This is a genomic window from Streptomyces sp. NPDC036815, assembly GCF_055609205.1.
In genome coordinates this window covers 223,010-335,395 of sequence record NZ_JBVJPW010000005.1, presented here as the reverse complement: position 1 = coordinate 335,395, position 112,386 = coordinate 223,010, and the positions used below count along the sequence as shown (strand labels likewise).

The 112,386-nt window shown below is 71.9% G+C and carries 102 protein-coding genes and 1 riboswitch (2 of these 103 only partly in view); of the genes, 30 read left to right on the top strand and 72 right to left on the bottom strand.

The genetic code is table 11. From position 1 onward, the window contains the following. From ACZ69I_RS14635 to ACZ69I_RS14615, 5 genes are all read right to left on the bottom strand, one after another. Positions 1-1,281 carry the 5' portion of an aldehyde dehydrogenase family protein gene (locus ACZ69I_RS14635; protein ID WP_470832384.1) on the bottom strand. Its footprint begins 249 nt before the window's first position, so the window shows 1,281 of its 1,530 coding nt (coding positions 1-1,281); its start codon is at positions 1,279-1,281; its stop codon lies beyond the left edge, outside the window. A gap of 181 nt (positions 1,282-1,462) precedes the next feature. Continuing rightward, positions 1,463-1,996 carry a hypothetical protein gene (locus ACZ69I_RS14630; RefSeq protein ID WP_470832383.1) on the bottom strand — a complete coding sequence of 178 codons (534 nt, stop codon included), beginning with the start codon at positions 1,994-1,996 and terminating at the stop codon, positions 1,463-1,465. Beyond that, positions 1,996-2,241, bottom strand: coding sequence for a helix-turn-helix transcriptional regulator (locus ACZ69I_RS14625; RefSeq protein WP_467670280.1), 246 nt, complete (start codon positions 2,239-2,241; stop codon positions 1,996-1,998). The genes ACZ69I_RS14630 and ACZ69I_RS14625 overlap by 1 nt, the downstream gene beginning before the upstream one ends. 116 nt (positions 2,242-2,357) lie before the next feature. Continuing rightward, positions 2,358-3,347, bottom strand: a complete 990-nt coding sequence (locus ACZ69I_RS14620) for a malate dehydrogenase (protein ID WP_467670282.1) — start codon at positions 3,345-3,347, stop codon at positions 2,358-2,360. 415 nt (positions 3,348-3,762) lie between these two features. Continuing rightward, positions 3,763-5,007 carry an XRE family transcriptional regulator gene (locus ACZ69I_RS14615; protein WP_470832381.1) on the bottom strand — a complete coding sequence of 415 codons (1,245 nt, stop codon included), beginning with the start codon at positions 5,005-5,007 and terminating at the stop codon, positions 3,763-3,765. Between the two features lie 613 nt (positions 5,008-5,620). On the opposite strand from ACZ69I_RS14615, the gene ACZ69I_RS14610 reads away from it, so the two are divergent. Next, positions 5,621-5,947 (top strand): hypothetical protein, encoded by a 327-nt coding sequence (locus tag ACZ69I_RS14610; RefSeq protein ID WP_467670286.1) that lies wholly within the window; start codon positions 5,621-5,623, stop codon positions 5,945-5,947. Between the two features lie 54 nt (positions 5,948-6,001). Here the strand turns inward: ACZ69I_RS14610 and ACZ69I_RS14605 are convergent, their stop codons facing one another. The 4 genes from ACZ69I_RS14605 to ACZ69I_RS14590 form a co-directional block, all read right to left on the bottom strand. Continuing rightward, positions 6,002-6,706 (bottom strand): response regulator, encoded by a 705-nt coding sequence (locus ACZ69I_RS14605; RefSeq protein WP_467670288.1) that lies wholly within the window; start codon positions 6,704-6,706, stop codon positions 6,002-6,004. Positions 6,707-6,718: 12 nt separating this feature from the next. Then, a complete protein-coding gene (locus ACZ69I_RS14600) occupies positions 6,719-7,882 on the bottom strand; it encodes a sensor histidine kinase (RefSeq protein ID WP_470832378.1) in 1,164 nt (387 codons plus the stop codon). Between the two features lie 256 nt (positions 7,883-8,138). Next, positions 8,139-8,666: a DUF3017 domain-containing protein gene (locus ACZ69I_RS14595; RefSeq protein ID WP_470832377.1), complete on the bottom strand. Its 528-nt coding sequence runs from the start codon at positions 8,664-8,666 to the stop codon at positions 8,139-8,141. Between the two features lie 19 nt (positions 8,667-8,685). Continuing rightward, complete coding sequence (locus ACZ69I_RS14590; protein ID WP_389720179.1) at positions 8,686-9,540, bottom strand: bifunctional methylenetetrahydrofolate dehydrogenase/methenyltetrahydrofolate cyclohydrolase; 855 nt, start codon at positions 9,538-9,540, stop codon at positions 8,686-8,688. A gap of 255 nt (positions 9,541-9,795) precedes the next feature. On the opposite strand from ACZ69I_RS14590, the gene ACZ69I_RS14585 reads away from it, so the two are divergent. Further along, a complete protein-coding gene (locus ACZ69I_RS14585; RefSeq protein WP_467670295.1) occupies positions 9,796-10,422 on the top strand; it encodes a hypothetical protein in 627 nt (208 codons plus the stop codon). 106 nt (positions 10,423-10,528) lie between these two features. On the opposite strand, the gene purH is transcribed toward ACZ69I_RS14585, so the two are convergent. Further along, the gene (gene purH, locus ACZ69I_RS14580; RefSeq protein ID WP_470832375.1) at positions 10,529-12,106 is read right to left on the bottom strand and encodes a bifunctional phosphoribosylaminoimidazolecarboxamide formyltransferase/IMP cyclohydrolase; all 1,578 of its coding nucleotides are present in this window, start codon (positions 12,104-12,106) and stop codon (positions 10,529-10,531) included. Continuing rightward, the gene (gene purN, locus ACZ69I_RS14575) at positions 12,103-12,741 is read right to left on the bottom strand and encodes a phosphoribosylglycinamide formyltransferase (protein ID WP_467670299.1); all 639 of its coding nucleotides are present in this window, start codon (positions 12,739-12,741) and stop codon (positions 12,103-12,105) included. Before purN ends, purH begins: the two co-directional genes overlap by 4 nt. A 265-nt stretch (positions 12,742-13,006) precedes the next feature. Here purN and ACZ69I_RS14570 point away from each other — a divergent pair, with 265 nt between their 5' ends. Further along, entirely contained in the window at positions 13,007-13,828 is an 822-nt protein-coding gene (locus tag ACZ69I_RS14570) for a hypothetical protein (protein WP_467670301.1), read from the top strand. Between the two features lie 122 nt (positions 13,829-13,950). On the opposite strand, the gene ACZ69I_RS14565 is transcribed toward ACZ69I_RS14570, so the two are convergent. Then, positions 13,951-15,789 carry a cell division protein PerM gene (locus ACZ69I_RS14565; protein WP_470832454.1) on the bottom strand — a complete coding sequence of 613 codons (1,839 nt, stop codon included), beginning with the start codon at positions 15,787-15,789 and terminating at the stop codon, positions 13,951-13,953. Positions 15,790-15,944: 155 nt separating this feature from the next. On the opposite strand from ACZ69I_RS14565, the gene ACZ69I_RS14560 reads away from it, so the two are divergent. Further along, complete coding sequence (locus tag ACZ69I_RS14560; RefSeq protein WP_470832373.1) at positions 15,945-17,222, top strand: helix-turn-helix domain-containing protein; 1,278 nt, start codon at positions 15,945-15,947, stop codon at positions 17,220-17,222. Between the two features lie 177 nt (positions 17,223-17,399). On the opposite strand, the gene sucD is transcribed toward ACZ69I_RS14560, so the two are convergent. The 5 genes from sucD to ACZ69I_RS14535 all read right to left on the bottom strand — a co-directional run bounded on the left by sucD (position 17,400) and on the right by ACZ69I_RS14535 (position 24,700). Next, a complete protein-coding gene (gene sucD / locus ACZ69I_RS14555) occupies positions 17,400-18,284 on the bottom strand; it encodes a succinate--CoA ligase subunit alpha (protein ID WP_470832371.1) in 885 nt (294 codons plus the stop codon). A gap of 21 nt (positions 18,285-18,305) precedes the next feature. After that, positions 18,306-19,484, bottom strand: coding sequence for an ADP-forming succinate--CoA ligase subunit beta (gene sucC / locus ACZ69I_RS14550; RefSeq protein WP_467670305.1), 1,179 nt, complete (start codon positions 19,482-19,484; stop codon positions 18,306-18,308). A 361-nt stretch (positions 19,485-19,845) separates the two neighbouring features. Continuing rightward, the gene (locus ACZ69I_RS14545; protein WP_470832369.1) at positions 19,846-21,006 is read right to left on the bottom strand and encodes a VWA domain-containing protein; all 1,161 of its coding nucleotides are present in this window, start codon (positions 21,004-21,006) and stop codon (positions 19,846-19,848) included. Further along, positions 21,003-23,537 carry a DUF5682 family protein gene (locus tag ACZ69I_RS14540; RefSeq protein ID WP_470832367.1) on the bottom strand — a complete coding sequence of 845 codons (2,535 nt, stop codon included), beginning with the start codon at positions 23,535-23,537 and terminating at the stop codon, positions 21,003-21,005. Before ACZ69I_RS14540 ends, ACZ69I_RS14545 begins: the two co-directional genes overlap by 4 nt. Beyond that, on the bottom strand, positions 23,534-24,700 hold the full coding sequence (locus ACZ69I_RS14535; protein WP_467670311.1) for an ATP-binding protein: 1,167 nt from the start codon (positions 24,698-24,700) through the stop codon (positions 23,534-23,536). The genes ACZ69I_RS14540 and ACZ69I_RS14535 overlap by 4 nt, the downstream gene beginning before the upstream one ends. A gap of 153 nt (positions 24,701-24,853) precedes the next feature. Here ACZ69I_RS14535 and ACZ69I_RS14530 point away from each other — a divergent pair, with 153 nt between their 5' ends. Both ACZ69I_RS14530 and ACZ69I_RS14525 read left to right on the top strand, forming a co-directional pair. Then, the gene (locus tag ACZ69I_RS14530) at positions 24,854-26,206 is read left to right on the top strand and encodes an SWIM zinc finger family protein (protein ID WP_470832365.1); all 1,353 of its coding nucleotides are present in this window, start codon (positions 24,854-24,856) and stop codon (positions 26,204-26,206) included. A gap of 173 nt (positions 26,207-26,379) precedes the next feature. Continuing rightward, positions 26,380-28,011 carry a DUF5691 domain-containing protein gene (locus ACZ69I_RS14525; protein WP_470832363.1) on the top strand — a complete coding sequence of 544 codons (1,632 nt, stop codon included), beginning with the start codon at positions 26,380-26,382 and terminating at the stop codon, positions 28,009-28,011. A 78-nt stretch (positions 28,012-28,089) separates the two neighbouring features. Here the strand turns inward: ACZ69I_RS14525 and ACZ69I_RS14520 are convergent, their stop codons facing one another. Beyond that, positions 28,090-28,965, bottom strand: a complete 876-nt coding sequence (locus ACZ69I_RS14520; protein WP_470832361.1) for a helix-turn-helix transcriptional regulator — start codon at positions 28,963-28,965, stop codon at positions 28,090-28,092. Between the two features lie 137 nt (positions 28,966-29,102). Here ACZ69I_RS14520 and ACZ69I_RS14515 point away from each other — a divergent pair, with 137 nt between their 5' ends. Next, positions 29,103-30,167, top strand: coding sequence for an aldo/keto reductase (locus ACZ69I_RS14515; RefSeq protein ID WP_470832359.1), 1,065 nt, complete (start codon positions 29,103-29,105; stop codon positions 30,165-30,167). A 200-nt stretch (positions 30,168-30,367) separates the two neighbouring features. Here the strand turns inward: ACZ69I_RS14515 and ACZ69I_RS14510 are convergent, their stop codons facing one another. Further along, positions 30,368-30,793 carry a cobalamin B12-binding domain-containing protein gene (locus ACZ69I_RS14510; protein WP_389720155.1) on the bottom strand — a complete coding sequence of 142 codons (426 nt, stop codon included), beginning with the start codon at positions 30,791-30,793 and terminating at the stop codon, positions 30,368-30,370. Between the two features lie 430 nt (positions 30,794-31,223). Here ACZ69I_RS14510 and ACZ69I_RS14505 point away from each other — a divergent pair, with 430 nt between their 5' ends. After that, on the top strand, positions 31,224-32,114 hold the full coding sequence (locus ACZ69I_RS14505) for a lipase family alpha/beta hydrolase (protein WP_467670319.1): 891 nt from the start codon (positions 31,224-31,226) through the stop codon (positions 32,112-32,114). A 182-nt stretch (positions 32,115-32,296) separates the two neighbouring features. Next, positions 32,297-33,751, top strand: coding sequence for a M23 family metallopeptidase (locus tag ACZ69I_RS14500; protein WP_470832356.1), 1,455 nt, complete (start codon positions 32,297-32,299; stop codon positions 33,749-33,751). Between the two features lie 21 nt (positions 33,752-33,772). Here the strand turns inward: ACZ69I_RS14500 and pcrA are convergent, their stop codons facing one another. Next, the gene (gene pcrA, locus ACZ69I_RS14495) at positions 33,773-36,286 is read right to left on the bottom strand and encodes a DNA helicase PcrA (protein ID WP_470832354.1); all 2,514 of its coding nucleotides are present in this window, start codon (positions 36,284-36,286) and stop codon (positions 33,773-33,775) included. A 241-nt stretch (positions 36,287-36,527) separates the two neighbouring features. Further along, positions 36,528-36,683: riboswitch (cyclic di-AMP (ydaO/yuaA leader) on the top strand. 8 nt (positions 36,684-36,691) lie between these two features. Between pcrA and ACZ69I_RS14490 the strand changes: the two genes are divergently transcribed. After that, positions 36,692-37,906 carry a C40 family peptidase gene (locus ACZ69I_RS14490; protein ID WP_470832352.1) on the top strand — a complete coding sequence of 405 codons (1,215 nt, stop codon included), beginning with the start codon at positions 36,692-36,694 and terminating at the stop codon, positions 37,904-37,906. Positions 37,907-37,991: 85 nt separating this feature from the next. Here ACZ69I_RS14490 and ACZ69I_RS14485 read toward each other — a convergent pair whose 3' ends face one another. Next, on the bottom strand, positions 37,992-38,345 hold the full coding sequence (locus ACZ69I_RS14485; protein WP_467670327.1) for a hypothetical protein: 354 nt from the start codon (positions 38,343-38,345) through the stop codon (positions 37,992-37,994). A 344-nt stretch (positions 38,346-38,689) separates the two neighbouring features. Here ACZ69I_RS14485 and ACZ69I_RS14480 point away from each other — a divergent pair, with 344 nt between their 5' ends. Both ACZ69I_RS14480 and ACZ69I_RS14475 read left to right on the top strand, forming a co-directional pair. After that, positions 38,690-39,766 carry a C40 family peptidase gene (locus ACZ69I_RS14480; RefSeq protein WP_470832350.1) on the top strand — a complete coding sequence of 359 codons (1,077 nt, stop codon included), beginning with the start codon at positions 38,690-38,692 and terminating at the stop codon, positions 39,764-39,766. Positions 39,767-39,844: 78 nt separating this feature from the next. After that, a complete protein-coding gene (locus ACZ69I_RS14475) occupies positions 39,845-40,486 on the top strand; it encodes a hypothetical protein (protein WP_470832349.1) in 642 nt (213 codons plus the stop codon). A gap of 30 nt (positions 40,487-40,516) precedes the next feature. Here the strand turns inward: ACZ69I_RS14475 and ACZ69I_RS14470 are convergent, their stop codons facing one another. Beyond that, positions 40,517-41,248: a LuxR C-terminal-related transcriptional regulator gene (locus ACZ69I_RS14470; RefSeq protein ID WP_470832347.1), complete on the bottom strand. Its 732-nt coding sequence runs from the start codon at positions 41,246-41,248 to the stop codon at positions 40,517-40,519. Beyond that, entirely contained in the window at positions 41,245-42,534 is a 1,290-nt protein-coding gene (locus ACZ69I_RS14465; RefSeq protein ID WP_467670335.1) for an ATP-binding protein, read from the bottom strand. The genes ACZ69I_RS14470 and ACZ69I_RS14465 overlap by 4 nt, the downstream gene beginning before the upstream one ends. Positions 42,535-42,741: 207 nt before the next feature. Here ACZ69I_RS14465 and ACZ69I_RS14460 point away from each other — a divergent pair, with 207 nt between their 5' ends. Then, positions 42,742-44,148, top strand: coding sequence for a PspC domain-containing protein (locus ACZ69I_RS14460; RefSeq protein ID WP_470832344.1), 1,407 nt, complete (start codon positions 42,742-42,744; stop codon positions 44,146-44,148). Beyond that, positions 44,135-44,374, top strand: a complete 240-nt coding sequence (locus ACZ69I_RS14455; RefSeq protein ID WP_467670338.1) for a hypothetical protein — start codon at positions 44,135-44,137, stop codon at positions 44,372-44,374. The genes ACZ69I_RS14460 and ACZ69I_RS14455 overlap by 14 nt, the downstream gene beginning before the upstream one ends. Positions 44,375-44,414: 40 nt before the next feature. Here the strand turns inward: ACZ69I_RS14455 and ACZ69I_RS14450 are convergent, their stop codons facing one another. From ACZ69I_RS14450 to ACZ69I_RS14440, 3 genes are all read right to left on the bottom strand, one after another. Continuing rightward, positions 44,415-44,945 (bottom strand): DoxX family protein, encoded by a 531-nt coding sequence (locus ACZ69I_RS14450; RefSeq protein ID WP_470832343.1) that lies wholly within the window; start codon positions 44,943-44,945, stop codon positions 44,415-44,417. Positions 44,946-45,181: 236 nt separating this feature from the next. After that, positions 45,182-46,447 (bottom strand): hypothetical protein, encoded by a 1,266-nt coding sequence (locus tag ACZ69I_RS14445; protein ID WP_470832453.1) that lies wholly within the window; start codon positions 46,445-46,447, stop codon positions 45,182-45,184. A 151-nt stretch (positions 46,448-46,598) separates the two neighbouring features. After that, the gene (locus ACZ69I_RS14440) at positions 46,599-47,384 is read right to left on the bottom strand and encodes a class II aldolase/adducin family protein (protein WP_467670342.1); all 786 of its coding nucleotides are present in this window, start codon (positions 47,382-47,384) and stop codon (positions 46,599-46,601) included. 172 nt (positions 47,385-47,556) lie between these two features. On the opposite strand from ACZ69I_RS14440, the gene ACZ69I_RS14435 reads away from it, so the two are divergent. After that, complete coding sequence (locus ACZ69I_RS14435; protein WP_470832452.1) at positions 47,557-48,036, top strand: pyridoxamine 5'-phosphate oxidase family protein; 480 nt, start codon at positions 47,557-47,559, stop codon at positions 48,034-48,036. Between the two features lie 65 nt (positions 48,037-48,101). Here ACZ69I_RS14435 and guaA read toward each other — a convergent pair whose 3' ends face one another. Further along, positions 48,102-49,688, bottom strand: coding sequence for a glutamine-hydrolyzing GMP synthase (guaA, locus tag ACZ69I_RS14430; protein WP_467670344.1), 1,587 nt, complete (start codon positions 49,686-49,688; stop codon positions 48,102-48,104). Between the two features lie 425 nt (positions 49,689-50,113). Between guaA and ACZ69I_RS14425 the strand changes: the two genes are divergently transcribed. Then, positions 50,114-50,416, top strand: a complete 303-nt coding sequence (locus ACZ69I_RS14425; protein ID WP_470832341.1) for a chorismate mutase — start codon at positions 50,114-50,116, stop codon at positions 50,414-50,416. Positions 50,417-51,037: 621 nt separating this feature from the next. On the opposite strand, the gene ACZ69I_RS14420 is transcribed toward ACZ69I_RS14425, so the two are convergent. The 3 genes from ACZ69I_RS14420 to ACZ69I_RS14410 all read right to left on the bottom strand — a co-directional run bounded on the left by ACZ69I_RS14420 (position 51,038) and on the right by ACZ69I_RS14410 (position 53,243). Then, on the bottom strand, positions 51,038-51,808 hold the full coding sequence (locus ACZ69I_RS14420; protein ID WP_470832340.1) for a hypothetical protein: 771 nt from the start codon (positions 51,806-51,808) through the stop codon (positions 51,038-51,040). 161 nt (positions 51,809-51,969) lie between these two features. Next, positions 51,970-52,749, bottom strand: coding sequence for a hypothetical protein (locus tag ACZ69I_RS14415; protein ID WP_470832339.1), 780 nt, complete (start codon positions 52,747-52,749; stop codon positions 51,970-51,972). A 128-nt stretch (positions 52,750-52,877) separates the two neighbouring features. After that, on the bottom strand, positions 52,878-53,243 hold the full coding sequence (locus tag ACZ69I_RS14410; protein ID WP_467670352.1) for a hypothetical protein: 366 nt from the start codon (positions 53,241-53,243) through the stop codon (positions 52,878-52,880). Positions 53,244-53,493: 250 nt separating this feature from the next. Between ACZ69I_RS14410 and ACZ69I_RS14405 the strand changes: the two genes are divergently transcribed. Further along, complete coding sequence (locus ACZ69I_RS14405; RefSeq protein WP_470832338.1) at positions 53,494-54,540, top strand: LAETG motif-containing sortase-dependent surface protein; 1,047 nt, start codon at positions 53,494-53,496, stop codon at positions 54,538-54,540. A 105-nt stretch (positions 54,541-54,645) separates the two neighbouring features. Here the strand turns inward: ACZ69I_RS14405 and ACZ69I_RS14400 are convergent, their stop codons facing one another. The 8 genes from ACZ69I_RS14400 to ACZ69I_RS14365 form a co-directional block, all read right to left on the bottom strand. Then, the gene (locus tag ACZ69I_RS14400) at positions 54,646-56,469 is read right to left on the bottom strand and encodes a GMC oxidoreductase (protein WP_470832337.1); all 1,824 of its coding nucleotides are present in this window, start codon (positions 56,467-56,469) and stop codon (positions 54,646-54,648) included. Between the two features lie 89 nt (positions 56,470-56,558). After that, on the bottom strand, positions 56,559-58,175 hold the full coding sequence (locus tag ACZ69I_RS14395) for a succinic semialdehyde dehydrogenase (protein WP_470832336.1): 1,617 nt from the start codon (positions 58,173-58,175) through the stop codon (positions 56,559-56,561). 167 nt (positions 58,176-58,342) lie between these two features. Next, positions 58,343-60,076, bottom strand: a complete 1,734-nt coding sequence (locus ACZ69I_RS14390; RefSeq protein WP_470832335.1) for a serine/threonine-protein kinase — start codon at positions 60,074-60,076, stop codon at positions 58,343-58,345. Positions 60,077-60,201: 125 nt separating this feature from the next. Further along, positions 60,202-61,854, bottom strand: a complete 1,653-nt coding sequence (locus ACZ69I_RS14385) for a protein kinase domain-containing protein (RefSeq protein WP_470832333.1) — start codon at positions 61,852-61,854, stop codon at positions 60,202-60,204. Positions 61,855-61,968: 114 nt separating this feature from the next. Further along, positions 61,969-63,654 carry a serine/threonine-protein kinase gene (locus ACZ69I_RS14380; protein ID WP_470832332.1) on the bottom strand — a complete coding sequence of 562 codons (1,686 nt, stop codon included), beginning with the start codon at positions 63,652-63,654 and terminating at the stop codon, positions 61,969-61,971. 180 nt (positions 63,655-63,834) lie between these two features. Further along, the gene (locus ACZ69I_RS14375) at positions 63,835-66,444 is read right to left on the bottom strand and encodes a protein kinase (RefSeq protein ID WP_470832330.1); all 2,610 of its coding nucleotides are present in this window, start codon (positions 66,442-66,444) and stop codon (positions 63,835-63,837) included. Between the two features lie 194 nt (positions 66,445-66,638). Then, entirely contained in the window at positions 66,639-68,654 is a 2,016-nt protein-coding gene (locus ACZ69I_RS14370; protein ID WP_470832328.1) for a serine/threonine-protein kinase, read from the bottom strand. Between the two features lie 291 nt (positions 68,655-68,945). Further along, positions 68,946-70,655 (bottom strand): glycerol-3-phosphate dehydrogenase/oxidase, encoded by a 1,710-nt coding sequence (locus tag ACZ69I_RS14365; protein ID WP_470832326.1) that lies wholly within the window; start codon positions 70,653-70,655, stop codon positions 68,946-68,948. A gap of 227 nt (positions 70,656-70,882) precedes the next feature. On the opposite strand from ACZ69I_RS14365, the gene ACZ69I_RS14360 reads away from it, so the two are divergent. Further along, positions 70,883-72,136, top strand: coding sequence for a nucleotide sugar dehydrogenase (locus tag ACZ69I_RS14360; RefSeq protein ID WP_467670372.1), 1,254 nt, complete (start codon positions 70,883-70,885; stop codon positions 72,134-72,136). Positions 72,137-72,220: 84 nt separating this feature from the next. Here the strand turns inward: ACZ69I_RS14360 and ACZ69I_RS14355 are convergent, their stop codons facing one another. From ACZ69I_RS14355 to ACZ69I_RS14340, 4 genes are all read right to left on the bottom strand, one after another. Next, complete coding sequence (locus ACZ69I_RS14355) at positions 72,221-73,345, bottom strand: GuaB3 family IMP dehydrogenase-related protein (protein ID WP_355803766.1); 1,125 nt, start codon at positions 73,343-73,345, stop codon at positions 72,221-72,223. Positions 73,346-73,456: 111 nt separating this feature from the next. After that, the gene (gene guaB, locus ACZ69I_RS14350) at positions 73,457-74,962 is read right to left on the bottom strand and encodes an IMP dehydrogenase (RefSeq protein WP_467670374.1); all 1,506 of its coding nucleotides are present in this window, start codon (positions 74,960-74,962) and stop codon (positions 73,457-73,459) included. A gap of 151 nt (positions 74,963-75,113) precedes the next feature. Then, complete coding sequence (locus tag ACZ69I_RS14345; RefSeq protein WP_055563244.1) at positions 75,114-75,689, bottom strand: sigma-70 family RNA polymerase sigma factor; 576 nt, start codon at positions 75,687-75,689, stop codon at positions 75,114-75,116. Between the two features lie 245 nt (positions 75,690-75,934). Further along, the gene (locus ACZ69I_RS14340) at positions 75,935-76,546 is read right to left on the bottom strand and encodes a response regulator transcription factor (protein WP_003948568.1); all 612 of its coding nucleotides are present in this window, start codon (positions 76,544-76,546) and stop codon (positions 75,935-75,937) included. Between the two features lie 388 nt (positions 76,547-76,934). On the opposite strand from ACZ69I_RS14340, the gene ACZ69I_RS14335 reads away from it, so the two are divergent. Then, complete coding sequence (locus ACZ69I_RS14335) at positions 76,935-77,264, top strand: WhiB family transcriptional regulator (protein WP_467670376.1); 330 nt, start codon at positions 76,935-76,937, stop codon at positions 77,262-77,264. A gap of 70 nt (positions 77,265-77,334) precedes the next feature. Here ACZ69I_RS14335 and ACZ69I_RS14330 read toward each other — a convergent pair whose 3' ends face one another. Then, a complete protein-coding gene (locus ACZ69I_RS14330; RefSeq protein ID WP_467670378.1) occupies positions 77,335-78,231 on the bottom strand; it encodes a LysR family transcriptional regulator in 897 nt (298 codons plus the stop codon). 81 nt (positions 78,232-78,312) lie between these two features. Here ACZ69I_RS14330 and ACZ69I_RS14325 point away from each other — a divergent pair, with 81 nt between their 5' ends. After that, the gene (locus ACZ69I_RS14325) at positions 78,313-78,996 is read left to right on the top strand and encodes an MOSC domain-containing protein (RefSeq protein ID WP_467670380.1); all 684 of its coding nucleotides are present in this window, start codon (positions 78,313-78,315) and stop codon (positions 78,994-78,996) included. 53 nt (positions 78,997-79,049) lie between these two features. Beyond that, positions 79,050-79,823, top strand: a complete 774-nt coding sequence (locus ACZ69I_RS14320; RefSeq protein WP_467670382.1) for an SDR family NAD(P)-dependent oxidoreductase — start codon at positions 79,050-79,052, stop codon at positions 79,821-79,823. Positions 79,824-80,111: 288 nt separating this feature from the next. On the opposite strand, the gene groL is transcribed toward ACZ69I_RS14320, so the two are convergent. The 3 genes from groL to ACZ69I_RS14305 all read right to left on the bottom strand — a co-directional run bounded on the left by groL (position 80,112) and on the right by ACZ69I_RS14305 (position 83,704). Further along, positions 80,112-81,740 (bottom strand): chaperonin GroEL, encoded by a 1,629-nt coding sequence (groL, locus tag ACZ69I_RS14315; RefSeq protein WP_362363515.1) that lies wholly within the window; start codon positions 81,738-81,740, stop codon positions 80,112-80,114. Positions 81,741-81,867: 127 nt separating this feature from the next. After that, positions 81,868-82,176: a co-chaperone GroES gene (groES, locus tag ACZ69I_RS14310; RefSeq protein ID WP_006347174.1), complete on the bottom strand. Its 309-nt coding sequence runs from the start codon at positions 82,174-82,176 to the stop codon at positions 81,868-81,870. 604 nt (positions 82,177-82,780) lie between these two features. Next, positions 82,781-83,704, bottom strand: coding sequence for a polysaccharide deacetylase family protein (locus ACZ69I_RS14305; protein ID WP_467670386.1), 924 nt, complete (start codon positions 83,702-83,704; stop codon positions 82,781-82,783). Between the two features lie 82 nt (positions 83,705-83,786). Between ACZ69I_RS14305 and ACZ69I_RS14300 the strand changes: the two genes are divergently transcribed. Beyond that, positions 83,787-85,037 carry a class I SAM-dependent methyltransferase gene (locus tag ACZ69I_RS14300; protein WP_470832322.1) on the top strand — a complete coding sequence of 417 codons (1,251 nt, stop codon included), beginning with the start codon at positions 83,787-83,789 and terminating at the stop codon, positions 85,035-85,037. A gap of 15 nt (positions 85,038-85,052) precedes the next feature. Here the strand turns inward: ACZ69I_RS14300 and ACZ69I_RS14295 are convergent, their stop codons facing one another. The 3 genes from ACZ69I_RS14295 to ACZ69I_RS14285 all read right to left on the bottom strand — a co-directional run bounded on the left by ACZ69I_RS14295 (position 85,053) and on the right by ACZ69I_RS14285 (position 88,383). Next, entirely contained in the window at positions 85,053-86,357 is a 1,305-nt protein-coding gene (locus ACZ69I_RS14295; protein WP_470832321.1) for an RNA polymerase sigma factor, read from the bottom strand. 62 nt (positions 86,358-86,419) lie between these two features. Next, the gene (locus ACZ69I_RS14290) at positions 86,420-86,773 is read right to left on the bottom strand and encodes a YciI family protein (protein WP_470832319.1); all 354 of its coding nucleotides are present in this window, start codon (positions 86,771-86,773) and stop codon (positions 86,420-86,422) included. Positions 86,774-86,814: 41 nt separating this feature from the next. Beyond that, on the bottom strand, positions 86,815-88,383 hold the full coding sequence (locus ACZ69I_RS14285) for an MFS transporter (RefSeq protein ID WP_470832317.1): 1,569 nt from the start codon (positions 88,381-88,383) through the stop codon (positions 86,815-86,817). Between the two features lie 81 nt (positions 88,384-88,464). Between ACZ69I_RS14285 and ACZ69I_RS14280 the strand changes: the two genes are divergently transcribed. From ACZ69I_RS14280 to ACZ69I_RS14265, 4 genes are all read left to right on the top strand, one after another. Beyond that, on the top strand, positions 88,465-89,187 hold the full coding sequence (locus tag ACZ69I_RS14280) for a TetR/AcrR family transcriptional regulator (RefSeq protein ID WP_470832316.1): 723 nt from the start codon (positions 88,465-88,467) through the stop codon (positions 89,185-89,187). A gap of 101 nt (positions 89,188-89,288) precedes the next feature. Beyond that, positions 89,289-89,771: a hypothetical protein gene (locus ACZ69I_RS14275; protein WP_470832315.1), complete on the top strand. Its 483-nt coding sequence runs from the start codon at positions 89,289-89,291 to the stop codon at positions 89,769-89,771. A 110-nt stretch (positions 89,772-89,881) separates the two neighbouring features. Continuing rightward, entirely contained in the window at positions 89,882-90,223 is a 342-nt protein-coding gene (locus tag ACZ69I_RS14270; RefSeq protein WP_470832314.1) for a hypothetical protein, read from the top strand. A gap of 4 nt (positions 90,224-90,227) precedes the next feature. Next, complete coding sequence (locus tag ACZ69I_RS14265; protein WP_470832313.1) at positions 90,228-90,587, top strand: GntR family transcriptional regulator; 360 nt, start codon at positions 90,228-90,230, stop codon at positions 90,585-90,587. Positions 90,588-90,794: 207 nt separating this feature from the next. Here ACZ69I_RS14265 and ACZ69I_RS14260 read toward each other — a convergent pair whose 3' ends face one another. From ACZ69I_RS14260 to tsaB, 4 genes are read right to left on the bottom strand one after another with little or no spacing between them, the layout of a single operon-like run. Next, positions 90,795-91,055 carry a hypothetical protein gene (locus ACZ69I_RS14260; RefSeq protein ID WP_470832312.1) on the bottom strand — a complete coding sequence of 87 codons (261 nt, stop codon included), beginning with the start codon at positions 91,053-91,055 and terminating at the stop codon, positions 90,795-90,797. Then, positions 91,052-92,158: a tRNA (adenosine(37)-N6)-threonylcarbamoyltransferase complex transferase subunit TsaD gene (gene tsaD, locus ACZ69I_RS14255; RefSeq protein WP_470832310.1), complete on the bottom strand. Its 1,107-nt coding sequence runs from the start codon at positions 92,156-92,158 to the stop codon at positions 91,052-91,054. The genes ACZ69I_RS14260 and tsaD overlap by 4 nt, the downstream gene beginning before the upstream one ends. Next, on the bottom strand, positions 92,151-92,633 hold the full coding sequence (rimI, locus tag ACZ69I_RS14250) for a ribosomal protein S18-alanine N-acetyltransferase (protein WP_467670866.1): 483 nt from the start codon (positions 92,631-92,633) through the stop codon (positions 92,151-92,153). The genes tsaD and rimI overlap by 8 nt, the downstream gene beginning before the upstream one ends. Before the next feature lie 44 nt (positions 92,634-92,677). After that, a complete protein-coding gene (gene tsaB, locus ACZ69I_RS14245; protein ID WP_470832309.1) occupies positions 92,678-93,334 on the bottom strand; it encodes a tRNA (adenosine(37)-N6)-threonylcarbamoyltransferase complex dimerization subunit type 1 TsaB in 657 nt (218 codons plus the stop codon). Between the two features lie 200 nt (positions 93,335-93,534). Here tsaB and ACZ69I_RS14240 point away from each other — a divergent pair, with 200 nt between their 5' ends. Continuing rightward, on the top strand, positions 93,535-94,089 hold the full coding sequence (locus ACZ69I_RS14240; protein ID WP_470832308.1) for a hypothetical protein: 555 nt from the start codon (positions 93,535-93,537) through the stop codon (positions 94,087-94,089). Between the two features lie 15 nt (positions 94,090-94,104). On the opposite strand, the gene ACZ69I_RS14235 is transcribed toward ACZ69I_RS14240, so the two are convergent. The 6 genes from ACZ69I_RS14235 to ACZ69I_RS14210 form a co-directional block, all read right to left on the bottom strand. Further along, on the bottom strand, positions 94,105-94,287 hold the full coding sequence (locus tag ACZ69I_RS14235) for a hypothetical protein (RefSeq protein ID WP_467670410.1): 183 nt from the start codon (positions 94,285-94,287) through the stop codon (positions 94,105-94,107). A 197-nt stretch (positions 94,288-94,484) separates the two neighbouring features. After that, entirely contained in the window at positions 94,485-94,997 is a 513-nt protein-coding gene (tsaE, locus tag ACZ69I_RS14230) for a tRNA (adenosine(37)-N6)-threonylcarbamoyltransferase complex ATPase subunit type 1 TsaE (protein WP_470832307.1), read from the bottom strand. A gap of 84 nt (positions 94,998-95,081) precedes the next feature. Next, positions 95,082-96,290 carry an alpha/beta fold hydrolase gene (locus ACZ69I_RS14225; RefSeq protein WP_467670414.1) on the bottom strand — a complete coding sequence of 403 codons (1,209 nt, stop codon included), beginning with the start codon at positions 96,288-96,290 and terminating at the stop codon, positions 95,082-95,084. 24 nt (positions 96,291-96,314) lie between these two features. Further along, the gene (alr, locus tag ACZ69I_RS14220) at positions 96,315-97,466 is read right to left on the bottom strand and encodes an alanine racemase (RefSeq protein WP_470832305.1); all 1,152 of its coding nucleotides are present in this window, start codon (positions 97,464-97,466) and stop codon (positions 96,315-96,317) included. A gap of 71 nt (positions 97,467-97,537) precedes the next feature. Further along, positions 97,538-98,977: an NAD(P)H-hydrate dehydratase gene (locus tag ACZ69I_RS14215; protein WP_470832304.1), complete on the bottom strand. Its 1,440-nt coding sequence runs from the start codon at positions 98,975-98,977 to the stop codon at positions 97,538-97,540. 67 nt (positions 98,978-99,044) lie between these two features. Beyond that, positions 99,045-99,413 (bottom strand): holo-ACP synthase, encoded by a 369-nt coding sequence (locus ACZ69I_RS14210; RefSeq protein ID WP_470832303.1) that lies wholly within the window; start codon positions 99,411-99,413, stop codon positions 99,045-99,047. 88 nt (positions 99,414-99,501) lie between these two features. Between ACZ69I_RS14210 and coaA the strand changes: the two genes are divergently transcribed. Both coaA and ACZ69I_RS14200 read left to right on the top strand, forming a co-directional pair. Beyond that, positions 99,502-100,482, top strand: coding sequence for a type I pantothenate kinase (gene coaA / locus ACZ69I_RS14205; protein WP_467670868.1), 981 nt, complete (start codon positions 99,502-99,504; stop codon positions 100,480-100,482). A gap of 59 nt (positions 100,483-100,541) precedes the next feature. Beyond that, positions 100,542-101,492 carry a DUF389 domain-containing protein gene (locus ACZ69I_RS14200; RefSeq protein WP_470832301.1) on the top strand — a complete coding sequence of 317 codons (951 nt, stop codon included), beginning with the start codon at positions 100,542-100,544 and terminating at the stop codon, positions 101,490-101,492. 13 nt (positions 101,493-101,505) lie between these two features. Here the strand turns inward: ACZ69I_RS14200 and glmM are convergent, their stop codons facing one another. From glmM to ACZ69I_RS14180, 4 genes are all read right to left on the bottom strand, one after another. Further along, positions 101,506-102,864: a phosphoglucosamine mutase gene (gene glmM / locus ACZ69I_RS14195; protein WP_470832300.1), complete on the bottom strand. Its 1,359-nt coding sequence runs from the start codon at positions 102,862-102,864 to the stop codon at positions 101,506-101,508. A gap of 156 nt (positions 102,865-103,020) precedes the next feature. Continuing rightward, positions 103,021-103,542: a 30S ribosomal protein S9 gene (gene rpsI / locus ACZ69I_RS14190; RefSeq protein ID WP_361716623.1), complete on the bottom strand. Its 522-nt coding sequence runs from the start codon at positions 103,540-103,542 to the stop codon at positions 103,021-103,023. Positions 103,543-103,588: 46 nt separating this feature from the next. Then, entirely contained in the window at positions 103,589-104,032 is a 444-nt protein-coding gene (gene rplM / locus ACZ69I_RS14185; protein ID WP_467670427.1) for a 50S ribosomal protein L13, read from the bottom strand. A 211-nt stretch (positions 104,033-104,243) separates the two neighbouring features. After that, the gene (locus tag ACZ69I_RS14180; RefSeq protein ID WP_470832298.1) at positions 104,244-105,452 is read right to left on the bottom strand and encodes a glycosyltransferase family 87 protein; all 1,209 of its coding nucleotides are present in this window, start codon (positions 105,450-105,452) and stop codon (positions 104,244-104,246) included. A gap of 74 nt (positions 105,453-105,526) precedes the next feature. Here ACZ69I_RS14180 and ACZ69I_RS14175 point away from each other — a divergent pair, with 74 nt between their 5' ends. After that, positions 105,527-106,393, top strand: a complete 867-nt coding sequence (locus tag ACZ69I_RS14175; protein ID WP_470832297.1) for a hypothetical protein — start codon at positions 105,527-105,529, stop codon at positions 106,391-106,393. A gap of 28 nt (positions 106,394-106,421) precedes the next feature. Here the strand turns inward: ACZ69I_RS14175 and truA are convergent, their stop codons facing one another. The 9 genes from truA to ACZ69I_RS14130 all read right to left on the bottom strand — a co-directional run. After that, positions 106,422-107,276: a tRNA pseudouridine(38-40) synthase TruA gene (gene truA / locus ACZ69I_RS14170; RefSeq protein ID WP_467670434.1), complete on the bottom strand. Its 855-nt coding sequence runs from the start codon at positions 107,274-107,276 to the stop codon at positions 106,422-106,424. A gap of 140 nt (positions 107,277-107,416) precedes the next feature. Further along, on the bottom strand, positions 107,417-107,905 hold the full coding sequence (gene rplQ / locus ACZ69I_RS14165) for a 50S ribosomal protein L17 (protein ID WP_470832295.1): 489 nt from the start codon (positions 107,903-107,905) through the stop codon (positions 107,417-107,419). Between the two features lie 134 nt (positions 107,906-108,039). Further along, positions 108,040-109,062: a DNA-directed RNA polymerase subunit alpha gene (locus ACZ69I_RS14160; RefSeq protein WP_016645160.1), complete on the bottom strand. Its 1,023-nt coding sequence runs from the start codon at positions 109,060-109,062 to the stop codon at positions 108,040-108,042. A gap of 115 nt (positions 109,063-109,177) precedes the next feature. Beyond that, entirely contained in the window at positions 109,178-109,582 is a 405-nt protein-coding gene (gene rpsK, locus ACZ69I_RS14155) for a 30S ribosomal protein S11 (RefSeq protein WP_003948617.1), read from the bottom strand. A 65-nt stretch (positions 109,583-109,647) separates the two neighbouring features. Continuing rightward, entirely contained in the window at positions 109,648-110,028 is a 381-nt protein-coding gene (rpsM, locus tag ACZ69I_RS14150) for a 30S ribosomal protein S13 (protein ID WP_030782528.1), read from the bottom strand. A 206-nt stretch (positions 110,029-110,234) separates the two neighbouring features. After that, the gene (gene rpmJ, locus ACZ69I_RS14145; RefSeq protein ID WP_003948619.1) at positions 110,235-110,348 is read right to left on the bottom strand and encodes a 50S ribosomal protein L36; all 114 of its coding nucleotides are present in this window, start codon (positions 110,346-110,348) and stop codon (positions 110,235-110,237) included. A gap of 58 nt (positions 110,349-110,406) precedes the next feature. Further along, the gene (gene infA, locus ACZ69I_RS14140; protein ID WP_003948620.1) at positions 110,407-110,628 is read right to left on the bottom strand and encodes a translation initiation factor IF-1; all 222 of its coding nucleotides are present in this window, start codon (positions 110,626-110,628) and stop codon (positions 110,407-110,409) included. Positions 110,629-110,812: 184 nt separating this feature from the next. Beyond that, positions 110,813-111,649 (bottom strand): type I methionyl aminopeptidase, encoded by an 837-nt coding sequence (map, locus tag ACZ69I_RS14135; protein ID WP_467670438.1) that lies wholly within the window; start codon positions 111,647-111,649, stop codon positions 110,813-110,815. A 115-nt stretch (positions 111,650-111,764) separates the two neighbouring features. Next, on the bottom strand, positions 111,765-112,386 hold the 3' portion of the coding sequence (locus tag ACZ69I_RS14130) for an adenylate kinase (RefSeq protein WP_467670440.1). Its footprint extends 32 nt past the window's final position; only the last 622 of its 654 coding nucleotides appear in the window; its start codon lies beyond the right edge, outside the window; it ends in the stop codon at positions 111,765-111,767.

The following is a 112,386-nucleotide window of genomic DNA, read 5'->3' as shown; positions in this document are numbered from 1 at the left end:
GGTGTCGTTGGCGAGTGCGACGGCCTCGTCCTCGGTGCGGAAGGTCTCCACGGAGAGCACGGGACCGAAGACCTCCTCCCGTACGACCTTCATCCCGCGGTGGCACTGGTCGAGCACGGTCGGCTCGTAGAAGTAGCCCTCGGCGGGCCGCACGTCGCTCGGCTCGGGGCGCTTGCCTCCGGAGCGGAGCACCGCGCCCTCCTCCAGGGCGGAGGCCACGTACATCTCGGTCTTCTCGCGCTGCTGCTGCGAGACGAGGGGGCCGCACTCGACGCCGTCCTCGGTGCCGCGGCCGAGCTTGATCTGCTGGGCCCGGCGGGCGAGTTCGGCCACGAAGCGCTCGCGGACGGACTCCTCGATGATGAGCCGGCCACCGGCGGAGCAGACCTGCCCGCTGTGGATGAAGGCGGCGTTCAGCGCCTGGTCGACGGCGGTGTCGAAGCCCTCTTCCGTGGCGCACGCGTCGGCGAAGACCACGTTGGGGTTCTTGCCACCGAGCTCCAGGGCGACCTTCTTGACGCCGACGGCGGCGGCCTGGGCGACCTTGGTGCCGGAGACGAGGCCGCCGGTGAAGGAGACCAGGTCGACGTCGGGGTGGTCGGCGAGGCGGGCGCCGACGGTGTGGCCGGGGCCGGTCACGATGTTCGCGACACCGGCCGGGAGCCCCGCCTCGACGAGCAGCTCGACGAGCGCGACGGTCGTCAGCGGCGTGATCTCGCTGGGCTTGATGACGAAGGTGTTGCCCGCGGCGAGCGCGGGCGCGACCTTCCAGCTGGCCTGGAGCAGCGGGTAGTTCCAGGGCGTGATCATCGAGCAGACGCCGACGGGCTCGTGCACGACGACGCTGTGGATGTCCTCGGAGCCCGCGTCGACGACGCGGCCCGCGCCCTCCCCGATCACCAGGTCGGCGAAGTAACGGAAGGCGTCGGCGACGCAGTCCACGTCGACGCGGCCCTCTTCGAGGGTCTTGCCCGCGTCGCGGCTCTCCAGCAGACCGATCTCTTCGCGGTCGCGTACGAGGAGGTCGGCGACCCGGCGGAGCAGCGCGGCGCGCTCGGCGACGGGCGTGCTCGGCCAGGGGCCCTCGTCGAAGGCCTTGCGGGCGGCGGCGATGGCGGCGTCCGCATCGTCCGCTCCGCCCTCGGCGATCACGGCGAACGGCTTGGCATCCGCCGGGTCGAGGATCTCGCGGGTGGCGCCGGAGGTGGCGGCACGCCACTCTCCGCCCACATGGATGGTCTGTTGTGCGGACACGTCCCGTTTGCCTTCCGTTCCTGTCATATGCCCCGCCTGTCACTCGCGGTAGCCGGGTGCACCTGCCCTCCGGCGGAGAAAGCATGCGCAACCTATGGCCGAAAGTGCGCTGTGTCACTGCGCGTGGGGGCGCTCGGGGCAAACGTACGCTCGACACAGGGTTTGTCCCTGTAGGCGAGGTAAAGAACGGAATGTCGCAGGGGAGATGTCAGTCGTCGGCAGGGGTCCAGTCGTCGGCGGGCTCGTCGGCCACGGTCAGCCCCGCCGTCCACAGCGGCATCAGCCAGTGCACGACGAAGACGGCGAACAGGACGGGAAAGAGGAAGCCTTCGACGTCGAGGCCCTTCAGGGCGGCGGCGCCCGCCGCGACGGTGAGCGCGAGAAGCAGCCACAGCATCAGCCGCTGCGCCGTGGCCGCGACACGGCTCCGCTCCGCGCGCTGCCGCTCGTCCAGCGCGCGCACCCGCAGATCGAGGAGGCCCCGGGTCGAGCTGTTGATGACGCCGGTCACGAAGCACCACGGCAACAACAGGCCCAGCATGGTGAACGTCGCCCAGCGTTCGTCACCGACGACGGAGAGCAGCCAGACCGTGACGGCCGCCGCGGTCAGCGCGATGTGGACGGCGACCATGGCGCGCCTGCGGGCGGCGGTGGCGTGGAGGGGGGCGGCCTCCCGGCGGTTCATCAACGCGTACATACGCCGGTCGTAGCCGGTCATGGGGCGCTGCTCGTCGGTCCTCATCACTGATTCCTCCCGTAGACCTGATCCGTGAGCGGGCGAAACGGCTCGAGGGAGAACAGGGCCTCGACCGGCAGCTCGAAGAACTTCGCGATCTTCAGTGCGAGGTCGAGGCTCGGGTTGTACTGCCCCCGCTCGATGTAGCCGATGGTCTGGTAGTGGACGCCCACCGCCTCGGCCAGGCTCTGTCGCGACACCTTCCGCTCGGCGCGCACCATCGCCAATCTGTTGTGCACTTGCTCGCTCATGTATAAGAAGTACTACATCAGAGAGCGGTTGGACAACATCGGAAACGGCGACCGCCCCCGGCGGCCGCTGCGAGGAGCGGCCGCCGGGGGCGGTCGGCGAGGGGTACTGCTACGGCTCAGATGAGGCCGAGACCGCGGACGGCCTCGCGCTCCTCGGCGAGCTCCTGCACGGACGCGTCGATGCGCGTGCGCGAGAACTCGTTGATCTCCAGGCCCTGGACGATCTCGTACTTGCCGTCCTTGGTGGTGACGGGGAAGGAGGAGATGAGGCCCTCCGGAACGCCGTACGAACCGTCCGAGGGGATGCCCATGGAGGTCCAGTCGCCCGCGGCGGTGCCGTTGACCCAGGTGTGGACGTGGTCGATGGCGGCGTTGGCGGCGGAGGCGGCCGACGAGGCGCCACGGGCCTCGATGATCGCGGCACCGCGCTTGGCGACGGTCGGGATGAACTCGTCGGCGAGCCAGGACTGGTCGGCCACGACGTCCGCGGCGTTCTTGCCGGCGATCTCCGCGTGGAAGATGTCCGGGTACTGGGTGGCCGAGTGGTTGCCCCAGATGGTCAGACGCTTGATGTCGGAGACCGACGAACCCGTCTTCTTCGCCAGCTGCGACAGCGCGCGGTTGTGGTCCAGGCGCGTCATGGCGGTGAAGCGCTCGGCCGGTACGTCCGGGGCGGCGGCCTGCGCGATGAGCGCGTTGGTGTTGGCCGGGTTGCCCACGACGAGGACCTTGATGTCGTCCGCGGCGTTGTCGTTGATGGCCTTGCCCTGCGGCTTGAAGATGCCGCCGTTGGCCTCCAGGAGGTCGCCGCGCTCCATGCCCTTGGTGCGGGGGCGGGCGCCGACGAGGAGGGCGACGTTGGCGCCGTCGAAGGCGACGTTCGGGTCGTCGCTGATCTCGATCGAGTTCAGCAGCGGGAAGGCGCAGTCGTCGAGCTCCATGGCGGTGCCCTCGGCGGCCTTGAGGGCCGGCGTGATCTCAAGAAGGCGCAGGTTGACCGGCACGTCCGCGCCGAGCAGGTGGCCCGAGGCGATGCGGAAGAGCAGCGCGTAGCCGATCTGGCCGGCCGCGCCGGTGACGGTGACATTCACGGGAGTGCGGGTCATGGCGATCTCCGTAAGACAGCTGGCGGTGGGGTCCCTGGTCTCGTACGTGGATCCCCTTGTTCCTGGATCTCCGCCGACGCCTCGTCGAGTCCTCGATCGCCTCTCGATGATCGATCTCTTGGCATCAAGAGAGATCCGCCGTCAGGCTATCGCGCCCCGCCCACCCCTGGCCGCCGGGTCGGTGTGGCCCGGCCCACAGCTTTCGCGGCGCCCGAAAAAAAGGGGGGCGGCCGCCACGAGGGGGGGAGCGTGGCGGCCGCCGTGGGGGTGTGACCACTCCCGTGGGGGTACGGTCCGCCTGCCCTCGGTCGGCGAGGCCATGCACGCGTCTCCCGACTTTTTTGAACAACCACCAACAGCGCCCCCGACGAGGGCGGCTACGCCGTGCACTCCGGGCCGTGCCCCGCACCCCGAGCTACGCCGTGCACCCCGTCTGCCCGGACTTCAGCGTCGCGCAAGCCTTCGCCGCGGTACCCGAGTTGGCCGCCACCATCGGTGTGTACGCGTCGAAGTCCTCGTTCACCGTGCTGTTCTGCTCGGCCCCGGCACCGCCGCCCGACCCCGTGATCGTGAGCTCGTCCCCCGGCGTCGCCTGGGTGATCCGCGCCCACGCGGCCCCGCACGTCTTGCTGTACCGCACCTCGACCAGCGTCCTGCCTATCGTGGCCCGCGAGCTGGTCGTCGCCAACTCGCCGCCGCAGCCCATGTTCTCGGGGTCCTTGCCCGCGCAGTCCTTGCCGGTGCACTCGACTCCGGCGGGCAGCTTCGTGTCGCTCCTGCTCGGCTCCACGGACGGCTTCGCGTCGTCCTTGCCCTTGTCGTCGTCGCCGAAGCCGGTCAGGAAGACCGCGGCGGCGATGACGACGAGGGCGCCGACGACACCGGCGAGGAACATCGTCAGCTTCCTGCGGCGGCGCTGCCCGTCGGGCGAACTCCCCGGCGCGGGCGCACCCGGACCGCCCTCCCCGAAAGCGGGCGAGGAGACATCACCGGAGGCGCCTGCCGGTCCGTACGAGCCGTACGGGGCCTGCGGATGCTGCGACCCGGCCGGTCCATACGTCGTCCCGGCCGCCCCGTACACCCCACCCGGACCGGCGTCCTCGGCCCGCCGCGGCGGCACCGTGGGAGACACCCCGGCGGGCCCGGCCACGCCCATCGTCCCGGCGCTCAGTCCGGCGGCCCCTTCGGAGCCGTTGCGCGCGGCGCCGCCACCGCGGGCGGGCTCGGGCGCCTTGGCGGGACGGCCGGAGGGCGGGGCCGAAGAAGAGGAGGAAGGGGAGGAGGGGGGCGCGTTCGTGCCGGATGCCGGGCGGTCGGCCCCCAACTCCCCGAGCGCCGCCCGCGCCTGCGAGATCCGGATCGCCTGCATCGTCATGTCGTGCCGCATCTCGGAGCGGCTCCACGCGCGCTCCGCGAGCTCCCACATGGTGATGAGGTGGACGGGCGGCGTGCCCGTCACCTCGGCCAGCGCGACGATCGCACCCTTCGGCGCGAGGAGCCGCCCGTTCAGATAGCGCTCCCACGACGTCTTGCTGTAGCCGGTGCGGTCCGCTACCGCCGCGATGCTCAGCCCACTGCGGTCGACGAGCCTGCGCAGCTGGCCGGCGAACTCCCTGACCTGCGGGTCGAGCTCATCCGGTAGCGCCTTCCAACGAGGCATTACTCCCCCTGTTCCCCCCGTACGTGCCTGTTCTCGCCCCCGCGCCGCCCCGGCGCCACCCCGTTCTGGACTACCCAGGGGGATGCGCCGGGACAGGGTGTCAGTTCCCTGAACAGGGGCGCACGGGAGCATTCGGGCCACGGCGTGCACAGCCGCGCTCCCCACGGTCGTCGGCCCAGTGTCCCACCGCCGCCCCGCAGCGCCATGCGGAACCCCGAGTGCCGTCCCATTTGCGCGGCTGTCGACCTCTGGACCAGGCCCGTTGCACACCGCGCACACCGTTGCGGAATGGTCACCTCCGTGCCACAGGGACCGGGCATCCCTTGAACGTCGTTGGCGCGTCCATGACTCTGGATCACGAGCGGAACGCAGCGCTTATATCGGGAGATTCTCCGAGGAAGCGCCCGTTCCGAACGGCGGTGCCCGTCTTCTCACGGGGGTGAGGACGGGCACCGCCTTCTTTACAGAGCGCGGGACGTCCCCGAAAGGGCGACTTCGGCCATGTCTTGCGGCCCCGCGGCCGAGGCGCTCGGCAGAGTCGGTCCGGCAAGCAACGGTACGTATCCGGACAACGGCACGCACCACGCCCCACGCTCCCCCGAAGGGAACCGGCATGAAGTACGGCAAGCGTCTCGCCGGCGGCATCGTCGCCGCATCCGCCCTCCTCGGCACCGGCCTCGCGACCGCCCCCGCGGTCTCGGCGGCCCCGGCACCGGCGGCCTCCGCGGCGCAGGTCCGCGGCACGGCCCCCTCCTGCGTCAAGCGGGACGTCATCAAGCACAAGAAGTACGTGAAGGTGACCAACCGCTGCGGCCGGGCCATGCACCTGAAGGTCGTCATCGACTGGGGCAACGACTCGCCGTGCCTCACGTACCAGAACAACGAGCAGTGGGAGTGGAACTGGGGCCGCGGCTCCTACGGCAAGGTCGTCACCTGCTGAGCCACTCCTGACGCCCGGCCCGGCACCGGCCCGGCCCGCCCGGCCCCGGCGCCGTCAGCCCCGCGATCCCCCCGCCGCCCCCGGCGTGACGAGGCCCGTCTCGTACGCCACCACCACCGCCTGCGCCCTGCTGTCCAGGCCGAGTTTGCTCATCGTGCGGTTGAGGTGGGTCTTGACGGTGGCCTCGCTGATGTAGAGGCGTTCCGCGATGTCCGCGTTGGTCAGTCCACCCGCGATCAGCTTCAGGACCTCGACCTCGCGCACGGTCAACGCCCGCAGGTCGGCCGGGGGTTCGCACGCCTCGTCGGCGGGGGCCGCCGCGCCCTGCCGGGCGAACGCCTCGACGAGGCGCCGCGTCACACTGGGCGCGAAGAGCGCGTCACCGCTGCCGACCGCCGCCACCGCGGCGAGCAGCCGCTCGGGCCCGGAGTCCTTGAGCAGGAAGCCGGAGGCCCCCGCGCGCAGCGCCCCGTACACGTACTCGTCGAGATCGAACGTCGTCAGCACCAGGACGCGCGGCGCCGGTTCGGCGGCCTGGCGGAGGATCCGCGCGGTGGCGGTGATGCCGTTCGTGCCCGGCATCCGGATGTCCATCAGGACGACGTCGGGGCGGGTCCGCGCGGCGAGCTCCACGGCCTCGTCGCCGTCGCCCGCCTCGCCCACGACCTCGACGCCCGGCGCGGCGCGCAGCAGCCCCACCAACCCCGCCCGGATGAGGAACTGGTCGTCGACGACGAGCACTCTGATGCATGCGGTCATGCGGCTACCCGGTCATTCCGTCGCGTCGTCCCCCCGCGCAGCGGCCCGTGCCGAGGTCGGCAGGGTGAGACGCACGGCGAATCCCCCCTCGCTCAGCGGGCCGATGCTGATCGCCCCGCCGTAGAGCTTGGCCCGCTCCCGCATCCCAATCAAGCCGTGCCCGCTGCCCGTCCGCACTCTGTCCTGAATCACCCCCTCCCCGTCATTGATGACCGAGACCTCGATGTGCCGCCACCGGTAGGCGAGTTCGACGGTCGCCGCCGCGCCGCGGGCGTGCTTGAGCACGTTGGTCAGCGCCTCCTGCACCACGCGGTACGCGCAGAGTTCCACGCCGGGCGCCAGCGGGCGCGGCGTCCCCGTGACGCGCAGGTCGACGGGGACGCCCCCGCCGCGCACCCGCTCGACCATCTCGTCGAGGCGGGCGAGGCCCGGCATCGGCGCCGCCGGAGTGCCGTCGTCGTGCTCGGCGTCCTCGGCGCGCAGCACCCGCAGCATGCGCCGCAGCTCTTCGAGCGCCTCGCCGCTGGTCCCCGAGATGGTGCCGAGCGCCGCGCGGGCCGTCGCCGGGTCGGAGCCGAAGACGAACGTCGCGAGGCCCGCCTGCACGGAGATCACCGACATGTGGTGGGCGACCACGTCGTGGAGTTCGCGCGCGATCCGGCCGCGCTCCTCGGCGACCTCGCGCCGGGCCCGCTCGTCCTGCTCCCGCTTCAGCTCCCTGGCCAGCTCCGCCGAGCGGCGCGCGACGTACCCGAAGCGCCAGAGGACCAAGGAGAAGCCGACGGCCTGCCCGACGACGGACGGCATCGAGGAGCCCTCGGTGATCGCACCCGCGTAGATCCACAGGGCGGCCATCAGGGCGGTGCAGGCGAGCGAGGTGCGCGGGGGACGCAGGGCGGCGACCGTGTAGACGCAGAGCATCGGGCCGAAGGTGCCGACGACGGGCCAGTACCCGGCGGTGACGTACACGAACCACGCCAGATCGACGACGAGCAGCACGGCGAGCGGCGCCTTGCTCCGGGCCGCGACCGGGAGGCTGACCAGGGCCACCAACAGGTAGCCCACGGCGTCGAGTTCGATCCAGCCCTGCTTGACGGACTCCTGACCGAGCAGCACGGCCACCGTGGTCAGGACGCCCGCGATGGTCACATCCACGGCGAGGGGGCGGATCCGCATCGCCGCAGCGTAACCCCCACCTGGGCGGCGGTACGTCAACCAGCCGCAGTACAGCGGAAGTTGCAGGAACCGCCCGCGTACCGCGCGGGGAGCAGCCGGAGTTACACCCAGGGCGTGACGACGGGCCCGCCGCGGCGCCCGTACCTTCGGGTACCAGCACCACGGAACCGGCCGCATGGGGGGACGCCCGGTCCGCATGGCGGTGGCCCGTCCCCTCGGGGGAGGACGGGCCACCGTCGAGCTCGTGCCGCGTGCGTCAGATCGTGTAGTGCAGCGTGTCGTCCAGGAACGGGATCTCGAGGACCGGTTTGGGCTGCGCCATCAGCGCGAGGAGCACGATGGCGACGCCGAGCACGCCGTACGTGACCATGTCCGTGAAGCGCGAGCGGACCGCGAGCATGCCCACGTCGGGCAGCGCCCAGCGCAGCACCGCCCCGCCGATGAGCGCGACGCCGATCACGATCGTGCCGACCCGGAACACGTCGAACGCGGTGAGCAGCAGCCCGAGCCCGACCGTCGAGGTGACGCTCAGCAGCGGCCACTGCCGGGCCGGTGCGGGGGCGTCGCCGGCCGCGGCACGGCCGCCGCCCTCGGGCCGCGCGGTGTCCCGTGTGAACAGCGGGAAGCGGCGTGACACCTTCCGCGGCCGCCCGTCGGGGCCCGGCGCGCTGACCGCGCCCTTGGCCCGCGGGACGTCCTCGGCCGCGGGGGCGTCCCCGGCGCCGGTGGCGCCGTCGGCCCCGGGAGCGTCCTGGGTGCCGCCCGTGTCAGGTACTGCGCTCATGGCCTCGCCTCTTTCCCGTTCAGCGCGCGGCGCGTTCCGCGGCCTCGACGACGTTCACCAGGAGCTGGGCGCGGGTCATCGGGCCGACGCCGCCCGGGTTCGGGGAGATCCAGCCCGCGACCTCGGCGACGCCCGGGTGGACGTCTCCGACGATCTTGCCGTTCTCGTCGCGCGAGACGCCGACGTCCAGGACGGCGACGCCCGGCTTCACGTCCTCGGGCTTGATCAGGTGCGGCACGCCCGCCGCAGCGACGATGATGTCCGCCCGCTTGAGGTGGGCGGCGAGGTCACGGGTGCCGGTGTGGCACTGGGTGACCGTGGCGTTCTCGGACTTGCGGGTGAGGAGGAGCGGCATGGGCCGCCCGATGGTCACGCCGCGGCCGACGACGACGACCTCGGCGCCCTTGATCTCCACGTCGTGCTCGCGGAGCAGCCGGATGATGCCGTACGGGGTGCAGGGCAGCGGCGCGGGCTCGTTCAGGACGAGGCGGCCGAGGTTCATCGGGTGCAGTCCGTCGGCGTCCTTGTCCGGGTCCATGAGTTCCAGGACGCGGTTCTCGTCGATGCCCTTGGGGAGCGGGAGCTGGACGATGTAGCCGGTGCAGGCGGGGTCGTCGTTGAGCTCGCGGACGACTGCCTCGATCTCCTCCTGGGAGGCGGTGGCGGGCAGTTCGCGCTGGATGGAAGCAATCCCCACTTGCGCGCAGTCGCGGTGCTTCCCCGCGACGTACTTCTGGCTGCCCGGGTCGTCGCCGACCAGGACGGTACCGAGTCCGGGCGTGACGCCCTTCTCCTTCAGGGCCGCCACGCGGGCGGTCAGTTCGGACTTGATCGCGGCTGCGGTGGCCTTGCCATCGAGAATCTGGGCGGTCATGGCTCCATCTTCCCGGATGAGACCCGCCCGGTACCAATCAGGGCGCTCCCCCGCAGCAACTGCCGCCCCACTGCTGATCAGCGAGGTTGCACTTGCACAACGCATACGGAATGCGGCTGGACAAATAAGCCACGGCTAAAGAACGATGTGCGGCACAGTGCCGCGGGCAGTGTCGGGGGGACGGACCGCATCTGTAGATCATTCCTCCGTGATGTGCCGCGTCGTCCCCGCACCATCCGACGGAGGAAGACCGCCATGAGTTACGGCGACCCGAACAACCCATACGGGCAGCCGCCCCAGCAGCCCCCGGCCGCTCCCGGGTACGGCTATCCCCAGCAGGGCCCGCCCGGCATGCCGCCCCAGCAGCCCTACGGCTACCCGCAGCAGCCCGCGTATCCCGGGTACCCGGGCGGCAACATGATGCAGCAGTCGATGCCGGGTCTCCTGGTCACCGCGCGCGTCTTCCTGTTCCTCATATCCGCGGTGCAGATCCTCCTCGCGATCATCTACCTCTACGTGGCGGCCGTCGCCAACGACGTCTCCGACAGCGCCGACGACTTCGGCCTCGGCAGCGTGGGCGACGGCGGCGACGCCGTGGCCGGGATCGCCGTGATCGCCGCCCTGGTCGCGGCCGCGCTGGCGACGCTCTCCATCACGCTCGGGGTGAAGTTCGGACGCGGCGGGCAGGGCGTCCGGATCACCACCGTGGTCTACGGCGCGCTCGGCGGTGTCGTGGGCCTGATCGCCCTGTTCGTCGGCCTCGACTCCGGCCTCGCCACCGCGATCATCTTCCCGCTGATCTGGGTCGTCTTCGCCGTGATCATCACCGTGGCGCCCGTCGTCCCCAGCGGCACCGCCTGGTTCAACCGCCCCCGCTACTGAGCGGTTCGAGCCCGCGAAAAGGCCGGTGGCCGTGCTCCTCCCCGCGGGAGGGACACGGCCACCGGCCTTTTCGCACGTCGGCGGGTCCTCAGTGGAAGACCGGGACTCAGTGGAAGAAGTGCCGCGTCCCCGTGAAGTACATCGTCACGCCCGCCTTCTTCGCGGCCTCGACGACCAGCTCGTCACGGACCGAACCGCCCGGCTGCACCACGGCCTTGACGCCCGCGGCGGTCAGGATCTCCAGGCCGTCGGGGAACGGGAAGAACGCGTCGGAGGCGGCGTACGCACCGCGCGCCCGCTCCTCGCCCGCCCGCTCGACCGCGAGCTTCGCGGAGTCGACGCGGTTGACCTGGCCCATGCCGACGCCGACCGAGGCGCCGTCCTTGGCGAGCAGGATCGCGTTGGACTTGACCGCGCGCGACGCCTTCCAGGCGAAGGCGAGTTCGGCGAGCTCGCCGGCGTTCAGGGCGTCGCCCGTGGCGAGCGTCCAGTTGGCGGGGTCGTCGCCCTCGGCCTGCAGGCGGTCGGTGACCTGGAGCAGCGCGCCGCCGTCGATCTGCTTGACCTCGACCTTGCCGGCCGGGGCCTGGTGGGCGCGCAGCACGCGGATGTTCTTCTTCTTGGTGAGGACGTCGAGCGCGCCGTCCTCGTACTCCGGCGCGACGATGACCTCGGTGAAGATGTCGGCGACCTGCTCCGCCATCTCCTTGGAAACCGGGCGGTTCACCGCGATGACGCCGCCGAACGCGGAGAGCGGGTCGCAGGCGTGCGCCTTGCGGTGCGCCTCGGCGACGTTCGCGCCGATCGCGATGCCGCACGGGTTGGCGTGCTTGATGATCGCCACGCAGGGCTCGTCGTGGTCGTACGCGGCACGGCGCGCGGCGTCCGTGTCCGTGTAGTTGTTGTACGACATCTCCTTGCCGTGCAGCTGCTCGGCCTCGGCGAGGCCGCCCGTTCCGTCGACGTAGAGGGCCGCGCCCTGGTGGGGGTTCTCGCCGTAGCGGAGGACGTTCTTGCGCTCGTAGGTGGCGCCGAGGAAACCGGGGTGGCCGGAGTCGTCCGCGGCGGCGTAGTCACCAGCGAACCAGCTCGCCACCGCCACGTCGTACGCGGCGGTGTGCCGGAACGCTTCTGCCGCGAGCCGCTTGCGCGCGGTCAGGTCGAAGCCGCCCGCCTTGGCCGCCGCGAGCACGTCCGCGTACCGCTTCGGGTCGGTGACGACCGCGACCGAGGGGTGGTTCTTGGCGGCGGCGCGGACCATCGAGGGGCCGCCGATGTCGATCTGCTCGACGCACTCGTCGGGCGTGGCCCCCGAGGCGACGGTCTCCTTGAAGGGATACAGGTTCACGACGACGAGCTGGAAGGGCTCGACGCCCAGCTCGTCGAGCTGCCGGCGGTGGTCCTCCAGACGCAGGTCGGCGAGGATGCCCGCGTGGACCTTCGGGTGCAGCGTCTTGACGCGGCCGTCCAGGCACTCGGGGAAGCCGGTGAGCTCCTCGACCTTGGTGACGGGCACCCCGGCGGCGGCGATCCTCGAGGCGGTGGAGCCGGTGGAGACCAGCTCGACGCCCGCTTCGTGCAGCCCGCGCGCGAGCTCTTCCAGGCCGGTCTTGTCGTAGACGCTGACGAGCGCGCGCTTGATGGGGCGCTGCGCCTCGGGGGCGTTCGTAGCTTCGGCGGTCACGGGATAAGAACCTTTCGTCCCTCAATGCGGTAGCCGTGCCGGGCCAGACGCCCCACGACATCGACGAGCAGCGTGCGCTCGACTTCCTTGATGCGCTCGTGCAGAGCGCTCTCGTCGTCCTCGTCCCGGACCTCGATCACGCCCTGGGCGATGATCGGTCCGGTGTCGACGCCGTCGTCGACGAAGTGGACGGTGCAGCCGGTGACCTTCACGCCGTACGCGAGCGCGTCGCGCGCACCGTGGGCCCCCGGAAAGCTGGGCAGCAGCGCGGGGTGCGTGTTCACGAACCGCCCGCCGAAGCGTGCGAGGAACTCCTTCCCCACGATCTTCATGAACCCGGCCGAGACGACCAGGTCGGGCTCGTGCGCGGCGGTCGCCGCGGCCAGGGCCGCGTCCCACTCGTCGCGGGTCGCGTGGTCCTTCACCCGGCAGACGAAGGTGGGGAGCCCGGCGCGCTCGGCACGCTCCAGGCCCACGATGCCGTCGCGGTCGGCGCCCACCGCGACGATCTCGGCCCCGTAGGACTCGGCGCCCTCGGCGTGGATGGTGTCGATCAGGGCCTGCAGATTCGTGCCCGACCCGGAGACCAGCACGACGAGTCGCTTGGGGCGCGCGACCACAGCGCTCTTGGCCACAGCGGGGCCCTTTCTCGGAGGATGCGTCTTCGAACGTGCGTCTTTGTATGGTCGTACGAAGGCTTCGTGCCCCGCGATACGGGGAACTCTACGAAGCGGCCGACCGCCAGCAACGATACCGGCACACGGAACCGCCCCTCACGGGACGGGGGCGCGGGCGGAGGGTAGCGTCTGTGGGAAAGGCGCCTGAATACCGACGAACGCCGCGTTGCCGAGCCGCACACCGGTTCCACCACGGCCCTACCAAGGGGAAGACGCACACCTGATGCCGGACCGTAGCCGCCCTTCGTCTCCACCGCAGGACTCCGACTCCCAGGGGCCGGAGCCCCGGGACACGGACTCCCAGGGAACGGGCAAGGACGACGACAACCCCTTCGCGCCGCCGCCGGAGGGGACACCGGACCGGCCGTGGCAGCCGCGCCGCCCCTCGGGCGACTCCTCGGACGGTTCGTCGGGCAGTTCTCCGGACGGCCGCCCGGACGGGCACTCCTCCTGGGGCAGCCAGTGGAGCGACCGGCAGCCCGGCCGCTCGCAGGGCGGCTTCGGTGAGCGGCCCGGCCAGCAGAACGCCCCCGACCGGGAGACCCCCTCGGGGCCGGGTTCGGGCCCTGGCGGCACGGGCATGCGCTGGGACCCGACGGACCCGTCCCAGCGCCGCGCGCGCTATGCCCTGCTCTCCGGCATGTGGGGCTTCTTCTTCGCCCTGTTCGGCTGGCGCTACCTCGCGCTGCTGCTCGGCGCGCTCGCGCTGATGTGGGCCGTCCAGTCGCTGCGCGCGAAGCCGCGCACGCCGGACCCGACGGCTCCTGCGGCGGCCACGGCCCCCGCGGGCCCGGCGGCCGCGACCGCCCCGGGCGAGCGGCCCCAGGCCGACCCGTCGAGCACCCGCCCGCAGACGACGGCCGCGATCAGCGGACTGGTGACGGGCGGACTGGCGCTGCTCATGGTGGCGGCGACGTTCACGGCGCAGCTCGTGTACCGCGACTACTACACGTGCGTGGACGACGCGCTCACCAACGTGTCGAAGCAGTCCTGCGAGGACCAGCTGCCGAAGCCGCTGCGGCCGCTTCTGGGGGAGCAGGACTAGGGGTTCTGGGGCGGGCAGGACTAGGGGCTGTTCCCCGGCGGGGAGTTCGCGGGGGTTCGCAGGAGTTCGCGGGAGTTCGCGGTCTCCTTGGCCGGGGTGGTGAAGCAGCGAGGAGCGGCGGTTCAGGGCAGGTCCGGGCGATCCGGGCGCTGCTCCCCCGCCTCCTTCAGCGCTTTCCAGCGTGCTTCCCGGGCGGCGTCGTCGTGCCAGGGGGCGGCTTCGCGGGGGCTCGGGTCGGCCGGTGCGGTCTGGGTTGCGGGTGCGGCCTTCGTTGCGGGTGCGGCCGGTGCTGCCGGTTCGGCCTGCGTTGCGGGCGCTGCGGGTTCGGCCGGTGCGGCCGGTTCGGCCTGGCTGTCCGGTGCGGGGAGTACGTCGACCGCTTCCGGCTCGGGGGCCGTGCCCTCCACGGGCAATGCGCCCTCCCCAGGCAACACGTCCTCGGCCGGGACCTCCCCGGACCCCGCATCCACCCCTTCCCCCCCTTCCCCCGCCACGGCATCCCCCGCCGCCCGCCCGGTCCACGGAAGCCGCCCGCGCCCGGACCCCGCCCACGGCATCCGAGGGCGTGGCAGCCGTGGCCGGGGCACCCGTAGCGACGGCAACGCGAACCGCCGCAGCCACGCCCGCCGCTCCCTGCCGGACGGCACCCGCAGCCGCCACGCCCGCAGGCCCAGCGCCACGGGCACCCCGACCGCCGCCGCCCAGGCCAGCGCCGCCGCCCCCGCCTGCCACCACACCGGCCCGAACTCGGCGAGCACCGCCACCCCCATCGGCCCGCCCGCCACCGCCGCGAGCCCGGCCGTCAGCACCGCGCACACCACCGCCGCCAGCACCGCCCCCACGGCCGTCCGCCCCGCCGACCACGCCTCGGCCCGCTCCCCGAAGGCGGGCGCCGCCGCCCGGGCCGTGCACCACGCCACCGCGAGCCCCGCCGCCACGGGCACCGCCGCGGCCGACCAGGTCAGCGGTGTGCCGGGACCCGCCGACGGCAGCGCCGCAAGGAGCGGGAAGGGAGGCAGCAGGGACGGCGCGGCCCCGGCGGCGAGGGGGCCCGCGACCGTCCCGGTGCCGAGCGCGAAGCCGGGCCCGAGACCGTAGGAGGCGCCCCAGACCGCGGCGTTCGGCACCAGCGCGAGGGCGAGCAGCAGCACCGCGACCCGCCCCGACCACACGTCCGTGAGCTGCCCGAAGGAGGCCTGCACGGGACCGGCGTGCAGGACGAGCGACACCGCGACGAGCAACGCCCCGCCGCCGACGAGCACCGCGGCACCCGCCGCGCCCGCCCGGGCGACGGCCACCGCCCGGCGACGTACGACGAAGCCGCCCACGAACGCGCCGTGCGCCCCGTCGGCCCGGGCGTTCCGCGGGCGGCCCAGGGACGGCCCCAGTGACGCCGGCAGCGGCCCGTGCGGGCGGCCCCGCGCGGTCCACACCCCGACAGCGGCCGCGCCCGCCGCGAGAAGCGGCACGCGCACGGCCACGCTGACCCAGTCGGGCCGCAGCGCACCGCCGGTCGCGTACAGCGCGGCGGCCGCGGCGACCAGCAGATACCCGGCCACCACCCCGCTCCACGCGGTCCGCACCGCGTGCCCGACCCCCGTGGGCGCGGTCGCGTCCCGCGCGGCCCGGTGCAGCAGCCAGCCGGGCAGGACGACGAGGAGCAGCGGTGCCACACCGATCGGCGCGGCCGCCCCGGTGAGCGTGTCCGTTCTGATCAGCTCCGTGCCGTGGGCGAGGAGCCACAGCCCGGCCGCGACGTGCAGGGCGCCCGAGGGACCGCTGTCCGGGTACGGCGAGGTGATCCACAGCATCATCACCAGGACGGCGGACGAGCCGAGGCCGAGGCCGGCGGCGACGGCTCCGCCCAGCATGCAGGCGGCCAGGCCGGGCGGACGATCGTGGGCCGGTTCGCGCTGCGGCTCCGCGGGGGGCAACGAGGCGTGAGGGTCGGTCGTCTGCATCACGCGGCCATGGTCCCAACGACACGCGCTTTCTTCTCGTAACAGGCGAATACCGGATGTGTCGCCCAATATACGTTTATGTACTTTTTTCGTACAGCGGGTCGGCCGTGCCCGGTCCCCCGCCGTACGTCGGCCCACGGTGCGGAGATTCCGACATGCCCCAGAGCCCTGCCACGCCTCTGCCGTCCCCCAAGGAACGCCGCAGGCTGCGCGAGGCGAAGTCGCTGAGCCAGGCCGACCTCGCCGCGAGGATCGGCGTCACACGCGAAACCGTGCGCTCCTGGGAGACGGGCCGCACGGCCCCTCGGGGCCGCAAGCGTGAGGCGTACGGGAAGTTCCTGACCGCGGCGGCCGAGGAACAGAAGGCCCGGGAGCAGGTCCCGGAGGTCCCGGAGCACGACGCCCGGGAGCAGAGGAAGACCTCGCCCGAACGGGGCCGGGTGCCGGGATGGGCACGGTCCGCCGACGGCGGGAAGTCACGGTCGAGGCCACAGCCCGCCGCCAAGCGCGCGGCGAAGCCGAGGACTCCGACGCCGGTGGCGGCCGCGGCCCCCGCGGTGACCGGCCACGCCCACGCGCGTTCGGCCCCGGTGACGACCGTTCCCGAGCCCGCCGCACCCCACGCCTTCGCTCCCGTCTCCACCCCCGCCGAGGCGTTCGACACCCTCTGTGCGCAGTGCGCCCCCGGCCTCGTACGCCAGGCGTATCTGCTCACCGGGCGGCGGGATCTCGCCCAGGAGTCGGTGGAGCGCGCCTTCCAGCTGGCGTGGCAGCGCTGGCCCGAGGTGGCGGTGGACCGGGACCCCGCGGGCTGGGTGCGCGCGGCGGCGTACGAGTACGCGATGGCTCCCTGGCACCGCTTCCGCCCCGGCCGACGGCACCCGGACGCGCCGCCCTCGTCCGAGGGCGACCGCGCCTTCCTCGACGTCCTCCTGAGCCTGCCGCCCGCGCAGCGCCGCACCCTGATGCTCTACGACGGCGTCGGCCTCGACCTGCCCGAGACCGCGGCCGAGACGGAGGCGAGCACGCCCGCCACCGCGTACCGCCTGCTGAACGCGCGCGAGACGATCTCCGAGCGGCTGCCGGAGCTGGCCGACCCCGAGGAACTGCACCGGCGCCTGGACGAGACCGGCAGGGCCGAGCGGCTGCGGCTCCCCAAGGCGGAGCGCATCCGCACGGGCAGCGAGCACCGCGCCCGGTTCTGGACGCGCGCGGCGATCGCCTTCACGACCCTGATCGTCGGCGCGACGGCCCTGACCCTGCGCCACGCCCCCACGCAGTACGAACCCCCGCAGGCCCCCGGCCGAGCCATCAGCGGAGTCCCCCCGCACATGGGCCCGGGCCCGTTCTCCCAGGAGGACCAGGCCCTCCGCACGAAACTCCGCACGGAACTCACGACGGGCCCCAACAAACTGACCCCCAGCACGGAATAACAGCACAGGGGCCCGGTTCCTAGGGCCCACCCAAGGGGCGCGGGGAACTGCGCAAGAAAACCCCCGCCCCCACCACCCCGCACACAACAGCAAACGCAAAGGCAACAGCAAACGCAAAAGTGGGCCCGCACCTGGCAAAAGGTGCGGGCCCACTTCAAAAGAACTGCTAAGGCAACCTCAGCCCGCGAGGATCGCCCGCGCAAGCTTAGCCGTCTCCGTCGGCGTCTTGCCGACCTTGACGCCCGCAGCCTCGAGCGCTTCCTTCTTGGCCTGCGCCGTACCGGAGGAGCCCGAGACGATGGCACCGGCGTGGCCCATGGTCTTGCCCTCGGGCGCGGTGAAGCCGGCGACGTAGCCGACGACCGGCTTCGTCACGTTGGCCTTGATGTAGTCCGCCGCACGCTCCTCCGCGTCGCCGCCGATCTCGCCGATCATGACGATCAGGTCGGTCTCGGGGTCGGCCTCGAACGCCTCGAGGGCGTCGATGTGCGTCGTACCGATGACGGGGTCGCCACCGATGCCGACGGCCGAGGAGAAGCCGATGTCACGGAGCTCGTACATCATCTGGTACGTCAGCGTGCCGGACTTCGAGACCAGGCCGATGCGGCCCGGCTTCGTGATGTCGCCCGGGATGATGCCGGCGTTCGACTGGCCCGGGGTGATGAGACCGGGGCAGTTCGGGCCGATGATGCGGGTCTTGTTGCCCTTCGACTTCGCGTACGCCCAGAAGGCGGCGGAGTCGTGGACGGCGATGCCCTCGGTGATGACGACGGCGAGGGGGATCTCGGCGTCGATCGCCTCGACGACGGCGGCCTTGGAGAAGGCCGGCGGCACGAAGAGGACGGACACGTTGGCGCCCGTGGCCTCCATGGCCTCCTTGACCGAGCCGAAGACCGGTACCTCGGTGCCGTCGAAGTCGACCTTCGTGCCCGCCTTGCGCGGGTTCACGCCGCCGACGATGTTGGTGCCGTCACCCAGCATGAGCTTGGTGTGCTTCATGCCCGTGGCACCGGTCATGCCCTGGACGATGACCTTGCTGTCCTTGTTGAGGAAGATAGCCATGGCTGTTCTGTCCCTCGTCCCTTACTTCGCGGCCGCGAGCTCGGCGGCCTTGTCGGCCGCGCCGTCCATGGTGTCCACGCGCTGCACGAGCGGGTGGTTGGCGTCGCTCAGGATCTTGCGACCCAGCTCCGCGTTGTTGCCGTCGAGGCGCACGACCAGCGGCTTCTCGACCTTCTCGCCCTTGGAGGCGAGCAGTTCCAGGGCCTGCACGATGCCGTTGGCGACCTCGTCGCACGCGGTGATGCCACCGAAGACGTTGACGAAGACGGACTTGACGTCCGAGTCGCCGAGGATGATTTCCAGGCCGTTCGCCATGACCTCGGCGGAGGCGCCGCCGCCGATGTCGAGGAAGTTGGCGGGCTTCACGCCGCCGTGGTTCTCACCGGCGTACGCGACGACGTCCAGGGTCGACATGACCAGACCGGCGCCGTTGCCGATGATGCCGACCTCGCCGTCCAGCTTGACGTAGTTGAGGTTCTTGGCCTTGGCGGCAGCCTCGAGCGGGTTGGCTGCGGCCTTGTCCTCAAGAGCCTCGTGGTCGGCCTGGCGGAAGTCGGCGTTCTCGTCGAGCGAGACCTTGCCGTCCAGGGCCAGGATGCGGCCGTCCTTGGTCTTCACCAGCGGGTTGACCTCGACGAGGAGCGCGTCCTCGGCGACGAAGGTGTCCCACAGGGTCACCATCGCCTCGGCGACGCCCTCGGCCACCTCGGCCGGGAACTTCGCCTGGGCCACGATCTCGCGGGCCTTCTCGATGTTCACGCCCTCGACGGCGTTGACCGGGACCTTCGCGAGGGCCTCGGGGGTCTTCTCCGCGACCTCCTCGATGTCCATGCCGCCCTGCACCGACGCCATGGCCAGGAAGGTGCGGTTGGTGCGGTCGAGAAGGTACGAGACGTAGTACTCCGCCTCGATCTCCGGAGACAGCTCGGCGATCATCACCTTGTGGACCGTGTGGCCCTTGATGTCCATGCCGAGGATGTCCGTCGCGCGAGCGACGGCCTCGTCCGGGTTCGCCGCCAGCTTCACGCCGCCGGCCTTGCCGCGGCCACCGACCTTCACCTGCGCCTTGACGACCGACTTGCCGCCCAGTCGCTCGGTGGCCTCGCGCGCCGCCTCAGGCGTGTCGATGACTTCACCGGCCAGCACCGGTACACCGTGCTTGGCGAAGAGGTCCCTCGCCTGGTACTCGAACAGGTCCACGCGCGTCCGTCCCTTATCCGTGATCTCGCTGCGATCTCGCTGCTTTGGTGTCAGCTGTCTGCATGGGCGTGCCGCGGAGGGCAACGTGACTGCGCTGTCACAAGGGAGGCGTAGGACGGAGTCCAATACGCGGCATGTCCGTCTCGCAGGTTATCGCCGCAGGACGTGGGTCCCTAAATCACAGATCACATTTGGGCGGTGATGACGGTCACAGATCGCGTGGTCACCGCGGCAGAACCGGCGGCCGCGGTGGTGGCCCGGCGACCCCTGTGACGTCGGAGGCCGCCTGTTCGCTCTGATTGCTCCCGCGACCACGTCACCGCGTTCTCTTCATGACGTTCCCTGCACGGTGTTCCCGGCATCACGTCCCGGTCGCCGGGTCCGGTATAGGGAGCGGCCGCTTCTCGATCGCCGCGGCCATCACCTCCGGGAAGAGGTCCGGGGTGCAGGCGAAGGCCGGCGCGTCCAGGGCGGCGAGCGCGGCGGCGTGCTCGCGGTCGTACGCGGGCGTCCCCTCGTCGGAGAGCGCGAGCAGCGTCACGAACTGCACTCCGGACGCCTTCATCGCCGCGACCCGCTTCAGCATCTCGTCCCGTATGCCTCCTTCGTAGAGGTCGCTGATGAGGACGACGATCGTGTCGGCGGGGCGGCTGATCTGCGACTGGCAGTACGCGAGGGCGCGGTTGATGTCCGTGCCGCCGCCCAGCTGCGTGCCGAAGAGGACGTCGACCGGGTCGTCGAGCTGCTCGGTGAGGTCGACGACGTTCGTGTCGAAGACGACGAGCCGGGTGTCCAGCGAGCGCATCGAGCCGAGGACGGCGCCGAACACCGAGGCGTAGACCACGGACGCCGCCATCGAGCCGGACTGGTCGATGCAGAGGATGACGTCCTTCTTCACCGACCGGGACGCCCGCCCGTACCCGATGAGGCGCTCGGGGACGATCGTCCGGTGCTCCGGCAGGTAGTTCTTGAGGTTGACCGCGATCGTGCGGTTCCAGTCGATGTCGTGGTGGCGCGGTCTGCTGACGCGGGCGCTGCGGTCGAGGGCGCCGGTCAGCGCGGAGCGGGTCCGTGTCGCGAGCCGCTTCTCCAGGTCCTCGACGACCTTGCGCACGACGGCGCGCGCGGTCTCCTTGGTCGTCTCCGGCATGGCCTTGTTCAGCGAGAGCAGCGTCCCCACCAGATGTACGTCCGCCTCGACGGCTTCCAGCATCTCGGGCTCCAGGAGCAGCGCGGAGAGCCCGAGGCGGTCGATCGCGTCGCGCTGCATGACCTGGACGACGGACGAAGGGAAGTACGTACGGATGTCGCCGAGCCAGCGCGCCACGGACGGCGCCGACGCCCCGAGCCCCGCGGAACGGTCCCGCCCCCGGCTGTCCTTCCCGCCTCCTCCGTAGAGCGCGGTCAGCGCCCCGTCCATCGCCGCGTCCCGGCCGGAGAGCGCGTGGCCCGTCCCGTCCGCGCTGTCGCCGCCCAGCACGAGCCGCCACCGCCGCAGGCGCTCATCGGTCGAGCCGGTCATCCCGCCACCCCCACAAGCCCGTTGCCGCCCTGCCTCATGTCACCGGTCTCCATACCGCCGGTCCCGGCACCCGTCTCCCCCCGCGCCCCTGGCCCGGGAGCCGTCGCGAGGCCGAGCAGCAGGCGCACGACCGGCACGACGGCGTCCGCGCGCGGGGCGTCGATCTCCTCGGCGAAGCCGGGCACACCGGCCCCCGCGCCGCCGCCCGCGACGGCCCCGGCCGCGGGCCCGCGCCGCACCAGCTCGCCCAACGTCCGCCGCACTCCCGGTTCGTACGCCGAGAAGGTGCGCCGCAACAACGGCAGTACGTCGGTGAAGGCGCCGTCCGACACCCCGCACAGCCACGCGTCGACCAGGCCGAGCAGCCGCTCGTCGTGCACCAGGAGCATGCCGCCGCCCGTACCGCCCCCGACGAACCCCTCGATCCAGGCGGCCCCTTCGGCGGGCGCGCTCCCCCGGGAGAGCGCGCGGCCCATGAGCCGGGCCACGTCCTCGTCCCCCAGCTCCCCGCCGTCCAGCAACAGCCGCACGCACCGTCCCCGTACGACCCCGGCGACCCCCTCCCGCCGGGCGAGCACCCGCAGCACGGAGACCCACCGGGCCCGCACGCCCCGCGCCGCGGCGGGGCCGGACGACGGCGGTGACTGCTGTGACAGGTGTGGTGGCTGTGACGGCTGTGGTGACTGTGACGACTGTGACGGCGGCGTCAACTCCCCCAGCAGCGCCACCGCCTGGTGCACGGCGTCGACGTGTCCCCGCATCTCCAGGGCCGCCTCCGCGTCCAGCCCCGCGCAGGCGGGCGGCAGCCCCACGAAGATCCGCTCGGCGAGCCCGAGGGCCACGTCGCCGAGGGCCTCCGTACCGGTCCCCCGGACGTCGCCGTACCGCAGGGACCGCACGAGCGCGGGCAGGGCCTGCGCGAGGTGCCCGACGTCCGTGTCCAGCGCCGCCCGGTCCGCGAGCACCCGCATCACCACGCGCGACGCGTCCGGCAGCTCCGCCAGCAGGCACCGCTCGGCGAGCGCGGTGACGGCGGCGAGGGTCCCCGCCCCGACCGCGTCGGACGAGGCCTTGCCGGTGGCCGCGCCGAGGACCGTGGTCCCCCAGACCCCCGCCTCCGCGACCCGCACGGACAGCTCGGGCTCCCACCGCAGCCGCCAGGTCTCGCGGAAGGTCCCGGTGCTCCCCCGGGACACCGCGGGATCGCCCCAGTCGACGCCGAGCAGCCGCAGCCGGTGCAGCAGCCTGCTGCGCGCCGCGTCGGTCTCCTTTCGGAGGTCGAGCTCCAGGTCGCGCTCCAGCGCCTCCGGTTTGAGGCGCAGTCTGCGCTGGAGCCGGGTCAGGTCGCGCTGCAACGGGACCGCGGGCGCCGCCTCGGGCACCTCACCCAGCACGTCCCCGACGACGAGCTTGTCGTGCACGAGGGCGAGCGGCACGTCGGAGCCCTCGCACATCACCGCCCGCACGGCGTCGGTCGTCTCGGTGAGCCCGGCCAGCGGCCGCCCCCGCATCGCGGCGAGCGTGTCGGCGAGCCGCACCGCTTCGATGACGTGCGCGGACGAGACCAGCCGGTCCTCGTCGCGCAGCAGCCCCGCGACCTTCGTCATCCACCGTTCGAGGGGGCGGTCCGGGGCGGCGAACAGGTGGCCGTACCACCCGGGGGAGGCGATGCCGGCGCCGTACCCGCTGGCGCGGGAGAGCCTGCGGTGGGTCCAGGGCACCCACGTCATCTCGGCCTTCACCTTGGGCAGCCCCTTGAGCAGCGCCCGGTCGGCGGCCACGGTCGTCTTCCGGCGCAGCGCCGGAACGTGCCAGGCCCCGCACACGACGGCGACCCGCCCGGGCCCGAACTGCCTTGCCGCGGACCGCGTCTGGAGCCTCATGTACGCCTCGCGCACCAGGTCGCGGCCGTGCCCGCCGTCTCCGTAGGCCTCGCGCAGGGCGGCCATCGCCTCGCCGAGCGCCTCGAACGGCGCGAACGCGTCGCCTGCCGTCCCCCGGTGCTCGACGACGTCCTCCCACCAGCGCTCGGGGTCGTCGTACCCCGCGGTCTCCGCGAGGACGGCGACGGGGTCCACCCGTACGTCACCCCCTGCGTCGGGGTTCTGCCCGTCGTCGTCCTCGGCGCGCAGGGCGAGCGAGTGTGCCGCCGGGAGGTCGATGAAGCGCACCGGCACCCGCCGTCCGAGGGCCCACCGGATGGCGACCCACTCCGGGGAGAACTCCGCGAGCGGCCAGAACGCCGAGCGGCCCGGCTCGTCCGCCACGTGCGCGAGCAGCGCGACGGGCGGCCGCATCGCCTCGTCGGCGGCGAGGTCCACCAGCGCGTCCGCCTCCGGAGGGCCCTCGACGAGGACGACGTCGGGCCGCGCCTCGTCGAGCGCGGCCCGCACGGCACGCGCGGAGCCGGGCCCGTGGTGCCGCACACCGAGGAGCAGCGGTTCCTGCGCACCCGCACCCGCACCCGGACCCGGACCGGCATGCACCCGCGTGCTCGTGTCCGCGTCCTTGTCCGCGTCCCCGCTCGTCATGCGCTCACCTCGCGGCACGCGCGGTAGAAGTCCTTCCAGCCGTCCCGCTCCCGCACGACCGCCTCCAGGTACTCCTGCCAGATCACGCGGTCCGCCGCCGGGTCGCGCACGACCGCGCCGAGGATGCCGGCCGCCACGTCGCCGGGGCGCAGCACGCCGTCCCCGAAGTGGGCCGCCAGCGCCAGGCCGTTGGTGACGACGGAGATCGCCTCGGCCGTGGACAGGGTGCCGCTGGGCGACTTCACCTTCGTACGGCCGTCCGCCGTGACGCCGTCGCGCAGTTCACGGAAGACGGTGACCACGCGGCGTATCTCGTCGATGCCCTCCGGGCCCGTCGGCAGGTCGAGGGAGCGGCCGATCTGGTCGACGCGGCGCGAGACGATGTCGACCTCGGCCTCGGCGCTCTCGGGCAGCGGCAGGACGACGGTGTTGAAGCGGCGGCGCAGGGCGCTCGACAGGTCGTTGACCCCGCGGTCCCGGTCGTTGGCGGTCGCGATGAGGTTGAAGCCGCCGACGGCCTGCACCTCCTGACCCAACTCCGGGATCGGCAGCGTCTTTTCCGACAGGATCGTGATCAGCGTGTCCTGCACGTCGGCCGGGATGCGGGTCAGCTCCTCGACGCGCGCCGTCATGCCCTCGGCCATCGCCCGCATGACGGGGCTGGGCACGAGCGCGTCGCGGCTGGGGCCGTGCGCGAGCAGCTGGGCGTAGTTCCAGCCGTACCGGATGGCTTCCTCCGGTGTGCCCGCCGTGCCCTGCACCAGGAGGGTCGAGTCGCCGCTGACCGCGGCGGCGAGGTGCTCCGACACCCAGGTCTTGGCGGTGCCGGGCACGCCGAGCAGCAGCAGGGCGCGGTCGGTGGCGAGCGTGGTGACGGCGACCTCGACGATGCGGCGCGGTCCCACGTACTTGGGGGTGATCACCGTGCCGTCGGGCAGGGTGCCACCGAGCAGATACGTCGCGACGGCCCACGGCGAGAGCTTCCAGCGCCGCGGCCTCGGCCGGTCGTCCTGCGCGGCGAGCGCCGTCAGTTCGGCGGCGAAGGCGTCCTCGGCGTGCGGCCGCAGGACCTGCGCGCCGTCGGTGGAGCCGGGCGCGGAACCGGATGCGGGCGCGGGCCGACGCGCGGTCGCGGACGTCGTCGAGTCGACGGAAACGGTCATGGAGCGATCCCCCTCCAGCTCGTCCGGACGCATCTGGCCCGGAGATGTCTCCACCGTGCACCACGCCACTGACAATCGACCGTCGCACGGCTCCGACCTGGCCGGATATGCAGCGCGGAGCTGATTGTCAGTGGCGGCGCCTACCTTCGAGACATGACTCAGCAGGGGGTGCGCTGGACGGCGGATCAGGTGCTCGCACTGGCTCCTGACGCCCCGTCACGCAAGGCGGGAAGCAAACTCGGCGTCGCCGGCCCATGGTCGGAGGCGGGCAGCTCTGGCGAGGGGACGGTGTGGGGGCTGTGCAAGGGCAGTGGCAGCAAGCCGTATCAGACGGTCGTCGACATCGCGGACACGGCGGGTCCGGCGTACAAGTGCAGTTGTCCGAGCCGCAAGTTCCCGTGCAAGCACGCGCTGGGGCTGCTGCTGGTCTGGGCGGGAGCGGACGGCACGGTTCCGGAGAACGGCGAGCCACCGGCATGGGCCGAGGAGTGGCTGGCCGCGCGCCGCACGAGAGCGGAGACCAGACGGAGCCCGGCCACCGAGCCCACCGCCCCGGCCGACCCCGAGGCCGCGCGCAGAAGGGCGGAGAAGCGGGCCGAGCGGATCACCGCGGGGGCGACGGAGCTGGAGCAGCGCCTGTCCGACCTGCTCCGTAGCGGTATCGCGACGGCCGAACAGGCGGGGTACGGCCTGTGGGAGGAGACGGCGGCCCGCATGGTCGACGCCCAGGCACCAGGCCTCGCCGCGCGGGTGCGGGAGTTGGGGGCGATACCCGCGTCCGGCCCCGGCTGGCCGACGCGTCTCCTGGAGGAGTGCGCGCTGCTCCACCTCCTCGACCAGGGCTGGCTCCACCGCGACCGGCTGCCGGACGAACTGGCCGCGACGGTCCGCTCCCGCATGGGCCTGCCCGCCCAGCCGCAGGGCCCGCCGGTACGGGACCGCTGGCTGGTCCTCGCGCAGTACGACACGGCGGACAGCAGACTCACCACCCGCCGCATCTGGCTGTACGGCATGGAGACGGGCCGTCCCGCGCTGCTCCTCTCGTACGGAGCGGCAGGCCGCGCACCCGCGCTCGCCCTGCCCGTGGGCCTCGCCCTCGATGCCGAGGTGACCACCTATCCGGGCGCGGGACAGCCGCGCGCGGACCTGGGCGAACAGTTCACGGCTCCGGTGCCCACCACGCACCGTCCGCCGGGCGTACGGACGGACGAGGCCGCCGCCCGCTACGGCGAGGCGTTGCGCGGCGACCCGTGGCTGGAGTCGTGGCCGGTGACCCTCGCCGACGTCGTACCGACCCGGGCCGACGACTCCTGGCAACTGGCCGACGCCGACGGCGACTCCGCGCTGCCCCTGGCGCCGTTCGCCCTGTCGAGGCCAGGCCTGTGGCGCATGGTCGCCGTCTCCGGAGGCGCCCCGCTGACCGTGTTCGGCGAGTGCGGGCACGAAGGCTTCACCCCGCTGGCGGCCTGGCCGCAGGACTCAGGAGAGACGGTGTCGCTGTGCTGACCGACGCATACGGGGAGAACGGACAGCGGGAGGACACACACGAGGAGGATGCACGGCAGAGGGGCGCAGGGCGGGAGGACGCACAGCAGGCAACCGCACGGCGGGAGGACGCACAGCAGGCAACCGCACAGCAGGAGGAGGCCCAGACGGCGACCGTACGGCAGGAGACAGCCATGCCCACCGCACCCGCACCCCCTGCCCCCGCCATCCACCCCTCGTGGGACGACCTGGTCACCACGGCGCTGCTCGGCACCGACCGGCGCACGCTCCCGCCCGCGCTGCGGGCGCCCGGCAAGGAGGCACCGGCCGCCCTCCTGGACGCGGCGGCGGTGCAGACGGTGCGCCGCAGGGCAGGACTGCGCCCCGCCCCGGCCGCCGCCCTGCCCGAACCCGCGGCGGACGATCCCCGGCCGCCGCTGCCGCCCGCGGCCGCGCGCAGGCTAGCGACACTCCTCACCGACCAGCCCGGCACCGGAAACGGCGGCCGCCGAGGTGCGGCGCCGGACCTGATGGAGCTCCTGCCCCAGTGGCTGGCCCTCGCCAACGCCCGGGGGTACGGAGCGCCCCCCGAGCTGCTGCCCGCCCTCCTGAACGCGGCGCGCGGCCGCACGGACCTGCGTCCCCAGGCCCTCGCCTTCGCCGGTCCGAGGGCCCTGTGGCTGGCCCGTCTGAACCCCGACTGGAAGTTCGCGCTCCGCTCCACCCCGGGCGGCGGCGTCGCGCTCCCCGCCACCGACGACGCCCCCGAGGTCCGACAGCTCTGGGAGGAAGGCCTCTTCGCCGAGCGCGTAGCCCTCCTCACCGCGCTGCGCGCACAGGATGCCCGCAGCGCCCGTGACCTGCTCATATCCACCTGGACCACGGAGCGTGCGGAGGACCGCCTGATGTTCCTCGACTCGCTGCGGACCGGCCTGACCGCCGAGGACGAGCCGTTCCTGGAGCGGGCCCTCACCGACCGCAGCCGCAACGTCCGCTCCACGGCGGCCGAGCTGCTGTCCGCCCTCCCCGCATCCGCCCTGGCGGGCCGGATGTCGGCGCGCGCGGCCTCCTGCGTGGCCGTCGACCACACCTCGCGCACACCGACGCTCACCGTCGAGGCCCCCCACGAGTGCGACGCGGGCATGGAACGGGACGGCGTCGTCCCGAAGCCTCCCGCCGGCCGCGGCGAACGCTCCTGGTGGCTCGGCCAGTTGGTGGAGGCGGCCCCGCTCGCCACCTGGCAGCCCCGCCTCGGCAACCGCACTCCGGCCGAGATCGTGGCGCTCCCCGTGGCCGACGACTGGCGGAGCGAGCTGCACGCGGCGTGGTGCCGTGCGGCGGTACGGCAGCGGGACACCGACTGGTCCAGAGCGCTGCTCGGCACCCCCGCGTCACCCGACGCGGCCGGCCCCGGGGCCGTCTCCCTGGCGGAGCGCGCCAAACTGCTCGCCGCGCTGCCCGCCGCCGAACGGGCGGACTGGGTGGCCGGTTTCATCGCGGCGCACGGCCTGTCCGAGTCGTTCCAGCTGCTCGGCGTCTGCGCGGTGCCGTGGGCGGAGCCGCTGGGCCGGGCAGTGGTCGACTCCCTGAACATCGCGCGGGACGCGGGCAGTTACCCCTGGAGCTTCAGCGGAGTGATGGGCCTCGCGGAACGCTGCCTGGACCCGGCGGAGGCGGTCCGGCTGGAGGCGCTCACCGCGATACCCGACGAACCGGAGGACGCCTCACCGGGCGCGGGCAGCTACTGGGCCGAAGCGTTCCAGCGCCTGGTGACCACGCTCCGCCTGCGCGCGGCGATCCGCGACGAGCTCTGCCCGCCGAGGTGAGCGCCGCCGCCGGACCGGCCTGTCGCGGCGCAGGGCCCGCGCCGGGCGTCGGGGCGCGGACGGGGGTGCGAAGGGCTCTCAGCGTGCGCGCAGCCGGTCCATCGCCGCCCGGCTACCGTCGTCCGCGGGGCGGCAGATCATCAGCCGCTGGTCCGGGTCCTGAAGGGGGGTGAGCACTTCGAAGTGCACGGCGATGACACCGGCATCAGGGTGCCGCAGCACCTTGTGGCCGCGGCCGTTGACCCTGACGTCCCGCTCGGCCCACAGGCGCGCGAAGTCCTCGTCGCGGGCGATGAACTCGGTGATGAGTTCGCTCAGCGTCCGGTCCTCCGGGTGGGCCGCCCACGCCGCGCGCAGGTGGGCGACCCCTTCCCGTACGACACGTGCACGGTCGACGTACAACTCCCGTATCTCCGGATGGATCAGGCACAGCCACATCGCGTTGCGCTGCCGCGGCGGCAGGGTGTCGAAGTCGAGGAGCAGCCGTGTCATCGCGTCGTTCCAGGCCAGGATGTCGTAGCGGTGGTTCGTCAGCATCGCGGGCAGCGGCGAGAGATCGGCGACCAGCCCGGCCAGCGGGGGCGCCGCCGCGGTGGCGGGCTCGTCGGTGCCGTGGGGGCGCTGCCGGGTCAGACCGAAGAGGTAGGCGCGTTCGTCGGGAGCCAGCCGCAGCGCCCCGGCCAGCGCCTCCACCACGTCCGCCGAAGGGCGCAGCCCGCGGGCCTGTTCCAGCCGCACGACGTAGTCGACGCTGATCCCGGCCAGTTCGGCGACCTCTTCACGGCGCAGTCCAGGGGTCCGCCGGGACTGCCGGCGCGGGGGCAGGCCGAGTGCGTGCGGGTCCAGGCTTTCGCGCCGGGTCCGCAGGAACGCGGCCAACTCCTGGGTCACGTCCAGAGTGTCGGCTGTCGCGTCCGAGGCGTGCGTCGTCGCGTCCAAGGCGTGCGTCGTCATGCCGGGCCCAACAGCCGGGGTAGGAGCGGTGTTCCCAGGATCCGCTCTCCCTTACCGTCGGCCCCCGTCGGTCAGAGGCTTGTCCTCGTCGACGCCCCATGGCGCTCGACGACGGATGACAAGCACAGGAGGACACGATGTCGCTCACCCTCGACAGCTACCGGCTCCTCGGCCGTTCCGGACTGCGGGTCTCACCGCTGGCCCTGGGCGCGGCGACCTTCGGCACCGAGTGGGGCTGGGGCGCCGAACAGGAGGAGGCACGCAAGCTGTTCGACCTCTACGTGGAGCGCGGCGGCAACTTCATCGACACCGCCAACACCTACACCGACGGCAGCTCCGAGCGCCTTCTCGGCGCGTTCGCCCGCGACCACCGCGAGAGCCTGGTGCTGGCGACGAAGTACTCGACGCTGCGCCGCCCCGGCGACCCGAACTCCGGGGGCACTCACCGCAAGAGCCTGTTCGCGTCGGTGGAAGCCAGTCTGCGCCGGCTGGACACGGACTACATCGATCTCCTCTACCTGCACGTGTGGGACTTCACGACCTCGGTCGAGGAGATCCTGCGCGGCCTGGACGACCTGGTCCGCCAGGGCAAGGTCCTGTACGTGGCGATCTCCAACGCCCCGGCCTGGCAGGTGTCGCGCATGCAGGCGATCGCCGACCTGCGCGGCTGGTCGCCGTTGGTCGCGCTGCAGATCGAGTACAACCTGATCGAGCGCGCCGGGGAACGCGATCTGATCCCCATGGCACGCGAGCTGGGGCTGGGCGTGGTGCCGTATTCACCGCTGGCCGGCGGGGTGCTCACCGGCAAGTACCGCCGCGAGGACCTGACCGGGACGGGCGCCGTACCCGGCGAAAGCACCCGCAAGAGCTACAACCTCGCCCTCGGTGCGGTCACCGAGCGCAACCTCGCCGTCGCCGATGTCGTGAAGGAGGTCGCCGCGGAACTGGGCCGCACACCCGCCCGGATCGGGCTGGCCTGGACCCTGTCGAACCCGGCCGTGACGGCCCCGGTCATCGGCGCCCGTACCCCCGCGCAACTGGAGGACAACCTGGGCGCCCTGGAGGTCGACTTCACCGCCTCCCAACTGGCCCGCCTCGACGAGGCGGGCGCGATCGGGCTCGGCTATCCGCACGACCTGCTCGCCGGGGACCACATCCGCAAGGTGACGGCGGGTGACCTCAAGATCGAGAGCCGCCACTGAGCCACCGTCCGCTGGCTGCCACACACTGCCCGCTGACGCCGATGCGCGCCCCGGGGACAGCGCAACCGCCGCCCCCGGGGCGCGCATCGGCACACCTCGGCCGTGACGTCGCCGGCGCTGCGGGCGCTGCTGGCCTCTCGGCCTCCGGCCGGGAGGCGTATCCCGTTCAAGTCGCCGGTCAGGAGCAGACCGGCGACGGCTCACGCCCCCGCGCTCCCCGCACCCTCCCGTACGTTCCCCCGTACCCACTCCACGATCGACGCGGTCGTCGCGCCCGGGGTGAAGATCGCCGCGACACCCTTCTCCTTGAGGGGCGCGATGTCCGCCTCGGGGATGATGCCGCCGCCGAAGACCTTGATGTCCTCCGCGTCCCGCTCCTTCAACAGCTCCAACACCCGCGCGAACAGGGTGTTGTGCGCACCGGACAGGATGGAGAGGCCGATCGCGTCGGCGTCCTCCTGGATCGCGGTGTCGACCACCTGCTCGGGCGTCTGGTGCAGGCCGGTGTAGATGACCTCCATACCGGCGTCACGCAGCGCCCGCGCGATCACCTTGGCCCCGCGATCGTGCCCGTCGAGCCCCGGCTTGGCGACCACCACGCGGATCGGCCCGGCTGCCACACCCATCACTGCCTCCATGTACCGATATCCGTTCCGGCGACCGACAACAGTCGGTCCCGGCACGGATACCCCGCACCGCACCGGCCGGGGAAGTGAACGAACGTTATCCCCAGCATCGCGCAAGCGGCAGTTTCACGGTGCAGAGCGAGGGGGAAATCACACGGTGGGACACGTTCGCTGCGCGCCATCCGTTACCCAGGGGTTCACGCTCCGCATCGGGACCAGGCGCGAGGGGAGCCACATCGAGATCGCCGGACCACCGCGCCGGCAGCCGCACGGCGTGGTGACGCCGCACATCGGCGGGGCAACGGGGGCACGGAGCCACCCCTCCACGGGGGCCCATATCGCCATCGCGCAGCCGACTCCTCGACCATGACTCCCCCTAGGGCACACGGGGGACAGAGCCGTCCTTCCGTGCGCCGTCGGGAGGTCGACGATGCCGGTCACAGGGGCCCGCCCCTTTCGTCCGTTCAGCGCTCTGCTGCCGAGAATCCTCGGCAGCAGGCCACTCCCGACGCTCCCCCTCCAGCTCCCGAGACTCTCCGTGGCCCTCCTGAAAGCGACGGCCCTGGAGCTGACGATCCTCACGGGCCACCTCCTCCTCTACCCCTCCGGCATCACCCAGGAACGCCGCGCGGCCCCGCTGCAACCGCCCCCGGACGCCCCGCGCCTGCCACCGGACAGCAGGCCACCGGTACTTCTCCTGCACGGCTTCATCGACAACCGTTCCGTCTTCGTCCTGCTCCGCCGCGCGCTGTCGCAGCACGGCGGCCGCTGCGTGGAATCCCTCAACTACTCCCCGCTCACCTGCGACATCCGCGTCGCCGCCGAGCTGCTCGGCCGCCACGTCGAAGAAGTCTGCGAACGCACGGGACACGACAGGATCGACGTCGTCGGGCACAGCCTCGGCGGTCTGATCGCCCGCTACTACGCGCAGCGGCTCGGCGGCGACGCCCGCGTCCGCACCCTGGTCACGCTCGGCACCCCGCACTCCGGCACCCGCGCCGTGCCGCTCGCGGACGCACACCCGATCGTCCGGCAGATGCGTCCGGGCTCCGACGTGATCGAGGAGCTGAACGAACCGGCACCGGGCTGCCGCACGCAGTTCGTGAGTTTCTGGAGCGACCTCGACCAGATCATGGATCCGCTGGAAACGGCCTGCGTCGACCACCCCGACCTGACCGCGCAGAACGTCCGGGTGACCGGCATCGGTCACCTCGCGCTGCCGGTGCATCCCGCGGTCGCGACCGGCATCCGCCAGGCCCTGGATCTGGCGCACCCGGGGGCCGACGCACGGAGCGCACCGGGCGGCCTGACGGTCGCCTGACCCGCAGTTTCATCGAACGGCCGTCGAACGCCAGGCCAAAGCTGTGCCCACAGTCCGCCGAAAGACGGCCGAATGCCCGTTTCCTGAAACCGCGAAACCTGCCGAAGATTGTCGCGCCCGTATACCGCCGGGTACAGTCACCGCACTGCTCTGCCCCTGCTGCCGAGGCGAAAGAGAAGTTGGTGAACGACCGTCACCCGTCGGGGAGCTCGACTCCCCCGTCCTCGGCTCCCGGCGCCGACCACGCGCACTACGCGCCGTACGACCCACAGAGCGCCCAGCACGGCGGCTACGGCTACGACCCCTACTCCACCGGCGCGTACGACACCGGTACCTTCGCCGTCGACCCCCTCTTCGGCGACATGCCGGGCGGCGGTCACGACACGGGACAGTGGGCGACCACCACGGGGCCGCAGCAGACGCTCACCCAGGACGCGTACGCCGCGCAGTACTACGCCGCCACGTACGACGCCGAGAGCTACGACAGCTCGATGTGGTCGACCGGCGGTCATCAGCAGCTCATCGACATCCCCGCGCAGCCGGGCCCCGACTCCACGGGCCAGTGGGCCCCCGCCGCCTGGAACCAGGCACCGCAGACCGGCCAGTGGGACACGCAGACCCTCGACACCGGCGCGTACGACGCCACGGCGTGGAACTCCGCGGGCGAGACGCACGACGCGCCCCCCGCGTACGAGATCTCCCCGGACGGCGCGTACGAGACCGACGCCCCGTACGAGAGCGACGCCCCGTACGAGAGCGACACCCCGTACGAGAACGGCACCGCATCCGGCACCGACACCGCGAGCGCCTCTCCCGACCCGGCCACGGAGACCCCGGCCGCCTCCCGCCGCGCCTCCCGCGGCAAGGGCGGCAGTGGCTCCGGCGGCAGCGGGAACGGTGCGCGGACCCGCCGCCGCACCCCCGCCAAACGCTCCGCGTTCCTCACGGTCGCGGTGCCCTCGGCCTGCGTGATGGGCGTGGCCGGCGTCGCCGCCGCCTCCGTGGGCGACTTCGGCGGGGACGACACCAAGGAGACGACGGCTTCCGCCCCGGACTCCACGTCCGTGCAGCCCTCCGCCGCCAACAACAAGCTGGACACCCAGCTCGCGAACCTCTCCGCGGACGCGGGCGACTTCGCCGACCGCGCGAGCCGCACCCAGGAGCGCATCGACCTCAAGGCGCAGAAGGTGGCGGCCGAGAAGAAGGCGGCCGCCGAGGCCGCGCGCAAGGAACGGCTGCGTCCCAAGTTCGCGCTGCCGGTGAAGCAGCACGGCCTGAGCGCGTACTACGGACAGGCGGGCGTCAACTGGATGTCCGCGCACTCCGGCATCGACTTCCCGGTGTCGTACGGCACGGAGGTCCTGGCCGCGACCGACGGCACCGTGTCGACGAAGTGGAACAGCGCCTACGGCAACATGGCGATCGTGACCGCCAAGGACGGCACGGAGACGTGGTACTGCCACCTCTCCACGCACAAGATCTCCAGCGGCCCCGTGAAGGCGGGCGAGCCCATCGCCTTCTCCGGGAACTCCGGCAACTCGACCGGCCCGCACCTGCACTTCGAGGTGCGCCCCGGCGGCGGCTCGGCGATCGACCCGCTGCCGTGGCTGCGCAGCCACGACCTCGACCCGACGTAACTCCGACCGCCGCCCCGGGCGTTACAGCTTCTCGACCGGCGCGTACCGCAGCAGCAGGCGCTTCGGCTTGGGCTCTCCGAAGTCCACCGTCGCCTCGGCGTTCGCCCCCGTGCCCTTCACGCCGACCACGGTGCCGAGGCCGAACTGGTCGTGGGTGACCCGGTCGCCGACGGCCAGCGAGACCACCGGCTTTTCCGAGGCGCGGCGCGTGGCGAAGCCCTGTGCCCCGCCGGCACGCGAGCGCGAGGACGACAGCGACGAGGCGATGCCCCCGGCCGGTCCCGATCCCCCGGAGCCGGACGACGCCAGTGCGCCGACGGAGCCCGTCCGCTTCCAGTCCAGGTGGGCGTCCGGGATCTCCTCGAGGAAGCGCGACGGCGGGTTGTACGACGGCTGACCCCAGGCGCTGCGCATGGAGGACCGCGTCAGGTAGAGCCGTTCACGCGCGCGTGTGATGCCCACGTACGCGAGACGGCGCTCCTCCTCCAGCTCCTTGACCTGGCCGAGGGAGCGCATGTGCGGGAAGACGCCGTCCTCCATGCCGGTCAGGAACACCACCGGGAACTCGAGCCCCTTGGCGGTGTGGAGGGTCATCAAGGTGATGACTCCGGAGCCGTCGTCCTCCTCGTCGGGGATCTGGTCGGAGTCGGCGACCAGAGCGACCCGCTCCAGGAAGTCGGAGAGCGTACCGGCCGGGGCGCCGCCCTCGCCCGCGTCCTCCCCGGGCCGGCCTCCGCCCTCCGCCCGGCCGTTGTCCTGCTCGAACTCCAGGGCCACGGCGGCGAGTTCCTGGAGGTTCTCGATGCGCGTCTCGTCCTGGGGGTCGGTCGAGGCCTGCAGCTCGGCGAGGTACCCGGTGCGTTCGAGCACGGCTTCCAGGACGACGGCCGGGCCCGCTCCGGACTCGACGACGGTCCGCAGCTCCTCCATGAGCGTGTTGAACCGCTTGACGGCGTTGGCCGACCGGGCCGCCATTCCGTACGCCTCGTCGACGCGGCGCAGGGCCTGCGGGAAGGAGATCTTCTCGCGCTGCGAGAGCGCGTCGATCATCGCTTCCGCGCGGTCGCCGATGCCCCTCTTGGGGACGTTGAGGATGCGGCGCAGCGGGACGGCGTCCTCGGGGTTGGCGAGGACGCGCAGGTACGCGAGGACGTCGCGGACCTCCTTGCGCTCGTAGAAGCGGACGCCGCCGACGACCTTGTAGGGCAGGCCGACCCGGATGAAGATCTCTTCGAAGACACGGGACTGGGCGTTCGTCCGGTAGAAGATCGCCACGTCGCCGGCCTTGGCGTCGCCCGCGTCGGTGAGGCGGTCGATCTCGTCGGCGACGAACTGGGCCTCGTCGTGCTCGGTGTCGGCGACGTACCCGGTGATGCGCGCGCCCGCGCCCTGGTTGGTCCAGAGGTTCTTCGGACGGCGGCTTTCGTTGCGCTCGATGACCGCGTTGGCGGCGGTCAGGATCGTCTGTGTAGAGCGGTAGTTCTGTTCGAGGAGGATCGTCGTCGCGTCCGCGTAGTCCTCCTCGAACTGGAGGATGTTACGGATCGTGGCGCCGCGGAAGGCGTAGATCGACTGGTCCGCGTCACCCACCACACACAGCTCGGCGGGGTCGTCGCCCTCGCCGCCGGAGGGGCCGACCAGCTCGCGCACGAGTGCGTACTGGGCGTGGTTGGTGTCCTGGTACTCGTCGACCATGACGTGCCGGAAGCGGCGCCTGTAGTGCTCGGCCACGTCCGGGAAGGCGCGAAGCAGGTGGACCGTCGTCATGATCAGGTCGTCGAAGTCCAGCGCGTTCGCCTCGCGCAGGCGCGACTGGTACATGGCGTAGGCCTGGGCGAGGGTCTTCTCGAAACCGTCGGCGGCCCGACCAGCGAAGTCCTCCTCGTCGATCAGCTCGTTCTTCAGGTTCGAGATCTTGGCACTGAAGGACTTCGGCGGGAACTTCTTCGGGTCGAGGTCCAGGTCGCGGCAGACCAGGGCCATCAGGCGCTTGGAGTCCGCGGCGTCGTAGATCGAGAAGGAGGACGTGAAGCCCAGCTTCTTGTACTCGCGGCGCAGGATGCGGACGCAGGCGCTGTGGAACGTCGACACCCACATCGCGTTCGCCCGCGGGCCCACGAGCTGCTCCACGCGCTCCTTCATCTCGCCCGCGGCCTTGTTCGTGAAGGTGATCGCGAGGATCTGGCCGGGGTGTACACCGCGCTCGGCGAGCAGGTGCGCGATGCGGTGGGTCAGCACGCGGGTCTTGCCGGAGCCGGCTCCGGCGACGATGAGCAGCGGGGATCCGGCGTGCACCACGGCCGCGCGCTGGTTCTCGTTCAGCCCGTCGAGGAGCGTCGCCGGGTCGATGACCGGGCGGGGGGCACCGTCGCGGTAGTGCGAGTCCCGGGTCATGGGCGCGTCGAACTTCCCGTCGAACAGATCGTCCGGAATGGGCTCCGGAGCGCTGTCCTCGGGCGGCGGCGGGGGCGCTTCGTCCGTGGCCCGGGAAGGCTGCAGGTCCGCCAGGAAGCTGTCATCAAAGAGGCTGCTCATCGCCTCCCGAGTCTAGGCGGCCCCACTGACAACCCGCTGCGGGTTCCGGTCACCTCACACCTGCCTACGCGCTGCCCGCGGACGCTCACGCTCCGCATCCGGGCGACATGCTCGCGTCAGGGCCGCGGAAAGTCACGAAAATGTATCGGGCATATCGAACATCAACCTTCACAGGGACCACACGAGTTGGCTAGCGTGCTCGGCGGGCCGCTCGTCCCCCACCGGCGAACCCGCCGGGAACGAGTGGCCTCCGCCGAGTCCGACATGTTCGGAGCCGGGGACCCACCGAAAACTTGGGGTGAATCGGTCCCGTACGAAGTACGGGACCGTAGGGCAACCTTCCGGACCACCCGCCCGAACCCGACAGCTAACCCGGTAGGCGGTCTACGGAAGGAGTCGCCTCCCTTGGCGTCGCACCGCAAGCCGCGGACCCGGACAGCCGGAATTCGCACCGCCCCCGCCTTCGGCATCACGACAGCGGCCCTCACCTCCGTCGCCCTCCTGTCGCAGAGCGCGCAGGCAGCGCCCTCCGCGCCGGTGAAGCCCAGCCTCGAAGAGGTCCAGAAGAAGGTCGACGAGCTCTACCAGCAGGCCGGCGTGGCCACGCAGAAGTACAACGCGGCGAAGGAGCGCACCGACAAGCAGCGCAAGAAGGTCGACCGCCTGCTCGACGACGTGGCCGAGCGCACCGACGAGCTGAACGACGCGCGCAAGGAGCTCGGCTCGTTCGCCGCCGCGCAGTACCGCACCGGCGCCGTCTCCGAGACGGCCACCATGCTGCTGGCCAACGACCCGCAGGGCTACTTCGACCAGAACCACCTGGCTGACCGGTTGACCACGCGCCAGAAGAAGGCGGTCGACGCCTACACGACGCAGCAGGCGTCGGCGACCAGGCAGCGCGCGAAGGCGGCGAAGAGCCTGGAGACCCTGAGCGATTCGCGGGACGACCTCAGGACGAGCAAGCAGACCGTCCAGAAGAAGCTGGGCGCCGCGCGCGAGGTGCTTTCCGAGCTGACGGCGCAGGAGAAGGCGCGGCTCGCGGAGATCGAGCGGAAGAAGAAGCAGGAGGCCCAGCGCAAGGCCGAGAAGCTGGCCCGCGAGCAGGCCGCCGAGGCGGCGCGCAAGCGCAAGGCGGAGGAGGCGGCCCGGCGGGAGAAGGAGCGGGAGCAGGGCTCCGGGTCCGACTCCGGGTCCGGCTCCGGTTCCGGTTCTGATGCGGGTTCCGGCTCGGGCTCGGGCTCGGGCTCCGGGAGCAAGGACGGCGACTACGCCACCAAGGCCGCGAAGGTCATCGCCTTCGCGGAGGCCCAGATCGGCAAGCCGTACGTCTGGGGCGCCACCGGCCCCGACTCGTACGACTGCTCAGGGCTCACCCAGGACGCGTGGAAGGCCGCCGGGATCTCCCTGCCGCGCACCACGTGGGACCAGGTCAAGGTCGGCACGACCGTGAAGACCGCCGACGCCAAGCCGGGTGACCTGGTGTTCTTCTACGACGACATCAGCCACGTGGGGATCTACACCGGCAACGGCAAGATGATCCACGCCCCGAAGCCGGGCGCGAACGTCCGCGTCGAGTCGATCTACTACATGCCGATCCACAGCGTGGTGCGCCCGGCGTAACCGTCGCACCCGCCCCATGCGGCACATCTCATGAAAGTGGCCCTCCACGCGCGCGTGGAGGGCCACTTTCATGCGGGTCGGGACATCAGGTCCACAGGACCGCGATGAAGATGTTCGCGATGGTCAACAGGCCGACCGCGCCGAACAGACCCTTGTCGACCTTCTCCTCGTCGCGCTTCACGTAGACCAGCGCGAGGATCACGATCAACAGGGCCAGCTTGATGCCGATCTTGACGTTGTTGACCGTGTTGTCGTCCGCCTGGTTGAGGCCCACCAGGACCACACCCGTGACGAGCATGGTCAGCGAGCCGTGCAGCATCGCGGGGTTGAAGCGGGCCGTGCCCTGGCCCATCTGCTTCATCTGGGTCAGGAAACCCCCCAGGAGCGAGCCGATGCCGATGATGTGGAGGCCGACGAAGAGATGGATGAGTAGGTCCATGAGGCCGGAGCCTAGCCGGGTCCCCCTCCTCTCCCGGCCACCGCCCCCGTACCACCCCGCCCCGCCAGGCACATCGCAATCGAGCCATCGGTCACGGCCGTACGCGAAGCAGCCGCCACCCCGTGATCGACACGGTCGGAGCCGGTCGTCGGGTCGCCCACTTCCGCCAGTTGCGCACAATCCCTCACCAACCCGTGACGGCCAGGTTTAGCGTCCTCCACCAGGTGTCCGGCTCCCCACCGCCGCCCGATCCGGGGCGGCCGTCGGGCACCACCGCCGAAAGACCCGGCGGCGGCCCGTCCCCCTGTGCGGGCCGCCGCCGGACACCTAAGGAGCCCCTCTTCGTGGCAGCGCACCGCAAGCCCAGACAGCGCTCGCTCAGCGGCGGCACGGCCCGCACGGCCGCCACCCTCGCCCTCGCGGGAGCCGCGTCGGCGACCGCCTTCGACGGCACGGGGCACGCGAACCCCCAGCTCGGCCCCGCCGAGGTGAAATCCAGGGTCGACGCGCTCTACCGCGAGGCGGAGACGGCCACCGAGAAGTACAACGGCGCGAAGGAGAAGGCCGAGAAGGCCGAAAAATCACTCCGCGAGCTGCGCGACGAGGCGGCCCGCAAGACGGAGAAGCTCAACTCCGCCCGCGACAGCCTGGGTTCGTACGCCGCCGCGCAGTACCGCGCGGGCGGCATCGACCCCTCCTTACAGCTCATGCTCTCCTCCGACCCCGGGCGGTTCCTGGAGCGCGCGGAGCGCGCCGACCGGGCGGGCGGCCGTCAGGCCGTGGCCCTGCGCGAGGTACGCGCGCAGCTCCGGGAGATGGACCAGCTGCGGGGCACGGCCGACGACCGCCTGGCCACGCTCCGCGCCCGCCAGTCGGAGCTGCGCAAGCACAAGAAAACGGTCATCACGAAACTCGGCGAGGCCAAGCGACTGCTGTCCCGGCTCACCGCCGAACAGCGCGCGGAACTCGCCGCCCCGGACGACGCCCGCGGTGACAGCGACCGCGACAGCGACCGCGCTGCCCGCTCGGCCACCCGCGGCGCCCCCGCCGCGGGTACCGCCAAGGCGCCCAACTCCCGTGCCGCGTCCGCCGTCTCCTACGCGTACAAGGCGCTCGGCAGCCCGTACGTCTGGGGCGCCACCGGGCCGGACGCCTTCGACTGCTCAGGGCTCACCCAGGCCGCGTACCGCTCAGCGGGCGTCTCCCTGCCGCGCACCACCTACGCCCAGATCGCCGCGGGCACACGGGTCTCCCGCTCCGAACTACGCCCCGGCGACCTGGTCTTCTTCTACTCCGGCATCAGCCACGTCGGCCTCTACGTCGGCAACGGCCAGATGATCCACGCCCCCAACCCGAGCGCCCCGGTACGGCTCGCCCCGATCGACCAGATGCCGTTCGCGGGAGCCACCCGCGTGGCGTGAGCCGGTACGCCTCCCGCCCACGATCCGCTCCGCCGACCCGCCGATTCCGTCCCGGCGTCCCCCAGTAATGTCACGTGCATGCCTAGCCGTACGCTGCCGCCGCCCCCGCCACCCGTATATCTGCGGACCTGGCCGGACCGTCGGACGCTGCTCGCCGACCGCGACACGGCCCTCGTGGAGCTGCGGCGGCGGCACCTCGGGGTGGGCCGCCTCCTGCTGCTGTGGCTCTGCGGTCTCGGCGGCGCCATCGGCTGGGCACTGCTTGTCCAGCCGTTCCGAATGCTCGCGGACGAGGACGTCACGGGCTTCATCCTGGGCCCGGTCCTCGCGATCCTCGGCCTGGCGATGCTGGCCCCCGCGGTGACCGGCGTCGTCCTCGGCATCCGCCACGACCGGCGCATCCGCCAACTCACCGACGCCTGGGTCGCCCTGGACAGCCACCCGGTGTCCGACGCCCGACTGCGCTCCCCCGCCCTCAGTCTCCTCTGGCTGCTGTCGTCCCTCGCCGTGTGCGCCCTCGGCCTGTGGGCGTCCTTCGCGTCCGCCGCGCACGCCGAACCCGGCCGCGAGACGTACACCGACGTCGTCCTCGGCATGGGCGTCGGCATGATCGTGTGGCTGACGGGCCTCCTCGGAGCCGCGAAGGCCGTCGGCCACTACCGGTGGGCGCTGCGGAACCTGGGTGCGGCGCTGCCCCCGGCCGCCGCGGCCCACCGCTGACGCCCCACCCGGCCGGTCAGCGACAGGCGCTCAGACCAGCCGCCGCGCCGTCGCCCACCGCGTCAGCTCATGGCGGTTGGACAGCTGCAGCTTCCGCAGCACCGCCGACACATGCGACTCGACGGTCTTCACCGAGATGAAGAGCTGCTTGGCGATCTCCTTGTACGCATACCCGCGTGCGATGAGCCGCAGGACCTCCCGCTCACGCTGGGTGAGGCGGTCCAGGTCCTCGTCGACCGGGGGCGCGTCGGTGGAGGCGAAGGCGTCCAGGACGAACCCGGCGAGGCGCGGCGAGAACACCGCGTCGCCGTCCTGGACCCGGAAGACGGAGTCCACCAGGTCGGTGCCGGTGATGGTCTTGGTGACATAGCCGCGGGCGCCGCCCCGGATGACACCGATGACGTCCTCGGCGGCGTCGGAGACCGACAGCGCGAGGAACCGCACCGGGCTCTCCGCGTCGGCCATCAACGGCGCGCAGCGGCGCAGCACTTCCACCCCGCCGCCGCCCGGGAGGTGCACGTCCAGGAGGACGACCTCCGGCCGGGTGGCCGTGATGACCGTGACCGCCTGGTCGACGTCGGCGGCCTCGCCGACCACCTCGACGCCGGTGACGTCGGTCCGCCCGATCTCGGCCTGCACCCCGGTGCGGAACATCCGGTGGTCGTCGACCAGGACGACTCGCACACGACGCCCGTCCGCACCGCCGCCCTCGTCCGACCCGGTCGGCTCCGCGGGCCCGCTCGCCCCGGTCGCGTCGTTCATGTCGTCGCCGTCCTCTCCATCTCCAGCTCGACTTCCGTACCGCCGCCCGGCACCGCGCGCAGCCGCGCCGTGCCGCCGTTGCGCTGCATGCGGCCGATGATCGATTCTCGTACGCCCATGCGGTCGTCCGGCACGGAGTCCAGGTCGAAACCGGGACCGCGGTCCCGGACGGACACGAACACCGTCTCCCCCTCGACTTCGGCGAAGACCTGCACCGCGCCGCCCTCGCCACCGTACTTGGCGGCGTTCACCATCGCTTCCCTCGCGGCCTGCATCTGTGCGGTCAGCCGCTCGTCGAGCGGGCAGTCGCCGACCACGACGACCTCGAGGGGAACGCCGTGCTTGTCCTCCACCTCGGCGGCGCTGCGGCGCACCGCCTCGGCGAGGGTGTCGGGTTCCTCGTCCTCGTCCTTGCCGGTGCCCTCCGGTTTGTAGAGCCAGGCGCGCAGGTCGCGCTCCTGGGCCCGGGCGAGGCGCCGCACCTCGCTCGCGCTCTCCGCGTTGCGCTGGATCAGGGTCAGCGTGTGCAGTACGGAGTCGTGCACATGGGCGGCCACCTCGGCCCGCTCCTGGGCGCGGATCCGCATCAGCCGCTCCTCCGAGAGGTCCTGCATCATGCGGACGAGATAGGGGCCGGCGAGCAGCGCGACGCCGACGAGCACGGCCAGCGAGGCCTGCAGCACGGCGCCCAGGTGCGCGGCGGAGCCCTGCAGCACGAAGATGCCGGACACTCCGGCGCCGACCAGGAGCACACCGGCCGCCGACCGGGCGAGCGTCAGGGTGCGCCTGCGGCGGCCGACGGCCATCCAGCGGGCCCTGCGGGCGTTGTCGGCCTGTCGCCAGACGAGGGCGACACCGGCGGCGACGAGCAGGGTCGGGACGACATAGGCCTTGGTCGAACCGTCGAGGTCCACATTGCTGACGAAGACCATGGCGACGACGACCATCGCGAGGAGCGCGACGAGCTGTCCCTTGTCGGGCTTGCGGGCCACGAGTCTTCGGCGGCCGTCCGGCGCCGTCTCGGTCGTGACGGCCGCGGGCGGGCGCTCGGCGTCCACGCCGCCCACGCCGAGCGGGACGAAGAACCAGAACGCCGCGTACAGCAGACCGCCGAGGCCGTCCGCCATGCACAGGCCGACGAAGATCAGCCGGACCCAGACCACGGGCAGTCCGAGGTGTCCGGCCAGACCGCGCGCGACGCCGCCCAGCCAACGGCCGTCACCGCTGCGGTAGAGCTTGCGCAGCGGTCGGACGTCGTCGAGGGGTGATGCAGCGGCTTCCGGCATGTCATCGATATTCACACGCGAGCGCGAGCGGGGGCATCAGGGTCGGCCCCCGAGACATCCCTGATCTCGGCCCCTGTGCCGCCCCTGTCAGGGGTGTCACCCGAGAAGCATCAGGGGTACCGCCCGAGCAGCCTCAGGGGCGATATCAGGGTTCGTCCAGGGTCGTCCCGACTGCCGCGGCGGGCCCGCGGCCGTCACCATGGACACATGACAGATCAGCAGCCCGCCGAGACGGAGACCGAGGCCGCCCTCCGCGATGTCGTGCGCACCGCGTACGGCGAGCCGGGCGGTCCCGCGAGCGGTCACGCGGGCAGCCACGCGGCGGGCTCGGCAGCGGCGTCAGGCGCGGCAGCCCCTCCCGCGGAGGATCGGAAGTTCCGTCGCGACCGGCGGCAGAAGAAGATCGGCGGCGTGTGCGCCGGTCTCGGCCGGCACTGCGACATGGACCCGGTGATCTTCCGCATCGGCATCGCCGTGCTGGCGATAACGAGCGGCGTCGGCCTGGTGCTCTATGGCTTCGCCTGGCTCTTCGTGCCGTACGAGGACGAGGAGGAGAACGAGGCGCGCAGGCTCCTCTCCGGCCGGGTCGACGGGCAGGCGCTGACCGCCGTGCTCTTCGCGCTCGTCGGCTGCGGCGTCTTCCTCACGCTGCTGCACAACGGCGGGGCGCTCACCTTCGCCACCGTCCTAGCCCTGCTCCTCGTGGGGGCGGGGTACTGGTCACGGCAGCGCGACACCCACGACACCGACCCTGTGGCGGCTCAGGCCGCGGCGGACGCCCCGCCAGAGGCGAAGGCGCCGCCCGTCGCGGTGTACCCCTCTTGGTGGCGCGACCCGATCGTCAAGGACGGCACGCACGTCGGGATGTCGGGCTATTTCTGGGGCCCCGAGGGCCTGGACATCGGCTATGAGCCGACGGCGCACCGGGGCGTGCCCCGCGGGGCGGCCGAGGCCGCTCCGACGCCCGCGCCCAAGCCCCGCGGGCCACGCTGGATCGGCGGCATGGTCTTCCTGGCCGCGCTGCTCGCGGGCGGCCTCGGCACCGGTCTGACCTGGGAGGGGCACCCGCTCGGCACGACGTTGCAGGCGGGTCTCGCCTGCGCGCTCGCGGTCTTCGGCCTCGGCATCGCGATCAGCGCCTTCGCCGGGCGCACCGGCGCTGGGTCGATCGTCCTCGCGGTGCTCACCGCCGGCCTGCTCGCCGGCGCGGCGGCCCTGCCGAAGAACATCACGACGCATTACTCCCGCACGGACTGGATACCGGCCACGGCGACGGACGTCCGCCCCCGGTACGAGGTGGGCCTCGGCAGAGGCACCCTCGACCTGAGCAAGGTCGAGCTCGGCAAGGACAGGACGCTGTCCACCCGCGCCGAGCTCGGCGCGGGCGACCTCAGGGTGATCGTGCCCAAGGACGCCACGGTGCGGCTGGACGCGGAAGTGGGCATCGGCGACATCGTGTTGCCGGACGACAGAAGCGAGGACCTGGACATCGCTCCGGGCCGCGAGAAGAAGGTGACGCTGCGGCCGCCCTCGGGCAGCAAGGACGGCGGCACGATCGATCTGCGCCTCGAAGTCGGCGTCGGACAAGCGAAGGTGACCCGTGCTACGTCATGAATTCCACCCCGGCAAGCTGGTGGCAGGGCTCTCCCTGCTCACGGTCGCCGTCGTGTACGCGGGCGACGCGGGCGGCGCCTGGGACACACCGTGGTTCGTCGCCCTGCCGCTCGTGATGGCCGGTCTGTTCCTCGCGGGCGTGGCGGCGGCGGTCCACGGAATACGCCCGAGAGGCACGGCGCGCGCGGGTGACCGGTCGCGGGACACCAACGCGTCGCGGGACTAGTCGCGGGGCCGGACGGCCAGAGGGCTGCGGTGCCAGAGGGCTAGGGGCTGGTCTTCTTCCTGCGGCGGGCGGCGAGGAGCGCGTCGAGGGAGAAGAGCGAGGCCCCGGCGAGCACCAGCGGCAGCCATGCCATCAGGTATGCCAGGTCGTTGCCGTAGTAGTAGGGCTCCTCGTGCCAGCTCATGGTCAGCCAGAGGCTGAGCGAGATGAGCGCACCGCCGAGCGCGGCGACCCGGGCGAACAGGCCGATCAGTGTGCCGATGCCGACGGCCAGCTCACCGAGGGCGATGGCGTAGCCGAAGCCGACGGGGTTCTTGAGGGCCAGGTCGACGAGAGCGGGGATCGCGGAGAGGTCGCGGATGCCCTCCATCGTGGCGCCGATCGAGCCGGAGCCGCTCGCCTGCATGAAGGCGCTGTCGGTGAGCTTGTCCAGACCGGCGTAGATGAAGGTGACGCCCAGGAAGACCCGCAGGGGAAGCAGGGCGTAGCGAGTGGCGGTGTCGCGCCACTCGTCGCGCCTGAGATGGCGGGTGGGGCCGATGTGGCTGTCCGTCCGCATGCCGTGCGCCATGGCACTCCGCCTCTCGCGTGGTCCCGTCTCTGACGATACGTACGAAGCGAGGCCGCTGCTCACCGACGTGCGGCGGATTTTCGAAGATCGGTCCGGAAGCCACAGGGGGAGGCTTTTGTGTCAGCTGAAGCAGGTCGGGAGAGACACGCGGGGGCGGGGCCGCGCGGGTGGCCGCGCCGGGTGCTGCTCGGGGTTCTGCGCAGGTGGGGACGCCGCCGGGGCGGGAGACCGGTGGGTCAGTCCGTGACGTCGATGGTGACGCGGTTGGTCTCGACGCCCGCGGCCGTGACGACCTGGACCTCGACGCTGCCGGGCTCGACGTCGACCGGGACGGGCACGGTCAGTACGGCGTCGCTCGGATTGGCGAAGCCGCCGGGTACGGGTACGAGCGGTACGTGGACGTGCACGGCGCCGATGCGGACGACCGTGCGGGCGAGCCGGTCGGCCTCCCCGGCGCCGGGCGGGACGAAGCCCGCGCCGCGGATCTCGATGTCGTCACCCGTGCGGATGGGGGCGTCGAGGTCACCGGCCTCCCGGGCGCGGACCACGGAGAGGATCACGGGGCGGCCGCCCTCGGCGTACTTCCCCGCCAGATACGTCGCGGCCGAGACCAGCACGAGCACGGCGAGCCCCCACGGCAGATCGGGCAGCTGCTCGGGCCGCCGCGCGAGGCGTACCGCCGCGAAGACCATGGCGACGGCACTGACCAGGACGTACTGCGTGTCGGTGAAGCTGCCTCGGCCCGCGTCGTCGGTGAGCGGGTCGGCGGCCCTCGGCCGGTCCGCGCGCACCTTCTGCAGGCGCTGGCCGAGCACCCGCAGGCCGACGATCCTGCGCACGAGGACGGCGACCGCGCACACCACGGCGAGGACGGTCAGCGTCCCGGCGGCTCGGGCGAGTTCGAGGCCGGAGATCAGCTCGTCGCGCTCCCGGTGCCCCGAGGCCGCGGCCAGTTCGCCCGTGAGGACGAGCACCGCGAAGACGACGAGGAGCACCCAGCAGGCGGCTACGGTGCGCGAGGTGGAGAGCCGGTTGTCCTCGCCGAGCAGCGGCGCGAGGACCCCGCCACGTGCCCGGTGCGCGTACGCCGCGCCGGTCAGCAGCCCGCCCACGACCAGCGCCGCCAGGAGCCCTGCCGTGCGCGCGGACGTCCAGCCGCCGCCGATCGCGGTGAGCGCCTGGACCAGGAGCAGTACGGCGAAGGCGACCCAGACCACGGCGAGCGTGCGCGTCCACAGGCGTCGCAGCCAGGCCTCACCCTCGGCCCTGCCGCGTTCGGCGACATCGCGTGCCGACTGCGTGAGTTCGTCCGACACCCACTGCCGGGAGGCGCCCGCCGAGTGGGCGACGGCAGCGGGGAGCCCCTCTCCGGCCGCGTATTCGTCACGCTTGGCGAGGAATACGGCCACGGCGCGCCGGTGCCCCTCGCGCGCCCCGTGCGGACAGCCGCCGCACGTGCAGCCGCCCCCGTGCGCGTCCTGCCTCGCCTCCTGCACCGCCACCGCGTACGCCGCCTTCCCCACCCTCGAAGCCCCTGGGGGCCCTCGCGAACTTCCTTGCAGAGAAGGGGAATTGTGCCGTACTGGAGGACGAACACATCCCCGGGGTCAGGTCAGCGGGGGTGAAGGGCCCGGCCCGGCGTTGACGTCCAGGTCAGGCCAGCAGGTCCGGCTCGCTGCGGCTGATGTCCTGCCACAGCGACTGGTAGTTGATCCACGCCACCAGGTCGCTGCCGAGCTGCTCGCGCGTCTGCACCGCCTGCTTGTGGCCGATCATCACGGGGCGGCCCGCGGCCCGCGCGCTCAACTGGACCTGGCAGGAGCGTTCCATGGAGATGAACCACCAGGCGGCGGCGTCGACGGAGTCCCCGACCGTGAGCAGGCCGTGGTTGCGCAGGACGACCGCCTTGTGGCCGCCGAGCGCGGACGCGATCCTGCGGCCCTCCTCGGCGTCGACGACGACGCCGGTGTAGCCGTCGTACAGCGCGTGGCTCTCGTAGAAGGCGCAGGCCTCCTGGGTGATCGGGTCCAGGAGTTCGCCGAGCGTGGAGAGCGCGCGACCGTGCAGCGAGTGGCAGTGCGCGACGGCGACCACGTCGGGCCGCGCCAGATGCGCCTGGGCGTGGACGGTGAACGCGGCCTGGTTGACGTGGTGGCGCCCCTCGACCACCTGCCCCTCGGCGTTGGCGAGGACGAGGTCGCTGACGGTGACGTGCTTGAAGGGCATGCCGAAGGGGTTCACCCAGAAGCAGTCGGTGTGCTCCGGGTCGCGCGCGGTGATGTGTCCGGAGACCCCGTCCTCGTACCCGAGCCGACCGAAGACGCGCAGCGCGCCGGCGAGCCGCTCCTTGCGGTGCTGCCGCTCGTCGGCCACGGATTCGTGGACGGGCGGCATCGCGAACTGCAACCGCTCGACGGGTATCGGTGTGGGCGCCTGCATGTGTCCTCCATCTCTGGCTGTACGAGGCGGAAGGTACCGGTGGTGCGTACAGGTGAACAGAGGGGCGCCGACGAGGCCCGTGGCAAAGACGACAGAAGGTGTCGGGTATCCGCGCCAGACTCCCCGTATGCCGTCCACACGCAGGTCTTTCACACCTATGTCGTCCACACCCATGGCGCACAACTGGGAAGCCTTCGCCGCGGCGGAGCCGGATCTCGCCCACACGGTCGAGCGGCGCTTCGCCGCGTTCACCCACCACGTCCTCGCGACGCTCCGCAAGGACGGCTCGCCGCGCACCACCGGGATCGAAGTCCGTTTCCTGAACGGCGAGTTGTGGCTCGGCATGATGCCGAACTCGTTCAAGGCGCTCGACCTGCGCCGCGACCCGCGCTTCGCGCTGCAGGCGAACCCGGGGCCGGGCACCGAGATGGCGGGGGGCGACGTCCGGATCGCGGGCCGCGTGATCGAGGTGCGGGACCGGGAGACCGTCGCGCGGTACACGGAGGCGGTCGAGCCGCCGGACCCGGACGCGTTCCACCTCTTCCGCGTCGAGCTGACGGAGGTGGTCCGCACGTACATCGAGGACGAGAAGTACCTGGCGGTGCAGGTGTGGAAGCCGGGTACGGCGACGCGGGTCACCCGGCGGACCTGACCGGGAAAGCGGAACGGCGCCGCCCACAGGTCTGTGGACGGCGCCGTCTCAGGCGTGCGGGGAGGTCACTCCCACTCGATGGTCCCCGGCGGCTTCGACGTCACGTCGAGCACCACGCGGTTGACGTCGGCGACCTCGTTGGTGATGCGCGTCGAGATCTTCGCGAGGACGTCGTACGGCATGCGGGTCCAGTCGGCCGTCATGGCGTCCTCGGACGAGACGGGGCGCAGGACGATCGGGTGGCCGTAGGTGCGACCGTCGCCCTGGACACCGACGCTGCGGACGTCGGCGAGCAGCACGACCGGGCACTGCCAGATCTCCCGGTCGAGACCGGCCGCCGTCAGCTCCTCGCGGGCGATGGCGTCGGCCTCGCGCAGCAGGTCGAGGCGGTCCTTGGTGACCTCACCGACGATGCGGATGCCGAGGCCGGGGCCGGGGAAGGGCTGACGCTGGACGATCTCGTCCGGCAGGCCGAGTTCGGCGCCGACCATCCGGACCTCGTCCTTGAACAGCTTGCGCAGCGGCTCGATGAGCTGGAACTCGAGGTCCTCGGGGAGGCCGCCCACGTTGTGGTGGGACTTGATGTTCGCCGTGCCGGAGCCGCCGCCGGACTCGACCACGTCGGGGTAGAGGGTGCCCTGGACCAGGAACTCCACCGGCTGGTCGCCGGGGGCGTCGGCGATGATCTCCGCCTGGGCCTGCTCGAAGACGCGGATGAACTCACGCCCGATGATCTTCCGCTTCTCCTCCGGGTCGGAGACCCCGGCGAGCGCGGCGAGGAACCGCTCCTGGGCGTCGACGACCTTCAGCTGCACGCCGGTCGCGGCGACGAAGTCCTTCTCGACCTGCTCGGTCTCGTCCTTGCGCATCAGGCCGTGGTCGACGTACACGCAGGTCAGCTGCGAGCCGATGGCCTTCTGGACGAGGGCGGCGGCGACGGCGGAGTCCACGCCGCCGGACAGACCGCAGATCGCGCGCTTGGTGCCGACCTGCTCGCGGATCGCGGCGACCTGCTCGTCGATGACGTTGCCGGTCGTCCAGTTGGGCGTGAGGCCGGCGCCGCGGTAGAGGAAGTGCTCCAGGACCTGCTGGCCGTGCGTGGAGTGCATGACCTCGGGGTGGTACTGCACGCCGTACAGCTTCTTCTCGTCGTCCTCGAAGGCGGCGACCGGCACGACGTCCGTGGACGCGGTGACCGTGAAGCCCTCGGGCGCCGCGCTGCACGCGTCACCGTGCGACATCCATACGGACTGCTCGGTCGGGGTGCCCTCGAAGAGGGTGGACCCGGCCTTGGAGACGGCCAGCGGCGTGCGGCCGTACTCCCGCGCGCCGGTGTTGTCGACGGTCCCGCCGAGGGTCGTCGCCATCAGCTGGAAGCCGTAGCACATGCCGAAGACGGGGACACCGGCCTCGAAGAGCTGACGGTCGACGGTCGGCGCGTGCTCCGCGTACACCGACGAGGGGCCGCCGGACAGGATGATCGCCGCGGGCCTCTTGGCGAGCATCTCGGAGACGGGCATCGTGCTCGGCACGATCTCGCTGTAGACCCGGGCCTCACGGACGCGACGGGCGATGAGCTGGGCGTACTGCGCTCCGAAATCGACGACCAGAACGGTGTCGGGAGCGGCGGCAGCGGGGGGCGCTGATGGCACGGCGGCGGCCTTCCGGCGTTGAGCTTGAGCGGTGCGTGAGCAGAGGCTCGTGCGTGAGCAGGGGGACTGTATTTGTCGATTCTACCGGGCCCGGCAGGACCGCCCTCGTCGTATCCGACAGGCCCCGCGCCGCGGGCCCCCGCCGCGGGCTCGCCGCCCGGACGGCCGTCTCAGCATCCGAGCCGTACGGGAACCCGGATTGACCGGCCGTGCGCGCGTGGGGGCATACTGACCTCGTGACCAAGCACCTCAGCTTCCTCTTTACCTATGGCAACCGGCCTGCCGGCTGCCATGGTCGAGCTGCTTGATCCTCTGACAAGCGACTTACCGGGCGCCCCGGGCCGACAAGGCCCGGGGCGCTCTGTCGTGCGCGGGCCTTGCCGCTCCGGTGCACCTCGGCCACCACGGACCACAAGGAGCCCCGCATGACCGCCACGACCACCGCCACCGCCTCCGCCGACAAGACCGGTGCCCGCACCCCCGAGGCCGCGGGCGTCATCGAGAACGCACGGGAGCGGATCGACACGCTCGACGACCGGATCATCGGGCTCATCCAGGAACGGATGGCCGTCTCGGCCGTCATCCAGGAAGCGCGCATCACCTCCGGCGGCCGCCGCGTGAACCTCTCCCGCGAGATGGAGATTCTCGGCCACTACAGCGACGCGCTCGGCAAGCCCGGCACCACGCTCGCGATGACGCTCCTCGAGCTGTGCCGGGGACGCGTCTGACCACCGCCGGTGACGCCTCGCGGGGAGGTCTGCGGGCCCGTGGGAAGCTGCGGAACTGAGTTCGGGTCCGTTCTCACCCGTACGGCGCGTGACCGGTTCCGGGCGGGCTTCGTTGGTCCCGGTGTCCGTGTCAGCCAGGGGCGGGCCCGCAAGAACCACGCGTGGCTCCGCTGGGGCGATGAGGCGTAAGGACCGAGTCCGGACGCCGTGGGACCTCGCTCCAGTGATGTGACCGGACGGCAGGGGACAGCAGCCCGGTCACCCAAGAGAACGGTCGGCTCCGGGGACGCCCGGGGCCGGCCGGCCTCCGTCCCGACACCTCACCCCTTCCCTACAGGGGTGGCTGAAACAGTGTGGTCGAAACGGTTGCGCCGCCGACGACACATCCAGCACGATGCCTGGAAGGGCGGGCGCCCAGCCCCCCGTACAGCTTCACTGCCAGTGGTCGATACCACGTGAGCGCCCCCGGTGCGCCGGGTCGGCCACCGGCGCCTCGACCAAGCGGCGCACTCCCCCCGGCGCCGCCCCGAGGCACCGACGCCGCCCTGACGTCGGTGCCGAAAGCCAAGGGCCCCGCGGATCCGTCCCGCGGGGCCCTTCGCTCTGGTCCGGCGCTTCCCGCTACAGGCTCGCCAACTTGTCCACCTGCGCCTCGACGATCTTCTTCGACACTCCGAACTTCTTCTGCTGGAGCAGGTTGATCGAGTAGAAGGCCGCGAGCGTCGAGCCGCTGCGGACGACGGTGAAGCTCATCGGCGTCTTCTGGCCCTCGATGAGCCCCACGACCTTGTACGCGACGCTCTCGTCGCCCGCCTTCGGGGCGGGCAGGGCGGCGACGTCGCGGTACTTGGAGTCCGCGTGCTCGTAGGCGGTGCACTTCTTCGTGGCCGTCCGCAGGCCGTCCATGATCTCCTCGGCGTCGGCCTGCTCGTGCGCGAGCAGGGCGAGCGAGACCACGGTGGGATCCAGTTCTTCCGCGTCGGTCAGGGTCCGCCCGACGCGGGACTTCGCCGCCGACTGGCTGGCGAACATGAACATGTCAGCGAAGGGCTGGCAGGCGGCCGGGTCCGCGGGCACGGTCTGGGACGGCATGTCCGCCGCGGACATCTTCTCGAACTTGTAGCCCTTGAGGTCGCCCTTGGCGAGCACGGCCTTCTCCAGGTCGGCGGCGGACAGCGCGGGCGCCTTCTCGCCGCCCGCCTTCGCCCCGCCCGCCTTCTCGTCCTTCTTCGAATCGGCCGCCCCCTGCGCGGACTTGGCCGAATCCGACGACTTCTTGCCGTCATCGCCCCTGTCACCGCTGTCGCCACTGCCGCCGCCGCACGCTGCGGTCAGGCCCAGCGCGACCGTGACGGACGCGGCCACGACGGCCCGAGACACAGTTGACTTCACGTTTCCTACCTTCAGCTCACACCGCACGGACGACGGTCCGCGCCGAGGCGCAATGAAAACGCCAAACACACCGCTCTCACCAGCGATTTCCGTAACGATCAGAAACCGCCGAAAAGGTTGTACGCGGCGTGTGTGAGTTAGGCCGTGCGTCAGACCGTGCGTTAGGCCGTGAGCTTGGCGAGCTGGGCGTCAATGATCTTTTCGGCCACCTTCGGGTCCTCGTCCGCCGTGGGCGAGCGGAGGCCCTCCGTGCCGTCCTTCGCCGCTTCCCTGTCGTTCTGCACGCTCTCGGGGTCGTACAGGTTCGACGCGTCGAAGACCGCGAGCGTCGAGCCGTTGCGCACGACGGTGATGCTTTCGCGCGTCACGTAATCGCCCTTGCGGTGGGCGGCCTTGAACGAGACGGCCTCGTCGCCCTTGTCCGGTGCGGTCAGTGGTGCGAGGCCGACGTAGCGGTCGTCGCCGACGCGGAACGTGGTGCACTTCTTCGACTTCGACGCCGTACGCAGGCCGGCCATGGCGCGCTCGGCCTCGGCCTCGGTGCGGCGGGACAGGTCGACTCCGGTGGTGGTCGGTTCCTTGTCGTCGGCCGGGGTCAGAACGCGGCCGACGTGGGCCTTCGTCGCCCCCGGGGCGGCCCCTGCGCCGAGCGCGAGGGCCAGCGGGGCGCACCCGGCGGGCGAGGGCTTCCCGGCGGATGGCGCGGCGGGCCCGGCCTCCGCCGGGTCCGATGCGTCCGACGCGTCCGGTGCCTCCACGTCGTAGCCCTTGACGTCCTTTGCCGTGAGGGCCGCCCGCTCCAGCGCCGAGGCACCGGCGGGCCGCTCGGCCGGTTTCCTGTCGCCGTCGCCGTCGCCGTCACCGCTGCTGCAGGCGGCGCTCGCGCCCAGGACGGCCACGAAGGAGACGGCCACCACGGCCCTCGACACAGCTGACTTCACGTTCTGTTCCCCGTTCACCGAAAGCCATGACCGCCGTGACCTGCGACGGCTGCCATGACGTACGACGGAGGAAGATCAATTCTGGTTCCGCGGTGATGCGGGTGATGCGAGGGTCTCGCGGGCCCCTCTCACCAGCCCCACATCCAGAAGCGGAACGGGCTGAGCAGGACGATCGCGAGGGCCATGCAGCCGACGACGATCACCACGCTCCACACCCGGCGGCCGCGTTCGGACCGCCCGCCGCGGCGCGGCCCCGTCGGCGCCGCGCGCCACTCCTCGGGGCTCCAGCGGGCGGACTCGGCCTCGCGCCTCGCGCGCCTGCGGCGCAACCGCCCTGCCTGCTCGACCTGTTGGCGCGCGGCCTCCTCGTCGAGCCGCCGCAGCCTTTCGGCCACCATGCGGGCCCGCGCGGACGGTTCCTTCGGCGCGGTCGAGCGGATCTCCCGCTCGCTGTCGTTCTCGAACCTCTCCCACACCTCGTCGGGTATGGCCACGCTGTCCCCTCCCCTGGGTCTGCTTCCCTGCGTGCTCTCGCCCTGTGAGCGGGGGCAGTTCTACGGCACCGCGTCACGGCGGCACAAGTGATGTGAGTCACGACACATAAGGGTTCTGTGAATGCGGGACAACCATTCACAGAGATCACGGGTCATGCATGCGTAACAACGGCCACACCCGCGTCTCCACCGCGGAGGCCCCACCTCCGTGCTGCCGACCGGGCAGCGCGCCGGACTTCCTGAGGTCTTCATGAAGCTTCGTCGTGCCATGGCTGCCGCGGCCGCTACGGCTGCCATAGCCCCGATCGCGCTGCTGTCGGCTCCGGCCGCCTTCGCCACCGAGGGCACCGCCCCGACTCTGGCCGCCGCGGAGTCCGGGACGCCCTCGCAGACCCCGCCCGCGACGCCTTCGGCGGACAGCACCCCGCCCGGCACGCCGGACCCGGCCGCGACCCCCGCGCCGCCCGCGACTCCGGCGACGCCCGCGGCGAAGCCCGCGCCGACCAAGAAGTCGGGCGAGCTCCCCGAGGTCCCGGACGCGGAGGACCCCGCCGAGCCCGAGCCGGACGAGTGCCCGGTCGACGAGGACGGCGTGGACCCGGAATCGGAGCTCGAGGTCGACCTCGTCGGCCTGCCCAAGAAGCTCGTCCCCGGCAGCGGCTGGCACGAGTTCGAACTGACCGCCGCCAACCCCACCGACGAGCCGTTCGGTGAGGTCCGGTGGACCACGTTCGTGAACAACTTCCCCGACGGCGAGGACAAGAAGGACTGGCTGCGGACCTACACCGAGCTGCAGTTCCGCGACCCCGAGACCGACAAGTGGACGACGATCGACAGCAAGCTGGACGACGGCCTCGCCTACGGGACCACGGAGCTCGACGCCGAGGACGAGGCCACCATCGAGCTGCGGGTCAAGATCGACGCCGGGGCTCCGCTCGGCAAGGCCTACGCGATCGGCATGGGCAAGTACGTCGACTCCGATGACGACTGCATGCACAGCTCGGACGCGTACAAGCCGCTCAAGATCGTCGAAAGGACGGACAGCGGCGACGAGGAGCCGGGCGAGTCCACGCCCACCCCGGACGCGACGCCGTCGCCGTCGGCCGAGGTGACGAAGCCCGCCGCCGGGACGGAGCCGCAGGGCGGCGCCAAGGACGACTCGGACACCGGCAGCCTCGCCGAGACCGGCTCCAGTTCGATGCTGCCGACCATCGGTCTCGTCGGCGGTGTCGCCGTCGTCGCGGGCGCGGGCGTGGTGTTCGCCGTGCGCCGCCGCAAGGCCGACTCCGCCGTCTGACACCGGACGGCACCTGATCACGCGGAAGGACCTGCGCTCGGAGGGGGGTGCAGGTCCTTACGTGTGTCCGGGGCTCCCTCACACGAGTCCGGGGCCCCCGGCCCGTCAGCTCCTGGGCGGCACCGTCGGCATCCCCAGGAACGGCAGCCGCAGCGCGCCGAAGGCGTCCGCCGGAACCGCCGGGGTCTTCGGCTCGACGGCCGCCAGCCGTACGTACTGCCCGCCCTGCGCGGGACGCTGGTCCTCGCCGCCCTTGTTGGGCCAGAACGACATCGCCCGCTCCGCCTGCGCGGTGATCGTCAGGGACGGGTTCACGCCCAGGTTCGCGGAGACCGCGGCGCCGTCGACGACGGAGATGCCGGGGTGGCCGTAGAGCCGGTGGTAGGGGTCGATGACGCCCGTCTCCGGCGAGGCGCCGATCGGGCAGCCGCCGAGGAAGTGCGCGGTCAGCGGGGTGCCCATGAGCTCGCCGATGTTCGAGCCCGGGAAGCCGTTGATCTCCTGGGAGAGGATCGTCGCCGCACGGGTGGCCTCCGGTATCTGGTTCGGGTTGGGCGCGCCGTGGCCCTGCCGGGCGGTGAGCAGCCCCTTCCCCAGCCCCTTCTCCTTGCGGTACGTGGTCAGGGAGTTGTCGAGCGACTGCATGACGAGGCCGATGATGGTCCGCTCGGACCAGCGCCGGTTGGAGAGCGAGCGCACCGCGAGCAGCGGGTGGCGGGCCATGTTGCCGAGCCATCCCGCCACGCGGTCCTTGCCGCCCTTCAGGCTGTACGGGACCTGGAGCAGCGTCATGCCGCCCATCGCGTTGGACTTCCTGCCGTAGCGGACGGGCTCGATGTGCGTGTTGGCGTCCGGGTGGATCGACGAGGTGATCGCGACGCCCCGCGTGAAGTCGACCTTCTCGCCGCCGTGCCGCTTGCGGTAGCGGCGGTCGGTGGTCTGGGCGCCGACCAGGGCCTCGGAGTTGGTGCGGGTGAGCGTGCCGAGCCGCCGGGAGATCCGCGGGAGCAGGCCGGTGTCCCGCATGCGGTGCAGGAGGGTCTGGGTGCCGTACGTACCGGCCGCTATGACGACCTTGCGGGCCGTGAAGGTGCGGCCGCTGCTCTTGCGCTTGTTGTCGGTGGGCAGGGTCGAGACGGCGAAGCCGCCCCGTGAGTCCTCGGTGACGGCGACGACCGACGTCATCGGGTGGACGACGGCGCCGGCCTTCTCCGCGAGGTACAGGTAGTTCTCGTTCAGGGTGTTCTTCGCGCCGTGGCGGCAGCCGGTCATGCATTCGCCGCACTCGGTGCAGGCCTTGCGGGACGGCCCCGCGCCGCCGAAGTAGGGGTCGGGAACTTCCGTGCCGGGTGCGGCCGTTGAACCACCGTCCGCGTCCTTCTCGTCGCCGAAGAAGACACCGACGGGCGCCATGTGGAAGCTGTCGCCGACCCCCAGCTCCCGCGCGGTGGCCTTCAGGTGGACGTCCGAGGGCGTCATCGTCGGGTTGAGCCGCACCCCGAGCATGCGCTTGGCCTGCTCGTAGTAGGGGCGCAGCTCGTCCTGCCAGTCCGTGATGTCCTTCCACTGCGGGTCGTTGAAGAACGGCGCGGGCGGTACGTAGAGGGTGTTGGCGTAGTTCAGCGAGCCGCCGCCGACCCCGGCGCCCGCGAGGACCATCACGTTGCCGAGCAGGTGGATGCGCTGGATGCCGAAGAGACCGAGCGCGGGGGCCCAGAGGTAGTTCTTGAGGTCCCAGGAGTTCTTGGGCAGGGTCGCGCGCGTGAAGCGGCGCCCGGCCTCCAGGACGCCGACGCGGTAGCCCTTCTCCGTCAGGCGCAGCGCGGATACGGCTCCGCCGAAGCCTGAACCGACGACGATGACGTCGTAGTCGTACGACGCGTCGGCCGCGTCGCCGCCCCTGTTCTGGACAGAGTTCTCCTGTGACATTGGCTCTCCTCGTCAGAATTCCCGCAGGCCGTCTGTGGTTGCTCGCGCAGTTCCCCGCGCCCCTTCAGGGCGCGCCCCCGGGGCTCGGGTCAGCGGAGGCGGAACGCCTTCATGACCTTCAGGCTGGTCGTCATGAACGCGGCGTACTTCTCGTCGTCCAGGCCGAAGGACGGCGCGAGCGGCATGATCCGCTGGGTGGCGACGGTCTGCGCCTCGGTGTACTTGAGGATGCCCTCGGAGCCGTGCCTGCGGCCGAGGCCGGAGTCCTTCATGCCGCCCATCGGGGACTGCACGCTGCCGTAGGCGGGCGCGTACCCTTCGTTGACGTTGACGGTGCCGGTGCGCAGGCGGGCGGCGACCTTGCGGCCGCGGCCGCCGTCCTTCGTCCAGACCGAGGAATTCAGGCCGTACGGCGTGGCGTTGGCGAGCTCGACCGCTTCGTTCTCGTCGGTGAAGCGGTAGATGGAGACGACGGGGCCGAAGGTCTCCTCGGTGCAGACCGCCATCGGGGCCTCGACGCCGTCCAGGATGGTCGGTTCGAAGAAGTAGGGGCCGATGTCCGGGCGGGCGACGCCGCCCGCGACGAGCGTGGCGCCCTTGGCGACGGCCTCCTCGACGTGCCGGGTCACGGTCTCCAGCTGCCGCTCGCCGACGAGGGAGCCCATGTCGGCGCCGTACGCCAGGGACGTGCCGAGCCGCATCGCCTTCGCCCGTTCCGCGAAGCGCTCCACGAACCGGTCGGCGATGGACTCGTGCACGTACAGCCGCTCGATGGAGATGCACAGCTGGCCCGCGGACGAGAAGCAGGCGCGCACGGCGCCCGCGGCGGCCTTGTCGATGTCGGCGTCGTGCAGCACCAGCATGGCGTTCTTGCCGCCGAGTTCGAGGGAGACGCCGACCAGGCGGGCCGCCGCGCCCTGGGCGACCTCGCGGCCGGTGCGGGTGGAGCCGGTGAAGGAGACGTAGTCGGCGTGCTTGACGAGTTCGGGGCCGACGACGGGGCCCTCGCCGAGGACGACCTGGAAGACCTCGGACGGCAGGCCCGCCTCGATGATCAGGTCACGGGCCCACAGGGCGGTGAGGCAGGTCTCCGTGTCGGGCTTCATCACGAGCGCGTTGCCCGCGACGAGGGCGGGCAGCGCGTCGCCGATGGACAGCTCGAAGGGGTAGTTCCAGGGGGCTATCTGCCCCACGACGCCGCGCGGTTGGCGGTTCTCGGTGACCTTGGTGAGGACCGGGACGACGCCGGTGTGCCGCTTGGGGCTCAGGTACGCGGGGGCCTTGCGGCCGTAGTGCCGGGCGGCGACCGCGACGGCCTGGATCTCCTCGTGGGCGTGCAGCCGCGCCTTGCCCGTCTCCAGCTGGATCAGGTCGAGGACCTCGGCCTGGCGCTGGAGCACCAGGTCGTGGAAGCGCAGCAGGACGGCGGCGCGCTGCTTCACGGGGGTCCTGGCCCAGGCGGTCTGGGCGGTGCGGGCCCGCTCGAAGGCGGTGGCCACGTCCTCGGGGGTGGACTCGGGCAGGTCGGCCAGCTTCTCGCCGGTGAGCGGCGTGTGGTTGGCCGTCCGTCCCGATCCGACGACGTCACGGGTGAGCTGGGCGATCAGCTCGGGCGTGACCACGTCGGCGGCGGTGCGCGCGCCTTCGGGGGCCGGGGCGGTCGGGTTCGTTCCGAGGGGCGCTGCGGTGGCCTGCGAGTCCGTCATGCTCGTGAGAGTAGGCCTACGTCAGGGATTTGGGTACCCATCGGTAATGGGCTTCACCGACCACTCACACGACGCCAGTGATTGCTGGCGACAAAGCCGCTGATCAGCGCGTTGTTGCGGGCCGCGCCCCTCGGCGCACGTTTTTGGACACCGTGCGGAACCCGGTCTCAGAGCTTGTCCGGCGCCAGCTCCGCGACCGCCGTCCTCGCGACCTCGCGGCCGCGCGCCGTGAAGTCGCCCTTGGCCGGATAGCTGACGACCATCCGGTACATGTCGCCGCTCTTGGTCCGGTAGTAGAAGGCCTTGAGCTCGCGGGGGCGCGGGTTCTGACTGTCGGTCGTGGAGTACGTGACGGTGTTCTCCGCCGCCTTCTCCCCGCGGAACTTCGTCTCCTGCGGTGCGGTCCTGGGAGCGGGATCGGAGGCCATGCCCAGTTGGTAGGCGCCGGACTCCTTGAAGTCGGCGTCTTCGTCGTACATCTGCGCCGCCGCGGTCCCGGCGATCTCACCGTCGTCCTCCGCCTTCTTGCGGAGGGCGAGGCTGATCGAGATGCTGCCGCTCGGGTCGGTGTAGGCGACCCAGTGCTCCTTGGCCTCCGAGTTGTCGTCCTCGGACTTCTCGTACCCCTGGGGCGCCGAGACGGTCGCCGCCAGCTCCTTCACGTCGTGCTTCTGCCAGCCGTCCGTGCCGTCCGAGCCCCCGAAGGGGTTCAGGGCCACCAGGACGCCCGCCGCCACCGCGGCGACGACCACACCCGCGACGACGGCGAGCGCCTTGCGGCTCAGGAAGATCCCCTTGCCGCGGCCGCCGTCACCGTCGTTCGTGACGGTGACGACCTGGGTCGGCGCAGGCTGCGGCGGCCGCGCCGCCTCCTCCAGCAGCGCCCGCACCTGCGCCGCGTTGGGACGCTGGGCCGGATCCTTGACGAGGAGCCGGTTGATCGCGTCCGCGAGCGGACCCGAGGCCGAAGCGGGCGCGGCGGGCGTCGCGTTCAGGACCGACTGGAGCGTCGCGGGGGTGTTGTTGCGACGGAACGGCGAGACGCCCTCGGTCGCCGCGTACAGGACCACGCCCAGCGACCAGAGGTCGGAGGCGGGCCCCGGCCGCTGCCCGAGCACCCGCTCCGGAGCGATGAATTCCGGCGAGCCGACGAAACCGCCCGTGTCCGTCAGATTGGTCTCGCCCTCGATCTGGGCGATGCCGAAGTCGGTGAGGACGACGCGGTCGTGGCGGCCGAGCATGACGTTGTCCGGCTTCACGTCGCGGTGCAGGATGCCCGCCTGGTGCGCGGCGTCCAGGGCGTTCAGGACGTCGAGGCCGATGCGCGCGGCCTCCCGGGCGCTCAGCGTGCCCTCCTGGAGCGCGGCGCCCAGGGATCGGCCCTGGACGAGCTCCATCACGATCCAGGGCTGGCCGTCCTCCACCGCCACGTCGTGCACGTTGACCACGGCCGGGTGGTCGAGACGGGCCGCGGCACGCGCCTCGCGCCGCATCCGCTCGAAGACGTTGGCCCGCTCCCGCTCGGGGAGGTGGTCGGGGATGCGCGGCTCCTTCACCGCGACCTCGCGGTCCACCGTCTCGTCCTTGGCGCGCCACACCGTGCCCATGCCGCCGTGGCCGAGCTTGGCGAGCAGCCGGTAGCGGCCCGCGATGCGCCGGCCCGCGCCGGGCTCGGACCCGGCCGCCGCCCGGTCCGGCACGACCTGGGTCGGCCCGGGGGCGGACGCCTGCCGGGGCGGCTGCGCCTGGTGGGCGGGCTGTGGCGGCTGCGCGTACGGGTTGTCGGGGAGAGCGCCGGCACGGTGGTCCGACTGCCCCGGAACGCCGGGCTGTTGCGGTGGCTGAAGGCCGAAACTGGTGGGTTCGTACGGCCCGTAGGAGGCTCCCCCGTCATTACTCATGCCCCCATGAGTACCTTGCCGGGCACCCCGGTTTCCAGCCAGGTCGGCTCCTTGTGACCGGGGCGATGCACGCGGCCCGCCCGCGTCCGGCGGACCTCGACGGCGTACGGGCCTCGGAGCCTCGGTCAGCGGCGTACGAACGTGTCGACCGCCGCGTCGAAGTACCGCCTGGCCTGCGCCGTGTCCCCGACCGGCGCCGACACCCAGACGTCGAACGTCCGGCCGCCCTCCGCCCAGCACAGGTCGAACGAGTGCCGGGCGCCCTCCCGCTCGCTGAAGCCGTCCCAGGTGAACTCCCACAGGGCGGCCGGTCTGCCGTTGCGCGTGGTCTCCGTGACGCGGCCGTCGCGGTAGCCCGGGTTGGTCCGCGGCCCCGCGGCGTCGGCGCGGCGCTGCGCGGCGAGCGGGCCGCCGCGCTCACCGGCCGACTCCCTGATGCCGATGCGGTAGGTGCCGCCGGACGAGACGTAGAAGACGCGGGGCCCGTCCACCTCGCGGCGGAAGCCCATGGGGACGGCGAGCGCGAAGCCCTCGGGGTCCTTCGCGATCCGGTAGCCCTTGGGCGCCTGGGGCGAGGACGGCTTCGGCGAGGGGGACGTCACGGTGACCGTCGGCTCCGCCGTGACCCGTGACGCGGAGGAGGACGGGGGTGCCGTGCCGCCGCCGTCACCGTCCCTGCTCAGCAGGAGCGCCGCGGAGACGCCCGCGCCCGCGGTGGCGGCGGCCAGCGCGGCGGCGATCAGGACGACCCGCCCGTGCCTGCCGTACGGCTTCGCGGACCCCGCCGGGGACAGGCCCGCGGGGAGCTCCCACAGGGTCGGCGGATGGCTGCCCCGACCCGGCCGCCCCGGCAGGCCGGGCAGCACGGAACTCGGTCTCTCCCGTACGGGCGTCGGCATCCGCCCCGTCTCGACGTACGTCCGAAGCAGCACCGACGCCCCGGCCGCGTCGAGCCTGCGGTCCGGGTCCCGGTCGAGGAGGCCGAGCACCACGGGCAGCAGCGGCGCGGCGGCGGGCGGGGGGCGTATCTCGTCGTAGACCACCGCGTGCAGGACGCCGCCGATCGAGTCGCGGCGGAACGGCGACTCCCCGGCCAGCGCGGTGACCAGCAGCGCGCCGAGCGACCACAGGTCCGACTCCGGCCCCGTCCGCTCCCCCGCCATCCGCTCGGGCGCGGTGAACTCCGGCGACCCCACGAACGAGCCGACCTCCGTGAGCGTCGTCGCCCCGCTGAGCTGCGCGATCCCGAAGTCGGTGAGCACGACGCGGCCGGTCGCGCGCTCCATCAGCACGTTGGCGGGCTTGAGGTCGCGGTGCAGGATGCCCGCCTCGTGCGCGGTGCCCAGGGCGCCGAGCAGGTCGATGCCCATCTGCGCCACGGTCGCCGCGTCCAGCGGGCCGCTGCGCGCGATCCGCCCGGCCAGCGAACCGCCCTCGATCAACTCCATCACGATGTACGGCTGTTCGTCCTGCACGACGACGTCGTGGACGACGATGACGTGCGGATGCCGCAGCTGCGCCACCGCCCGCGCCTCGCGCAGGGTCCGCTCGCGCTGCTGCTCCGCCTCGGCGTCGGAGAGGGTCTCGTCCCGCGCCAGCTCCTTGACCGCGACCTGCCGCCCGAGGAGCAGATCGGTCGCGCGCCACACGACCCCCATGCCACCCCGGCCGAGCCGCGACTCCAGGCGGTAACGGCCCGCGATCACACGGGGGTTGCCACCACCGGCGCCGGCCCCGCCGGCACCCGCCGCACCGGCGTGGTCTCCCAGGCTCCCCATGCGGCCATCATGCCCCACACGTGCGGGAAGGAAATGGGGCCGAACACGCCGCGGGCCGGTTCCGGCCGCTGCTCCCAGCCTCCTCAGAGGTGGGCGGGGTTCCACGGCAGGCGCTCAGGGCTCACGCCATCCCCGCAGCATCGCGTCGAACTGCTCCCGGGTGGTGTCCCAGCCCTCGGCCGGCGCCGACATGTAGATCGCGTACTCCACGCCGTCACGGCTGAGATAGGCCTGGTCGATGGCGCGGCGCGGCCCCGCGGTCGTGTCGTTCGCGCCCGCCTTCCAGCTGAACTCCCAGAGGGCGCCCTGCTGATCGCGGAAGGTGTTGGAGTTCAGGTGCAGCCGCCGGTACCCCGGCAGCTTGACCCGCAGGTTCTTCTCCAGGGACAGCTGATGCGTGTACGAGCTCTCGAACTGCGGGTTCTTGTCGACGGAGATGCGCAGGAACCGGCGGCCGCCGTCGGGCGTGTAGTCGACCTGGTTGCCGTCCGCCTCGCGCTTCCAGTTCTTGGGCAGCATGAGGCTGAAGCCCTCGGGGTCCTTCACGCGCTGCCAGTCGTCGGGGATGCCGCCCACCGTCCTGGCAGGACCGCCGTCCGCCGCCTGCCCCTGCGTGTCGTCGGCGAAGTGCAGATAGCCGAAGACCCCGCCCCCGCCGAGCAGCGCGGCCGCGACGACGAGGGCGACGACCGCGGGCCAGCGCCTGCGTTCGCGCGGGCGGTCGTGCCCCTGGCTGACGACGGTGAGCAGGTCGGGGCCGGTACCGCTGCCGCTGCCGGGGACCGGGGTGTGGGCCTGGGGGTGCGGGTACGGCGAGGGGGTCTGGGGGTGCGTGTACGGGGCGGCGCCGACGGAGGACGCCTGGCCCTGCGCGGTCGTGTGCGCCTGGCTGTGCGTGTCCGGGTGCGCCTGGCTGTGCGTGTCCGGGTGCGATCCGGTGGACGGGTGCGCCTGCGTCGGGACGTACGCCTGTGCCTGCTGCGGACGGCGCCCCTCCGCGGCCTGGGCCAGCATCAGCTCGGCCTCCTCCGCGGTCGGCCGGGCCTGCGGGTCCTTGCTCAGGAGCGCGCTGATGACCGGCGCGAGGACACCCGCGTGCCCGGGCAGCGCTGGCTCGTCCGTCACCACGGCCTGCATCGTGCCGAGCGGCGACGTGCGCCGGAAGGGCGAGAACCCCTCCACCGCCGTGTACAGCGTCGCGCCGAGCGCCCACAGGTCGGAGGCGGGGCCGGGATTGCCGCCGCTGACCCGCTCGGGCGCCAGATAGTCGACGGAGCCGACGACCTCGCCGGTCCGGGTGATCGTGGAGTCCCCCTCGATCGCGGCGATCCCGAAGTCGGTGAGCAGGATGCGGCGGTCGTCGGAGAGCAGGACGTTGCCCGGCTTGACGTCACGGTGCAGCACACCGGCGGCGTGCGCGGCGCGCAGGGCCTTGAGGGTCCACAGGCCGATGCGGGCGGCCTCCACGGGCTCGATGCGGCCGTCGTCCTTGACGGCGTCGGCCAGCGAGCGCCCCTCGACCAGCTCCATCACGATCCAGGGCCGCTCGTCGTACTCCAGGACGTCGTGGACGGTGACGACGGCGGGATGGTTGATGCGGGCGGCGGCGCGCGCCTCCGTCTGCGTGCGCGCGAACAGGACGGCGCGGTCGGCCTCCTGCACGAACTGGGCAGCCGTCAGCTCCTTGACGGCAACGGCACGGTGCAGCACCTCGTCCTGCGCGCGCCACACCCGTCCCATGCCACCGCGGCCGATGGACTCGGCGAGTCGGTAGCGGCCCGCGAGGAGCAGTCCCTGCATCTGATTCACGTTCCCCCGCAATGGTCTTGGCAGGCCCAGGTTAAGGAGCGGGCCGCGTGCAGGGAACCACAGGGGGGCTTGGAAGACCGCACTGTGCCGCATGCCGTGCATGTCGCGAGTGCCGGAATCGACTCATTCGGCGACATGTCCGGTGGCTCGTTCAGTACCTCGCCCAGTGGCTCATTCGGTGACCTGATAGGTGGCCGAGGCCTGGTCGTACAGGCGCGTCACCTCGTCCCGCTCGGCCTCCGGCCCCCGCACCTGCACCACGTGGTACTTCCCGCCGACGACCATCGCGAGATTGCGGACGAAGACCTCACGCCCCCCGGAGTCCTGCCAGGTGAACTGGCCTTCCGCCATGGCCCGTCCGCCCACGTCGATGCGCCGCATCCCGCTGGACGTCGCCCAGGACGAGTCGCGGAACGGCTGGAGCTCACGCTCGTGCTCGCGCTGGTACTTCATGGGGTCGCTGCCGTACCCGTCCGTGGTGTCGCGCCCGGGGACGAGCAGCAGCTCGAAGCCGCCGTGGGTGTAACGCACCTGGCCACGGCCGTTCTTGGCCTGCCTGTCCCAGCCGCTGGCGACGGCGACGCGGAAGCCCTCGGGGTCCTTGCGCAGGGCGAAGCCCTTCGGGAGGTCCGGGTCGGTGGTCTGCGGTTTCTGCGAACCGGGGTTCTCGCCCGGCTTGTTCTCGCCCGGCTTGTTCTTGTCTGGCTTGTTCTTGTCCCCTTCCTCTTTCCCTTCGCCCTTTTCCTTGTCTCCGTCGCTGCCCTTTTTCCTGCCCGGATCGCCCGTGCCCGGCGCCGAACTGACCTCACCCGCGGCCCCCGCGCCGTCACCCGCCCCCCGGTCGTCCCCCTTGGGCATGAACACCATGGCGTACGCGATGGCCGCGGCGAGCCCGAGAAGGATGGCGATCAACAGCAGCCGCCCCAGCGAACGGGGGCGCCCGGAAGCGCGGGGCTCACGGGGCAGTTCCGCCTCGTGGGACAGCCGGGACTCCCGCACCGGCCGGGGCTCGCTCGTGTCCGCCCGCGCCGCCGGGGCGAGCCGCACGTCCCCGCCCGTGCCCTTCCGCCCCGCGCCGCCGCCCCGCCCTTTGGCCTTGCCCCTGCCGCGCTTGTGCCGCCCGTGCCCGTACCCCGGCCCGCTGCCGGGCCCCCCGGCCGCCGCCGCCCCGCGCCGCCTGCGGACGACCTCGCCCCGCCGCCGTACGACGGGCAGCCGGCCGGCGTCGTACGAGGGCACCGGCACGACGTGCGCCCCGGCCTCCGGCTCGGGTGCCGACCGCACCAGCGAGCGCAGCCAGCCGCTCAGCTCCTCGAAGTCGAGCCGCTCGGTGGGGTCCTGACGCAACAGCGACTCGACGACGGGCCGCAGCGGGCCGCACTCCTCGGCGAAGGCGGGCGGCTCCGCGCAGACGAGCTGCACCAGTTCGGCCGAGCTGTCCTCCGGGTACGGGGCGTGTCCCTGCACGGCGCGGAAGAGCAGCGCGCCCAGGGCCCACAGGTCGGTGGCGGGGCCGATCGGCGCGGCGAGCTGCCAGTTCTCGTGCACCGGGCCTGCCTGCTCGGGCGCCCATCGCTCGGTGACGGCCCCGACGACCACCATGCGCGCGTGCCGGGCCCGCTCGGCGGCGAGGGCGGTGGCGGGCCCGCGCGGAGCGGCCCCTTCGGTGGAGCCCTCGTCCCAGGTCCCGCGCCCGCTCACGGCCAGGTCCTCGTCCGGGCCGGAGGTGTCATCGGCGTCGGGCGCGCTCCGCGCACTCCGTGCCGCGGGGACCCCGGCCCGTGGCACCGCCCCGTGCCAGGGCTTCGTCTCCGCCACGCCGTAGGGGTCCGAGATCCGCCCGGCCGTCCCCGACTCGCGCTCACCGGAGCCCTCGGCCGTCCGCGCGGCGGCCCGCGTCCCCGCGTGATACGCCGCCACCGCGCCCGGGCGCCCGGTCCGCGCGCCCGGCCCTGCGGGCTCCGGCGCGGGTTCGAGCGCGACGTCCCCGTCCTCGTACCGGCCACGGCCCGGCGCACGGGCCGCCCCGGACGCCCCCCCGGCGCCGGACGCGTCCGTCTGCCCGTACTCCGCCACGTTCCCGACCGAGCCCGCCGAGCCCGCCGCCTCACCCGCCTCGACCGGCCGGGGGTCGTAGCCGCAGAGCGCCTCCTCGGCCGCCCCGGCCGCGAGGCCCGTCAGCATCACGCGGCCGTCGTCGCATATCAACACGGTCCGCGCGGTGATGTTCCGGTGCACCCAGCCGTACGCGTGCAGGACCCGCAGCGCCGCGAGGACGTCCGCCGCGACCTCGGCGGCGCGGTACGGGCTCAGCGGCCGGTCCGCGAGGAGCGCCGCGAGCGGCCGCGCCGCGACCAACTCGCTGACTATCCACAGCGAGCCGCCCTCCGCGAACACGTCGAAGACCTGGTCGAGCCGGGGGTGGTCGGGGATCTGCGCGGCGGTCTGCGCCGCCTCGATCGCGCGCCGCACCGCCGGATCCGTGGGCCTGCGCGTCGTCCGCGACGCGGCCCGCCGGACTCCGGTCCCGCCCGGCCTCGCCCGCGGCACGAAGCCCGCGGGCAGGCCGTCCACGTCCAGCTCCGGCTCGGCCGGCTCGGCCGGTTCGCCCTCACCGACCACTTCGGCGTCCACGATCTCGGGTAACGGCACCTGCCTGACGAGGACTTCCTGCCCGCTGTAGGTGTCGAAGGCGCGGGACTCGGCGAGCTCGTACTCGTCCGAGGGGGGCAGCGGCAGGCGGTAGCGGTCGGCGAGTACCCGTCCCGCATAGTCGTCCACGACGCCTCCCCCGTCTGCCCGGTGGTCAAATCCGTTCGTCTTGTGGCTCATTGCGGCTGCGTACGGTCCGCAAGCACTCACGATACGTGCCGGAGGCGAACCACAATGAGGGGATACGAGATCTCGGGCCCCGAACTCGGAACCCTGCGCTCACGACCTCGGAATCCCGCGCTCAGGACGTCGGAATTCCGCACTCAGGCCTTCGGCTCGAACGTCTTCGTGAACGTCTGCCACGCGGTGCGCCGCTTCTCGCTCCCCCAGTCGTCGGCCTTGGCCGTGTACATCATTCCGTAGCCCAGCTTGCCGTTGACGACGAAGCCGCGGTCTATCGACCGGTACTTGGTCCCGCCGTCCACGTAGGTGAACTCCCAGTCGGCCGTGTTCCAGCCGCGGAAGCCGACCTTCTCTATCCGGATCCGGTGGTACTGCGACCGGACCATGTAGTTCTCCTGGTTCTTCCAGTCGCTCACCGGGTTGTCCTTGGGCGTGCCCGTCCAGCCGATCAGCAGCTTCTGCCCGTCGGGCCCGCCGAACCGGGCGCCCGCACGGCCCGTGGACTGGAACTTCCACCCCTTCGGCAGCCCGATCTTGAAGCCCTGGGCGTGCTTGTACGTCGAGTCGGCGGCGTCACCCGGCTTCTTGGCGTCGTCGTCCTTGCCCGGGTCGTGCCCCTCGCCCTCGTCGGGGTCGGAACTCTTGTCCCCGGTGGGGTCCTTGCTCCCGTCGTCCCCCGTGCCGGCGCCGCTGCCCGTGCCCTTGCCGCTGTCCTTGTCCGCGTCCTTGCCCTGGCCCGAGCCGGCGGTCGCCCCGCTGGACGAGGCCTTGTCGCCGCCCTTGTTGTCCTCGGCCTTGCTGCCGTCGTCCCCGAGCGCGAGGGCGAGCACCGTACCGAGCACGGCGAGCACGACCACCACGGAAAGGATCACCAGGGTCCGCCGCGGCACCACATCGGTGAGCGACGCCTTGACGGGCGGCCGCGACGGCGCGCTCCCCGGCCCGGCGGGCGAACCGGTGGGCGAACCGGTGGGCGAGCCCGCACGCGACGACCCGGCGGCGGGCCCCTTGCGCACCGATTGCAGGGCGCTCTTCAAACGGTCGGTGGCCTCCGCCGCCTTACGGCCGGCGGCGGCTCCGACGGCGGCCGTGGCGCCCGCGGGCCTCTCACCGGCACCGGTGGCACCAGCGGCACCGACAGCCCCACCGGCGACACCCGTGGCCTTCTGCGGCTTCGCTGCCTTCGGCGGCTTCTGCGCCTTGGGCGTCCTCGGGATCTTCGGTGCCTTCGGCGGGCTGGGCGGGGCGGGCGGCAACGGCACCACCTTGGTCGCCTCCACCGGCTCCGGCTCCACCTTGGGCTCCGGAGCGTGGATCACGTCGATGAGGAGCGCCCGCGCCCCCGCGTCGTCGAGCCGCTGCTCCGGGTCCTTGGCGAGCAGGCCGTAGATGACCTTCTCCAACGGCCCGGCGTTCACGGGCTGTTCGACGTCCTCGGTCATCACCGCGGTGAGCGTCGCGATGGCCGACCCCTTGTCGTACGGGGGGACGCCCTCCACGGCCGCGTACAGCAGGCCGCCCAGCGACCACAGGTCGGCCGCGGGGCCGGGCTTGTGGCCGCGGGCGCGCTCCGGGGAGATGTACGACGGCGCGCCGACGAGCATGCCGGTGGAGGTGATCGAGGGGTCGCCCTCGACCTGCGCGATGCCGAAGTCCGTCAGCACGACCCGGCCGTCCTCGGCGATCAGCACGTTCGACGGCTTCACGTCGCGGTGCAGGATCCCCTCACGGTGGGCGGAGCGCAGCACGTCGAGCACGGCGAGGCCGACCTCGGCGGCGCGCCTGGGCGAGAGCACGCCGTCCTCACGGATCGCCTCCGCGAGCGACTTGCCCTCGACCAGCTCCATCACGATCCACGGGCGGTCGTCCTCGTCGACCACGTCGTAGACGGTCACGGCGCTGGTGTTGCGGATCCGCGCGATCGCCTTCGCCTCACGCAACGTCCGCGTGATGAGCCGGCGCTTCTCCTCCTCGTCGATGCTCGAGGGGAACCGCAGCTCCTTCACCGCGACCGTACGGCCAAGCGTCTCGTCCTTGGCGCGCCAGACGGTGCCCATGCCGCCGCGGCCGAGCACCTCTCCCAGCCGGTACCGGCCGGCGAGGAGACGTTCGCTCTTGTCCCGACGGGTCTCACCCGTCTGCTCCGCGTCCGACATGCGTCCCCTCTGCTGCTACCGCTGCTACCCGAGCAACCCGCCCTGACAGAGCCTTCATTGTCCCTTACTCAAGGACCGGCCGGCGCCCAGGGTCCACGGGCCCCTCTTCTCGTCCCTCATGATGGACCGCGCACGAGGGGGGACCGCCACTCACGCCAGCCGACGTGCCGTCACCTTCCGGGTCAACACGGACAAGCCAGCCGATCCGGACCGGGAACCGGCCCTTCTCGTCGCGGAGTTCTGCCCCCCGCGCACCCTAGGACCGACAGGCGCCGGAGGAGTAGCGGGGGGTCAGCTCAGCGGCACGATGTCCGGCGCCCCCAGCCGTGCCGCGTCCGCCGTCAGGTCGTCCGGCTGCCGCTGCGACTCCCGCTCGGCCTCCACCCGCTTCTCGTAGTGCTGCACCTCCCGCTCGATCTGGTCCTTGTCCCAGCCGAGGACGGGCGCCATCAGCTCGGCGCACTCCCTGGCGCTGCGCGTGCCCCGGTCGAACGTCTCGATCGAGATGCGCGTGCGCCGGGTCAGCACGTCGTCGAGGTGCCGGGCGCCTTCGTGCGACGCGGCATAGACGACCTCGGCCCGCAGGTAGTCGTCGGCCCCCGGCAACGGCTCGCCCAGCTTCGGGTCGGCGGTGATCAGTTCGAGCACTTCCTCGGCCAGGGAGCCGTACCGGTTCAACAGGTGCTCCACGCGCACCACATGCAGGCCCGTCCGCGCGGCGATCCTCGCGCGGGCGTTCCACAGCGCCTTGTAGCCCTCGGCGCCGACGAGCGGGATGTCCTCCGTGACGCAGTCGGCGACGCGCTGGTCCAGGCCGTGCACCGCCTCGTCGACGGCGTCCTTGGCCATCACGCGGTACGTCGTGTACTTGCCGCCCGCGACGACCACCAGGCCGGGCGCCGGGTGGGCGACCGTGTGCTCGCGCGACAGCTTGCTCGTGGCGTCCGACTCGCCCGCGAGCAGCGGGCGGAGCCCCGCGTACACCCCCTGGACATCGTCCCGGGAGAGCGGCACCGCAAGCACCGAGTTCACATGCTCCAGGAGGTAGTCGATGTCGGCGCTGGAGGCGGCCGGGTGGGCCTTGTCCAGGTCCCAGTCCGTGTCGGTGGTCCCCACGATCCAGTGCCGGCCCCACGGGATGACGAAGAGGACGCTCTTCTCGGTCCGCAGGATCAGCCCGGTCGTCGCGTTGATCCGGTCCTTCGGTACGACCAGATGGATGCCCTTGGACGCCCGGACGTGGATCTGGCCGCGCTCGCCGACCATCGCCTGGGTGTCGTCCGTCCACACGCCGGTCGCGTTCACGATCTGCTTGGCGCGGACCTCGTACTCCCCGCCGCCCTCGACGTCCTGCACCCGGGCGCCGACCACCCGCTCGCCCTCGCGCAGGAAGCCGGTGACCTTGGCGCGGTTGGCGACCTTCGCGCCGTACGCCGAGGCGGTGCGCACCAGGGTGGCCACGTAGCGGGCGTCGTCCATCTGGGCGTCGTAGTACTGCATGGCGCCGACCAGTGCATCCTTCTTCAGGCACGGGGCGACGCGCAGGGCGTGGCGGCGCGTCAGGTGGCGGTGCATGGGCAGGCCCCGGCCGTGGCCGCGGGACATCGACATGGCGTCGTAGAGAGCGACGCCCGATCCCGCGTACAACCTCTCCCAGCCCTTGTGCTGCAAGGGGTAGAGGAACGGGACCGGCTTCACGAGATGCGGGGCGAGCCGCTCCAGGAGCAGGCCGCGCTCCTTCAACGCCTCCCGCACGAGTGCGAAGTCGAGCATCTCCAGATAGCGCAGCCCGCCGTGGATCAGCTTGCTGGACCGGCTCGACGTGCCCGAAGCCCAGTCCCTCGCCTCGACCAGGCCGGTGGACAGGCCGCGGGTCACCGCGTCGAGCGCCGTGCCCGCGCCGACCACTCCCGCGCCCACCACCAGGATGTCCAGCTCCCGGTCGGCCATTCCCGCAAGTGACTCGGCACGCTCCGCCGGCCCCAGTGTCGCTGTCCTCACCGCTGCCTCCCGTTGAGCTCGGGTGTGGTCGGACTCACATCATGCCCAGATTTCTCCGCCGCCCGCTGATCGCGACCCCGGCCTGTGGACAACACTCCGGAACCCCGCGCAACGCAATACCGCAAATCGGTCATATTTACTCCTAGTCTGACATTGCGCTGGTCCGCCTTGTCCACAGGGCTTGCGCACTCGTCCCACTCCGGCTATTGGGAGGACGGCCCACCGCCATGCCCGCAGATCTCGCTGTCATCGGCCTCGGCCACCTCGGCCTGCCCCTCGCCCAGGCCGCCGTCACACGCGGCATCGCCACCATCGGCTACGACCCCGTCCGCGCCGCCGACCTGGCCGGCGGCCGGCTGCCGTGCGACGGCGCCGAAGGCATCCTCACCGCCGCCGACGTCCGCCGGATGCTCTCGGGGGGCTTCCGGCCGACCGTCAATCCGGCCGAACTCGGCCGGGTCCGCACCGCCGTCATCTGCGCCCCCACCCCACCGGCCGCCGACCGCTCGCTCGACCTGAGCCAGGTCGCCGAGGCCGCCCGGGCCCTGGCCGCACGCCTGCGCCCGCACACCACCGTGATCCTGGAGTCTCCCGCGTACCCGGGGACCACAGAGGAATTCCTCCGTCCGATCCTCGAATCGGGCTCGGGCCTGCGCGCCGGGCGCGACTTCCACCTCGCCTACTCCCCCGGCCGCCTCGACCCCGGCAACCGCAGCCACGGCTACGCAGGCACCCCCAAGGTCATCGGCGGCCTCACCCCCGCCTGCACCGAGTCGGCCGCCACCTTCTACGGCCGCCTCACCGACAAGGTCGTCCGTGCCCGCGGCCCGCGCGAGGCCGAGACCGTGCACCTCCTGGAGACCAACTACCGGCACGTGAACATGGCCCTGGTCAACGAGATGGCGGTGCTCTGCCACGACCTCGGCATCGACCTGTGGGACGTCATCCGCTGCGCCGAGACCAAGCCCTTCGGCTTCCAGGCCTTCCGCCCCGGCCCCGGCGTCGGCGGCCACGGCGTGCCCCTGGACGTCCCCGGCCCCTCCCGCGGCGCCCGCCCCCTGCGCATGGTCGAGCTGGCCCAGCAGGTCAACGACCGCATGCCCCAGTACGTCATCCAGCGCTCGGCGACCCTCCTCAACGAGCACGGCAAGTCCGCCCGCGGCGCCCGCGTCCTGCTCCTCGGCGTCACCTACAAGCCCGACCTCGCCGACCAGCAGGGCGCCCCCGCCCAGGAGGTGGCCACCCGCCTCATGGAGCTCGGCGCGGCGGTCAGCTACCACGACCCCTACGTGCCCACCTGGAGCGTGCTCGGCCGCCCCGTCCCGCGCGCGGACTTCCTCTACGAGGCCGCGGCCGACGCCGACCTCACGATCCTGCTCCAGCACCACCGCACGTACGACCTGCAAGGTCTCGCGGTGAAGGCGCAGCTGCTCCTGGACACCAGGGGCGCGACCCCGGCGGGCGCCGCACACCGCCTGTGACGGCGAAGACGTCGAAGACGACGAGAAGGGCCCCGGTACGAAGTACCGGGGCCCTTCTTCGACGTCGTGCGTCCAGCGCGAGCGTCAGCGCTTGTGCTGCGAGTCCGCGACCGTCACCTCGACGCGCTGGAACTCCTTGAGCTCGCTGTAGCCCGTCGTCGCCATCGCGCGGCGCAGCGCGCCGAAGAAGTTCATCGAGCCGTCCGGGATGTGCGAAGGACCGGCGAGGATCTCCTCGGTCGTGCCGACCGTGCCCAGGTCGACCTTCTTGCCGCGCGGCACGTCCTCGTGAACGGCCTCCATGCCCCAGTGGTGGCCCTTGCCGGGCGCGTCCGTGGCGCGGGCCAGCGGGGAGCCCATCATCACGGAGTCCGCGCCGCACGCGATGGCCTTGGGCAGGTCGCCGGACCAGCCCACGCCGCCGTCGGCGATGACGTGCACGTACCGGCCGCCGGACTCGTCCATGTAGTCACGGCGGGCGGCCGCGACGTCGGCGACGGCGGTGGCCATCGGTACCTGGATGCCCAGGACGTTGCGCGTGGTGTGCGCGGCGCCGCCGCCGAAGCCGACCAGGACACCCGCGGCGCCCGTGCGCATCAGGTGCAGCGCCGCGGTGTACGTGGCGCAGCCGCCGACGATGACCGGGACGTCCAGCTCGTAGATGAACTGCTTCAGGTTCAGCGGCTCGGCGGCGCCGGAGACGTGCTCGGCGGAGACGGTGGTGCCGCGGATCACGAAGATGTCGACCCCGGCGTCCACGACGGCCTTGGAGAACTCGGCGGTGCGCTGCGGCGAGAGCGCGGCGGCGGTGACCACACCCGCGTCACGCACCTCCTTGATGCGCTGTCCGATCAGGTCGGCCTTGATCGGGGCCGCGTAGATCTCCTGGAGGCGCCGGGTCGCGGTCTCCGCGTCCAGCTCGGCGATCTCGTCGAGCAGCGGCTGCGGGTCCTCGTACCGCGTCCAGAGGCCCTCGAGGTTCAGGACGCCGAGGCCGCCCAGCTCACCGATGCGGATGGCCGTCTGCGGGGAGACGACGGAGTCCATGGGAGCGGCCAGGAAGGGCAGCTCGAAGCGGTAGGCGTCGATCTGCCACGCGATCGAGACCTCCTTCGGGTCGCGGGTGCGCCGGCTCGGTACGACGGCGATGTCGTCGAAGGCGTACGCGCGGCGGCCGCGCTTGCCGCGCCCGATCTCGATCTCAGTCACGTTGTGGGGCCTTTCCCTCTTGGTCTGCCTGTCCAGTATCCCCGACGCACACGGAAGGGGCGGCCCCGGTGACCGGGCCCGCCCCTCCACGCGTACGCGTGAGCCGGAAGACTACTTACTGCGGCTGTAGTTCGGCGCCTCGACCGTCATCTGGATGTCGTGCGGGTGGCTCTCCTTGAGGCCCGCGGACGTGATGCGGACGAAACGGCCCTTGGTCTCCATCTCGTCGATGCTCGCCGCGCCGACGTAGCCCATCGTCTGGCGCAGGCCGCCGACGAGCTGGTGCAGCACGTTGGCCAGCGGGCCGCGGTAGGCCACCTGGCCCTCGATGCCCTCGGGCACGAGCTTGTCGTCGGAGGCGACCTCGGCCTGGAAGTAGCGGTCCTTGGAGTAGGACTTCCCCTGGCCGCGGGACTGCATGGCACCGAGCGAGCCCATGCCGCGGTACGACTTGAACTGCTTGCCGTTGATGAACATCAGCTCACCCGGCGACTCCTCACAGCCCGCGAGGAGCGAGCCGAGCATCACCGTGTCGGCGCCGGCGGCGAGCGCCTTGCCGATGTCACCGGAGTACTGGAGGCCACCGTCGCCGATGACCGGCACGCCGGCCGCGCGGGCCGCGACCGCGGCTTCGTAGATCGCGGTGACCTGCGGGACGCCGATGCCGGCGACCACGCGGGTGGTGCAGATCGAGCCCGGTCCGACGCCCACCTTGACGCCGTCGACACCGGCGTCGATGAGCGCCTGCGCGCCGTCGCGGGTGGCGACGTTGCCGCCGATCACGTCGACGCCCACGCTCGACTTGATCTTCGACATCCAGCTCAGGGCGTTGCTGTTGTGGCCGTGCGAGGTGTCGACGATCAGGAAGTCGACCCCGGCGCCGGCCAGCGCCTGGGCGCGCTCCAGCGCCTCGGGGCTGGCGCCGACGGCGGCACCGACGAGCAGCCGTCCCTCGGCGTCCTTGGCGGCGTGCGGGTACTGCTCGGCCTTCTTGAAGTCCTTGACGGTGATGAGGCCCTTGAGGAGCCCTGCGTCGTCGACCAGCGGCAGCTTCTCGATCTTGTGGCGGCGCAACAGCTCCATGGCGTCCACGCCCGAGATGCCGACCTTGCCGGTGACCAGCGGCATCGGCGTCATGACCTCGCGGACCTGCCGGCTGCGGTCGTTCTCGAAGGCCATGTCGCGGTTGGTGACGATGCCGAGCAGCTTGCCCGCCGCGTCGGTCACCGGGACGCCGCTGATCCGGAACTTCGCGCAGAGCGCGTCCGCCTCGGCGAGCGTCGCGTCCGGGTGCACCGTGATCGGGTCGGTGACCATGCCGGACTCGGACCGCTTCACGAGGTCGACCTGGTTGACCTGGTCCGCGATGGAGAGGTTGCGGTGCAGGACACCGACGCCGCCCTGACGGGCCATGGCGATCGCCATCCGCGCCTCGGTGACCTTGTCCATCGCCGCGGAAAGCAGCGGGATGTTCACCCGGACGTTCCGCGAGATGCGGGACGAGGTGTCGACCGCGTTCGGGAGCACTTCCGACGCGCCCGGCAGCAGCAGCACGTCGTCGTAGGTCAGCCCGAGCGTCGCGAATTTCTCGGGCACTCCGTCGACGTTTGCAGTCATGACACCTTCCCCAAATGGCCTTGATCGGTGCGGATGTCCATGCTAACGGGCTCCAGGGGTGTCTCATTCCACGACCAAGATCATCGGCAAGCTTTGTACGTTCACACGTACGCCGACGGAACCCCGACCGTCGTACCACCGGTGCGGGGCCCTACTGCTCGGCGAGCGCCCTCAGCCTGCTCAGCGCCCGGTGCTGGGCGACCCGCACCGCACCCGGTGACATCCCCAACATCTGTCCGGTCTCCTCGGCCGTCAGCCCGACGGCGATCCGCAGGAGCAGCAGCTCCCGCTGATTGTCGGGGAGGTTGGCGAGGAGCTTCTTGGCCCACTCGGCGTCGCTGCTGAGCAGCGCGCGCTCCTCGGGCCCGAGCGAGTCGTCGGGCCGCTCCGGCATCTCGTCGGAGGGCACGGCGGTGGAGCCGGGGTGCCGCATGGCGGCCCGCTGGAGATCCGCCACCTTGTGCGCCGCGATCGCGAAGACGAAGGCTTCGAAGGGGCGGCCCGTGTCCTTGTACCGCGGCAGGGCGAGGAGCACGGCGACACAGACTTCCTGCGCCAGGTCCTCCACGAAGTGCCGTGCGTCACCCGGCAGTCGGGACAGCCGGGTGCGGCAGTAGCGCAGCGCCAAGGGGTGCACGTGCGCGAGAAGGTCGTGCGTGGCCTGTTCGTCGCCCTCGACCGCGCGAAGGACGAGGGCACCGATCACCGTCGTCTTGTCATCGCGCATCGGTCCATGGTGCCTTGACGGCGAAGGATCCGTGGCACCGCGTCCGTAGTTGTGCACTGAAGCGTTATGAGCAGGTGCGCCGGAACTCATCTCCTGCGCCCTCCCCTCCCGCTCGATCGACTCGTCCCCGAGGAACTCCACACCTCAAGGATGCGGCATCGGCGACGAAACAAGCAGCGGCGGGCATCCGTCGCCCCGCCCGCCGGGTGGCGGACGGGGGTCGCGGGCCCCCCGCGGCAGCACACTCAGCGCACCAGACCCCAGCGGAAACCGAGCGCCACGGCGTGTGCCCGGTCCGAGGCGCCGAGCTTCTTGAAGAGCCGCCTGGCGTGCGTCTTCACCGTGTCCTCGGAGAGGAAGAGCTCACGTCCGATCTCCGCGTTCGAACGGCCGTGGCTCATGCCCTCCAGGACCTGGATCTCACGCGCGGTGAGCGTGGGCGCGGCGCCCATCTCGGCCGAGCGCAGTCTGCGCGGAGCCAGCCGCCACGTCGGGTCGGCGAGCGCCTGGGTGACGGTCGCCCGCAGCTCCGCGCGGGAGGCGTCCTTGTGCAGATAGCCGCGGGCACCGGCGGCGACCGCGAGCGCGACCCCGTCCAGGTCCTCGGCGACGGTGAGCATGATGATGCGCGCACCGGGGTCGGCGGACAGCAGCCGCCGGACGGTCTCGACGCCGCCCAGTCCGGGCATGCGTACGTCCATCAGAATCAGGTCCGAGCGGTCGGCGCCCCAGCGGCGGAGGACTTCCTCGCCGTTGGCCGCTGTCGTCACGCGCTCGACACCGGGCACGGTCGCGACCGCGCGGCGGAGCGCCTCTCGGGCAAGCGGGGAGTCGTCGCACACGAGGACAGAAGTCATGACTGTCCTCCGCGGCTCTCACAGCTGCTGCGCGTCACCTTGAGCCTCCAGGCTGGTACATATTCGTCACCTGTGCGGTTGACGCTCTCGGACACCTGCCCGAGCGCTTGTTCTTTCAACCGCCTCGCACTCTCAACGACGGTCACCCGAAAGAGTTACGGGGCAGTCAGCCACCTTCGGCACTCTACGTGAGGGCGCGGACACAGCGCAGAGCGCGCGGGAGACCCTCAACCTTTCATCACAAGCTATGCCCCATTTAGCGGCTTTTCTTCCCTTTTCCTGGTGTCTATGGCTAGATTCGCAATGAGTCATATTTTCATCTCCTTAGACAGTAGATGTACGGTCATGGGCACCGTATCCGCGAAGAACGGCTTCAAGGGGACCAGCAATGGCAGATTTCTCCCGCCTTCCCGGACCGAACGCAGATCTGTGGGACTGGCAGCTCCTCGCGGCCTGCCGCGGGGTCGACAGCTCGCTCTTCTTCCATCCGGAGGGCGAGCGGGGAGCGGCGCGCAGCGCACGCGAGAACTCCGCCAAGGAGGTCTGCATGCGGTGCCCGGTGCGCGCGGAGTGCGCCGCGCACGCGCTGGCGGTGCGCGAGCCGTACGGCGTGTGGGGCGGACTGACCGAGGACGAGCGCGAAGAGCTCATGGGGCGTGCGCGCAACCGCCTGGTCACGGCGTCCGCCTCGGCGGGCAGCACCGTGTCGCACAGTTGAAGGAACGTTTCTTCGAACAGGCTCTCCGGAGGGCTCCGGAACGGCCTCGGGGCGGCTCCCGCCCCCTTCCTCAGCGGGCAGCGGCCCGCGCGAGATGGTCCAGCGTGGCGGCGACGGCCGGCACCTGCGCCAGATCCGGCAGCGTGAGCGCGACGATCTCCCGCTGCACGGCAGGCTCCACCGTCACGGTGCGGGCGCCCTTGGGGCGCACCGACTCGATCGCGAGCTCGGGCAGCACCGCCACTCCCAGTCCGGCGCCGACCAGGCCGATCACCGCCGGGTAGTCGTCGGTCGCGAAATCGATCCGGGGCACGAAGCCCGCGCTCTCGCAGACCTCCACCAGTTGCCTGCGGCAGCGGGGGCAGCCCGCGATCCACGACTCGTCGGCGAACTCACCGATGGTGACCGAGTCCGCGCCGGCCAGCCGGTGCCCCTCGGGCACGAGACCGACCAGCCGGTCCGCGAGCAGCGGACGCACGATGAGGTCGCCCCACTCCTCGGCGGCCGTCGCCCCTTCGTACCGGAACGCCAGGGCGACGTCGCAGTCCCCCTCGCGCAGCATCTCCACCGAGCGCGGCGGCTCCGCCTCCACGAGGGAGACGCGGGTGCCGGGGTGGGCGGCGCGCAGGGCGGCGAGGGCGCCGGGGACGAGGGTGGAACTGCCGCTGGGAAAGGAGACGAGCCGCACCCGGCCCGCGCGCAGGCCCGCGATGGCGGCGACCTCCTCCTCCGCGGCGGTGAGTCCGGCGAGAATGCCCGAGGCGTGCCTGACCAGCGCCTCGCCGGCCTGGGTCAGGCGCATCTCACGGCCGGTGCGGATCAGCAGCGGCGTGCCGGTGGAGGATTCGAGGGCCTTCATCTGCTGGCTGACGGCGGGCTGGGTGCAGCCGAGCTCGCGGGCCGCGGCCGAGAACGAGCCGGTGGCGGCGACGGCGCGCAGGACGCGGAGGTGACGGGCCTCGATCATGGGATCGAGCATAAGCGGCGCTTGGGCATATCGCGAAATAATGCTTCGCGGCTTTGAGGGGACTGCCTTAGCCTGCTGCGCATGGAGCTTCTTTCGGTGAATGTTGGCCGTCGCACGGTCGTCGAGTACGCCGGTTCCCCCTCCGGCAGCACCGGCATCGACAAGCGGCCGGTGCGCGGGCCGGTCCTCGTGACGGCGCCGGGCGCGAAGGGCGTCGGCGGCAGCGGGCTCGCCGGGGACCAGATAAGCGACCTGCGGCACCACGGCGGGAACGACCAGGCCGTGTACGCGTACGCGCGCGAGGACCTCGACGCGTGGCAGGAAACCCTCGGGCGGCCGCTGCCCGACGGCTCGTTCGGCGAGAACCTGACGACGTCCGGGGTCGACGTGACCGGCGCGCGGATCGGCGAGCGCTGGCGGATCGGCTCCGATCTGGTGCTCGAGGTGACCAGCGGGCGCATTCCCTGCCGTACGTTCCAGGGCCACCTCGACGAGTCGGGGTGGGTGAAGCGGTTCACCGGAGAGGGTGCTCCCGGCGCGTATCTGCGGGTGATCGAGGCGGGCGAGATCCGGGCCGGGGACGCGATCCGGATCGTGCACCGGCCCGCGCACGAGGTCACCGTCGGCCTCCAGTTCCGGGCCGTCACGACGGAGAAGTCGCTGCTGCCGCGGCTGCTCGCGGCGGGCGACGCCCTGCACCCCGAGACGACCGAACGGGCCCGCAAGTACCTGGCGCGGCACGGCGCCGAGGACCTGGTGACGTAGGGCCGGGCCGCGGGCGCGCCACGGGGGCCGCCCGCTCTCACTAGCCTTGGGCCATGACTACGGCTCTGATTACGGGATCAACCGCCGGCATCGGCGCCGCCTTCGCGCGGCGCCTCGCCGGTGACGGGCACAACCTCGTCCTGGTGGCTCGCGACACCAAGCGGCTGCGCGAGCAGGCGACCGAGCTGCACGACCGGCACGGCATCGAGGCCGAGGTGCTGACCGCGGACCTCGCCACGGACACGGGCATCGAGACCGTCGAGAAGCGGCTCTCGAACCGCAGGGACCCGGTCGACCTGCTGATCAACAACGCCGGGTTCGGCAACAAGGGCCGCTACCTGGAGGTCTCGCTCGCCGACGAGCTGACCATGCTCAAGGTGCATTGCGAGGCGGTGCTGCGGCTGACGTCGGCCGCGACGGAGTCGATGCGGGAGCGCGGGCGCGGCGGTGTCGTGAACGTCGCGTCGGTGGCGGCGTTCGTGCCGCGCGGGACGTACGGGGCCTCGAAGGCGTGGGTCGTGCAGTTCACCCAGGGCGCGGCGAAGGACCTGGCGGGCACGGGGGTGCGGCTGATGGCGCTCTGCCCCGGCTTCGTCCGCACGGAGTTCCACGAGCGGGCCGGGATGGGGACGTCCAACATCCCCAACTGGATGTGGCTCGACGCGGACAAGCTGGTCGCGACGGCGCTCGTCGATCTCTCCCGCGGCCGCACGCTGTCCGTCCCCGACCCGCGGTACAAGGCGCTGATGGGGGTGGTGAAGGTGACGCCGCGGTCGCTGCTGGGCGGGGTGACGTCCCGTACGGGCCGCAAGTACGGGCCGCAGTAGGCCTGCGGGGGCCTTTGCGGGGGCCTTTGCGGGGGCCTTTGCGGGGGCGGGGCGGGGTGCGTCTGCTGGGGTGCGGGTCCTTGCCGGGTGCGGGTCGTGGTCCGTCCTCGCGCAGTTCCCCGCGCCCCTGAGGCGACTTCGGCGAGCGCCCCTTAAGGGGCGCGGGGAACTGCGCGACCAGCCGAAGGCAACCGCACCCGGCGACGGGCAGCGACCCGGCAGACGCACCCCCGAAAAGGCCTGAGGCCCGGCTCCCTGTGCGGGGAGCCGGGCCTCGGGCAACTCAGGTCAGTGCGAGTGACCGTGGCCGTGGCCGTGACCGGCCTCCGCCTCTTCCTCGGCCGGCTTCTCGACGACCAGGGTCTCGGTCGTGAGGAGCAGCGACGCGATGGACGCGGCGTTCTCCAGGGCGGAGCGGGTGACCTTGACCGGGTCGATGACGCCGGCCTTGACCAGGTCGCCGTACTCACCGGTCGCGGCGTTGAAGCCGAAGCCCTTGTCGAGCTCGGCGACCTTCGAGGTGATGACGTAGCCCTCGAGGCCCGCGTTCTCGGCGATCCAGCGCAGCGGCTCGACGGCGGCGCGGCGGACGACGGCGACACCGGTGGCCTCGTCGCCCTCCTTGCCGAGGTTGCCCTCGAGGACCTTGACGGCGTGCACCAGGGCGGAGCCACCACCGGAGACGATGCCCTCCTCGACCGCGGCGCGGGTCGCGGAGATGGCGTCCTCCAGACGGTGCTTCTTCTCCTTCAGCTCCACCTCGGTGGCGGCGCCGACCTTGATGACGCACACGCCGCCGGCCAGCTTCGCGAGGCGCTCCTGGAGCTTCTCGCGGTCCCAGTCGGAGTCCGTGGCGTCGATCTCGGCCTTGATCTGGGCGACGCGGCCCTCGACCTCGGCCTTGTTGCCGCCACCGTCGACGATCGTGGTGTCGTCCTTGGTGATGGTGACGCGGCGGGCGGTGCCGAGCACGTCGAGACCGACCTGGTCGATCTTGAGGCCGACCTCTTCGGCGATGACGGTGCCGCCGGTGAGGGTGGCGATGTCACCGAGCATGGCCTTGCGGCGGTCGCCGAAGCCGGGGGCCTTCACCGCGACGGCGTTGAAGGTGCCGCGGATCTTGTTCACGACCAGGGTCGACAGGGCCTCGCCCTCGACGTCCTCGGCGATGATCAGGAGCGGCTTCGAGGCGTTGGCCTGGATGACCTTCTCGAGCAGCGGCAGGAGGTCCTGGATGGAGGAGATCTTGCCCTGGTGGATCAGGATGTACGGGTCGTCGAGGACGGCCTCCATACGCTCCTGGTCGGACACCATGTACGGCGACAGGTAGCCCTTGTCGAAGGCCATGCCCTCGGTGAAGTCGAGCTCCAGGCCGAAGGTGTTGGACTCCTCGACGGTGATGACACCGTCCTTGCCGACCTTGTCCATCGCCTCGGCGATGAGCTCGCCGACCTGCGGGTCCTGGGCGGACAGACCGGCGACGGCCGCGATGTCGGCCTTGTCGTCGATCGGACGGGCGGTGGCGAGGAGCTCCTGCGAGACGGCCGCGACGGCGGCGTCGATGCCCTTCTTCAGGGCGGCCGGGGAGGCGCCGGCGGCGACGTTGCGCAGGCCTTCCTTGACCAGGGCCTGGGCGAGCACGGTGGCGGTGGTGGTGCCGTCACCAGCGATGTCGTTGGTCTTGGTCGCCACCTCCTTCACCAGCTGGGCGCCGAGGTTCTCGTACGGGTCGTCGACCTCGACCTCACGGGCGATGGTGACGCCGTCGTTGGTGATGGTCGGCGCGCCGAACTTCTTGTCGATGACGACGTTGCGGCCGCGGGGGCCGATCGTCACCTTGACCGTGTCGGCAAGCTTGTTGACGCCGCGCTCAAGGGCGCGACGGGCGTCCTCGTCGAACTTCAGGATCTTCGCCATGGGAGCGATTCAGCCCTCTCGAAAACTCGGGTGAACGAACTGCGCCCCTCGCCGCCCGGCAATCAGCGGGGTGACCAGGGGCGCAGCTCAAAAGCAAATCTGCTGGTGAAGCAGGTGAAGCGGTGAATTACTTCTCGACGATCGCGAGCACGTCGCGAGCCGAGAGGACGAGGTACTCGTCGCCGTTGTACTTCACCTCGGTGCCGCCGTACTTGCTGTACAGCACGACGTCGCCGACCTTCACGTCGAGCGGAAGGCGCTCGCCGTTCTCGAAACGCCCCGGGCCCACGGCGAGGACAGCGCCCTCCTGGGGCTTCTCCTTCGCGGTGTCCGGAATGACCAGGCCGGAGGCCGTGGTCTGCTCGGCGTCGAGCGGCTGGACCACAATGCGGTCCTCGAGCGGCTTGATGGCAACCTTGGAGCTGGCGGTCGTCACGATCCGGTCTCCCCCTTCGGAGATCTCACGGGGTTAAGAGTCTGAGTGTGGCGACCAGGTGGATCCGTCGTCGCGGGTGCCGGACCTGCCCGTCGCTGTTGGCACTCTCCAGTGGGGAGTGCCAGAAGTGAGACTAGGACGGGGATTAGCACTCGGTCAAGCGGAGTGCCAATCGACTGCGTCGGGCTTTAGCGGATGGCGGTGCCTCTGGGCGGGGCGGGCGGCGCGTTTTCCCTGTCGGGGCAACGGCTCTCGGGCTCTTCGGGTTCCCCAGCGGCGATTCGTGGCGGCCCCGATTCTTGTGGCCCTGCACCGGGGGCTGTGCCCACCCGTTCCTCCCCCAGCGCCTCAAGGGCCTGGGGGAACCCCCAGCGGAACGCCTGCCCACAGCGGGAAGCGGGGGCGCCTGACCCCGAGCCCGGCTTCGGGGTCGGGTGTGAAGACGTACTCGGTTTGCGTGGGGGGATTTTGTGGGTTGCCTTGCGGCCCAGGCGTTCGATCGGGTCCACCGATTCCGCGCAGCCCGAGAGGAGTGCGGGCGCGAGCAGGCCGCACAGGAGGGCTCCGGTCAGGAGACGGCGGCGGCGCGCTCGCGCCCGGGGGGTCACAGGTAGTCCTCCAGCCTGGCCACCGCGTAACCCCTGTCCGTGACCGTCTTCATGACCCGGCGGACCATGTCGGGCATGGTGCCCTTCCAGTCCTCACGGCCCCGGAAGTGCGTGAGGATGATGTCGCCGGGGTGCAGGTCCTTGTCCCACTCGCGCCACTCCATGTGGTCGGCGAAGGCCTCCGACGCCCACAGCGGGACCGCCTTGACGCCGCAGGACTTGGCGGCGCGCAGGGTGTCCCGGTTGTAGTTGCCGTACGGCGGGCGGAAGAGCTCGGGGCGCTTGCCGTAGTGCTTCGCGATGACGTCCTGCATGCCGCAGATCTCGCGGCGCTGGCCCTCGTACGACAGGCCGGGCAGGTAGCGGTGGTGCAGGGTGTGGTTGTTCAGGGTGACGCCGCGGTCCTGCATCTTCTTGAAGTAGCCGTAGTCCTCCTTGACCAGGTAGTCGCTGAGGAACGCGGTGTACGGCAGGTGCAGTTCGCCCATCATCCTGAGCAGCGCCGGGTCCTTCTCGGCGCCGTCGTCGATGGTCAGGAAGACGACCTTGTCCTTGGTGGGGACCGTCGTGAAGACCGGCGGCAGGCTCGACTGGCCCTTGACGTCGAAGCCCTTGCGGGTGGTGATCCGCGGCTTCGTCCTGGGCGGTGGGGGCGCGGCGAGCGGGGTCTTCGCCAGACCCCAACGCCTGGCCGCCGCGACCCTGGCCGCCTGGATCGCGCCGAGCTTCTGGGCGTAGGAGTCCAGGGCACGGGCGGGCGGGGCGTTGAGCGGCTGCTGGCCGTGGGCGGGGGGCGCGCCGGAGCCGCCCGCGGAGGCGCAGCCCGACGCGATGGCGGAGGCGGCCAGGACGGCCACCGCGGCGCGCACCCGATTGTTCCGTCTTCTGGCGTATTTTACGTTTTGTCGTACTAGTTGCATGGAGCCGGATCCTCGCAGCTCAAGGTCGTTTTGCGGCCCCGACACCGCCACCGGCCGCGCACCGTCCACCGACTGGCCCACAATGGGGCAGGTGAACGACCCGAACACGCCGAGCGGCCACGCGACCGACCTCGGGGATCCCCTCGCCGCCTTCGCCGCCCTCCGCACCGCCGAGGGCCGGGCCCTGCTCGACGAGGTGCGGGACGTCGAGCCCGCACAGGAGCTCGCCGCCGCCACCCGGCTGCGCCGCACGCACCCGGCGCTCCTGGTCACGGCCGCCCTCGCGCAGGCGCGGCTGCGGCAACGGGCCGCGGCGAAGTTCGGCGCCGAGGACGCGGCCCGGATGTTCTTCACGCCCGACGGCGTCGAGCAGGCCACCCGCTCCTCCGTCGCCGCCCACCGCGCCGAGCGCTTCAAGGCCCTCGGGGTCCGCTCGCTCGCCGACCTGTGCTGCGGCATCGGCGGCGACGCGATCGCCCTCGCGCGGGCCGGGATCTCCGTACTCGCCGTCGACCGTTCCCCGCTGACCTGCGCGGTCGCCCGCGCCAACGCGGAGGCCCTCGGGCTCGCCGAGCTGATCGAGGTCCGCGAGGCCGATGTCACCGAGGTCGACACCTCCGCGTACGACGCGGTGTTCGTGGACCCGGCGCGCCGCTCCGCCAGGCGCGGCCGCATCTTCGACCCGGAGTCCTACTCCCCGCCCCTGTCGTGGGCGGTGGAGACGGCGCTGAAGGCGCCGCGCGCCGCGCTGAAGATCGCTCCCGGCATCCCGCACGAGGCGATCCCCGCCGAGGCGGGGGCCGAGTGGATCTCGGACGGCGGCGACGTGAAGGAGGCCGTGCTCTGGTTCGGCACCGACGTGCCGTCCTCGCACCGCGCGACGCTGCTGCCCGGCGCCGCCTCCCTGTGGTCCTCGCTCGACGCGATGCTGCCGGATCCCGGGGTGCGTCCCGTCGGGCGGTATCTGTACGAACCGGACGGCGCCGTCATCCGCGCGCACCTGGTCGCCGAGGTGGCCGCCCGGGTCGATGGCGGGCTGATCGACGAGACCATCGCGTACGTCACCTCCGACGCCCTGCACGACACCCCGTACGCCACGGCCTATGAGATCACCGATCAACTCCCCTTCAACGTAAAGAAGTTGAAGGCGTTGCTGCGGGAGCGCGGAGTCGGCGTGCTCACCGTGAAGAAGCGCGGGTCCGCCGTCGAGCCGGAGGAGCTGCGGCGCAAGGTGAAGCCTCAGGGGAAGCGGTCCGCGACGGTCTTCCTGACCCGGGTGGCGGGCGCGCCGACGATGCTGATCGGGCATCCGGCACCGGCCGCGACGGACTGACCCGGGCCCGGCCGGTCAGAGCTGGCAGGAGGCCGCCCGCGCGAGGAGCAGCTCCCGTTCCCTCTCGTTGCGCGCCAGCGACGCCGCCCGCTCGAACTCCGCGCACGCCTCGGCCGTCCTGCCGAGCCGCTCCAGCAGGTCGCCCCGCACGCTGGGCAGCAAGTGGTAGTCCTTCAGGGCCGGTTCGGCGGTGAGCGCGTCGACCAGGGACAGGCCGGGCTCCGGGCCCTGTGCCATCGAGACCGCGACCGCGCGGTTCAGCTCGACCACCGGGGACGGGGTGCGGGCCGCGAGCAGGCCGTAGAGGACGGCGATCTGCTGCCAGTCCGTCTCCTCGTACGTGTGCGCTCGGGCGTGGCAGGCGGCGATCGCGGCCTGCAGCGCGTACGGGCCGAGGGCCCTGGACGAGGCGGCCGCGGCTCTGGCCCGCGCCAGGGCGGCGTAACCGCGCCGGATGAGGAGCCGGTTCCAGCGGGCCCGGCTCTGCTCCTTGAGCAGCACCGGCTCGCCGAACGGCCCCGTGCGCGCCGCCGCGCGCGACGCCTGGAGTTCGAGGAGCGCGGCCAGGCCGTGCACCTCGGCCTCCTCGGGCATGAGGCCCGCGAGGACCCGCGCGAGGCGCAGGGCGTCCTCGCACAGCGCCGGGCGCAGCCAGTCGTCGCCCGCCGTGGCGGCGTACCCCTCGTTGAAGATGAGGTAGATGACTTCGAGGACCGAGCCGAGGCGGGCCTCGCGGTCCGGGCCGCGGGGGACCTCGAAGGCGACGTCCTTGGTGGCGAGGATGCGCTTGGCCCGCACGATGCGCTGCGCCACGGTCGGCTCGGCGGCGAGCACGGCGCGGGCGATCTCCGCGGTGGTCAGGCCGCCGAGCAGGCGCAGGGTGAGCGCCACCCGGGCCTCGGCGGAGAGCAGCGGGTGGCAGGCGGTGAAGACGAGGCGGAGCAGGTCGTCGTCGATGCCGTCGGGGTCGTCGGGATCGGCGGGCTCGTCCGCGCCGGGCCCCATGGTCTCCAGGTCACGGCCGACCTCGGCCAGCTTGGCGGCGTAGCGCTCGCGGCGGCGCACCAGGTCGATGGCGCGGTGCTTGGCGGTGGCCATGAGCCAGGCGCCCGGGTTGTCGGGGACGCCCTGCTCGGGCCACCGTTCGAGGGCTGCCACCAGGGCGTCCTGCGCCAGCTCCTCGGCGATGCCGACGTCTCGTACGATCCGCGTGACACCGGCGATGATGCGCGGGGACTCGATGCGGAAGACGGTCTCGACGGCGTGGCGGGACCGCCGCTCCGGCGGTGTGCGACGGGGGTGCTCCGGCGGAAGGCTCACGGCCACCCATCAGAACACCCCGCCGCACCCCCCGCAAAGGCTGGCACCGCTACCGGCAGGCCCTAGCCCTCGATCTCCCGGACCTCCGCGGTGATCGTCCAGTAGTCCTCGTGGGTGCGCAGGAAGCGCTTGGTCCACTCGACCGCCTCCGCCATGTCCTTGGCCTGGCAGATCGAGTAGCCGCCGATGACCTCCTTGGTCTCGGTGAAGGGGCCGTCGGTCACGGACATCTCGCCCTTGTCCCAGGTCACGCGGGTGCCCTCCTCGGTCGGCCGGAGACCCGCGGTGTCGAGCATCACCCCGGCCCTGGTGATCTCCTCGAGGAGCGCGCCCATGCGCTCCTGCAGCTCGGGGCTCGGGCCGCCCTCGGGCACGTTGTTCTCGTCGATGCGGATCATCGTCAGATAGCGCGGCATCGCTGTCTCCCATCGGGTGGTGGCGGGGCTCTCCTCGCCTCTCACCCCTGCGTCGAACGGGAGACGCCCGTTTCGACATCGTCGCCGAGATTTTTCGAGTTTTCTTTCCCGGCGGGTGTTTTCGCAGGTCGCAGGGGTGTGGCCGGTGGTGTGGCCAGGGGTGTGGCAGCTGGAGCGGCGAGATGTCTGTCCGGGGTGGTCGTCCGACGGCCGTGCAGTACCGCCGTCGCCAGCGCGGCCGCCACCAGGAGCCCCGCGGACGCCGCGAAGGCCGCCGCGTGACCCTCGGCGAGGGCGCCGCGGCCCCGCCCCTGCCCCGTGGCGCCCGCCGCGACCGTGACCAGGACCGCGAGACCGAGCGAGCCGCCGAGCTGACGGGAGCTGTTGAGCAGCCCGGCGGCCATGCCGGTCTCCTCGGGGGCGACGCCGCTGGTCGCCGCCGTGCCGAGCGGTACGAAGCACAGGCCGATGCCGACGCTCGCGACCAGCGAGGGCCCGAGGACGGAGCCCAGGAACGTGCCGCCCGCCTCGGCCGTCAGGGCGAACCACCCGAACCCGGCGGCACCGAGCAGCCCGCCCGCCACGAGGAGCGTCCGCTCGCCGAGCCGCCCTGCCGTCCGGGTCGCGACCGCCGACCCGGCCACGATGCCCGCGCAGAACGGCAGGAACGCGGCGCCGGCCGCCGTCGGCCCGTACCCCATCACCTGCTGGAGGTGGAGCGAGGTGAAGTAGAAGGCGGCGAACTGTCCCGAGGACATCAGGAGGGCGAAGACGTTCGCGGAGAGCACGGGCCGGTGCGCCGTGCCGAGCAGGCCGAGGCGCAGCAGCGGTTCCCGCTCGCGGGACTCGACGGCGGCGAAGGCGGCGAGCAGCAGGGCGGCGGCGCCGAGCGTGCCCAGCGTGGTGCCCGAGTCCCAGCCGTACGTCTGCGTGCGCACGAGGCCGAGGACGAGCAGCGTCGCCCCGGCCGTGACGAGCAGGGCGCCGGTGACGTCGAGGCGGGGTGCGGGCCCCGTGCGGCGGTCGGCGGGCACCCCGTGCCGTGCGGCGAGGAGGGCGGCGAGCACCACGGGGACGTTGATCAGCATGACGGAGCGCCAGCCGGCCCAGTCGGTGAGCAGCCCGCCCGCCATGATGCCGACGGCCCCGCCGAGCGCCCCCGAGATGCCCCACAGGCCGAGCGCCCGGGACCGCGCGGGCCCCGCCGCGTAGTTCACGGTGATCAGGGCGAGCGCGACGGGGGCGAGCGCCGCCGCGCCCGCCCCCTGCACGGCCCGTGCCGCGATGAGCTGCCCCGGCGCGAGGGCGAGCCCACCCGCGAGGCTCGCCGCGCCGAAGGCCGCGAAGCCCCCCATGAGGGTGCGCCGCCGGCCGACGAGGTCGGCGAGGCGTCCGCCGAGCATGAGCAGGCCGCCGAAGGCGAGCGCGTAGGCGTTGACGACCCAGAGCAGCGCGTCGGGGGCGAAGCCGAGGTCGTCGCCCATGTCGGGCAGGGCGATGTTGACGACGGACATGTCGAGGGAGACGAGGAACTGCACGGTGAGCAGCACCGGCAGCAGCCATGGTCCTCGTGGAGCGTTCGAGTTCACCGTAGTGACCGTGTTCACCATGCGCGGCACATTACTATACGCGTATAGAAAAGAGGCGGGGGCGGCCGCCCCGCTCCCCCCGACAGGCGCGACAATGAGCAGGTGGCAGCAGATGACAACGAGCAGACGGCGGACGGGACCGGGACGGGAGCCGAGGCCCCCGGCGCGGGGAGGAAGCGCGGACGCCCCCGCCGCATCGAGACGGCGACGATCGTCGCGACGGCCCGCCGGATCCTGGAGACGGAGGGCGTCGCGGCGCTGAGCATGCGCCGGGTCGCCAAGGAGGTCGGCGCGACGCCGATGGCGCTCTACCACCACGTGCGCGACAAGGACGAGCTCCTGATGCTCACGCTCGCCGGCACGGCCGCGACGGTCCCGCGCCCCGAACTGCCCGCCGACCCGCGCGAACGCCTCCTCGCCGTCTCGGCGCACATGCACGGCATCCTGGCGGGGATGCCCTGGGTGGTCGAAGTGCTCAGCCTCGGCGACCTCACCGACGAGGGCGCCCTGTGGATGGTCGAGGAGATCATCGCCTGCTGCGTCGCGTGCGGGCTCACGCAGGAGGAGGCCGTAGGCGCCTACCGGACCATCTGGCACTGCGTCTACGGGGACCTGGCCTTCCGCCGCGCGATGGAGCGCCGCGCCGAGGACCCGGACCGCAAGCGCCACTTCCCCGGCCTGCTCACCGACGCGGACGCGGCCGAGCTCCCCCACCTCGCGGCACTCGCGGACCGCTGGGCGGAGCTCACCGAGGACTACGACGTGACCCGCCAACTGGGCGCGGTCATCGACGGGTTGCTGGGCCGGGTGGAGCGCTCCCGGTAATCCTGCGGAACCCGCCGCACGGGGGCGAGCTCGGGCACGCCAACTCATCAGCTCATTGTTACAGTAGTACCGTAACAATGGTTCTTGATGTTGGAGAGCTCATGACCTCCCAGGCCAGAAGGACGCGTCCCGGAATCTCCGAGCGCGGTCGGATCGTCTTAGGTGCCGCCCCGTGGGTCGCCGCCGCCGTGGCACAGCTGGCCGTCTACGCGGCTGTCCGCGATCGACTGCCGGACAAGGTGGTCTCTCACATGGGCTTCTCCGGGCCCGACGGCTTCATGTCGCCGCTCGAGCTGGTCGCCATCACCGTCGCCGTGTACCTGGCCGAGGCAGCCCTGTTCGGATACTTGCTGACAAGCCGCCGCCAGACGGCCGGGCAGTATCGACTCGTTGCCGCCTGCGGCTGGGGCGCCGCTCTGGGCGAGGGCTATCTCCTCACCGCCTCCTTCGCCGCCAACGCCGGGCTGTCCGACCCGCGCGACCTCGACTTCTCCATGGCGGTGCACGGGGGGATCGCCCTCGCCGGCTGCCTGGCGGGCGGCGCTCTCGGGGCGGCGCTGGCATGGAAGGCGGACCGACGATGACGCTGCCCCCTCGCAGGGCGGCCTGGAGCCGGAACGCGGGGCCTGCCTGGTGCGCACCGGCCGGAGTGCTCCTGGTCGCCGCAAGCGGCGGTCTCGCCTACGTCACATCGGTGAGCTGGTGGCTGCTCTTCGCGGCGTTCATGGGCCTGCTTCTCGTACTGTTCGGCAGGACGAGGGTTACCGTCGACGCGCGCGGTGTCACCGTCTCCGCTGCTCGGCTGCCGATCCGGCGCTTCCGCTCGGACCAGATCGTGGCCGCGTCCTCCGGCTACGCCCGCCTCGCCGACCTGGGGGGCTTCGGCTATCGCGTGATGCCCGGTCGGCACGCCGTGTCCTTGCGGCCGGGCGATGCCCTGTGGCTGGTGCTGAGCAGTGGGCGAGAGTTTGTCGTGACCGTAGACGATGCCGGGACTGCCGCACGTCTGATCACGGACCTTTCTGAAGGGCGTTGACGCCATGCTGGTGGAGATCGACACAAGCTCCACGCAATCGCTGTCGGAACAGGTCGCCGCGGCCGTGCGGCGCGCCATGCTCGCCGGTTCGCTGCGCGTCGGTGACCGGTTGCCGGCTGCCAGGGAGCTGGCCGGGGCATTGGGGATCGGCCTGCACACCGTGCTACGGGGCTACCAGGCGCTCCAGGCCGAGGGGCTCATCGAGTTGCGGCGCGGCCGAGGGGCGGTCGTGGTCGCCTGCGCTCCGCAGGACCGCGCCGCAGTCGTCGAACAAGCACGGCAGTTGGTGGCTGCCGCCCGGCGGATCGGCATGTCGGATGCCGAAACGCTCGCGCTGGTCTCGACGTGTATGGGCCGGGAGTAGACGCGGCAGCTCCGGAGGGAGTCCACCCTCTGCGCGTCAGCTGACAGTGCGCACCGGAGGTCGCGGCGTCATGGGTACGACAGGTTCGGCTGCTTCGACCGGTTCGGCTGGTTCGACCGGTTCGGCAGGGGTCTCGGAAGTCGGCTGCGCCCGGCGCCGGGGTCAGGGTCCCCCCCCTCCCGGCTCCGGGCCGGAACCAACGAAGCACTACTGAGCCCGCTCCACCGACTCGAACCGCCACCGGTGCACCGCCCGCGTCACCAACTCCGCAGCCGGTTCCGGCAGTTCGGGCAGTTCCGCGTCGGGCTCCGCGTCCCACCAGGTGATGACGAGGACCCGGTCCTGCGGTGCGCGGAAGGTCTCCCGGCGGACCGGGGTGCCGGCGAGCTCCTGTGCCCGCGCCCAGGCGAGCAGTTCTTCGCCGCGCCCCTCGACGGCGCGCGCCTCCCACATCAGCGCGAGCGTCACGAGTACAGGTTCTCCTTGCTGATCTCGTGCACGTGGTCGTGGTCGTGCGTGTGCCCCGGCACGTGCGGCTCCGTCACCGGCAGCGAGGAGTCCGCCGACAGGTCCCAGGACGAGGCCGACCGGTTGCGGGCCACCATCTCGGCGCCGAGGGCCGCGACCATCGCGCCGTTGTCCGTGCAGAGCTTGGGGCGCGGCACGCGCAGCCGGATGCCCGCCTTCTCGCACCGCTCCTGCGCGAGCGCGCGAAGGCGCGAGTTGGCGGCCACGCCGCCGCCGATCATGAGGTGGTCGACGCCCTCGTCCTTGCAGGCCCGCACGGCCTTGCGGGTCAGCACGTCGACGACCGCCTCCTGGAAGGACGCCGACACGTCCCGCACCGGCACCTCCTCGCCCGCGGCCCGCTTCGCCTCGATCCAGCGGGCGACGGACGTCTTCAGACCGGAGAAGGAGAAGTCGTACGGGGCGTCGCGCGGCCCGGTGAGCCCGCGCGGGAAGGCGATGGCCGCCGGGTCGCCCTCGCGTGCGTACCGGTCGATGACGGGGCCGCCGGGGAAGCCGAGGTTCAGCACCCGCGCGATCTTGTCGAAGGCCTCGCCCGCCGCGTCGTCGATCGTCGCGCCGAGCGGCCGCACGTCCGAGGTGATGTCGGAGGAGAGCAGCAGCGACGAGTGGCCGCCGGAGACCAGGAGCGCCATGGTCGGTTCGGGCAGCGGCCCGTGCTCCAGCTGGTCCACGCAGATGTGCGAGGCGAGGTGGTTCACGCCGTAGAGCGGCTTGCCGAGGGCGTACGCGTACGCCTTGGCGGCCGAGACCCCGACGAGCAGCGCGCCCGCGAGCCCGGGGCCCGCGGTCACCGCGATGCCGTCCAGGTCCCTCGCGCTCACGCCCGCTTCCTTCAGGGCGCGGTCGATGGTCGGCACCATCGCCTCCAGGTGCGCGCGCGAGGCGACCTCGGGGACGACGCCGCCGAAGCGGGCGTGCTCGTCGACGCTGGAGGCGACGGCGTCCGCGAGCAGGGTGGTGCCCCGGACGATGCCGACACCGGTCTCGTCGCAGGAGGTCTCGATGCCGAGGACGAGGGGTTCGTCGCGCGAGTCAGCCATGAATCTCGGTTCCTTGTACGCCGGATACGGAGGTGGAGGGATCGGTGCGGCGCATGACCAGGGCGTCCACGTTGCCGGGCTGGTAGTAGCCGCGCCGGAAGCCGATGGGCTCGAAGCCGAAGCGCTCGTAGAGCTTCTGCGCCCGCGTGTTGTCGACCCGCACTTCCAGCATCACCTCGGCGCACTCGAAGGCGGTCGCGGCCTGCAGCAGGTCGGTGAGGAGCCGGGCACCGAGGCCGGAGCCCCAGTGGTCGCGCGCCACGGCGATGGTCTGGACGTCGGCGAGGTCACCGGAGGAGGCGAGCCCCGCGTACCCGACGAGGCGGTCGCCGTCCACGGCGACCACGTAGCGGCGGGTGGCCAGGGGGCCGCGCGCGTGGGCGAGCTCCGACCAGAACATGCCGCGCGACCAGGCGTCGTCGGGGAAGAGCTCCTTCTCCAGGGCGAACACCGCGTCGATGTCCCACCAGCGCATCTCGCGCAGCACGGCGGCCTCGGTCGCCTGGGTCACCTGGGTGGTCACTTGGGGGTGACCACCTTGTAGTTCTTGGGCACCTGCGCGTCGGGCCTGCGCAGGTACAGCGGCCGGGGCTCCAGGAGCTCCTCGCCCGCCGTCAGCCTCTCGGCGGCCAGCGCGGCGAGCGCCGCGGCCGAGACGTGCTCGGGTGCGCGGGCGTCGGGGAAGGTGTCGGGGTAGAGCAGCGCGCCGGCGCCGACCGCGGGCACCCCCGCGACCTCGTCGGCGATGTCCGCGGGGCGGTCGACGGCGGGTTCGCCCACGCGGGTGCGGACGTCGTCGTACCGCGCCCAGTAGACCTCCTTGCGCCGGGCGTCGGTGGCCACCACGAAGGGGCCACTCCCGATGCCGGACGCGTACGCGAGGCCGTCCAGCGTGCACACGCCGTGCACGGGCACGCCGAGCGCGAGGCCGAAGGTGTCGGCGGTCATCAGGCCGACGCGCAGTCCGGTGTAGGGGCCGGGGCCCACCCCGGCGACGATGCCGGTCACGGCGTCGAGTCCGAGGCCCGCCTCGGCGAGCACCCGGTCGACGGCGGGCAGCAGCAGTTCTCCGTGCCGCCGGGCGTCCACCTGGCTCGACTCCGCGATGACGGAGGAGCCGTCGTGGAGGGCGACGGTGACGGCGGGCGTTGCGGTATCCAGAGCGAGCAAGAGCACGCGAACAGCCTACGGCTCCGAGGCGCGTCGCACGGCCGGACCGGCATCGGACGGGCGACGGGCGGGCATCGGACGGGCGACGGGCGGGCATCGGACGGGCGCCGGACCGGCACGGGGTGCGGATGCCCGGGGATGGGGCGCCGCTGCTGCTACCGTCAACCCGGCAGCCGTACGCAGTACTAAGAGGTGGGTGGCGCAAGGTGTCAAGGAGCAGCTCGGGATTCGTGGCCGGGCTCACCGCCGCTGCGCTCGCCGCGGTCGGCTTCCTCGCCTACCAGGCCTCGGCCAGCGCGCCGGACGACCTGGCCAAGCACCCCGGAAAGAGCTCCCCCTCGGCCGCCGCCCCGCGCTCCCCGAAGGAGAAGGCGGACCCGAAGGCGGTGCCCGCGCGCTCCGGGACGGGGCAGCGCGTCGTGTACTCCGTGGGCGAGGACCGCGTCTGGCTGGTCGAGGCCGACGGGAAACTGCGGCTCACGTTCACGGTCACGCCGGGCAAGGTCGACCCGGCGCCCGGCACCTACACCGTCACCTCCCGTAACGGCGCTGTCACCGGTACGGATGGCAAGGCGGTCGAGCACGTCGTGCGTTTCACGTCCGTCGAGGGCACCGGGATCGGCTTCAGCGCGGCGGTCGACGGCTCGACGCCGGAGCCGGACCCGTCGAAGAAGACCGGCGGCATCCGCGAGTCGCGCGCGAACGGCAACGCGATGTGGGAGTTCGCCCTGCGCGACCGGAAGGTCGTCGTCATTCCGTGACCGGCGGGCGGTCCCTCACCGCTCCGGGGTGGTCTCCTCCGCGGCCGGGTCTCCGGGCGGCGTGGAGACGGCCGTCGCCGCGGCGCAGGACGCCAGCAGGTCACTCATCGACAGGTGCGAGGGCTCCGGCGCGCCCGACGGCCCCGGCAGCCGGTGCGACTGCGGCTGCGGCTGTACGTCATGTTCTGAAGCCGACATGGATGCCTCCTGGGGCTCCGGGGGCAGACGTGGTTAGGTAGACCTAACCAGTACCTCTCTCCATGTGACCACGCCCGACACACGCAACGCAACATTTTGCCGACGTCTTGTCGGAACGTTAGGGCGAACGTACGAGAGCGGGCCGCCCCGACACGCGATCGGAACGGCCCGTACGGGGGATGCGGAACGGCCCTCGGTCAGGCCGCCAGCGACGCCAGGTCCGCGTCCGCCCACCGCTCTCCGAGCCCGGTGAGCGTCACCTCGCGCACCTCGTCCGTCGTGTCGCCGGTCGCCCGGTCGATGACGACGTGCAGGCGGTCGTCCGAGAGCTCCTCGACCTTGCCGTCGCCCCACTCCACGACGATCACCGAGTCGGGCAGCGAGACGTCGAGGTCCAGGTCCTCCATCTCGTCGAGCCCGCCGCCCAGGCGGTACGCGTCGACGTGCACGAGGGCGGGACCGGCGCCGAGCGGCGGGTGCACGCGGGCGATGACGAAGGTCGGGGAGGTGACGGCGCCGCGCACGCAGAGGCCCTCGCCGAGGCCGCGGGTCAGCGTCGTCTTGCCGGCGCCGAGCTCACCGGTGAGCATGACGAGGTCGCCGGGGCGCAGGATCTTGGCCAGGCGGCGGCCCAACTCGCCCATCTGCCCGGGAGAGTTGACCGTGATCTTGAGTACGGCTGCGGGGGCCTGGTGGTGCGGTGCTTCCATACCGACCACGGTAGCGGCTGGGCGACCCCGTCCGGCCCGCCTCCGCGGCGTCCGCGCCGCGGCCGACCCGTGCGCCCGGGACGGTCAGCCGCCCGCCCGGTCGGCCGCCGGGACGGCCCCCACCCGCGCGAGGAGATCCGCGAGCCGGTCCATGACCACCTCCGGGTGCTCCAGCATGACCAAGTGCCCGGCGTCCGGGACCAGGACCAGTTCGGCGTCGGGCAGCCGCTGGGCGATCGTCTCGCTGTGCTCGCTCGGCGTGACCAGGTCCTTGTCCCCCGCCAGCACGAGCACCGGCAGCTCGGCGAAGTGCTTGAGCGCGTCCGCCTTGTCGTGCTCGGCGAACGCCGGATAGAACTCCGCGACCACGTCGATCGGCGTCGCCTCGATCATCCGCTCCGCGAACCGCGCGATGGCCGGGTCCACGTCCTTGCGCGAGAACGAATAGCGCTTGATGACGCCCGCGAAGAGGTCCGCGGTGGCCCGGCGCCCCCGCTCCACCAGCTCCGCCTGCGAACCGAGCGCCCGCAGCACACCGGGCAGCACCCGCCGGACCGCGTTCATGCCCGCCACCGGCAGCCCGAAATTCACCTCACCGAGCTGCCCCGACGAGGTGCCGACCAGGGCGATGCCCACGACGCGCTCCCGGATCAGCTCAGGGAACTGGTCGGCGAGGGCCATCGTCGTCATGCCGCCCATGGAGTGCCCGACGAGGACGAGCGGCCCCTCGGGCGCGGCGGCGTCGATGACGGCCTTCAGGTCCCGGCCGAGCTGGTCGATGGAGACCGGCAGGCCCCGCTCCAGCTGGTCGACCCCGCGCCCGGAGCGGGCGTGGCTGCGCTGGTCCCAGTAGACGGCGCGCACGACACCGCGCAGGGCGGCCCGCTGGAAGTGCCAGGAGTCCTGGCTCAGGCAGTAACCGTGGCTGAAGACGACGGTGACCGGCGCGGGGGCCCGGCGGCCGAAGAGCCGGCGCCGCCGCGAGGCCTGGTCACCGTCCGCCTCGACCTCCTCGACCTCGTAGGAGAGCTCCGTGCCGTCGTCCGCGTACGCCGTGCCGGGCATGCCGCGCAGCGAGCCGTAGGGCCCCGAGGCGTCGAGCGCGAGCCGCGCCTTCTTGCGCATCCCGCGGCCCACGGTGAGCCGCTCTATGGCGACGCCGGCGGCCGCGCCCGCGGCGATGACACCTATCGCGGCGCCCGCCACCCCGGCCCTGCGCCAGCTCCCCGCCGCCGCGGCGGCGGCCTCCGTCACCGCTTCCGCAGCGGCCGCCCCCGTGCTGCTCTCGCTCACGTGCCGCTCCTCGTCAGTTCCTGGTCAGTCGTCGGACCGCTCGTGCACATAGACGCGCGGGACGCGCGATCCGATGCGGGTGACGATCTCGTACGCGATGGTGCCCGTGGCCTGCGCCCAGTCCTCGGCGGTCGGCTCACCGCGGTCGCCGGGGCCGAACAGCACCGCCTCCGCACCCACTTCGGGCTCGTCCCCGCCGAGGTCGACCACGAACTGGTCCATCGCGATCCGGCCCGCGACCGTCCGCCACTTGCCGCCCACGAGGACCGGGGCGGTGCCGGAGGCGTGCCGCGGGATGCCGTCGCCGTACCCCACGGGGACGAGGCCGAGGGTCGTCTCGCCGGGGGTGACGTAGTGATGGCCGTAGCTCACGCCGTGGCCCGCCGGGGCGTGCTTCACGTGGGCGAGCGAGGCGGTGAGCGTCATGACGGGGCGCAGTCCGAAGTCCGCCGGGGCGCCCACCTCGGGGCTCGGCGAGATGCCGTACATCGCGATGCCCGGACGGACGAGGTCGAAGTGCGTCTCGGGGAGCGTGAGCATCCCCGGGGAGTTGGCGATGTGGCGCACCTCGGGGCGTATCCCGCGCTCCTGCGCGTACGCCACCATCTCGCGGAAGACCGTGAGCTGCGCGGCGATCGACGGATGCCCCGGCTCGTCGGCGCAGGCGAAGTGCGACCAGAGGCCGGTGACCCGGACCAGGCCCGCGGCCTCGGCGCGCAGGGACTCGGCGACCAGCTCGGGCCAGTCGGCCGGCATGCAGCCGTTGCGCCCCAGGCCCGTGTCGGCCTTGAGCTGGATACGGGCGGGCCGCCCCGCCGCACGGGCGGCGGCCGTCACCTCGCGCAGCGCCCACAGGGCGCTCACCGCCATGTCCAGGTCGGCCTCGATGCCCTCGCGCCAGGGGCCGCCCGGCGTCCACAGCCAGCACATGATCCGCCCGGGCACGCCCGCCGCGCGCACGGCCAGGGCCTCCTCCGGTGTGGCGGTGCCGATCCAGGTGGCGCCCGCCTGGCGGGCGGCCCTGGCGCAGGGCACCATCCCGTGTCCGTACGCGTCCGCCTTCACCACGGCCATGAACGCGGCGTCCGGCGCGTGGGCGCGCAGCGAGCGCACGTTGGCGCGGAGGGCGTCGAGGTCGATCTCGGCGCGGACACGGAAAGGGGCTGTCTCGTTCATCGCGGACAAGTGTCTCAGAGCCCGCCGACAGCCCCCGCCGGGCGCCGACTCCGGCCCGCTCCGCGGCTCGACTACCCGGGCCTGCGGACCTCCCGCCACACGGCGGGAATCGCGTCGGCCACGTCCTGGGCACTCGCCGGGGCGCCGTCCGCCGCGCGCCGCCCGGCAAGACCGTGCAGATACGCGGCCACGGACCCGGCGTCCCACGCCCCGAGGCCCGCCGCGAGCAGGGACCCGGCGAGCCCGGACAGCACGTCGCCGCTGCCCGCCGTGGCCAGCCAGGCGGTACCCGTGGGGTTGACGCGCACGGGACCCTCGGCCGACGCCACCAGCGTGGTGGACCCCTTCAGGAGCGCCGTCGCCCCGTACCGCCGCGCCAGTTCCCGCACGGCGGAGAGCCGCCCCGCCTCGACCTCCTCGCGCGCCACCGCGAGCAGCGCGGCGGCCTCGCCCGCGTGCGGCGTCAGGAGCGTGGGCGCGCGCCGGGCCCGTACCGCCTCCTGCCCCGCGAGCCGCAGCCCGTCGGCGTCGATGAGCACCGGCACGTCGGCGGCGACCACGTCCCGCAGCCGCTCCTCGTCGTCCCCGAGCCCCGGCCCCACGACCCAGGCCTGCACGCGCCCCGCCTTCGCCGGCGGACCCGCGGACACCAGCGTCTCGGGGAACCGCGCGATGACGGCGTCCGCGGCGGGCCCCACATACCGCACGGCGCCCGCGCCGCCGCGCAGCGCGCCCGCCACGGCGAGCACGGCGGCGCCCGGATACCGGGCCGAACCGGCGACGACCCCGACGACGCCCCGCCGGTACTTGTCGCTCTCCCCGCCCGGCACGGGCAGCAGCCCGGCCACGTCGGCGAAGTGCAGGGCCTCCAGTTCGGCCTCGTCGGCCGCGAGTTCGAGCCCGATGTCGACGAGCCGCACGGCACCGGCGTACTCCCGGCCCGGGGCGATCAACAGCCCCGGCTTGTACGTCCCGAAGGTCACCGTCACATCGGCGCGCACCGCGTCGCCCGGCACCTCGCCCGTATCGGCGTCGACCCCGCTCGGCAGGTCCACGGCGACGACCGTCGCCTCCTCGCGCACCGCGCCGATCAGCCGGGCGGCGGGCTCCCGGAGTCCGCCCCGGCCGCCGATCCCCACGATGCCGTCGACGACGAGCCCGGCCCGGGCCACCACGGCCTCGGCCCGCTCCTCGTCGGCGCCCACCACCACGCCCCCGGCGGCCCGCAGCGCGGCGAGCCCCGTGGGGTGCGTGCGGTCCGGGGCGAGGAGTACGGCGCTGACTCCGGCGCCGCGGCGGGCGAGGCGGGCCCCCGCGTACAGGGCGTCGCCCCCGTTGTCCCCGCTGCCCACGAGGAGCGTGACCCTCGCCCCGTAGACCTTGCCGAGCAGGCGCGCGCACTCGGCGGCGAGGCCCGCCGCCGCGCGCTGCATCAGCACGCCTTCCGGCCCCCGGGCCATGAGCGCCCGTTCACCGGCCCTGACCTTTTCCACGCTGTACGCAGTCCGCATGGGGCCCAGTCTGCCTCCGCGGGGAGGAACAGGCCCACCGCTCCGCGCCGGGACCACAGGCGCCCCGCTACCCCTCCGCCACCACCACCGCCGAAGCCACCCCCGCGTCATGGCTCAACGACACGTGCCACGAGCGGACGCCAAGGGCGGACGCCCGCTCGGCCACCGTGCCCCGCACCCGGACCCTCGGCCGGCCGCTCTCCTCGACGTACACCTCGGCGTCCGTCCAGCGCAGGCCGCTCGGCGCGCCCAGCGCCTTGGCCAGTGCCTCCTTCGCCGCGAAGCGGGCCGCCAGTGAGGCGATGCCACGCCGTTCGCCGCCCGGCAGCAGCAACTCGCTCTCCACGAAGAGGCGTTCGGCCATCCCCGGCGTCCGTTCCAGCGCCGCCGCGAACCGTTCGATCTCCGCGACGTCGATGCCAACCCCAATAATCACCGGCTCAGCGTGACACACCCCACCCCCCACCCCGCCCCCCGTCCCGTTCAAACAGCCGTAACAATGGACTGTGATCCCTTCGGTCTCCGTGCCCCCGACGGCACCCCGGAGCGCCCACCGGCCCAGGCCGGAGGCGACTCCCTACGTCGACCTCACCCGCACCGAGTGGAGCGCGCTTCGCGAGAAGACGCCTCTGCCGCTCACGGCGGATGAGGTGGAGCAGCTGCGCGGCCTCGGCGATGTCATCGACCTGGACGAGGTCCGCGACATCTACCTGCCGCTCTCCCGCCTGCTCAACCTCTACGTCGGCGCGACGGACGGCCTGCGCGGCGCCCTCAACACCTTCCTCGGCGAGAAGGGGTCCCAGTCCGGCACCCCCTTCGTCATAGGGGTCGCCGGCTCCGTGGCGGTCGGCAAGTCCACCGTCGCCCGGCTCCTGCAGGCGCTGCTCTCCCGCTGGCCGGAGCACCCGCGCGTGGAGCGCGTCACGACCGACGGTTTCCTGCTGCCCACGAAGGAGCTGGAGGCCCGGGGCCTGATGTCCCGCAAGGGTTTCCCCGAGTCGTACGACCGGCGCGCGCTCACCCGTTTCGTCGCGGACATCAAGGCGGGCAAGGACGAGGTGACGGCGCCCGTCTACTCCCACCTGATCTACGACATCGTGCCGGACCGGCGCCTCACGGTCCGCCGCCCCGACATCCTCATCGTCGAGGGCCTGAACGTCCTGCAGCCCGCGCTCCCGGGCAAGGACGGCCGCACCCGCGTGGGCCTCGCGGACTACTTCGACTTCAGCGTGTACGTCGACGCCCGCGCCGACGACATCGAGCGCTGGTACCTCAACCGCTTCAAGAAGCTGCGCCAGACGGCCTTCCAGGACCCGTCCTCGTACTTCCGCAAGTACACGCAGGTGTCGGAGGAGGAAGCCCTCGACTACGCCCGGACCACCTGGCGCACCGTCAACAAGCTCAACCTGGTGGAGAACGTGGCCCCGACCCGCAGCCGCGCCACGCTCGTCGTGCGCAAGGGCGCCGACCACAAGGTGCAGCGCCTGAGCCTGCGCAAACTCTGAATGACAGGCTCTGAGATCCTCCGCTCCACGGCGCGGCCCGGCCCCGCTAACCTGCGCTCATGCTGCACCTGCGCCTGATCACGCCGCCGACCGCCACGGACGAGGTGGTGCGCCTCGTCGAGCGCACGGTCGGCGCCACGCACCTCGTCGTGATGCCGGGCGCCGCCCGCGACCCCGCGGGGGACGTGGTCATGTGCGACGTGGCCCGCGAGGCGGGCGACGGCCTGCTCGGCGGCCTGCGCGCGCTCGGGATCGACGAGTCGGGGTCGATCGCGGTGGAGACCATCGACCTCTCCCTGTCCCAGCGCGCCGACAAGGCGGAGGACGACGCGCCGGGCGAGGGGGCGGACGCGGTGCTCTGGGAGCACCTGGCGGACGCCACCCACGAGGAGTCGACGCTCTCCGTCACCTACGTCGCGTTCATCACGCTCGCCACGATGATCGCGGCCTGCGGCGTCGTGCTCGACAACGCGATCCTGATCGTGGGCGCGATGGCGGTGGGCCCGGAGTTCGGCCCGCTCACCGGGTTCTGCACGGCCCTCGTCCAGCGCGCTCCCCGGCTGGCCGCGCGCTCGCTGACCGCGCTGCTCGTGGGCTTCGCGGTGGCGATGGTGGCGACGGCCGGGTTCAGCTACTTCATGGACGCCGTGCACCTGTTCAGCGACAGCGCCCTGCAGGCGGAGCGCCCCAACACGAACTTCATCTACCGCCCCGACTGGTTCTCGTTCGTGGTGGCGGTCCTCGCGGGCATCGCGGGCACGCTCTCGCTCACGTCGGCGAAGTCGGGCGCCCTGGTCGGCGTGGCGATCTCCGTGACGACGGTCCCCGCGGCGGCGAACGCCGCGGTCGCCTTCAGCTACAGCGAGTACAGGCAGGCCTGGGGCTCCACGGAGCAGCTCTTCCTCAACCTGCTCGGCATCGTCCTGGCCGGTACGGCGACGCTGCTCGCCCAGAAGCTCCTCTGGGCCGCGCAGCACCGCCGGACGGCCAGGACGTCACCAAGGCCCTAGCCCGACAGAGGCCCTAGCCCAGCGCCGACTTCACCACGTCGGCCAGGCGCCCGGCCACGGACCGGGCCTGCTCGATGTCGGCGGCCTCGACCATCACCCGCACCAGCGGCTCGGTCCCGGAGGGGCGCAGCAGCACACGCCCCGTGGAGCCCAGCTCACGCTCGGCGTCGGCCACGGCGGCCGCGAGCTCCGGCGAGGTCTTCACCCGCGTCCTGTCGACGTCCGGCACGTTGATCAGGACCTGCGGAAGCCGCTCCATGACGCCGGCCAGGTCCTTCAGCGTCCGCCCGGTCTCGGCGACCCGCGCCGCGAGCAGCAGTCCGGTCAGCGTGCCGTCACCGGTCGTCGCGTGGTCCAGGACGATCACGTGCCCGGACTGCTCGCCGCCGAGGGCGAAGCCGTGCTCCTTCATCGACTCCAACACGTACCGGTCGCCGACGGCGGTCTGCACCATCGAGAGCCCCTGGGCCTCCATGGCGAGCTTGAAGCCGAGGTTCGACATGACCGTGGCGACAACGGTGTCGTGGCGCAGCGTGCCGTGCTCCCGCATGGCGAGGGCGAGCACGGCGAGGATCTGGTCCCCGTCGACCTCCGCGCCCGTGTGGTCCACGGCGAGGCACCGGTCGGCGTCCCCGTCGTGCGCCACGCCGAAGTCGGCCTTGTGCTCGACGACGGCGGCCTTGAGCAGCTCCAGGTGCGTGGAACCGCACCCGTCGTTGATGTTCAGACCGTCGGGCTGGGCGCCGATCGTGATGACCTCGGCACCGGCGCGCGCGAAGGCCTCCGGCGACACGCGGGCGGCGGCGCCGTGCGCCTCGTCGAGGACGATCTTCAGCCCGTCGAGGCGGTTCGGAAGGACCCCGATGAGGTGGGCCACGTACTGGTCGAGGCCCTGGTCGTACGAGGTCACGCGGCCGACGCCGGAGCCGGTGGGCCGCTGCCACGGGGCGCCGGTGCGGTGCTCCTCGTAGACGGACTCGATGCGGTCCTCCAGCTCGTCGGCGAGCTTGTGGCCGCCGCGGGCGAAAAACTTGATGCCGTTGTCGGGCATGGCGTTGTGACTGGCGGAGAGCATCACACCGAGGTCGGCGCCCAGCGCACCGGTGAGATGCGCCACCGCGGGGGTGGGCAGCACACCGACGCGCAGGACGTCCACGCCCGCGCTCGCGAGGCCCGCGACCACCGCGGCCTCCAGGAACTCCCCGGACGCGCGCGGGTCACGCCCGACCACCGCCACCGCGCGATGGCCTTCAAAGGTGCCCGCCTCGGCCAGTACGTGCGCCGCCGCCACGGAGAGTCCGAGCGCGAGCTCGGCCGTCAGATCCGCGTTGGCGACACCACGCACGCCGTCCGTGCCGAAGAGTCGTCCCACTGCTGTCCTCCGAACGTTCCAGAAAAACCATGAACCCCTGGGAAGAGAGTCCCAGAACTCAGACAGTTCCAGGACCCCAGGGGTTCCTGATAGCCGAACGCCCCGGCAGCACGGTGAGTGCCGCCGGGGCGAACGGAAAGTACGAGCAGGCAGCGATTAGCGCTTGCTGTACTGCGGGGCCTTGCGGGCCTTCTTGAGACCGGCCTTCTTGCGCTCGACCGCACGGTCGTCACGCTTGAGGTAACCGGCCTTCTTGAGGGCGGCGCGGTTGTTGTCGACGTCGGCCTCGTTCAGCGCACGGGCGACACCGAGACGGAGCGCACCGGCCTGACCGGAGACGCCGCCACCCGAGATGCGGGCGATGACGTCGTAGCGGTTGTCGAGCTCGAGCACCTTGAAGGGCTCGTTGACTTCCTGCTGGTGGACCTTGTTCGGGAAGTAGTCCTCGAGCGTGCGCCCGTTGACCTTCCACTTGCCGGTGCCCGGGACGATCCGGACGCGGGCGATGGCGTTCTTGCGACGGCCCAGGCCGGCGGCCGGCTGCGGGTCGCCGAAGCGCGCGGCGTTCGACTCGGAGGTGTACTCGCCCTCGACGGGGACCTCGGACTCGGTGGTGTACTGCTCGACGTCAACAACCTCGGTCTCTTCGACCGGCTGCTCAACGGTGGTCTCGGCCACGATTCTCCTCAGAATTTCTTACGTCTTTGGGGGGTGGTGGCCGGAACTACTGCGCGACCTGGGTGATCTCGAACGGGACCGGCTGCTGAGCGCCGTGCGGGTGCTGGTCGCCCGCGTAGACCTTCAGCTTCGAGAGCATCTGACGGCCCAGGGTGTTCTTGGGGAGCATGCCCTTGACGGCCTTCTCGACGGCCTTCTCGGGGTTCTTGTCGAGCAGCTCGTCGTAACGGACGGAGCGCAGACCGCCCGGGTAGCCGGAGTGGCGGTACGCCATCTTCTGGGTCTTCTTGTTGCCGGAGAGGTGCACCTTCTCCGCGTTGATGATGATGACGAAGTCACCGGTGTCAACGTGGGGGGCGTAGATCGGCTTGTGCTTGCCGCGCAGGAGGGTGGCGGCGGTGGTCGCCAGACGACCCAGGACGATGTCCTGAGCGTCGATGACGTGCCACTGACGGGTCACATCGCCGGGCTTGGGGCTGTACGTACGCACTTCGTAGCCTTCGCTTCTTCAGTGGATGGGGTCCAGACACACGGCACCCAGGAAGCGATCATGCAGCTGGGGCCCACAATGCCGGGTACGCTGCCCGTATGCGAGCCACTGGTAACTGCTCCAGGGAACCTACGTATGGGCCCTTCGCGTGAGAACGATGACACCAATACGCATAACAGTCTCCGAGAGTACCCGCGCCGCCCCGTACGGGTCAAAACGCGGCCCTGGAGACCGGCACCGCCGACTCCGCCGACTCGGACGGTTCCGCACCGGCCGGATCAACCGCCGTCGGCCGCAGACAGGACCGCGCGACCGTGAAGGCCAGTACACACAGGGTGGCGGAGTCCTTGAAGGCCCGCCGGGTGCCGGGTTCGAGCCAGGGCCAGGTGAACCCGGGAACCTGCGGGACGAGCGCCAGCCAGAACCACTTTCCCCCGGCCGCGGCCCCCGGCACGAGCACCCCCGCGAGCAGCAGGGGCACGACGACGACCAGATAGTGGTCGTACGACGGCCTGGACACCAGGAACGCCGCCAGCATCAGCATCACGGCCGTCTCGACCACCCGCGGCTCCCGCGGCCCGCCGCTCCCCCAGCGCCGCCACGCGCACCACACCCCCGCCCCCGCGGCCGCGAAGGCGAGCAGCGACGCCGCCCCCTGCGGCACCCCGAGCCGCGGCAGGACCGCACCGGGCGATGCCTCGTAGAGCCGTACGAAGGTGTCGTCGCCCCGCAGCAGGAACGGCAGCGTCCGCGTGAAGAACCCCGCCGGGTCCGGCATGGCCAGCGCCGACCCCGCCGACACCACCGCCGGCACCAGCACCGCGGCGCCCAGCGCCCGCCACCGCCGCGCGAAGACGAAGAGCAGCACCACCGGCACGAGCAGCGGCTTCACGGCGACGGCGGCCCCGATCACCAGGCCCGCCGCCACCCACCTCCCCCGGCACACCAGCAGCAGCGCGAGCGGCAGCGCGGCCGCCGACGCCACGGTCCAGTTGCCGAGGTCGATGAGGTGGCCGAACGGCGCGAATCCGACGGCGAGCGCGAGCAGCCCGAGGACCGCGAACCGGCTGCGCCACGCGATCCCGTGGATCCGCAGCGCGCACCCCCACCCGAAGACGAGCGAGCCCACGACCCCCGCGGGGACGAGGAAGCGCACGACGGACTCCGGGAGCACCGCCTGCGGCACCGCGGCGAGCACCGCGCCCGGCAGATAGAGGAAGTGCCGGTCGGCGTAGGGCGACCGGCCCGCCAGCCACGCCTCGGCGGCCCGCACCACGATGGCGTTGTCCATCCCGCCGCCCGGAGCCGCCAGGCCCACCCGGATCACCCCGGCGACGAGGACCGCCCCGAGGACCCACCGGACCTGCCACTCGGCCGGCCGGGACAACCACCCGCTCACAGCCGTTCTGCCCGTATCCATACGTCTCAGGCTAGGCCGGGCACCCCGTGCAACCCCGGCTCAACATCCCCGACCGCCCGTCTAAGATGCCGCCCATGAGCTTTGGGCAAGGGGGACCTCAGTGGGGTCCGGGGGGAACGGGCGGACCCGGCGGCGGTCCCACGCCCGACTGGGCGGCACTCGCCGAGGCCTCCGAGGCGCGCGCCCGCCGCCGCAAGTGGCTGCTGATCGGCGGCGGAGCCTTCGCCACGGTCGGCATCGCGGCGGCCGTGGCCCTCACGGTCGTCTCCGCGAACGGCGACGGCGACACCACGTCGAACAAACCCGCGAGCGAACTGCCGACTGCCGCCGACATCCCCGGCGCGAGCAAGGACGCCGAACCGTCCTTCGAGGCGACCACGCCGCCGCCCCCGCCGGACCCCAAGGACTTCATCTCCAGCGCCAAGAAGGACAAGGCGCCGCTCACCCCCGAGGGACTCTTCCCCGGCAGGTCCCTGCGGTCGGGCGAGCACGTCTACAAGAAGGGCGCGACCGACTCCACCGCGAAGTGCACGTCCGTCACGCAGAGCGCCCTCGGCTCGGTCCTCGCCCGGCACGACTGCACGCGCCTGATCCGCGCCAGCTACATCAGGGACGGCATCGCCGTCACGGTCGGCGTCGCCGTCTTCGACACCACGTCCGACGCCACCAAGGTCAAGGACGAGGTGGAGAAGGGCCTGGTCGACGCCCTGCCCGGCAAGGGCGTGCCCGCCTTCTGCCGTACGGGCGTGTGCCGCGGCACCTACAACTCCCAGGGCCGCTACGCGTACTTCACCACCACGGGCTACACCAGCGGCAAGAACGTGACGACGTCGGACCGCAAGGCCTACGGCGTCGGCGACGACCTGGCCCGCTTCGCCTTCCAGCGCATCAACCAGCGGGGCGAGGCCCAGGCCTCGGCCGCCGCCGAGGCCCCGCAGTAGTCCCGCTCCCCCGTCGCCCGGCCGGGGCTCAGCAGCACCCGGCCCCGGGCAGCGTCCGCTTGTTCCTGGCTTCCCTGCTGCGCGCGGCGAGCAGCTCGTCGGCGGGATAGCCGACCTCCTCCAGGGTGAGCCCGTGCGGGCGCACCACATGCACGGCGGAGTCCCGCACCCCCGCTTCGAGCACCTTCCCCGGCCAGTCCACGGGCCGGTGCCCGTCCCCCACGAACAGCATGGCGCCGACCAGCGACCGCACCATGTTGTGGCAGAAGGCGTCGGCCCGCACGGTGGCTTCGAGGATTCCGTCGGGCCGCCGCTCCCAGCGCAGTTCCTGCAGCGTACGGATGGTCGTGGCGCCCTCGCGCTTCTTGCAGTAGGCGGCGAAGTCGTGTTCCCCGACCAGGTGCTCCGCGGCGGCGTTCATCGCGTCGAGGTCCAACTCCCAGTCGTGCCACAGCACATGGCCGCGCAGCAGCGGGTCGACGCCGCCCGGGTGGTCGGTCACGCGGTAGGCGTAGCGCCGCCACACGGCGGCGAACCGCGCGTTGAACCCGGCGGGCGCCTCGGCCACCTTCCACACCCGCACGTCGTGCGGAAGCCGTCCGGCGAGCCTGCGCAGCAGCTTGTCGCTGTGCTCGGCCCACACGCTCTCGGGCAGATCGACGTGGGCGACCTGCCCCCGCGCGTGCACCCCGCTGTCGGTCCGCCCGGCCACGGTCAGCTCGTACGTCTCCTGCGACCGCGTCACGGTCCGCAGCGCCGTCTCGATCTCCCCCTGGACGGTCCGCTGCCCCTGCCGCTGCTTGGCCCAGCCGGAGAAGTCCTTGCCGTCGTACGACAGGTCAAGGCGCACCCGCACGAACCCGGGCTCTACTTCGTCACTCACTCGTGGTTCCTCTCAGGCAACAAAAATGCGGGCCCACCCCGGTAAGGGGCGGACCCGCGACGCCCTGAAGGGGCGCGGGGAACCGCGCGACGAGCCACGGCGAGGCCGCAGCCGACGACGCGCGGTCCCCAGCAGAACGCTTACGCGTCCTTCGACTCCTCGGCGGCCTCGTCGGCCTTGACCGTGTCGACCTTGGCGTCGGCGGTCTCGGCGTCCTTGGCGGAGCGCTTCGTGGCGGCCTCGGCCTCACCGGTGGCCTCCTGGGCCACGGTCAGGGCCTCGACCAGCTCGATGATCGCCATGGGCGCGTTGTCGCCACGACGGTTACCGATCTTGGTGATGCGGGTGTAACCACCGGGGCGGTTCTCGTAGCGCGGGCCGATCTCCGTGAAGAGCGTGTGCACGATGCTCTTGTCGGTGATGACGGACAGCACCTGGCGGCGGTTGTGAAGGTCACCCTTCTTCGCCTTGGTGACCAGACGCTCCGCGTAGGGACGCAGACGACGGGCCTTCGCCTCGGTGGTGGTGATGCGGCCGTACTCGAAGAGCTGCTTGGCGAGGTTCGCCAGCAGGAGCTTCTCGTGCGCGGCGCTGCCGCCCAGACGGGCACCCTTGGTGGGCTTCGGCATGGTGTTTCTCCTAGTGATCTGCCCCGGCCGTATCAGGTACCGGGGTCAGTGGACCGCGCCCCGTAAGGGGCGCGGGGAACTGCGCGAGCAACCGAAACGCGCGCGCAGCCAAACTCAGACCGTCAGTCCCGAGGTCAGTACTGCTCGGTCTCGACGAAGCCCGCGTCCGCGTCGTCGTCAGCCCCGAAGGCGTCAGCGGCAGCGGTCGGGTCGAAGCCGGGAGGCGAGTCCTTCAGCGCAAGGCCCATGCCATTGAGCTTCATCTTGACCTCGTCGATCGACTTCGCACCGAAGTTGCGAATGTCGAGCAGGTCCGCCTCGGAACGGGCGACGAGCTCACCCACGGAGTGGATGCCCTCGCGCTTGAGGCAGTTGTACGACCGAACGGTGAGCTCGAGCTCCTCGATCGGCAGGGCGAGATCAGCGGCGAGAGCGGCGTCCGTGGGGGACGGGCCCATGTCGATGCCCTCGGCGTCGATGTTGAGCTCACGGGCGAGACCGAAGAGCTCGACCAGCGTCTTGCCGGCGGAGGCCATGGCGTCACGGGGACGCATCGCCTGCTTGGTCTCGACGTCGACGATCAGCTTGTCGAAGTCGGTGCGCTGCTCGACACGCGTGGCCTCGACCTTGTACGTGACCTTGAGGACCGGCGAGTAGATCGAGTCGACCGGAATGCGGCCGATCTCCTGGCCGACCTGCTTGTTCTGCACGGCGGAGACGTAGCCGCGACCGCGCTCGACGGTCAGCTCCATCTCCAGCTTGCCCTTGCCGTTGAGCGTGGCGAGGACGAGGTCGGGGTTGTGCACCTCGACACCGGCCGGGGGCGCGATGTCGGCGGCGGTGACCAGACCCGGGCCCTGCTTGCGCAGGTACATCACGACCGGCTCGTCGTGCTCCGAGGAGACGACCAGCTGCTTGATGTTGAGGATCAGGTCGGTGACATCCTCCTTGACGCCCGGCACGGTGGTGAACTCGTGCAGGACACCGTCGATGCGGATGCTGGTGACAGCAGCGCCGGGGATCGACGAGAGGAGCGTGCGGCGCAGGGAGTTGCCGAGGGTGTAGCCGAAGCCCGGCTCCAGCGGCTCGATCACGAACCGGGAGCGGAATTCGTCGACGACCTCTTCGGTCAACGAGGGACGCTGAGCGATCAGCATGAAGTGATTCCTTCAGTCAGGGGCACCCACTATTTGATGCCCTGAGGTATTTCAAGGGTACGGGCGGCACGCCTCCGAAGAGCCGTACCGCCCGAAAACCTAAGACAACCGTGCGTCAGACGCGGCGGCGCTTGGGCGGACGGCAGCCGTTGTGCGGCGTGGGCGTCACGTCCTGGATCGAGCCGACCTCGAGGCCGGTGGCCTGGAGGGAGCGGATCGCGGTCTCACGGCCGGAGCCGGGACCCTTGACGAACACGTCGACCTTGCGCATGCCGTGCTCCTGCGCGCGGCGGGCGGCCGACTCGGCAGCCATCTGCGCGGCGAACGGCGTGGACTTGCGCGAGCCCTTGAAGCCGACGTGGCCGGCGGAGGCCCACGAGATCACGTTGCCGGTCGGGTCCGTGATGGACACGATCGTGTTGTTGAACGTGCTCTTGATGTGAGCGTGCCCGTGGGCAACGTTCTTCTTTTCCTTGCGGCGCACCTTCTTGGCAGCGCCCTGACGACCCTTGGGGGGCATCTATAACTCCTACGGGAGGTGGTCGGTCCTGCAGCGTCAGCTGTCGATAGACCGCTGAGCGAGGACTACTTCTTGCCCGGCTTCTTCTTACCGGCGATGGCGCGACGCGGGCCCTTGCGGGTGCGGGCGTTCGTGCTGGTGCGCTGACCGCGGACCGGCAGACCACGACGGTGACGGAGACCCTGGTAGCAACCGATCTCGACCTTGCGGCGGATGTCGGCCTGGATCTCGCGACGGAGGTCACCCTCGGTCTTGATGTTGGCGTCCACGTACTCACGGATCTTGACGAGGTCTTCCTCGGTCAGATCACGGACGCGGGTGTTGCGGTCCACCTCGGTGGCGTCCAGCGTCTGCTGGGCCAGCGTGCGGCCGATGCCGAACACGTAGGTGAGGGCGACCTCGATGCGCTTCTCGCGCGGGAGGTCAACACCTTCAACGCGTGCCATTCATGGCTCCTGTTGATTCTTCGGAGGTCTTCAGCAGAACCACTCCCAGCCGCCGTCCCCTCTTGCTGGAAAAGGGTCGGTACGTACTGGGTCCCCGGCCTCCGACCGGGGGTGTCGCCCTCCATTACCGATGGATCTGAAGAGGGACGGGTCCTGCGTATCTACTTACGTGCGTCGCGCGAAAATCTGCGAACTGCAGTCGTGCGTCAGCCCTGGCGCTGCTTGTGGCGCGGGTTGTCGCAGATGATCATGACCCGGCCGTGACGGCGGATCACCCTGCACTTGTCGCAGATCTTCTTGACGCTCGGCTTGACCTTCATTGGGTGAGGTTCTCCGGGTCAGTGCCACCACCCCGCGCGAGCGGGATGCGGGCAAGATCTACTTGTACCGGTAGACGATCCGGCCACGGGTCAGGTCGTACGGAGACAGCTCCACCACGACCCGGTCGTCAGGGAGGATGCGGATGTAGTGCATGCGCATCTTGCCACTGATGTGTGCCAGGACCTGGTGGCCGTTCTGGAGCTCCACCTTGAACATGGCGTTCGGAAGAGACTCGACGACAGTGCCTTCGATCTCGATGGCACCTTGCTTCTTGGCCACGCTTCGCCCTTCGAATCGACTACCTTGATCGACTTCGTACACCGAATGCAGACACACGGATGCACGAGAGCCGACGCGTCAGTCTACGTCAGTGCACTCGGAAAGACGAATCGAGAAAGTCTGCCCCACGAGCAAGATCCTTAAGCAAGGAGGCGCCACTGCCGCACACCGCGGAAATCAAGGCTCAGCCCAGCGGATCCGGCGCGGCCGTGACCCCGTACTCCGCCAGCTTCGCCCTGCCGCAGTCCGGTGCCGTGAGGACCAGCGGGCCCTCCTCCGTCAGCGCGATGGAGTGCTCCCAGTGCGAGGACCAGGTGCCGTCCGTCGTGATGACGGTCCAGTCGTCCTCCAGGACCTCCGTGCGGGGGGTGCCGAGGGAGACCATCGGCTCGATGGCCAGGCAGAAGCCGGGGACCAGCTTGGGGCCCTTGCCGCGGCGGCGCTCGACGTAGTTCAGGAGGTGCGGGTCCATGTGCATCTCGGTGCCGATGCCGTGGCCGCCGTAGTCCTCGACGATCCCGTACTTGCCGCCGCCCGGCTTGGGCTGGCGGCGGATGTACGTCTCGATGGCGCGCGAGATGTCGATGAGGCGGTTGCCCTGCTTCATGGCCGCGATGCCGGCCCACATCGACTCCTCGGTCACCCGGGAGAGCTCGACGAGCTCCGGAGCGTGACCGGTGCCCACGAACGCCGTGTAGGCCGCGTCACCGTGCCAGCCGTCGATGATCGCGCCCGCGTCGATGGAGATGATGTCGCCGTCCTTCAGGACGGTCTTGTCGTCGGGGATGCCGTGCACGACGACCTCGTTGACCGAGGTGCAGATCGTGGCGGGGAAGCCGCCGTACCCGAGGAAGTTCGACTTCGCGCCGTGCTCGGCGATCACCTTGCGGGCGACGTCGTCCAGATCCTTCGTGGTGGCGCCGGGCACCGCGGCCTCACGGGTCGCGGCGTGGATCGCGGCGACGACAAGGCCCGCCTCACGCATCTTCGCGATCTGCTCGGGGGTCTTGATCTGCACCATGGGACTTCCGCTCTCCGTCATCCGTCGACAAACCGGCTACGTACTCGCGCCGGGTACGTAGACAACAGTACGGCCGCGGTCCCCCGACGGGCACCGCGGCCGAACAGCGTACTGATTACTTGTCGCCCTTGAGGGCGTCCATCGCGCGCTCCGTGACCTCGTCCACCTTGCCGAGCGCGGAGATCGTGACGACCAGACCCTGGGTCCGGTAGTAGTCGATGATCGGCTCGGTCTGCGTGTGGTAGACCTCGAGGCGCTTGCGGACGGTGTCCTCGCTGTCGTCCTCGCGCTGGTATAGCTCGCCGCCACAGACGTCGCAGACGCCCTCGGCCTTCGGCTGGGAGTACGTCACGTGGAAGACGTGGCTCGAGTCGTTGCGGCAGATGCGGCGGCCCGCGATGCGCTTGACGACCTCGTCCTCGGGGACCTCGAGGTCCAGGACCGCGTCGAGCTTCACGTCGTCGGCCTTGAGGGCCACGTCGAGCGCCTCGGCCTGCGACACGTTGCGCGGGAAACCGTCGAGCAGGAAGCCGTTCTCGGCGTCCGGCTGCGCCATGCGGTCCTTCGCCATGCCGATGGTCACCTCGTCGGGAACGAGGTTTCCGGCGTCCATGTACGCCTTCGCCTGCTTGCCCAGCTCCGTGCCCTGGCTGATGTTGGCACGGAAGAGGTCGCCCGTGGAGATGTGCGGGATCGACAGGTTCTTGGCGAGGAACGCGGCCTGCGTTCCCTTGCCC

What these genes read in the sequence shown, in the direction of transcription:
- ACZ69I_RS14630 (WP_470832383.1), bottom strand. Translation starts at nt 1,996, where the DNA reads ATGAGGACCGACGAGCAGCGCCCCATGACCGGCTACGACCGGCGTATG.
- ACZ69I_RS14625 (WP_467670280.1), bottom strand. Translation starts at nt 2,241, where the DNA reads ATGAGCGAGCAAGTGCACAACAGATTGGCGATGGTGCGCGCCGAGCGG.
- ACZ69I_RS14620 (WP_467670282.1), bottom strand. Translation starts at nt 3,347, where the DNA reads ATGACCCGCACTCCCGTGAATGTCACCGTCACCGGCGCGGCCGGCCAG.
- ACZ69I_RS14615 (WP_470832381.1), bottom strand. Translation starts at nt 5,007, where the DNA reads ATGCCTCGTTGGAAGGCGCTACCGGATGAGCTCGACCCGCAGGTCAGG.
- ACZ69I_RS14610 (WP_467670286.1), top strand. Translation starts at nt 5,621, where the DNA reads ATGAAGTACGGCAAGCGTCTCGCCGGCGGCATCGTCGCCGCATCCGCC.
- ACZ69I_RS14605 (WP_467670288.1), bottom strand. Translation starts at nt 6,706, where the DNA reads ATGACCGCATGCATCAGAGTGCTCGTCGTCGACGACCAGTTCCTCATC.
- ACZ69I_RS14600 (WP_470832378.1), bottom strand. Translation starts at nt 7,882, where the DNA reads ATGCGGATCCGCCCCCTCGCCGTGGATGTGACCATCGCGGGCGTCCTG.
- ACZ69I_RS14595 (WP_470832377.1), bottom strand. Translation starts at nt 8,666, where the DNA reads ATGAGCGCAGTACCTGACACGGGCGGCACCCAGGACGCTCCCGGGGCC.
- ACZ69I_RS14590 (WP_389720179.1), bottom strand. Translation starts at nt 9,540, where the DNA reads ATGACCGCCCAGATTCTCGATGGCAAGGCCACCGCAGCCGCGATCAAG.
- ACZ69I_RS14585 (WP_467670295.1), top strand. Translation starts at nt 9,796, where the DNA reads ATGAGTTACGGCGACCCGAACAACCCATACGGGCAGCCGCCCCAGCAG.
- ACZ69I_RS14570 (WP_467670301.1), top strand. Translation starts at nt 13,007, where the DNA reads ATGCCGGACCGTAGCCGCCCTTCGTCTCCACCGCAGGACTCCGACTCC.
- ACZ69I_RS14565 (WP_470832454.1), bottom strand. Translation starts at nt 15,789, where the DNA reads ATGCAGACGACCGACCCTCACGCCTCGTTGCCCCCCGCGGAGCCGCAG.
- ACZ69I_RS14560 (WP_470832373.1), top strand. Translation starts at nt 15,945, where the DNA reads ATGCCCCAGAGCCCTGCCACGCCTCTGCCGTCCCCCAAGGAACGCCGC.
- sucD (WP_470832371.1), bottom strand. Translation starts at nt 18,284, where the DNA reads ATGGCTATCTTCCTCAACAAGGACAGCAAGGTCATCGTCCAGGGCATG.
- ACZ69I_RS14545 (WP_470832369.1), bottom strand. Translation starts at nt 21,006, where the DNA reads ATGACCGGCTCGACCGATGAGCGCCTGCGGCGGTGGCGGCTCGTGCTG.
- ACZ69I_RS14540 (WP_470832367.1), bottom strand. Translation starts at nt 23,537, where the DNA reads ATGACGAGCGGGGACGCGGACAAGGACGCGGACACGAGCACGCGGGTG.
- ACZ69I_RS14535 (WP_467670311.1), bottom strand. Translation starts at nt 24,700, where the DNA reads ATGACCGTTTCCGTCGACTCGACGACGTCCGCGACCGCGCGTCGGCCC.
- ACZ69I_RS14530 (WP_470832365.1), top strand. Translation starts at nt 24,854, where the DNA reads ATGACTCAGCAGGGGGTGCGCTGGACGGCGGATCAGGTGCTCGCACTG.
- ACZ69I_RS14525 (WP_470832363.1), top strand. Translation starts at nt 26,380, where the DNA reads ATGCCCACCGCACCCGCACCCCCTGCCCCCGCCATCCACCCCTCGTGG.
- ACZ69I_RS14520 (WP_470832361.1), bottom strand. Translation starts at nt 28,965, where the DNA reads ATGACGACGCACGCCTTGGACGCGACGACGCACGCCTCGGACGCGACA.
- ACZ69I_RS14515 (WP_470832359.1), top strand. Translation starts at nt 29,103, where the DNA reads ATGTCGCTCACCCTCGACAGCTACCGGCTCCTCGGCCGTTCCGGACTG.
- ACZ69I_RS14510 (WP_389720155.1), bottom strand. Translation starts at nt 30,793, where the DNA reads ATGGGTGTGGCAGCCGGGCCGATCCGCGTGGTGGTCGCCAAGCCGGGG.
- ACZ69I_RS14505 (WP_467670319.1), top strand. Translation starts at nt 31,224, where the DNA reads ATGCCGGTCACAGGGGCCCGCCCCTTTCGTCCGTTCAGCGCTCTGCTG.
- pcrA (WP_470832354.1), bottom strand. Translation starts at nt 36,286, where the DNA reads ATGAGCAGCCTCTTTGATGACAGCTTCCTGGCGGACCTGCAGCCTTCC.
- ACZ69I_RS14485 (WP_467670327.1), bottom strand. Translation starts at nt 38,345, where the DNA reads ATGGACCTACTCATCCATCTCTTCGTCGGCCTCCACATCATCGGCATC.
- ACZ69I_RS14475 (WP_470832349.1), top strand. Translation starts at nt 39,845, where the DNA reads ATGCCTAGCCGTACGCTGCCGCCGCCCCCGCCACCCGTATATCTGCGG.
- ACZ69I_RS14470 (WP_470832347.1), bottom strand. Translation starts at nt 41,248, where the DNA reads ATGAACGACGCGACCGGGGCGAGCGGGCCCGCGGAGCCGACCGGGTCG.
- ACZ69I_RS14465 (WP_467670335.1), bottom strand. Translation starts at nt 42,534, where the DNA reads ATGCCGGAAGCCGCTGCATCACCCCTCGACGACGTCCGACCGCTGCGC.
- ACZ69I_RS14460 (WP_470832344.1), top strand. Translation starts at nt 42,742, where the DNA reads ATGACAGATCAGCAGCCCGCCGAGACGGAGACCGAGGCCGCCCTCCGC.
- ACZ69I_RS14450 (WP_470832343.1), bottom strand. Translation starts at nt 44,945, where the DNA reads ATGGCGCACGGCATGCGGACGGACAGCCACATCGGCCCCACCCGCCAT.
- ACZ69I_RS14440 (WP_467670342.1), bottom strand. Translation starts at nt 47,384, where the DNA reads ATGCAGGCGCCCACACCGATACCCGTCGAGCGGTTGCAGTTCGCGATG.
- ACZ69I_RS14435 (WP_470832452.1), top strand. Translation starts at nt 47,557, where the DNA reads ATGGCGCACAACTGGGAAGCCTTCGCCGCGGCGGAGCCGGATCTCGCC.
- ACZ69I_RS14425 (WP_470832341.1), top strand. Translation starts at nt 50,114, where the DNA reads ATGACCGCCACGACCACCGCCACCGCCTCCGCCGACAAGACCGGTGCC.
- ACZ69I_RS14405 (WP_470832338.1), top strand. Translation starts at nt 53,494, where the DNA reads ATGAAGCTTCGTCGTGCCATGGCTGCCGCGGCCGCTACGGCTGCCATA.
- ACZ69I_RS14400 (WP_470832337.1), bottom strand. Translation starts at nt 56,469, where the DNA reads ATGTCACAGGAGAACTCTGTCCAGAACAGGGGCGGCGACGCGGCCGAC.
- ACZ69I_RS14395 (WP_470832336.1), bottom strand. Translation starts at nt 58,175, where the DNA reads ATGACGGACTCGCAGGCCACCGCAGCGCCCCTCGGAACGAACCCGACC.
- ACZ69I_RS14390 (WP_470832335.1), bottom strand. Translation starts at nt 60,076, where the DNA reads ATGAGTAATGACGGGGGAGCCTCCTACGGGCCGTACGAACCCACCAGT.
- ACZ69I_RS14385 (WP_470832333.1), bottom strand. Translation starts at nt 61,854, where the DNA reads ATGGGGAGCCTGGGAGACCACGCCGGTGCGGCGGGTGCCGGCGGGGCC.
- ACZ69I_RS14380 (WP_470832332.1), bottom strand. Translation starts at nt 63,654, where the DNA reads ATGCAGGGACTGCTCCTCGCGGGCCGCTACCGACTCGCCGAGTCCATC.
- ACZ69I_RS14370 (WP_470832328.1), bottom strand. Translation starts at nt 68,654, where the DNA reads ATGTCGGACGCGGAGCAGACGGGTGAGACCCGTCGGGACAAGAGCGAA.
- ACZ69I_RS14360 (WP_467670372.1), top strand. Translation starts at nt 70,883, where the DNA reads ATGCCCGCAGATCTCGCTGTCATCGGCCTCGGCCACCTCGGCCTGCCC.
- guaB (WP_467670374.1), bottom strand. Translation starts at nt 74,962, where the DNA reads ATGACTGCAAACGTCGACGGAGTGCCCGAGAAATTCGCGACGCTCGGG.
- ACZ69I_RS14345 (WP_055563244.1), bottom strand. Translation starts at nt 75,689, where the DNA reads ATGCGCGATGACAAGACGACGGTGATCGGTGCCCTCGTCCTTCGCGCG.
- ACZ69I_RS14340 (WP_003948568.1), bottom strand. Translation starts at nt 76,546, where the DNA reads ATGACTTCTGTCCTCGTGTGCGACGACTCCCCGCTTGCCCGAGAGGCG.
- ACZ69I_RS14335 (WP_467670376.1), top strand. Translation starts at nt 76,935, where the DNA reads ATGGCAGATTTCTCCCGCCTTCCCGGACCGAACGCAGATCTGTGGGAC.
- ACZ69I_RS14330 (WP_467670378.1), bottom strand. Translation starts at nt 78,231, where the DNA reads ATGATCGAGGCCCGTCACCTCCGCGTCCTGCGCGCCGTCGCCGCCACC.
- ACZ69I_RS14325 (WP_467670380.1), top strand. Translation starts at nt 78,313, where the DNA reads ATGGAGCTTCTTTCGGTGAATGTTGGCCGTCGCACGGTCGTCGAGTAC.
- ACZ69I_RS14320 (WP_467670382.1), top strand. Translation starts at nt 79,050, where the DNA reads ATGACTACGGCTCTGATTACGGGATCAACCGCCGGCATCGGCGCCGCC.
- groL (WP_362363515.1), bottom strand. Translation starts at nt 81,740, where the DNA reads ATGGCGAAGATCCTGAAGTTCGACGAGGACGCCCGTCGCGCCCTTGAG.
- ACZ69I_RS14305 (WP_467670386.1), bottom strand. Translation starts at nt 83,704, where the DNA reads ATGCAACTAGTACGACAAAACGTAAAATACGCCAGAAGACGGAACAAT.
- ACZ69I_RS14300 (WP_470832322.1), top strand. Translation starts at nt 83,787, where the DNA reads ATGGGGCAGGTGAACGACCCGAACACGCCGAGCGGCCACGCGACCGAC.
- ACZ69I_RS14290 (WP_470832319.1), bottom strand. Translation starts at nt 86,773, where the DNA reads ATGCCGCGCTATCTGACGATGATCCGCATCGACGAGAACAACGTGCCC.
- ACZ69I_RS14285 (WP_470832317.1), bottom strand. Translation starts at nt 88,383, where the DNA reads ATGGTGAACACGGTCACTACGGTGAACTCGAACGCTCCACGAGGACCA.
- ACZ69I_RS14275 (WP_470832315.1), top strand. Translation starts at nt 89,289, where the DNA reads ATGACCTCCCAGGCCAGAAGGACGCGTCCCGGAATCTCCGAGCGCGGT.
- ACZ69I_RS14265 (WP_470832313.1), top strand. Translation starts at nt 90,228, where the DNA reads ATGCTGGTGGAGATCGACACAAGCTCCACGCAATCGCTGTCGGAACAG.
- tsaD (WP_470832310.1), bottom strand. Translation starts at nt 92,158, where the DNA reads ATGGCTGACTCGCGCGACGAACCCCTCGTCCTCGGCATCGAGACCTCC.
- rimI (WP_467670866.1), bottom strand. Translation starts at nt 92,633, where the DNA reads ATGCGCTGGTGGGACATCGACGCGGTGTTCGCCCTGGAGAAGGAGCTC.
- ACZ69I_RS14235 (WP_467670410.1), bottom strand. Translation starts at nt 94,287, where the DNA reads ATGTCGGCTTCAGAACATGACGTACAGCCGCAGCCGCAGTCGCACCGG.
- tsaE (WP_470832307.1), bottom strand. Translation starts at nt 94,997, where the DNA reads ATGGAAGCACCGCACCACCAGGCCCCCGCAGCCGTACTCAAGATCACG.
- alr (WP_470832305.1), bottom strand. Translation starts at nt 97,466, where the DNA reads ATGAACGAGACAGCCCCTTTCCGTGTCCGCGCCGAGATCGACCTCGAC.
- ACZ69I_RS14215 (WP_470832304.1), bottom strand. Translation starts at nt 98,977, where the DNA reads ATGCGGACTGCGTACAGCGTGGAAAAGGTCAGGGCCGGTGAACGGGCG.
- ACZ69I_RS14200 (WP_470832301.1), top strand. Translation starts at nt 100,542, where the DNA reads ATGCTGCACCTGCGCCTGATCACGCCGCCGACCGCCACGGACGAGGTG.
- ACZ69I_RS14180 (WP_470832298.1), bottom strand. Translation starts at nt 105,452, where the DNA reads ATGGATACGGGCAGAACGGCTGTGAGCGGGTGGTTGTCCCGGCCGGCC.
- ACZ69I_RS14175 (WP_470832297.1), top strand. Translation starts at nt 105,527, where the DNA reads ATGAGCTTTGGGCAAGGGGGACCTCAGTGGGGTCCGGGGGGAACGGGC.
- rplQ (WP_470832295.1), bottom strand. Translation starts at nt 107,905, where the DNA reads ATGCCGAAGCCCACCAAGGGTGCCCGTCTGGGCGGCAGCGCCGCGCAC.
- ACZ69I_RS14160 (WP_016645160.1), bottom strand. Translation starts at nt 109,062, where the DNA reads ATGCTGATCGCTCAGCGTCCCTCGTTGACCGAAGAGGTCGTCGACGAA.
- rpsK (WP_003948617.1), bottom strand. Translation starts at nt 109,582, where the DNA reads ATGCCCCCCAAGGGTCGTCAGGGCGCTGCCAAGAAGGTGCGCCGCAAG.
- rpsM (WP_030782528.1), bottom strand. Translation starts at nt 110,028, where the DNA reads ATGGCACGCGTTGAAGGTGTTGACCTCCCGCGCGAGAAGCGCATCGAG.
- rpmJ (WP_003948619.1), bottom strand. Translation starts at nt 110,348, where the DNA reads ATGAAGGTCAAGCCGAGCGTCAAGAAGATCTGCGACAAGTGCAGGGTG.
- map (WP_467670438.1), bottom strand. Translation starts at nt 111,649, where the DNA reads ATGGTGCAGATCAAGACCCCCGAGCAGATCGCGAAGATGCGTGAGGCG.